This window comes from Spirillospora sp. NPDC047279 (assembly GCF_040643285.1).
In the GTDB taxonomy this organism is placed as follows: domain Bacteria; phylum Actinomycetota; class Actinomycetes; order Streptosporangiales; family Streptosporangiaceae; genus Spirillospora.
In genome coordinates, this window is record NZ_JBEYUA010000007.1 from 226026 (window position 1) to 338988 (window position 112963).

At 72.5% G+C, this 112963-nt stretch carries 109 protein-coding genes and 1 riboswitch (2 of these 110 only partly in view); of the genes, 59 read left to right on the forward strand and 50 right to left on the reverse strand.

What is annotated here, in order from left to right; all coding sequences use genetic code 11:
- Positions 1-1420 carry the end of an amino acid adenylation domain-containing protein gene (locus ABZ810_RS19785; protein WP_358404850.1) on the forward strand. It extends 2999 nt beyond the left edge of the window, so the window shows 1420 of its 4419 coding nt (coding positions 3000-4419); its start codon lies beyond the left edge, outside the window; it ends in the stop codon at positions 1418-1420.
- Between the two features lie 136 nt (positions 1421-1556).
- Positions 1557-3521, forward strand: coding sequence for a heavy metal translocating P-type ATPase (locus ABZ810_RS19790; RefSeq protein WP_358405514.1), 1965 nt, complete (start codon positions 1557-1559; stop codon positions 3519-3521).
- A gap of 112 nt (positions 3522-3633) precedes the next feature.
- Here the strand turns inward: ABZ810_RS19790 and ABZ810_RS19795 are convergent, their stop codons facing one another.
- Together ABZ810_RS19795 and ABZ810_RS19800 are read right to left on the reverse strand one after the other, a co-directional pair.
- Positions 3634-4209: an SRPBCC family protein gene (locus ABZ810_RS19795; protein WP_358404853.1), complete on the reverse strand. Its 576-nt coding sequence runs from the start codon at positions 4207-4209 to the stop codon at positions 3634-3636.
- 98 nt (positions 4210-4307) lie between these two features.
- Positions 4308-4919, reverse strand: coding sequence for a DUF4126 domain-containing protein (locus ABZ810_RS19800; protein WP_358404855.1), 612 nt, complete (start codon positions 4917-4919; stop codon positions 4308-4310).
- A 142-nt stretch (positions 4920-5061) separates the two neighbouring features.
- Here ABZ810_RS19800 and ABZ810_RS19805 point away from each other — a divergent pair, with 142 nt between their 5' ends.
- Positions 5062-6114 (forward strand): SGNH/GDSL hydrolase family protein, encoded by a 1053-nt coding sequence (locus tag ABZ810_RS19805; RefSeq protein WP_358404856.1) that lies wholly within the window; start codon positions 5062-5064, stop codon positions 6112-6114.
- Here the strand turns inward: ABZ810_RS19805 and ABZ810_RS19810 are convergent.
- From ABZ810_RS19810 to ABZ810_RS19825, 4 genes are all read right to left on the reverse strand, one after another.
- Positions 6098-7252 (reverse strand): nitronate monooxygenase family protein, encoded by a 1155-nt coding sequence (locus tag ABZ810_RS19810; RefSeq protein ID WP_358404859.1) that lies wholly within the window; start codon positions 7250-7252, stop codon positions 6098-6100. The genes ABZ810_RS19805 and ABZ810_RS19810 overlap by 17 nt on opposite strands.
- Before the next feature lie 106 nt (positions 7253-7358).
- Positions 7359-7757, reverse strand: a complete 399-nt coding sequence (locus ABZ810_RS19815; protein ID WP_358404861.1) for an OB-fold domain-containing protein — start codon at positions 7755-7757, stop codon at positions 7359-7361.
- Positions 7758-7760: 3 nt separating this feature from the next.
- On the reverse strand, positions 7761-8927 hold the full coding sequence (locus ABZ810_RS19820) for a thiolase family protein (RefSeq protein WP_358404863.1): 1167 nt from the start codon (positions 8925-8927) through the stop codon (positions 7761-7763).
- Positions 8928-8965: 38 nt separating this feature from the next.
- Positions 8966-9955 (reverse strand): helix-turn-helix domain-containing protein, encoded by a 990-nt coding sequence (locus ABZ810_RS19825; RefSeq protein ID WP_358404866.1) that lies wholly within the window; start codon positions 9953-9955, stop codon positions 8966-8968.
- Between the two features lie 70 nt (positions 9956-10025).
- On the opposite strand from ABZ810_RS19825, the gene ABZ810_RS19830 reads away from it, so the two are divergent.
- Entirely contained in the window at positions 10026-10679 is a 654-nt protein-coding gene (locus ABZ810_RS19830) for an HD domain-containing protein (protein WP_358404868.1), read from the forward strand.
- A 74-nt stretch (positions 10680-10753) separates the two neighbouring features.
- On the opposite strand, the gene ehuA is transcribed toward ABZ810_RS19830, so the two are convergent.
- From ehuA to pip, 9 genes are all read right to left on the reverse strand, one after another.
- Positions 10754-11584, reverse strand: a complete 831-nt coding sequence (ehuA, locus tag ABZ810_RS19835; RefSeq protein WP_358404870.1) for an ectoine/hydroxyectoine ABC transporter ATP-binding protein EhuA — start codon at positions 11582-11584, stop codon at positions 10754-10756.
- Complete coding sequence (ehuD, locus tag ABZ810_RS19840) at positions 11571-12221, reverse strand: ectoine/hydroxyectoine ABC transporter permease subunit EhuD (RefSeq protein ID WP_358404872.1); 651 nt, start codon at positions 12219-12221, stop codon at positions 11571-11573. The genes ehuA and ehuD overlap by 14 nt, the downstream gene beginning before the upstream one ends.
- On the reverse strand, positions 12218-12955 hold the full coding sequence (gene ehuC / locus ABZ810_RS19845; protein ID WP_358404875.1) for an ectoine/hydroxyectoine ABC transporter permease subunit EhuC: 738 nt from the start codon (positions 12953-12955) through the stop codon (positions 12218-12220). The genes ehuD and ehuC overlap by 4 nt, the downstream gene beginning before the upstream one ends.
- 3 nt (positions 12956-12958) lie before the next feature.
- Complete coding sequence (gene ehuB, locus ABZ810_RS19850; protein ID WP_358404876.1) at positions 12959-13852, reverse strand: ectoine/hydroxyectoine ABC transporter substrate-binding protein EhuB; 894 nt, start codon at positions 13850-13852, stop codon at positions 12959-12961.
- A gap of 140 nt (positions 13853-13992) precedes the next feature.
- The gene (gene thpD / locus ABZ810_RS19855; protein ID WP_358404877.1) at positions 13993-14898 is read right to left on the reverse strand and encodes an ectoine hydroxylase; all 906 of its coding nucleotides are present in this window, start codon (positions 14896-14898) and stop codon (positions 13993-13995) included.
- Positions 14895-15290 (reverse strand): ectoine synthase, encoded by a 396-nt coding sequence (locus ABZ810_RS19860; RefSeq protein ID WP_358404879.1) that lies wholly within the window; start codon positions 15288-15290, stop codon positions 14895-14897. Before ABZ810_RS19860 ends, thpD begins: the two co-directional genes overlap by 4 nt.
- A gap of 48 nt (positions 15291-15338) precedes the next feature.
- Entirely contained in the window at positions 15339-16601 is a 1263-nt protein-coding gene (gene ectB / locus ABZ810_RS19865; RefSeq protein ID WP_358404881.1) for a diaminobutyrate--2-oxoglutarate transaminase, read from the reverse strand.
- 111 nt (positions 16602-16712) lie between these two features.
- On the reverse strand, positions 16713-17210 hold the full coding sequence (ectA, locus tag ABZ810_RS19870) for a diaminobutyrate acetyltransferase (protein WP_358404883.1): 498 nt from the start codon (positions 17208-17210) through the stop codon (positions 16713-16715).
- A 509-nt stretch (positions 17211-17719) separates the two neighbouring features.
- On the reverse strand, positions 17720-18688 hold the full coding sequence (pip, locus tag ABZ810_RS19875) for a prolyl aminopeptidase (protein WP_358404885.1): 969 nt from the start codon (positions 18686-18688) through the stop codon (positions 17720-17722).
- 161 nt (positions 18689-18849) lie between these two features.
- Here pip and ABZ810_RS19880 point away from each other — a divergent pair, with 161 nt between their 5' ends.
- The 19 genes from ABZ810_RS19880 (at position 18850) to ABZ810_RS19970 (ending at position 38778) form a co-directional block, all read left to right on the forward strand.
- Positions 18850-20424 (forward strand): hypothetical protein, encoded by a 1575-nt coding sequence (locus ABZ810_RS19880; protein WP_358404887.1) that lies wholly within the window; start codon positions 18850-18852, stop codon positions 20422-20424.
- Positions 20425-20637: 213 nt separating this feature from the next.
- Positions 20638-22305, forward strand: coding sequence for a CTP synthase (locus ABZ810_RS19885; protein ID WP_358404890.1), 1668 nt, complete (start codon positions 20638-20640; stop codon positions 22303-22305).
- Entirely contained in the window at positions 22302-22946 is a 645-nt protein-coding gene (locus ABZ810_RS19890) for an NUDIX hydrolase (protein ID WP_358404893.1), read from the forward strand. The genes ABZ810_RS19885 and ABZ810_RS19890 overlap by 4 nt, the downstream gene beginning before the upstream one ends.
- A 239-nt stretch (positions 22947-23185) precedes the next feature.
- Positions 23186-24118: a site-specific tyrosine recombinase XerD gene (gene xerD, locus ABZ810_RS19895; protein ID WP_358405516.1), complete on the forward strand. Its 933-nt coding sequence runs from the start codon at positions 23186-23188 to the stop codon at positions 24116-24118.
- Between the two features lie 163 nt (positions 24119-24281).
- Positions 24282-25148, forward strand: a complete 867-nt coding sequence (locus tag ABZ810_RS19900) for a ParA family protein (RefSeq protein ID WP_358405517.1) — start codon at positions 24282-24284, stop codon at positions 25146-25148.
- Entirely contained in the window at positions 25130-25438 is a 309-nt protein-coding gene (locus tag ABZ810_RS19905) for a hypothetical protein (protein ID WP_358404895.1), read from the forward strand. Before ABZ810_RS19900 ends, ABZ810_RS19905 begins: the two co-directional genes overlap by 19 nt.
- An 84-nt stretch (positions 25439-25522) precedes the next feature.
- A complete protein-coding gene (locus ABZ810_RS19910) occupies positions 25523-26371 on the forward strand; it encodes a segregation/condensation protein A (protein ID WP_358404897.1) in 849 nt (282 codons plus the stop codon).
- A gap of 142 nt (positions 26372-26513) precedes the next feature.
- A complete protein-coding gene (scpB, locus tag ABZ810_RS19915) occupies positions 26514-27086 on the forward strand; it encodes an SMC-Scp complex subunit ScpB (RefSeq protein ID WP_358405519.1) in 573 nt (190 codons plus the stop codon).
- Entirely contained in the window at positions 27083-27817 is a 735-nt protein-coding gene (locus tag ABZ810_RS19920; RefSeq protein WP_358404898.1) for a pseudouridine synthase, read from the forward strand. Before scpB ends, ABZ810_RS19920 begins: the two co-directional genes overlap by 4 nt.
- Positions 27818-27829: 12 nt before the next feature.
- Complete coding sequence (gene aroH, locus ABZ810_RS19925) at positions 27830-28192, forward strand: chorismate mutase (RefSeq protein WP_358404900.1); 363 nt, start codon at positions 27830-27832, stop codon at positions 28190-28192.
- Positions 28193-28357: 165 nt separating this feature from the next.
- Positions 28358-28464, forward strand: a riboswitch (guanidine-I (ykkC/yxkD leader).
- Positions 28465-28583: 119 nt separating this feature from the next.
- The gene (locus ABZ810_RS19930; protein ID WP_358404902.1) at positions 28584-30122 is read left to right on the forward strand and encodes an amino acid permease; all 1539 of its coding nucleotides are present in this window, start codon (positions 28584-28586) and stop codon (positions 30120-30122) included.
- Positions 30119-30814: an urea amidolyase associated protein UAAP1 gene (locus tag ABZ810_RS19935; RefSeq protein ID WP_358404905.1), complete on the forward strand. Its 696-nt coding sequence runs from the start codon at positions 30119-30121 to the stop codon at positions 30812-30814. Before ABZ810_RS19930 ends, ABZ810_RS19935 begins: the two co-directional genes overlap by 4 nt.
- Positions 30811-31461 carry an urea amidolyase associated protein UAAP2 gene (locus ABZ810_RS19940; RefSeq protein ID WP_358404907.1) on the forward strand — a complete coding sequence of 217 codons (651 nt, stop codon included), beginning with the start codon at positions 30811-30813 and terminating at the stop codon, positions 31459-31461. The genes ABZ810_RS19935 and ABZ810_RS19940 overlap by 4 nt, the downstream gene beginning before the upstream one ends.
- Entirely contained in the window at positions 31458-33527 is a 2070-nt protein-coding gene (locus ABZ810_RS19945) for a 5-oxoprolinase/urea amidolyase family protein (RefSeq protein ID WP_358404910.1), read from the forward strand. Before ABZ810_RS19940 ends, ABZ810_RS19945 begins: the two co-directional genes overlap by 4 nt.
- A complete protein-coding gene (gene atzF / locus ABZ810_RS19950; RefSeq protein ID WP_358404912.1) occupies positions 33524-35185 on the forward strand; it encodes an allophanate hydrolase in 1662 nt (553 codons plus the stop codon). Before ABZ810_RS19945 ends, atzF begins: the two co-directional genes overlap by 4 nt.
- Before the next feature lie 9 nt (positions 35186-35194).
- Entirely contained in the window at positions 35195-36286 is a 1092-nt protein-coding gene (locus ABZ810_RS19955; RefSeq protein WP_358404913.1) for a prephenate dehydrogenase, read from the forward strand.
- Positions 36287-36373: 87 nt separating this feature from the next.
- Entirely contained in the window at positions 36374-37033 is a 660-nt protein-coding gene (cmk, locus tag ABZ810_RS19960; protein ID WP_358404915.1) for a (d)CMP kinase, read from the forward strand.
- A gap of 42 nt (positions 37034-37075) precedes the next feature.
- Positions 37076-38461, forward strand: a complete 1386-nt coding sequence (der, locus tag ABZ810_RS19965; RefSeq protein WP_358404917.1) for a ribosome biogenesis GTPase Der — start codon at positions 37076-37078, stop codon at positions 38459-38461.
- A 116-nt stretch (positions 38462-38577) separates the two neighbouring features.
- A complete protein-coding gene (locus tag ABZ810_RS19970) occupies positions 38578-38778 on the forward strand; it encodes a hypothetical protein (RefSeq protein WP_358404919.1) in 201 nt (66 codons plus the stop codon).
- 4 nt (positions 38779-38782) lie between these two features.
- Here ABZ810_RS19970 and ABZ810_RS19975 read toward each other — a convergent pair whose 3' ends face one another.
- Positions 38783-39454 carry a hypothetical protein gene (locus ABZ810_RS19975; RefSeq protein WP_358404920.1) on the reverse strand — a complete coding sequence of 224 codons (672 nt, stop codon included), beginning with the start codon at positions 39452-39454 and terminating at the stop codon, positions 38783-38785.
- A gap of 91 nt (positions 39455-39545) precedes the next feature.
- On the opposite strand from ABZ810_RS19975, the gene ABZ810_RS19980 reads away from it, so the two are divergent.
- The 3 genes from ABZ810_RS19980 (at position 39546) to ABZ810_RS19990 (ending at position 42459) form a co-directional block, all read left to right on the forward strand.
- Positions 39546-40703, forward strand: coding sequence for a nucleoside 2-deoxyribosyltransferase domain-containing protein (locus ABZ810_RS19980; protein WP_358404922.1), 1158 nt, complete (start codon positions 39546-39548; stop codon positions 40701-40703).
- A gap of 9 nt (positions 40704-40712) precedes the next feature.
- A complete protein-coding gene (locus ABZ810_RS19985; RefSeq protein WP_358404924.1) occupies positions 40713-41081 on the forward strand; it encodes an MmcQ/YjbR family DNA-binding protein in 369 nt (122 codons plus the stop codon).
- 112 nt (positions 41082-41193) lie between these two features.
- Positions 41194-42459 (forward strand): nitric oxide synthase oxygenase, encoded by a 1266-nt coding sequence (locus ABZ810_RS19990; RefSeq protein ID WP_358404926.1) that lies wholly within the window; start codon positions 41194-41196, stop codon positions 42457-42459.
- Between the two features lie 117 nt (positions 42460-42576).
- Here ABZ810_RS19990 and dmpG read toward each other — a convergent pair whose 3' ends face one another.
- From dmpG to ABZ810_RS20025, 7 genes are all read right to left on the reverse strand, one after another.
- Positions 42577-43593 carry a 4-hydroxy-2-oxovalerate aldolase gene (dmpG, locus tag ABZ810_RS19995; RefSeq protein WP_358404928.1) on the reverse strand — a complete coding sequence of 339 codons (1017 nt, stop codon included), beginning with the start codon at positions 43591-43593 and terminating at the stop codon, positions 42577-42579.
- Between the two features lie 10 nt (positions 43594-43603).
- Positions 43604-44557: an acetaldehyde dehydrogenase (acetylating) gene (locus tag ABZ810_RS20000; protein ID WP_358404930.1), complete on the reverse strand. Its 954-nt coding sequence runs from the start codon at positions 44555-44557 to the stop codon at positions 43604-43606.
- Positions 44554-45351, reverse strand: coding sequence for a fumarylacetoacetate hydrolase family protein (locus ABZ810_RS20005; protein WP_358404933.1), 798 nt, complete (start codon positions 45349-45351; stop codon positions 44554-44556). The genes ABZ810_RS20000 and ABZ810_RS20005 overlap by 4 nt, the downstream gene beginning before the upstream one ends.
- A 60-nt stretch (positions 45352-45411) precedes the next feature.
- A complete protein-coding gene (locus ABZ810_RS20010) occupies positions 45412-46218 on the reverse strand; it encodes an IclR family transcriptional regulator (RefSeq protein ID WP_358404936.1) in 807 nt (268 codons plus the stop codon).
- 30 nt (positions 46219-46248) lie between these two features.
- Entirely contained in the window at positions 46249-47418 is a 1170-nt protein-coding gene (locus tag ABZ810_RS20015; RefSeq protein WP_358404938.1) for a flavin reductase, read from the reverse strand.
- Between the two features lie 109 nt (positions 47419-47527).
- Positions 47528-48160, reverse strand: coding sequence for a TetR/AcrR family transcriptional regulator (locus ABZ810_RS20020; protein ID WP_358404941.1), 633 nt, complete (start codon positions 48158-48160; stop codon positions 47528-47530).
- On the reverse strand, positions 48157-48792 hold the full coding sequence (locus ABZ810_RS20025; protein ID WP_358404943.1) for a helix-turn-helix domain-containing protein: 636 nt from the start codon (positions 48790-48792) through the stop codon (positions 48157-48159). Before ABZ810_RS20025 ends, ABZ810_RS20020 begins: the two co-directional genes overlap by 4 nt.
- A 205-nt stretch (positions 48793-48997) precedes the next feature.
- Here ABZ810_RS20025 and ABZ810_RS20030 point away from each other — a divergent pair, with 205 nt between their 5' ends.
- The 4 genes from ABZ810_RS20030 (at position 48998) to ABZ810_RS20045 (ending at position 53781) form a co-directional block, all read left to right on the forward strand.
- Positions 48998-50317: an ABC transporter substrate-binding protein gene (locus tag ABZ810_RS20030; protein WP_358404945.1), complete on the forward strand. Its 1320-nt coding sequence runs from the start codon at positions 48998-49000 to the stop codon at positions 50315-50317.
- 67 nt (positions 50318-50384) lie between these two features.
- Positions 50385-51308, forward strand: coding sequence for a branched-chain amino acid ABC transporter permease (locus ABZ810_RS20035; RefSeq protein ID WP_358404947.1), 924 nt, complete (start codon positions 50385-50387; stop codon positions 51306-51308).
- A gap of 5 nt (positions 51309-51313) precedes the next feature.
- Positions 51314-53029 carry a branched-chain amino acid ABC transporter ATP-binding protein/permease gene (locus tag ABZ810_RS20040; protein ID WP_358404950.1) on the forward strand — a complete coding sequence of 572 codons (1716 nt, stop codon included), beginning with the start codon at positions 51314-51316 and terminating at the stop codon, positions 53027-53029.
- Positions 53030-53043: 14 nt separating this feature from the next.
- On the forward strand, positions 53044-53781 hold the full coding sequence (locus ABZ810_RS20045) for an ABC transporter ATP-binding protein (protein ID WP_358404953.1): 738 nt from the start codon (positions 53044-53046) through the stop codon (positions 53779-53781).
- A 72-nt stretch (positions 53782-53853) separates the two neighbouring features.
- Here ABZ810_RS20045 and ABZ810_RS20050 read toward each other — a convergent pair whose 3' ends face one another.
- From ABZ810_RS20050 to ABZ810_RS20070, 5 genes are read right to left on the reverse strand one after another with little or no spacing between them, the layout of a single operon-like run.
- On the reverse strand, positions 53854-54744 hold the full coding sequence (locus tag ABZ810_RS20050; protein ID WP_358404956.1) for an alpha/beta hydrolase: 891 nt from the start codon (positions 54742-54744) through the stop codon (positions 53854-53856).
- Positions 54741-55916, reverse strand: a complete 1176-nt coding sequence (locus ABZ810_RS20055) for a flavin-dependent monooxygenase (protein WP_358404959.1) — start codon at positions 55914-55916, stop codon at positions 54741-54743. The genes ABZ810_RS20050 and ABZ810_RS20055 overlap by 4 nt, the downstream gene beginning before the upstream one ends.
- Positions 55917-55929: 13 nt before the next feature.
- On the reverse strand, positions 55930-56775 hold the full coding sequence (locus ABZ810_RS20060; protein ID WP_358404962.1) for an alpha/beta hydrolase: 846 nt from the start codon (positions 56773-56775) through the stop codon (positions 55930-55932).
- Complete coding sequence (locus ABZ810_RS20065) at positions 56772-57704, reverse strand: VOC family protein (RefSeq protein WP_358404964.1); 933 nt, start codon at positions 57702-57704, stop codon at positions 56772-56774. Before ABZ810_RS20065 ends, ABZ810_RS20060 begins: the two co-directional genes overlap by 4 nt.
- Positions 57701-58876 carry a hypothetical protein gene (locus ABZ810_RS20070; protein WP_358404966.1) on the reverse strand — a complete coding sequence of 392 codons (1176 nt, stop codon included), beginning with the start codon at positions 58874-58876 and terminating at the stop codon, positions 57701-57703. The genes ABZ810_RS20065 and ABZ810_RS20070 overlap by 4 nt, the downstream gene beginning before the upstream one ends.
- Positions 58877-59059: 183 nt before the next feature.
- On the opposite strand from ABZ810_RS20070, the gene ABZ810_RS20075 reads away from it, so the two are divergent.
- The 7 genes from ABZ810_RS20075 (at position 59060) to ABZ810_RS20105 (ending at position 66566) form a co-directional block, all read left to right on the forward strand.
- On the forward strand, positions 59060-60055 hold the full coding sequence (locus ABZ810_RS20075; protein ID WP_358404968.1) for an isocitrate lyase/PEP mutase family protein: 996 nt from the start codon (positions 59060-59062) through the stop codon (positions 60053-60055).
- The gene (locus tag ABZ810_RS20080; protein ID WP_358404971.1) at positions 60052-61458 is read left to right on the forward strand and encodes an FAD-dependent oxidoreductase; all 1407 of its coding nucleotides are present in this window, start codon (positions 60052-60054) and stop codon (positions 61456-61458) included. The genes ABZ810_RS20075 and ABZ810_RS20080 overlap by 4 nt, the downstream gene beginning before the upstream one ends.
- Positions 61452-62222 carry an SDR family oxidoreductase gene (locus tag ABZ810_RS20085; RefSeq protein ID WP_358404973.1) on the forward strand — a complete coding sequence of 257 codons (771 nt, stop codon included), beginning with the start codon at positions 61452-61454 and terminating at the stop codon, positions 62220-62222. The genes ABZ810_RS20080 and ABZ810_RS20085 overlap by 7 nt, the downstream gene beginning before the upstream one ends.
- Positions 62223-62288: 66 nt before the next feature.
- Positions 62289-62876: a cysteine hydrolase gene (locus ABZ810_RS20090; protein ID WP_358404975.1), complete on the forward strand. Its 588-nt coding sequence runs from the start codon at positions 62289-62291 to the stop codon at positions 62874-62876.
- Between the two features lie 12 nt (positions 62877-62888).
- The gene (locus ABZ810_RS20095; RefSeq protein ID WP_358404977.1) at positions 62889-64352 is read left to right on the forward strand and encodes an FAD-dependent oxidoreductase; all 1464 of its coding nucleotides are present in this window, start codon (positions 62889-62891) and stop codon (positions 64350-64352) included.
- The gene (locus tag ABZ810_RS20100) at positions 64349-65158 is read left to right on the forward strand and encodes an aspartate/glutamate racemase family protein (RefSeq protein ID WP_358404979.1); all 810 of its coding nucleotides are present in this window, start codon (positions 64349-64351) and stop codon (positions 65156-65158) included. Before ABZ810_RS20095 ends, ABZ810_RS20100 begins: the two co-directional genes overlap by 4 nt.
- A gap of 16 nt (positions 65159-65174) precedes the next feature.
- Complete coding sequence (locus ABZ810_RS20105; protein WP_358404981.1) at positions 65175-66566, forward strand: FAD-binding protein; 1392 nt, start codon at positions 65175-65177, stop codon at positions 66564-66566.
- Here the strand turns inward: ABZ810_RS20105 and ABZ810_RS20110 are convergent.
- On the reverse strand, positions 66540-67529 hold the full coding sequence (locus tag ABZ810_RS20110) for an alpha/beta hydrolase (RefSeq protein ID WP_358404983.1): 990 nt from the start codon (positions 67527-67529) through the stop codon (positions 66540-66542). The genes ABZ810_RS20105 and ABZ810_RS20110 overlap by 27 nt on opposite strands.
- A 203-nt stretch (positions 67530-67732) precedes the next feature.
- Here ABZ810_RS20110 and ABZ810_RS20115 point away from each other — a divergent pair, with 203 nt between their 5' ends.
- The 5 genes from ABZ810_RS20115 (at position 67733) to ABZ810_RS20135 (ending at position 73027) form a co-directional block, all read left to right on the forward strand.
- A complete protein-coding gene (locus ABZ810_RS20115; RefSeq protein ID WP_358404985.1) occupies positions 67733-68128 on the forward strand; it encodes a TOBE domain-containing protein in 396 nt (131 codons plus the stop codon).
- A 12-nt stretch (positions 68129-68140) separates the two neighbouring features.
- Positions 68141-68899: a molybdate ABC transporter substrate-binding protein gene (modA, locus tag ABZ810_RS20120; protein WP_358405521.1), complete on the forward strand. Its 759-nt coding sequence runs from the start codon at positions 68141-68143 to the stop codon at positions 68897-68899.
- Between the two features lie 4 nt (positions 68900-68903).
- Positions 68904-69731 carry an ABC transporter permease gene (locus ABZ810_RS20125; protein WP_358404988.1) on the forward strand — a complete coding sequence of 276 codons (828 nt, stop codon included), beginning with the start codon at positions 68904-68906 and terminating at the stop codon, positions 69729-69731.
- Complete coding sequence (locus ABZ810_RS20130) at positions 69728-70792, forward strand: ABC transporter ATP-binding protein (RefSeq protein ID WP_358404991.1); 1065 nt, start codon at positions 69728-69730, stop codon at positions 70790-70792. The genes ABZ810_RS20125 and ABZ810_RS20130 overlap by 4 nt, the downstream gene beginning before the upstream one ends.
- Positions 70793-71209: 417 nt before the next feature.
- A complete protein-coding gene (locus ABZ810_RS20135; RefSeq protein ID WP_358404994.1) occupies positions 71210-73027 on the forward strand; it encodes a phosphoenolpyruvate carboxykinase (GTP) in 1818 nt (605 codons plus the stop codon).
- Between the two features lie 78 nt (positions 73028-73105).
- Here the strand turns inward: ABZ810_RS20135 and ABZ810_RS20140 are convergent, their stop codons facing one another.
- The 3 genes from ABZ810_RS20140 to ABZ810_RS20150 are packed head-to-tail and all read right to left on the reverse strand — an operon-like array spanning position 73106 to position 76366.
- On the reverse strand, positions 73106-74449 hold the full coding sequence (locus ABZ810_RS20140; protein WP_358404996.1) for a dipeptidase: 1344 nt from the start codon (positions 74447-74449) through the stop codon (positions 73106-73108).
- Complete coding sequence (locus ABZ810_RS20145; RefSeq protein WP_358404998.1) at positions 74446-74901, reverse strand: hypothetical protein; 456 nt, start codon at positions 74899-74901, stop codon at positions 74446-74448. Before ABZ810_RS20145 ends, ABZ810_RS20140 begins: the two co-directional genes overlap by 4 nt.
- 13 nt (positions 74902-74914) lie before the next feature.
- Entirely contained in the window at positions 74915-76366 is a 1452-nt protein-coding gene (locus ABZ810_RS20150; protein ID WP_358405000.1) for an APC family permease, read from the reverse strand.
- A 234-nt stretch (positions 76367-76600) separates the two neighbouring features.
- Between ABZ810_RS20150 and ABZ810_RS20155 the strand changes: the two genes are divergently transcribed.
- Both ABZ810_RS20155 and ABZ810_RS20160 read left to right on the forward strand, forming a co-directional pair.
- The gene (locus tag ABZ810_RS20155; RefSeq protein WP_358405003.1) at positions 76601-77200 is read left to right on the forward strand and encodes an HdeD family acid-resistance protein; all 600 of its coding nucleotides are present in this window, start codon (positions 76601-76603) and stop codon (positions 77198-77200) included.
- Between the two features lie 45 nt (positions 77201-77245).
- The gene (locus ABZ810_RS20160) at positions 77246-79837 is read left to right on the forward strand and encodes an ATP-dependent Clp protease ATP-binding subunit (protein ID WP_358405005.1); all 2592 of its coding nucleotides are present in this window, start codon (positions 77246-77248) and stop codon (positions 79835-79837) included.
- A 31-nt stretch (positions 79838-79868) separates the two neighbouring features.
- Here the strand turns inward: ABZ810_RS20160 and ABZ810_RS20165 are convergent, their stop codons facing one another.
- The 6 genes from ABZ810_RS20165 to ABZ810_RS20190 form a co-directional block, all read right to left on the reverse strand.
- Positions 79869-81689: a helix-turn-helix domain-containing protein gene (locus ABZ810_RS20165; RefSeq protein WP_358405006.1), complete on the reverse strand. Its 1821-nt coding sequence runs from the start codon at positions 81687-81689 to the stop codon at positions 79869-79871.
- Entirely contained in the window at positions 81679-82395 is a 717-nt protein-coding gene (locus tag ABZ810_RS20170) for an ABC transporter ATP-binding protein (protein ID WP_358405523.1), read from the reverse strand. Before ABZ810_RS20170 ends, ABZ810_RS20165 begins: the two co-directional genes overlap by 11 nt.
- Positions 82392-83267, reverse strand: coding sequence for an ABC transporter ATP-binding protein (locus ABZ810_RS20175; RefSeq protein ID WP_358405009.1), 876 nt, complete (start codon positions 83265-83267; stop codon positions 82392-82394). Before ABZ810_RS20175 ends, ABZ810_RS20170 begins: the two co-directional genes overlap by 4 nt.
- Positions 83264-85006 carry a hypothetical protein gene (locus ABZ810_RS20180; protein ID WP_358405011.1) on the reverse strand — a complete coding sequence of 581 codons (1743 nt, stop codon included), beginning with the start codon at positions 85004-85006 and terminating at the stop codon, positions 83264-83266. Before ABZ810_RS20180 ends, ABZ810_RS20175 begins: the two co-directional genes overlap by 4 nt.
- Positions 85007-85011: 5 nt before the next feature.
- Complete coding sequence (locus ABZ810_RS20185; protein ID WP_358405014.1) at positions 85012-85980, reverse strand: branched-chain amino acid ABC transporter permease; 969 nt, start codon at positions 85978-85980, stop codon at positions 85012-85014.
- An 86-nt stretch (positions 85981-86066) separates the two neighbouring features.
- Positions 86067-87305, reverse strand: coding sequence for a branched-chain amino acid ABC transporter substrate-binding protein (locus ABZ810_RS20190; RefSeq protein WP_358405015.1), 1239 nt, complete (start codon positions 87303-87305; stop codon positions 86067-86069).
- Between the two features lie 325 nt (positions 87306-87630).
- Between ABZ810_RS20190 and pruA the strand changes: the two genes are divergently transcribed.
- The 3 genes from pruA (at position 87631) to soxR (ending at position 91114) form a co-directional block, all read left to right on the forward strand.
- On the forward strand, positions 87631-89232 hold the full coding sequence (pruA, locus tag ABZ810_RS20195; RefSeq protein ID WP_358405016.1) for an L-glutamate gamma-semialdehyde dehydrogenase: 1602 nt from the start codon (positions 87631-87633) through the stop codon (positions 89230-89232).
- Between the two features lie 62 nt (positions 89233-89294).
- Positions 89295-90551, forward strand: a complete 1257-nt coding sequence (locus ABZ810_RS20200) for a helix-turn-helix domain-containing protein (RefSeq protein WP_358405017.1) — start codon at positions 89295-89297, stop codon at positions 90549-90551.
- Between the two features lie 5 nt (positions 90552-90556).
- Complete coding sequence (gene soxR, locus ABZ810_RS20205) at positions 90557-91114, forward strand: redox-sensitive transcriptional activator SoxR (RefSeq protein ID WP_358405019.1); 558 nt, start codon at positions 90557-90559, stop codon at positions 91112-91114.
- 16 nt (positions 91115-91130) lie between these two features.
- Here the strand turns inward: soxR and ABZ810_RS20210 are convergent, their stop codons facing one another.
- Both ABZ810_RS20210 and ABZ810_RS20215 read right to left on the reverse strand, forming a co-directional pair.
- Entirely contained in the window at positions 91131-93545 is a 2415-nt protein-coding gene (locus ABZ810_RS20210) for a glycosyl hydrolase family 65 protein (RefSeq protein ID WP_358405022.1), read from the reverse strand.
- A complete protein-coding gene (locus ABZ810_RS20215) occupies positions 93542-94330 on the reverse strand; it encodes a beta-phosphoglucomutase family hydrolase (protein ID WP_358405024.1) in 789 nt (262 codons plus the stop codon). The genes ABZ810_RS20210 and ABZ810_RS20215 overlap by 4 nt, the downstream gene beginning before the upstream one ends.
- Before the next feature lie 164 nt (positions 94331-94494).
- On the opposite strand from ABZ810_RS20215, the gene gndA reads away from it, so the two are divergent.
- Entirely contained in the window at positions 94495-95922 is a 1428-nt protein-coding gene (gene gndA, locus ABZ810_RS20220) for an NADP-dependent phosphogluconate dehydrogenase (protein WP_358405027.1), read from the forward strand.
- Positions 95923-95939: 17 nt separating this feature from the next.
- On the opposite strand, the gene ABZ810_RS20225 is transcribed toward gndA, so the two are convergent.
- Positions 95940-96548 (reverse strand): hypothetical protein, encoded by a 609-nt coding sequence (locus ABZ810_RS20225; RefSeq protein WP_358405030.1) that lies wholly within the window; start codon positions 96546-96548, stop codon positions 95940-95942.
- A 230-nt stretch (positions 96549-96778) separates the two neighbouring features.
- Positions 96779-97447, reverse strand: coding sequence for an aquaporin (locus tag ABZ810_RS20230; RefSeq protein ID WP_358405031.1), 669 nt, complete (start codon positions 97445-97447; stop codon positions 96779-96781).
- Positions 97448-97619: 172 nt separating this feature from the next.
- On the opposite strand from ABZ810_RS20230, the gene ABZ810_RS20235 reads away from it, so the two are divergent.
- From ABZ810_RS20235 to ABZ810_RS20255, 5 genes are all read left to right on the forward strand, one after another.
- Positions 97620-100124, forward strand: a complete 2505-nt coding sequence (locus ABZ810_RS20235) for a DUF3516 domain-containing protein (protein ID WP_358405033.1) — start codon at positions 97620-97622, stop codon at positions 100122-100124.
- Positions 100125-100256: 132 nt separating this feature from the next.
- Positions 100257-100433 carry a hypothetical protein gene (locus ABZ810_RS20240; protein ID WP_358405035.1) on the forward strand — a complete coding sequence of 59 codons (177 nt, stop codon included), beginning with the start codon at positions 100257-100259 and terminating at the stop codon, positions 100431-100433.
- A 502-nt stretch (positions 100434-100935) separates the two neighbouring features.
- Positions 100936-101295: a histone-like nucleoid-structuring protein Lsr2 gene (locus ABZ810_RS20245; RefSeq protein ID WP_358405036.1), complete on the forward strand. Its 360-nt coding sequence runs from the start codon at positions 100936-100938 to the stop codon at positions 101293-101295.
- Positions 101296-101324: 29 nt separating this feature from the next.
- Positions 101325-101654 carry an Lsr2 family protein gene (locus ABZ810_RS20250; protein ID WP_358405039.1) on the forward strand — a complete coding sequence of 110 codons (330 nt, stop codon included), beginning with the start codon at positions 101325-101327 and terminating at the stop codon, positions 101652-101654.
- Between the two features lie 151 nt (positions 101655-101805).
- A complete protein-coding gene (locus tag ABZ810_RS20255; RefSeq protein ID WP_358405041.1) occupies positions 101806-102456 on the forward strand; it encodes a nitroreductase family protein in 651 nt (216 codons plus the stop codon).
- On the opposite strand, the gene ABZ810_RS20260 is transcribed toward ABZ810_RS20255, so the two are convergent.
- Positions 102448-103614: an MFS transporter gene (locus ABZ810_RS20260; protein ID WP_358405043.1), complete on the reverse strand. Its 1167-nt coding sequence runs from the start codon at positions 103612-103614 to the stop codon at positions 102448-102450. The genes ABZ810_RS20255 and ABZ810_RS20260 overlap by 9 nt on opposite strands.
- Positions 103615-103714: 100 nt before the next feature.
- Here ABZ810_RS20260 and ABZ810_RS20265 point away from each other — a divergent pair, with 100 nt between their 5' ends.
- Both ABZ810_RS20265 and ABZ810_RS20270 read left to right on the forward strand, forming a co-directional pair.
- Positions 103715-104734, forward strand: coding sequence for an ROK family transcriptional regulator (locus tag ABZ810_RS20265; RefSeq protein WP_358405044.1), 1020 nt, complete (start codon positions 103715-103717; stop codon positions 104732-104734).
- 224 nt (positions 104735-104958) lie between these two features.
- Positions 104959-105315, forward strand: coding sequence for a DUF4352 domain-containing protein (locus tag ABZ810_RS20270; RefSeq protein ID WP_358405046.1), 357 nt, complete (start codon positions 104959-104961; stop codon positions 105313-105315).
- Positions 105316-105320: 5 nt separating this feature from the next.
- On the opposite strand, the gene ABZ810_RS20275 is transcribed toward ABZ810_RS20270, so the two are convergent.
- Both ABZ810_RS20275 and ABZ810_RS20280 read right to left on the reverse strand, forming a co-directional pair.
- A complete protein-coding gene (locus ABZ810_RS20275) occupies positions 105321-105545 on the reverse strand; it encodes a DUF397 domain-containing protein (RefSeq protein WP_358405048.1) in 225 nt (74 codons plus the stop codon).
- Positions 105542-105943: a Scr1 family TA system antitoxin-like transcriptional regulator gene (locus ABZ810_RS20280; protein WP_358405050.1), complete on the reverse strand. Its 402-nt coding sequence runs from the start codon at positions 105941-105943 to the stop codon at positions 105542-105544. Before ABZ810_RS20280 ends, ABZ810_RS20275 begins: the two co-directional genes overlap by 4 nt.
- Positions 105944-105981: 38 nt before the next feature.
- Here ABZ810_RS20280 and ABZ810_RS20285 point away from each other — a divergent pair, with 38 nt between their 5' ends.
- On the forward strand, positions 105982-106581 hold the full coding sequence (locus ABZ810_RS20285) for a DUF4097 family beta strand repeat-containing protein (protein WP_358405052.1): 600 nt from the start codon (positions 105982-105984) through the stop codon (positions 106579-106581).
- Between the two features lie 36 nt (positions 106582-106617).
- Positions 106618-106920, forward strand: coding sequence for a hypothetical protein (locus tag ABZ810_RS20290; RefSeq protein ID WP_358405053.1), 303 nt, complete (start codon positions 106618-106620; stop codon positions 106918-106920).
- 76 nt (positions 106921-106996) lie between these two features.
- Here the strand turns inward: ABZ810_RS20290 and ABZ810_RS20295 are convergent, their stop codons facing one another.
- On the reverse strand, positions 106997-109123 hold the full coding sequence (locus ABZ810_RS20295) for an MMPL family transporter (RefSeq protein WP_358405054.1): 2127 nt from the start codon (positions 109121-109123) through the stop codon (positions 106997-106999).
- 99 nt (positions 109124-109222) lie between these two features.
- On the opposite strand from ABZ810_RS20295, the gene ABZ810_RS20300 reads away from it, so the two are divergent.
- Together ABZ810_RS20300 and ABZ810_RS20305 are read left to right on the forward strand one after the other, a co-directional pair.
- The gene (locus ABZ810_RS20300) at positions 109223-109837 is read left to right on the forward strand and encodes a TetR/AcrR family transcriptional regulator (RefSeq protein ID WP_358405056.1); all 615 of its coding nucleotides are present in this window, start codon (positions 109223-109225) and stop codon (positions 109835-109837) included.
- Positions 109838-109869: 32 nt separating this feature from the next.
- Positions 109870-110379, forward strand: a complete 510-nt coding sequence (locus tag ABZ810_RS20305; protein WP_358405059.1) for a hypothetical protein — start codon at positions 109870-109872, stop codon at positions 110377-110379.
- On the opposite strand, the gene ABZ810_RS20310 is transcribed toward ABZ810_RS20305, so the two are convergent.
- The 4 genes from ABZ810_RS20310 to ABZ810_RS20325 all read right to left on the reverse strand — a co-directional run.
- Positions 110342-111727 (reverse strand): FAD-linked oxidase C-terminal domain-containing protein, encoded by a 1386-nt coding sequence (locus ABZ810_RS20310; protein ID WP_358405062.1) that lies wholly within the window; start codon positions 111725-111727, stop codon positions 110342-110344. The genes ABZ810_RS20305 and ABZ810_RS20310 overlap by 38 nt on opposite strands.
- 69 nt (positions 111728-111796) lie before the next feature.
- A complete protein-coding gene (locus ABZ810_RS20315; protein WP_358405064.1) occupies positions 111797-112348 on the reverse strand; it encodes a Clp protease N-terminal domain-containing protein in 552 nt (183 codons plus the stop codon).
- Between the two features lie 3 nt (positions 112349-112351).
- Positions 112352-112585, reverse strand: a complete 234-nt coding sequence (locus ABZ810_RS20320; RefSeq protein WP_358405066.1) for a helix-turn-helix domain-containing protein — start codon at positions 112583-112585, stop codon at positions 112352-112354.
- A gap of 47 nt (positions 112586-112632) precedes the next feature.
- Positions 112633-112963: the final stretch of a CNNM domain-containing protein gene (locus tag ABZ810_RS20325; RefSeq protein ID WP_358405068.1), read on the reverse strand. Its footprint extends 818 nt past the window's final position; 331 of the gene's 1149 nt are visible here — the last part of the coding sequence; the start codon falls outside the window, past its right edge — the gene reads right to left on this strand; the stop codon is at positions 112633-112635.

A 112963-nucleotide genomic window follows, 5' to 3' on the forward strand; every position in this document is an offset into this window, starting at 1 on the left:
CGAGGCCGAGGCGATCGCCGCCGTCCGGGACCACACCGCCGCCGTCATCGGGCGTCCCGTCGCCGACCCGGGCGCGCGGTTCCCCGACCTCGGCATCGACTCGCTCACCGCGATGGGCCTGCTCGGCCGCCTGCACGCCGCCACCGGCGTCCGGCTGACGGTGACGGCCGTCTTCCAGCACCCGACCCCGGCCGATCTCGCCCGCCACCTGTACGGGCTGCTCGCCGGAACGCCCGGTCCGGCGGCGCGGGGCGCCGGCCTGAGCGCCGGCCTGAGCGCCGGCCTGAGCGCCGAGGTGCGGCTGGCGCCCGGCATCCGGCCCGCCGACGGCGCGCCGGTGGAGATCAGTGGACCGCGCCGCTGCCTGGTGACCGGGGCGACGGGCTTCGTCGGGGCGTTCCTGGTCAGGGAACTGCTCGACCGGGGTCACACCGTGCACTGCCTCGTGCGCGGCGCCGACGACGACACCGCCGCCAAACGCCTGCGTTCGGTGCTGGAGGGCTACGCCCTCTGGGACGGCGCCGCGCCGCACCGGCTCCTCGTGCACGCCGGCGATCTGAGCCTGCCGCTGCTCGGGCTCGGCGACGCCACGTTCGACCGCCTCGCCGCCACCGTCGACGCGGTGTTCCACAGTGGCGCCCACGTGAACGCCGTCCAGCCCTACGAGAACCTCAAGGCGGCCAACGTCGGCGGCACCCACGAGGCGCTGCGGCTCGCCGCCCGGCACCGCCCGTCCGGTTTCCACCACGTCTCCACGATCGAGGTCTTCGCGGAGCCGCCCGCCCACGGCGGCGCCATCACGCCCGCCGACCCGGCGGGCCCGCCACATGCTCTGCGCGGCGGTTACGCGCGCTCCAAGTGGGTCGCCGAGCAGCTCGTGCGGACCGCGGGCGAGCGCGGCCTGCCCACCGCCGTCTACCGGCTGCCCCGCGTCCTCGGCCACCGCGCGACCGGCGCCTGCCAGACGCAGGACCTGCTCTGGCAGATCCTCAAGGGCTGTGTCCAGGCCCAGGCCGTCCCCGCCGGGCCGGACGCCGCGTACGACCTCGCCCCGGTCGACCACATCGCCGGCGTCCTCGCCGACCAGGCCGGGCGTACGCCCGCCGGGGAGATCCATCACCTCACCAACGCGCGGCGCACGAGCCTGGCCGACCTCGTCGCGCATCTGCGCGGCTACGGCCACCGGCTCGACGACCGGCCGCTGGACGCCTGGGCGGGTCTTCTTCGCGACCAGCCGGGCAACGCCGCCGCGCCCGTGCTCGACGTCTTCCTCGAGGAGATGACCGGGGACGGCTGGAGCGACCTGGTCTTCGAACCGACGGCGAGCTGCCCGCCCCTGGACGAACGGACGTTCGCCCGGTACATCGCGTACTTCACCTCGACCGGATATCTACCCGGACCGGCCGAACGGAGGGAATGACCCGGGGTGGTGCGGCGTTCTGGCTGATATACCCGCAAGGGGTATATCGCGGAACGTTGCAGAGATCTTGGGGGGCGAAGTGGATCACCCACAAGCGCACGAGGAGCACGGCGGGCACGCGGGGCACGGCGGTCACATGGGGCATGGCGGGCATGGAGATCATGCGGCGGTGTTCCGGCGGAAGTTCTGGCTGAGCCTGCTGCTGTCGGTGCCGGTCGTGGCGCTCAGCCCGATGTTCGCCGACCTGCTCGGGTACGAGGTGCCGCACGGCGGCGGGTGGACCTGGATCCCGCCGGTGCTCGGCACGGTCGTCTTCGCGTACGGCGGATGGCCGTTCGTCACCGGGGCGGTGGGGGAGCTCAAGGGCCGCAGGCCCGGGATGATGACGCTGATCGCGATGGCGATCACGGTCGCGTTCCTGGCCTCCTGGGCCGCCACGCTGGACATCGCGTCCCACCGCCTGGACTTCTGGTGGGAGCTGGTGCTCCTCATCGACATCATGCTGCTCGGCCACTGGCTGGAGATGCGCGCCCTCGGCTCGGCCTCCGGCGCGCTGGACGCGCTCGCCGCGCTCCTGCCGGACGAGGCCGAACGCGTGACCGGCGACGAGATCGAGAAGGTCCCGGTGGCCCGGCTGGACGTCGGCGACGTCGTCCTGGTGCGGCCCGGCGGGCGGGTGCCCGCCGACGGGACGGTGGTGGACGGCTCGGCGGCGTTCGACGAATCGATGATCACCGGTGAGTCGCGGGCGGTCGGCCGTTCCGCCGGCGACCGCGTGGTGGCGGGCACCGTCGCGACCGACGACGCCGTGCGCGTCGAGGTCACCGCCGTCGGTGAGGAGACCGCGCTGGCCGGCATCCGCCGGCTCGTGGCCGACGCGCAGGCGTCCCGGTCGCGCGCCCAGGTGCTCGCAGACAAGGCCGCCGCGCTGCTCTTCTACTACGCGGCCGGCGCCGCGCTGATCACGCTGCTGGTGTGGTCGATCCTCGGCAACGGCGCGTCGGCGATCGAGAAGACGGTGACCGTCCTGGTCATCGCGTGCCCCCACGCGCTCGGCCTGGCCATCCCGCTCGTCATCGCGATCTCCACCGAGCTGGCGGCCCGCCAGGGCATCCTCGTCAAGGACCGGGTGGCGCTGGAACGTATGCGGGACACCGGCGTCGTGCTCTTCGACAAGACCGGCACGCTGACCGAGGGCAGGCCGTCGGTGACCGACATCGCCGTCGCGCCGGGCTGGGACGGCGACCGGATGCTGGCCCTCGCCGCCGCGGCCGAGACCGACAGCGAGCACCCGCTGGCCCGCGCGATCGTCGCGGCGGCGCCGGGCGCCGTGCCGCGGGCGAGCGGCTTCCGCTCGATGACGGCCATGGGCGTCGAGGCGACGGTCGAGGGGCATCGTGTGCGGGTGGGCGGTCCGCGGCTGCTCGGCGACGCCGATCCGGACGTCCGGATCGCCGACGCCACGTCCGCCTGGTCGGACCGCGGCGCCTCGGTCATCTACGTCCTGGCCGACGGCGAGGTGATCGGCGCGCTCGCGCTGGAGGACGGCATCCGTCCCGAGTCGCGGCAGGCCGTCGCTGACCTGCACGCCGCCGGGATCCAGGTCGCGATGATCACCGGGGACGCCCGCAACGTGGCCGAGGCGGTCGGCAAGGAGCTCGGCGTGGACGAGGTCTTCGCCGAGGTGCTGCCCGCCGACAAGGACGCCAAGGTCGCCGAGCTCCAGGCGCGCGGCCTGCGCGTGGCGATGGTCGGCGACGGCGTCAACGACGCGCCCGCGCTGGCCCGCGCCGACGTCGGCATCGCCATCGGCGCCGGCACCGACGTGGCCGTGCAGTCGGCGGGCGTGGTGCTGGCGAGCGACGACCCGCGGGCCGTCGTGGGCGTGCGGAGGCTCTCGATCGCGGTGCACCGCAAGATGATCCAGAACCTGGTCTGGGCGGCCGGCTACAACGTGGTGACCGTCCCGCTGGCCGCCGGGGCGCTGGTCTGGGCGGGGATCGACCTCCCGATGGAGGTGGGCGCGATCCTGATGAGCCTCTCCACGGTCGTGGTGGCCCTCAACGCCCAGCTGCTGCGCCGCCTGGACCTCCGCCCCTGACCGTCCGGCACATCGTCACGGGCCGGGCCCGGCCTCGCGCCGCGCCCGGCCCGTGTCATGTCCGGCCCGTGTCATGTCCGGCCCGTGCAATGTCCGGCGTGGCCGGGGGCGGTCAGGTCACGTCGGGGGCGTAGAAGCGGTTCACCCGCCGGACGGCGCGGGCGGCCTCGGCGGGCGGTGTGCCCGCGGCCTCCAGCGTGGCGCCCCAGGCCCGGCTGCTGTGCGCGGCGAACAGCTGCGACTCGTGGTCGACGGGGTCGGCGCCGCGCAGGTAGACGTCCAGGGCGAGCAGGACGAGGTCCCAGCCGACGCCCGCTCCGGCGAGGTCGTCGGCGTCGCCGCGCACGACGTGCCGCAACTCCAGCGTCGTCGCGCCCGAAAGGCGGATCTCGACCCGGCTGGCCGGATGGAAGCCGAACTCCCAGGTCACCGTCAGCAGGCGGGGCGGCTCCCAGCGCAGGATCTCACCGCGGGCGTTGTCCTTCAGCCGGTACCACCCGCCGGGCCGCAGATCGCCGCCGACCTCGAGGAACCAGCGTTCGAGCCGGTGCGGTTCGGTGATGGCCGACCACACCTCCTCGATGGGCGCGGCGTACCGGCGTCTCAGCAGGAGCGACCTCCCGCTGAGCGACCGGCGGGCGTCGTCGGTCGCGAAAATGCTGGTCGTGGACTCGATAGCGTCGATCATCCTGTGCCTCCGGGCTCGGGGTGCTGCGAGCATTCCCGCATCCCGCCCAGGGATGCGGCCCCATCCGGCCAGGGGTACGCGACGCGCCGTCTATAAGTTCACCTTTCGCCGAAATTTACCGGCGATTGGGATTTCCTATCATTGTGACGGCGGCGGACCATCCGGACCATGCGGAACGACACGAACGCCAGCATGATGACGCCGATCAGGGCGACGACCGGGGCGAGGATCGCCAGGATGCTCATCCCGAGCGAGACGGTGTCCTCGACCGTGCTGACGACCGGGGCGCCGGTGCCGAGCGTGCCGGCGTTCACGACCGGCCGGATCGAGGTCTTGGTCAGGTGCACCACGAGGGCGACCACGATGCCCAGGATCCAGCCGATCCACGGGTTGTCGGCCATGAACGTGGACGAGTCGAACCGCTCGGCCGCGTCGGTGGCGGCGAACACGGCGCCGCCCGCGGCGGGGCGCACGAACGTTTGGACGGCGTCGTTGAGGCTGTCGACCACGGCGACCTTGTCGAGGACGACCTCGGCCAGCAGCAGGACGCCGAGGATCGACAACACCCACCCGTTGGTGAGCCATCCGAACTCCGCGGGCAACCGCACCAGGTCGCTGTAACGATCGAGCAGCCCGACGACCAGCATCGGGATGTAGGCGTTGAGGCCCGCCGCGGCGGACAGCCCGAGACCGGTCAGGACCGCCAGCATCGTCCCCCCGAAGTATCGTGTTGATCCTTGGACGTGAGATTCCCTCCGGTGTTCCCCTCGCACATTGATCTACAACGTAAAGGCAGGAACCTGGGGCGGCGGTCGCACGTCTGCATAGGCGAAACCGACGGAAGGGCGGGCGATGCGGCGGCCGGGGGAATGGCCGGGACTGGTGCGCGACCGGCTGGGCGAGAGGGGGCTCGCGGTCACCGTCCTGGTGGGCCTGCTCCTGGCGATGGTGGTCCCGCTCGTGGCGCTGCCGGCCGTGCGGTGCCAGGTGTTCGGGGACGGCTGCGCGCCGCGTTACCAGGATCCGCGGGCCGAGCCGGTCCGGGCCGGGCAGCCCGAGATCGTCCCCGCCGAGGCGGCGGCGCAGGGCGCGTACGTCGCGCTGGGCGACTCCTATTCGGCGGGCGTGGGAGCCGATGTCAGCGCGACCGACTTCAACCCGCTCAACCGCTGCCACCGCACCGACCAGGCCTACTACCACACGGTGTCCAAGGCGTTCCCGTTCAAGAGCAGCGCGTTCTGGGCCTGCTCGGGCGCCACGACGTCCGACGTCATGAACGGCAAGTCCGGCGAGCCGCCGCAGATCGGCCGGGTCGACCAGAACACCAGCCTGGTGACGATCAGCATCGGCGGCAACGACGTCGGCTTCTCGCGCGTGCTGGCGGCCTGCGTGATCAAGCTGCCCTGGAGCCGGAGCTGCTCGGACCAGGGCCGCGGCATCGCCGACCGCATGGCCTCGCTCCGGCAGGAGCTGCCGGACGTGATCCGGGAGATCAGGACCCGGGCGCCGCGGGCACGGGTGATCGTGCTCGGCTACCCGCGCGCGTTCAAGGAGTCGTCCGGCACCGGCGGCGACAACATCAGCGTCTCCGACCAGCGCTGGCTCAACGGCCGGGCGCGCGACCTCAACGAGCTCATCCGGCAGGCGGTGACCGAGGCCGACAAGCGCGTCGCGGCGACCCGGGCGCCCGGCAGCGTGGAGTTCGTGGACGCCTACAGCGCCTTCGCGGGACACGAGGCGGGCACCGCCGACCCGTACATGAACGGGCTGGCGGTGAACCTCTCCGCGCTGGCCGCCGAGTCGCGCAGCTTCCACCCCACGACGGGCGGCTACAAGGCGCTGGCCCGGCTGTTCGTCGAGCAGGTCAACAAGGGTCCCGGCCGGCCGCTCAATCCGCCTCGGTGACGGCGTTGAGCCGCTCCACCGCGCCCGCGAACTCCTCCATCATGTCGTAGACGACCTGGCGGGCGGGCTTGACGGCGTTCATCTGCCCGACGACCTGGCCGACGAAGTAGTTGGCCAGGGCCCGGGCGCCCTCGTTGCCGGTCTCCGCCACCTTGTTGATCTGCCGCATCGCGCCCTCGGCGACGATCATCTGGAGCGGCATGCCGAGCGCGCCGGGGCTGCCGGGGCCCTCCCACTCGTCGGTCCAGGCCGACTTGAGCTGCCGGGCGGGCTTGCCGGTGCGGGAGCGGGAGCGCACGGTGTCGCGCGAGGTGGCGGCCAGCATCTTGGCCTTGACGTGCGGCGGGGTCTCGGCCTCCTCGGTGGTCAGCCACACCGACCCGCACCAGACGCCGGAGGCGCCGAGGGCGAGCGAGGCGGCCATCTGGCGGCCGGTGGCGATCCCGCCGGCGGCCAGCACGGGGATGGGCGCGACGGTGTCGACGACCTCGGGCACCAGGACCATCGTGGAGATCTCGCCGGTGTGGCCGCCGGCCTCGCCGCCCTGGGCGACGATGAGGTCCACGCCCGCGGCGACCTGGCGGCGGGCGTGCTCGGCGGTGCCGACGAGCGCGGCCACCGGGACGCCGGCCGCCTTGGCCTTCTCCACCATGATCGGCGGCGGGGTGCCGAGCGCGCTGGCGATGAGGCCGATCGGATGGGCGAGCGAGACGTCGATGAGCGCGGTCGCGCCCTCCTTGGTGACCTGCGTCCCCGCGCCCTTGGCGTCCCGGGTCCGCTTGGCCTTCTCGAAGTCGGGCAGCGGCACCTGGTACTTCTCGAACAGCTCGAAGAGGAACTTCCAGTGCACCTCGGGGACGGCGGCGAGCATGGTGTCGAGCCCGCCCTCGCCGCGGCCGGCCTTCTCCGCCGTCTCGTCGATCTTGCCGGGCACCAGGACGTCCACGCCGTACGGGCGGCCGCCCACGTGGTCGTCGATCCAGCGCAGCTCCTCTTCGAGCCGGTCGGGCGTGTAGGCGACGGCGCCGAGCACGCCGAGGCCGCCCGCGTTGGTGACCGCGGCGACCACGTCGCGGCAGTGGCTGAAGGCGAACAGCGGGAACTCGATCCCGAACGTCTCACACACCTCGGTACGCATGGCCCGACGCTAATGGACCGAACGACATTCGGTCCATACCCCGGCAGGGTGCGGAGACGCCCGCGGGCGGCGCCGCACGTCCAAGATCACACGCCGCCGGCCGCGATCACACGGGGCGGAAGAGGACGTAGGCCTCGCCCTCGGCCGGGTGCTCGAACGAGACGCGCAGCGGCAGCCCCTCGCGGAGCGCGCCGGGGTCGACGCCGTCCAGCCGCGCGTGCAGCCACGGCCCCTCGGCGAGCTCGACCAGCGCCAGGTAGGCCGGGGGAGGGGCGGTGCCGTCCTCGGCGGGGCGCCCGTGGGTGACCGTCCACGTCACCAGGGTCGCGTCGCCGGCGGCCTCGGCCCAGGTCAGCTCCTCCTCGCCGCAGCCGGGGCAGCCGCCCGCGTCGGGCGCGAACCAGCGGTCGCACGCCTCGCAGCGCTTGATCATCAGCTGGTCGGCGGCGGTGCCGTCGAAGAACGCGTCGGTGCGTCCGTCCCGGCGGAGAATCCCGATCTCCATGGCTCAGGCCCCCTTCGCGTGCGGGCTGACGATCAGCGTGGAGTGGTGGTCGAGGATGCCGCCGTTGCCACTGACCAGGATCACGTCGTTCCTGTCCGCCTGGCGCTCGCCGCCCTGGCCGCGCGCCTGGATGACGGCCTCCGACAGCGGCGTCATGCCCCACATGTAGTAGGCCGACAGCTGCCCGCCGCCGGTGTTGGTGGGCAGCGCGCCGCCGGGGCCGAGCGCGCCGGACGCGGCGAACGCGCCGCCCTCGCCCTTGGCGCAGAAGCCGTAGTCCTCCAGCGAGACCAGGACGGTGTAGGTGTAGCAGTCGTAGAGCTGGCAGGAGTCGATGTCGTCGACGGTCACGCCGGCCATCTTCATCGCGATGGGCCCGGAGGTCACCGCGCCGGTCGTCAGCCCGAACCCGCTGCCGCGCTCCTTGCGGTGCCCGGGGTGCCCCTGGCCCCAGCCCCACACGTGCACCGGCGGCTGCGCGAGGTCGCGGGCCCGGTCGGCGGACGTGACCACGATCGCGATGGCGCCGTTGGAGACCAGGCAGCAGTCGAGCAGGTGCAGCGGCTCGGCCACCCACCGGGACGCCTGGTGGTCGGCCAGGGTGATCGGCTCGCGCATCTGCGCCCGCGGGTTGCGCGCCGCCCACTCCCGCGTGCTGACCGCGATCGCGCCCAGCTGCTCGCTGGTGGTGCCGTAGTGCGCCATGTGGCGCTGGGCGGCGAGCGCGTAGAAGGCGTTGACGCTGCGGAAGCCCAGCGCCGCCGTCATGCCGCCGAACCCGTACCACTCGGGCGCGTTGCGGTGGTAGGCCGAGCCCGCCGACTGCTTGGGCTTGAGCGGTGCGTCGGCGAACACGCAGGCCACGGTGGACGCGGCGCCGCTGAGCACCTGGGACGCCGCGTACGAGACCATGGCCCCGGCGGTCGCGCCGAACGCGTCGATCTTGGCGAGCAGCCGCAGGTCGCGCAGGCCGAGCGTGTCGGCCAGCTCGATGCCGGGGGACCCGCCCATGCCGTGGCTGACCAGCAGGCCGTCGACGTCGCCGAGGCCGAGCCCCGCGTCGGCCACGGCGAGCCGGACCGCGTCGGCCGCCAGCCGCCGCGGGCTGCGCCCGTACACCTTGCCGAGCTCGGTCATGCCGAGCCCCACGATGCTCGCGCCGTCAACCATGGATCACCGCCGCCGCCTTCCTTCGGGTAAGTCGCCCTTTACGCTACCGAATGCGATTCGGGGCTTTCATCCCCGGGTCGGGCCCGGAAGGTGGTGCGGTAGGCGAGCGGCGAGGCGCCCACCGAACGCGCGAAGTGCGCCCGCAACGTCACCGGCGAGCCGAAGCCGGACTCCGCCGCGACCCGTTCGACCGGAAGGTCGGTGGTCTCCAGCAGCTGCTGGGCACGGTCGATCCGCGCCCGCAGCAGCCATTGGAGCGGCGTCGTGCCGACCTGGGCCCGGAACCGGCGGGTCAGCGTCCGTACGCTCACCGCCGCCTCCCGGGCGATGTCCTCCAGCGTCAGCGGCCGGTGCAGGTTGGCCTCCATCCACGCCAGCGTCGGCTGGAGCGCCGTGCCGGCGTCGCCCGGGTCCTCGTGCCGGATGAACTGAGCCTGGCCGCCGTCGCGCTGCAACGGCATGACGATGCTGCGCGCCGTCCGCGCCGCCGCCGCCGACCCGAGGTCCCGCCGGACCATGTGCAGGCACAGGTCGATGCCCGCCGCGACGCCGGCCGAGGTGAGCAGCGGGCCGTTGTCGACGAACAGCACCGACGGGTCGACCTCGATCCGGGGATGGCGCCGGGCCAGGTCGGCGGCGAACCCCCAGTGCGTGGTCGCGCGCCGCCCGTCCAGCAGGCCGGTCGCGGCCAGGACGAACGCCCCCACGCAGATCGAGGCGATCCTCGCCCCGCGCGCCGCCGCGTCCCGGAGCAGCGCGATGACCTCCGCGGGCTGCTCGTCGAGGAAGTCGTCGTGCCCCGGGATGACGATGGTGTCGGCCGCGGCCAGATCGTCGAGCCGCCACGGGGTCTCCAGCCGCATGCCGCCGAACACCGGCGACGCGGCCGTCCCGCCCGCCGGGCCGCAGACCCGCACCTCGTAGAGCGGCGCGAACCCCTCGCCGACGGTCGAGCCGAACACCTGGCACGGCGTTGCCAGATCGAAGGGCACGACCCCGTCCAGCGCCAGAACTCCGACGACATGCATGGCCGGAATCTAGCGCATATCGGCATTCTGGACTCTGTCGTCCCCGGCCGGACGCCCGCAGGATCGGGGCATGAGCGATCACTTCACCGGTTTCGCGATGCCCGACTCCGACCTCACGCGGAAGGCGTACACGTTCGCCGCGGAGATCGAGGCCCCCGCCCTCGTCCACCACAGCCTGCGCACCTACCTGTTCGGCCGGGCGGCGGGGGAGGCCCTGGGCCTGTGCCCGGGCACCGACTACGACGACGAGCTGTTCTTCCTGGCGGCCGTCCTGCACGACGTGGGCCTGACCGAGCCCGGCGACGGAGACCAGCGTTTCGAGGTCGACGGCGCCGACCTGGCGGCGGAGTTCCTGCGCGGGCACGCCGTCCCGGCCGACCGGGTGGACGTCGTCTGGCAGGCGATCGCCCTGCACACCAGCATCGGCATCGCGCACCGGCTGCGCCCGGAGATCGCGCTCACCCATCTCGGCGCGGGCGCGGACGTCGCGGGCTTCGGCGCCGAGGCGTTCCCGGAGGGCTTCGCCGACCGCGTCCACGCCGCGCTGCCGCGGCTGACGCCCGACTGCGGCCTGCCCGACGCGATCCGGGACCAGGCCTTGCGCGATCCGGGCAAGGCGCCGCTGTCGAGCCTGGCCTTCGACCTCCTGCGCCGGGCGAGGCCCGATCTGGACGTCTTCGACTTCCACGACACCGCCAAGGAGGCCTGGCCCGGCGTCCCGTAGGCCGGGCGGACACCGGAGAGAAGCGCCCCCTCGTCCCGGCACCATCGGACGAGGGGGCTCTGAGCGCGCGGGCCTCAGGTGGCCAGGACCGCCTGGAGGAAGTCCCTGGTGCGCTGCTCGGTCGGGGACTCGAACATCTGGTCCGGCGGCCCCTCCTCGACGATCTGGCCCTGGTCGAACATCAGGACCCGGTCGGAGATGTCCTTGGCGAAGTGCATCTCGTGGGTCACGCAGAGCAGGGTCAGGTCGCTCTCGCGGGCGATGTCGCGCAGCAGGTCCTGCACGCCCACCACCAGCTCGGGGTCGAGCGCCGAGGTGACCTCGTCCAGCAGCAGCACCTTCGGCTGCATCGCCAGCGCGCGGGCGATGGCGACGCGCTGCTGCTGGCCGCCCGACAGCTGCGACGGATGCGCGTCGATCTTGTCCGACAGCCCGACCATGTCGAGGAGCCCGCGGGCCCGCTCCACCGCCTCGTCCTTGGGCAGCCCGAGCACCCGTACCGGCCCCTCGATGAGGTTGCGCAGCACGTTCATGTTCGGGAACAGGTTGAACTGCTGGAAGACCATGCCGACCTGCTTGCGCATCTCGTGCAGGTGCTTCTCGTTCGCCGGCACGAGCTTGCCGCCGCGGTCCATGTGCGACAGCGGGGCGTCGCCGACGTGGATGGTGCCGCCGTCGACCTTCTCCAGCGTCATCAGCAGCCGCAGGATCGTGGTCTTGCCGGACCCGCTCGGGCCGATCAGCGTCACCCGCTCGCCCGGCGCGACGGTGAAGTCGAGCTCGCGCAGGACGACGTTGGACCCGAACCGCTTGACCACCTTGTCGAACCGGATGCCCGGCGTGTCGCCGTGCGGCAGCGCGGCCTCGGGAGTGGGGGCCTCTGGCGTGGCTTCAGACGGTGGCATAGCGCGCCTCCAAACGTCGGGTCAGTACGGAGGACAGGACGCTGACGATGACGAAGATGATCGCCGCGATGGTGAACGGTTCGAGGAACCCGGACTTGCCGCCCTCGGTGTACGCCACGTACATCATCTCCGGGACCGTGATCACCAGCAGCAGCGGCGAGTCCTTGAACAGCGCGATGAGGTAGTTGCCCAGCGTCGGGATCACCTGGCGGATCGCCTGGGGCAGCACCACGCCGAACCACACCCGGCTGCGCGGCAGGTTGAGCGCGGTGCACGCCTCCCACTGGCCGCGCGGCACGTTCTCGATGCCGGCTCGGTAGACCTCCGAGATGTAGGTCGAGTAGTGCACGCCCAGCCCGATCACGCCGGTCCAGAAGGCGCTGAACTGGATCCCCGTCTGCGGCAGCGCGTAGAAGAAGAAGACCAGCTGCACCAGCAGCGGGGTGCTGCGGATGAACTCGACGATCCAGCGGACCGTCTGGCGCACCACGATGTTGGACGAGCGGCGCAGGATGGCCCAGACGAGGCCGAGCGCCAGCGCGAGCACGTACCCCAGGACCGTGGCGGCCATGGTGTAGCGCAGTCCCTGCAAGAGCGGGGAGATCAGGTCTCCGGCGAAGGTCCAGTTCCAGCTCATGTGTCCGCACCCCCTCCGGCGCCGGCGCCGACCGGGCCCGCGCCCGGGGTCCCGGCGATCGCCGTCGCGGCGCGCCCCCGGGCGGGACGGCGGCCGAGGATGCGCTCGCTGCGGCGTTCGAGCAGGCGCACGAACAGCTGGAGCACCTGCGCCATCACGAAGTACATGACCAGAACGATCAGGAAGACCGTGATGCCCTTGCCGGTGGAGGCGCGCAGCTTCTGGGCGCCGAACATCAGGTCGCTGATGCTGATCAGCGAGACGATGGCGGTGGCCTTGAGCAGCTCGATCAGCAGGTTGCCGAACGGCGGCAACATCAGCGGGACGGCCTGGGGCATCAGGACCCGCCACATCCGCTGCCGGGGCCGCATGTTGAGCGCGATGGTCGCCTCGTACTGGGCCTTGGGCACGGCGTTGATCGAGCCGCGCACCACCTCGGCGCCGTAGGCGCCGTAGTTGAGGCTCAGGGCCAGCACGCCGGCGAACATGGTCTCGAACCGGATGCCCACCAGCGGCAGCGAGTAGAAGAACCAGAACATCAGGACCAGGGCCGGCAGGCCGCGGAAGAACTCCACGTAGAGCCTGCCGAGCACGCGGGCCCAGCGATGCCGGGAGGTGCCCAGGATCCCGAAGAGGAAGGCCAGGACCAGCGCGAGCGCCGCCGAGTACAGCGTGAGCTGCAACGTGGTCCGGGCCCCCTCCCACAGGAGCGGGCTATCGAGGATCTCCGACATGGATCAGGCCTGGCAGAACTCGGCGGCCTTGCGGTCGCCGGGCATCTCGGCCTGGCTGAACCCGAACGGCTGGAGGATCTGCAGCAGCCGGCCGCTCTGCTTGAGCTCGGCGAGCTTGCCGTTGAACGCCTGGACCAGGTCGGTGTCGGCCTTGCGGAAGCCGAAGCCGCCCGCGCCGGACTGCTCCTTGCCCTCGATGATCACGTCGAACGCGGGGGTGACCTCGTACGGGTCGTTCTTGTGCTTGGACATGAGGTCCATCAGCGAGATGCGGGTCAGCGCGATGCAGTCGCAGCGGCCCGCCTTGAGGCCGTCGAAGGCGCCGGGGGCGTCCGGGAACGGCTTGATGTCGCCCTTGGCCACGCCGAGCTTGGCGGCGTAGTCGGCCTCGGCGGCACCGGTCATCACGCCGACCTTGACCTTCTTCTTCACGGCCGTGTCGAAGTTGGTGATGCCCTTCGGGTTGCCCTTGGGCACCATGAAGGCGGTCTTGGCGATGTACTCGGGGTCGGCGAACGCGATCTGCCCGCACCGCTCGGGGTTGATGAACATTCCCGCCGCGATGGCGTCGAAGCGGCGCGCCTGCACGCCGGCGATCAGGCCGCCGAACTCGACCTGGACGCCGCGGACCTCGTTGATGCCGAGCTCCTTGAAGACCACCCGGGCGAGCTCGGGGGCCTCGCCGGTGAGCTTGCCGTCGCTGGTCGTGTAGCCGTACGGCGACTCGTTGGCGTAGCCGACCTGGATGTAGCCCTGCTTCTTGGCGCGCTCCAGCGTGCCGCCGCCGGCCTTCTCCTTCTCGGGGTCGGTGGTCGAGCAGCCGGCGGCGCCGAGGATGGGCACGGCACCGGCGAGCAGCACGCCGTTGCGCAGGAAGTCGCGTCGTGAGGAAGTCATCGTTGAACTCCTGTTAGGTGCGCCGCCGCCCGCCGGCGGCTCGGGAGCCTCCGGCGGGCGCGGGTCGGGGTCGGGGAGCGGATAGGGGACAGGGACTCGGGGCCGGGAGCGGGGGGTGATCCGGCCCCCAATCGATCAGGTCATCGCACGGGCGTGAAGTCGCGCGCGCCGATGAAGGACGGTCGGGGGGACGGGGCCGAGAACGGCTCCTCGCACACGTTCTCGACGCTGTTGAACACCACGAAGACGTTCGAGCGCGGGAACGGGGTGATGTTGCCGTTCGAGCCGTGCATGCAGTTGCAGTCGAACATGGTCGCCGAGCCCGCCGGGCCGGTGAACAGCTCGATGCCGTGCTTGTCGGCGAGGATCGACAGGCTGCCCGGGTCGGGCGTGCCGACCTCCTGACTCTTGAGCGAGGCCTTGTAGTGGTCGGCGGGGGTCTCACCCACGCACGCCACGAAGGTCTTGTGCGAGCCCGGCATGATCATGAGACCGCCATTGTGGACGAAGTTCTCGGTCAGCGCGATGGAAATGCTCACAGCGCGCATCCGAGGCATGCCGTCCTCCGCGTGCCAGGTCTCGAAATCCGAGTGCCAGTAGAAGTCCTTGCCGGTGAAGCCTGGCTTGTAGTTCACCCGGCTCTGGTGCACGTAAACATCTGACCCGAGGATCTGACGGGCCCTCCCCACGACGCGCTCGTCCCGTACCAGGTCGGCGAAGACCTGACTGAGCTTGTGCACTTCGAAGATGGAACGGACCTCGTCGCTGTCGCGCTCGGTGACGGTGCGGTCGTCGGCGAGGACCTGCGGGTCGCTCGCCAGCCGGCGCAGCTCGGCGCGGTAGGTCTCGACCTCTTCGGGGCCGACCAGCTGCTCGACGCTCAGGTAGCCGTTGGCCTCGAAGGAGTCGAGCGTCGCGGCGTCGATGGGACCGTCGCCGGGCCCGCCGTACACCACCGGGTCCTGCCGGTAGAGCAGGGTCGGCTCGGTGGACACCCGGGTCGGATACGCGTCGTTGATCGTGGGGTGGGATTCGATGATGCTCATGACTCCTCCTCCGTCAGCAGCGGGTAGACGCCGTTCTCGTCATGGACCTCCCTGCCGGTGCAGGGCGGGTTGAACACGCAGACCGTGCGCACGTCGGTGTGAGCGCGCAGCGTGTGGTGCTCGTGCCCGTTGAGCAGGTACATCACGCCGGGCTCGATCCGGTGCTTCTCACCGGTCTCGTCGTTGATCAGCTCGCCTTCACCCTCGATGCAGTAGACCGCCTCGATGTGGTTGGCGTACCACATGTGCGTCTCCGTCCCGGCGTACAGGACGGTGTCGTGCAGGGAGAAGCCGACCTTCTCCTTGGCCAGCACCAGGCGGCGGCTGCACCAGGTCTCGGCCTGGACGTCGCGCTCGGTGCCGACGATCTCCTTCAGCGATCGAACGATCATTGAATGAATCACTCCAAACGGGTCGTGCAGAAGCTGGGTGCCGCGTGCTCAGGCAGTCACGGCGGTGCGGACGGCGCGCATCGACTCGGCGATGATCTCCAGGCCCTGGGCCAGCTCGGTCTCGGTGACCAGGAGGGGCGGCAGCAGCTTGACGACCTCGCCCTCGGGGCCCGAGGTCTCCATCAGCAGGCCGCGCTCGAACGCCTCCGCGCACACCTTCGGCGCCAGCTCCGGGTCCTTCAGGACGATGCCCCAGACCAGCCCGCGGCCGCGGACGGTGTCGATGGCCCCGGCGTGCTCGAGCGCGATCTCGTTGAGCGCGCGCTCGATCTGCTCGCCCTTGGCCAGGGTCTGCTTCTCCAGGCCCTCGCCGGTCCAGAACTCCTCGAGCGCGGCGGTGGCGGTGACGAACGCGGGGTTGAAGCCGCGGAACGTGCCGTTGTGCTCGCCGGGCTCCCACACGTCGAGCTCGGGCCGCATCAGCGTCACCGCGAACGGCAGGCCGTAGCCGCTCAGCGACTTGGACAGGCAGACGATGTCGGGCGTGATGCCGGCCTCTTCGAAGCTGAAGAACGGCCCGGTGCGGCCGCAGCCCATCTGCACGTCGTCGACGATGAGCAGGATCTCGTGCCGCTTGCACAGGTCGGCCAGGCCGCGCAGCCACTCGGCGGTGGCCACGTTGATGCCGCCCTCGCCCTGCACGGTCTCGACGATGACCGCGGCGGGCTTGTCCAGGCCGCTGCCGCTGTCGTCCAGCATCGTCTCGAACAGCAGGAAGTCGGGCGTGCGGCCGTCGAGGTAGTTGTCGTAGGGCATCGCCACGCCGTGGCCGAGCGGCACCCCGGCGCCGGTGCGCTTCATCGAGTTGCCGGTCACGGCGAGGGCGCCGAGCGTCATCCCGTGAAAGGCGTTGGTGAAGCTGACGACGGTCTCGCGGCCGGTGTACTTGCGGGCCAGCTTGAGCGCCGCCTCAACCGAGTGGTTGCCGGCCGGGCCGGGGAACTGGATCTTGTAGTCGAGCCCGCGGGGCTCGAGCACGACCTCGTTGAAACGCTCCAGGAACGTGCGCTTGGCCTCGGTGTACATGTCGAGGCTGTGCACGATGGAGTCGCCGGCGAGGTAGTCCATCAGCGGGCGTTTAAGGTCCGGGTTGTTGTGCCCGTAGTTCAGCGTTCCGGCACCGGCGAAGAAGTCGAGATAGGTCCGGCCGTTCTCATCGGTGATGTGGCTGCCGCGCGCGGTCGTGAACACCGCGGGCCAGCCCCTGCAGTAGCCGCGTACTTCCGATTCGAGACGTGCGAAAACGTCCATCATTGCCTCCGGCTCGGGTGGGAGCGAAATGGGTCGGGAGCGGTCGCCCGCGTGCGCCGCCCGCCGCGATGAGCGCGGGCGGCCGGGCGCCTCGGCTGTCGGTCGGACGGATCAGGGGGTGGGGGAGCCCGTGGAGTACGGGCCGATCCGGAACAGCACTTCGGGCTCGTGACCGTGGCCCGGGGGGAAGTGCTCGGAGCCGAACAGCGGGGTGCGGTCCAGGTCACAGCCGCGGTCACGGGCGAACGACTCGAACATCGCGGTGGAGGCCGTGTTGGCGGGGGTGACGGTGGCCTCCATGTACCGGCAGCCGGCGGCGGCCGTCCGGTCGGCGAGATGGTCGAGCATCAGCCGCGCCATGCCGCGTCCGCGGTGGTCGCGGTCGACCGCGACCTGCCAGACGAAGAGGGTGTCCGGCCGCTCTGGGCGCACATATCCGGTGATGAATCCGCAGGCCTCGTCCCCGGCCCTGGCGACCACCGAAGAGGCCGCGAAGTCCCGGCACCAGAGGGTGTAACTGTAGGGGGAGTTGACGTCGAGAACCTGCGAGTCCCGTGCCATCCGCCACAACTCCCGGCCGTCGTCCAAGCCCGGCTCCAGGAGTCTCACCGCTCTGCCTTCCTCGGTCTGTCGTGGTCGTGATTGCAGGGATTGTGGTGCCATGCCTAAGTAACTTAGCGAACTTTGTCGGGGTGCGTTATTGATTGTTACGTTGGAGATGTTTAGCCATTGTTTGATCGGGTATGAGTCACGGATTTCCCGTTTGGGGGTGGGCCGTTCACGACCCGGAAGTCCGCGGGAGGCGGTGGATTCACGCCTCTACCAGCGGGTTTCGCATGGTCACCCGAGGGTGACCGGTCGTCGCCCAGGGTGAACACAGAGCGTTAAAGGTGACAACAGGCCTGGTGGCGTCACATTACATTTGTGTGTCCTGAATCACACAGAATTGATGACAACGGGACACGCAAGGCGGGCGTCGTGTGATCCGCCGCCTACGCTTCGCGGTGAAAACCCCGATTGACTGTGATCGTGCTTACGCCCCGGCGGCCGCTCTGACCTCGGCGGGCAGGGGGTGGCCCTGCCCGCCGCACCGTGTCAGGAACGGCCGCCCGAACGTGTCAGGACCGCCCGGCGAAGCGGTCGGTCGCCTCGATGAGCCGGTGCGTGATCCCCGGCTCGCTGAAGGCGTGGCCGGCGTCGTCGACGATGTGGAACTCGGCCTCCGGCCATGCCTTGTGGAGGTCCCAGGCGGTGGCCGCCGGCGTGCAGACGTCGTACCGGCCCTGGACGATCACGGCCGGGATGTGGCGGATCTTGTCGACGCCCTCGATCAGCTGCTCGTCGTCGAAGAAGCCCTCGTTGACGAAGTAGTGGTTCTCGATGCGGGCGAAAGCGACCGCGCTCCGCTCCTCGCCGGCCTCGTCCACCGAGGCGGCGTCCGGCACCAGCCTGATCGTCGCCGCCTCCCACTGCGCCCAGGCCCTGGCCGCGGGCACGCGCACGGCCGGGTCGGGGTCGTTGAGGCGCTCGGCGTAGGCGCTCATCAGGTCCTCGCGCTCGTCCTCCGGGATCGGCGCCAGGTAGTCCTCCCAGCGGTCGGGGAAGATCAGCGAGGCACCCTCCTGGTAGAACCAGTAGAGCTCGAACGGCCGCAGCGTGAAGATGCCGCGCAGCACCAGCTCGGTGACCCGGCCCGGATGGGTCTGGGCGTAGGAGAGCGCCAGGGCGCTGCCCCACGAGCCGCCGTACACCAGCCAGCGGTCGATGCCCAGGTGCTCGCGCAGCAGCTCCATGTCGGCGACCAGGTGCCAGGTGGTGTTGGCCTCCAGCGAGACCTCCGGATCGCTCGCGTGCGGGGTGCTCCGGCCGCAGTTGCGCTGGTCGAAGAGCACGATCCGGTAGGCCTCGGGATCGAACTGGCGCCGGTGGTCGGCGTTGCAGCCCGCCCCGGGGCCGCCGTGCAACATCACCAGGGGCTTGCCGCCGGGGTTTCCGCAGGCCTCCCAATAAATGTGATTGCCGTCGCCCACCTCGAGCAGCCCCGAGTCGTAGGGCTCGATCGGCGGGTACAGGGTCCGAAGCTCCATGAGCTGTGATTCTTCCACCCCCGATACGCCGAGGGCGGAAGGCGGGGCTCGGCGGCACGGTGTCAACCCGCGGCCGGACGTGGCCGAATAGACCGTGAGGATCAAGAAACTAAACCCCAAACTGGGCAAACGCTGTGCGGGTCCCCACTAGAGTGCTTTCCGTGAGCGATCTCAACGGATCGGGTGGATCGCGGCCAGTGCCCGACCCCGGATCGCCCTGGCCGATCCCGGGACGTCAGCCAGGGCCCAAGCCCGACGTGCCCATCAAGGCGACCCCCCACAAGGCGGCGCAGCCCGCCGGCGAGCCCGCGCGGGCCCAGGAGCCCGAGCCGCGGGTCGAGGCCCAGCCGTGGGACATCGTCGAACGCCTGCGCCAGATGGCCGACCTCATCGGCGACGCCCTGGCGGCCGGCGAGCGCAAGGTGTCCGAGGCGCAGACCGACAGCGCCTCCGTCCAGGCGGAGAAGGAGGCCGCGCAGCGCGACGCCGCGGCCGCCTGGGGCGAGGTGCAGCGTGCCCGCGGCCAGGCCGAGCAGTCCGACCGGCGGGCCATGGAGGCCGAGCGCCGCGTCAAGGAGGCGCAGAACGAGACCGCCGCCCAGCTCGCCGCGCTCCAGGCCGAGAAGGAGTCGGCCCAGCGCGACGCGGCGGCCGCCTGGGGCGAGGTGCAGCGCGCCCGCGGCCAGGCCGAGCAGTCCGAGCGGCGCGCGATCGACGCCGAGCGCCGGGTCGCCGAGGCCGAGCACCGCGCCGCCGAGACGCAGAAGGAGATCGCCGGCCAGGTCACCGCGCTCCAGGCCGAGAAGGAGTCGGCCCAGCGCGACGCCGCGGCCGCCTGGAACCAGGCACAGCAGAGCCGGGCCCAGGCCGACCAGCTGCGCGGCCAGGCCGAGCAGTCCCGCGCGCAGGCCGACCAGGCGCAGACCCAGCTCGCCCACGCGCGCGCCCAGCTCGAGCAGGCCCAGGCCCAGGCCCAGGCCCAGATCGAGCAGGGCGAGCGCCGCGTCGCCGAGGCCGAGGCCACCGTCCGCCAGGCCGTCACCCAGCGCGACGCGATGAGCGAGGCCCGCGACGACGCCAACCGCGCCCTCGAGGACGCCGTCAACGCCCGCCGTTCCGCCGAGTCCGAGCGCGACCGGGTCGCCGAGCAGGGCGGCGAGCTGTCCCGCGCGCTGGAAAAGGCGCACGCCGAGCTGTCGCAGCTGCGCGCCAAGGTCACCGACGCCGAGATGTCCGCGCAGAACCTCCAGCACGCCGCGGCCACCGCGGCCAAGGACGCCGAGGACGCCCGCCGTTCGGCCCAGAGCGCCGAGAACGAGCGCCAGCAGGCCCTCGACACCGCCGCGCAGTCCCTGGAGGCCGCCAAGAAGGCCGAGCAGGCCAAGGACGTGGCCGAGCGCGCCCGCGAGGCCGCCGTCCAGGCCCAGGCCAGGGTGGAGTCCGAGCGCACCCTCGACCGGGGCCGCGCCGACAAGGCCGCCCGCGAGCTGGAGAAGGCCTCCGCGGCGCTGCGCCAGCTGGCCGCCGAGCGCGACGCGATCGCCGAGAAGCTGGCCGAACGCGACCAGTGGGTCGACCAGCTGGCCCAGGCCGTCACCGAGCAGCGCGCGGCCATCGCCGAGCTGTCGCAGGAGCGCGACCAGGCCCGCAACGCCGCCGACCAGGCCCGCTCGCTCATCGACGAGCTGACCCGGCAGCTGCGCACCATCATGCCGACGGCGGCTCCGCGGATCTGATCCCGGCGCACTGTCCGAGCCCGGCGCTATGGTCGTGCACGTCCCTCGCCTACGGCGTTTTCGTCGCGGGCGGGGGCCGTGCGGGCCCTGACCAGGGGCGCGACACACCCGGGTGGGCACGTCCCGGACGCCGCAGGTCCGCCCGGCTGTTATCCTGGTGGCCCGTGGACAGTGCGGAAACGTCCGCATCGCAACGACCACGGGAGCGCCTTCTTGCCTTCGGCAGCCACTGGTAGATCACGTCCTACCAAGCACCTCTTCGTCACCGGCGGTGTCGCCTCCAGCCTCGGCAAAGGTCTGACGGCGTCCAGCCTGGGGCGGCTTCTCGCCCTCCGCGGCCTGCGCGTCACGATGCAGAAGCTGGACCCCTACCTCAACGTCGACCCCGGCACCATGAACCCGTTCCAGCACGGCGAGGTCTTCGTGACCGACGACGGTGCCGAGACGGACCTCGACATCGGCCACTACGAGCGGTTCCTCGACACCGAGCTGCACGGCTCGGCCAACGTCACCACCGGCCAGGTCTACTCCAACGTGATCGCCAAGGAGCGGCGGGGCGAATACCTCGGCGACACGGTCCAGGTGATCCCGCACATCACCAACGAGATCAAGGACCGTATCCGCGGCATGGCCGAGGGCGACGTCGACCTTGTGATCACCGAGGTGGGCGGCACGGTCGGCGACATCGAGTCGCTGCCGTTCCTGGAGTCGGTCCGCCAGATCCGGCACGAGATCGGCCGCGACAACTGCTTCTTCCTGCACGTCTCGCTGCTGCCCTACATCGGGCCGTCCGGCGAGCTCAAGACCAAGCCGACGCAGCACTCGGTCGCCGCGCTGCGCTCGATCGGCATCCAGCCCGACGCGATCGTGTGCCGGTCCGACCGGCCGATCACCGACGGGCTCAAGCACAAGATCAGCCTGATGTGCGACGTCGACCGCGAGGCCGTCGTCTCGGCCGTCGACGCCGCCTCCATCTACGACATCCCCAAGGTCCTGCACTCCGAGGGCCTGGACGCCTACGTGGTGCGCCGGCTGGGCCTGCCGTTCCGCGACGTCGACTGGGGCGCCTGGGACGAGCTGCTGCGCCGCGTCCACAAGCCCGCCCGCGAGGTCACGATCGCGCTGGTCGGCAAGTACATCGACCTGCCCGACGCCTACCTGTCGGTGACCGAGGCGCTGCGCCACGGCGGCTTCGGCAACGACGCCAAGGTGCACATCCGCTGGGTCAAGTCCGACGACTGCGAGACGCCCGAGGGCGCCAAGCGCGAGCTCGACGGCGTCGACGGCCTGCTCATCCCGGGCGGCTTCGGCGTGCGCGGCATCGAGGGCAAGCTGGGCGCGATCCGGCACGCCCGGGAAAACCGCGTCCCGCTGCTGGGCATCTGCCTCGGCCTGCAGTGCATGGTCATCGAGGCGGCCCGGTCGCTGGGCGGCCTGGCCGACGCGGGCAGCGTCGAGTTCGACCCGGCCACCTCGCACCCGGTCGTGGCGACCATGGCCGACCAGGTCGACGTGGTCGCCGGCGAGCGCGACATGGGCGGCACGATGCGCCTCGGCCTCTACCCGGCCGACCTGGCCGACGGGTCGATCGTCCGCGAGCTCTACGGCGAGGCCAAGGCGTCCGAGCGGCACCGGCACCGCTACGAGGTCAACAACGCCTACCGCGACCAGCTGGAGAAGGCCGGGCTGCGGTTCAGCGGCCTGTCGCCCGACGGCCGGCTGGTGGAGTACGTGGAGCTGCCGCGCGAGACGCACCCGTTCTTCGTCGGCACCCAGGCCCACCCGGAGTTCCGGTCCCGCCCGACGCGGCCGCACCCGCTGTTCACCGGCCTGATCCAGGCCGCGCTGGACTACGCCGACGACCGTGCGGCCACCCCGTGAGCGGCCACGGGCTCGGGCCGGACGACGTGCGCGACCGGCCCGAGCGGTGGGAGGTCACCGGCGGCTCGGTGGCGTACGCCGGGCCCATCTTCACCGTCCGCCAGGACAGGGTGCGGATGCCCGGCGGCGCCGGCACCGAGATCGTCCAGCGCGACGTCATCGAGCATCTCGGCTCGGTCGGCATCCTGGCGCTGGACGACCGCGACCGCGTCCTGCTCGTCCGGCAGTACCGGCACCCCGTCGGCTACCAGCTGTGGGAGGCGCCCGCCGGGCTGCGCGACAAGGACGGCGAGCCGCTGCGCGCGCTGGCCGAACGCGAGCTCCTGGAGGAGGCGGGCTACCGCGCCGGCCGCTGGGAGACGCTGCTCGACCTCTTCCCCTCCTCGGGGATGGCGGACGAGCGCACCCGGATCTTCCTGGCCCGCGACCTGACCGAGGTGCCCGCCGACCAGATCGACTTCGAACGGGTGCACGAGGAGGCCGACATGCCGGTCGTCTGGGTGCCCCTGGACGAGGCGGTGCGCAAGGTGCTGGCCGGGGAGATCCACAACATGATCGCCGCGGCCGGCGTGCTCGCCGTGCACGCCGCCCGCGCCGGCGGCTACCGCGACCTCCGTCCCGCGGACGCCCCCGAGGGGTGACGGCCGGGCGGCCCCGGCAGGCGCGCGGGCGTGCCCTCAGACTTCGCGGTTCGTTGGCCGTGCCTCCAGGGCGCGGTCAACGAGACCGCGAAGCCCTGGATACAGCATGATGGGGCTACGTCCCCTGTCCGCCACCCCGCCCAGAAGAGGTGCCGCAACTGTCCCCGAGCACGACCGGCCGGCACGCCGCGCGGACCCCCGGAACCGACGGTTCGCACCCCGCCGGGCCGGAGTCCAGGCTGGAATCCGCCGTGCGCACCTACCTGGGGCACCTGGCGGTCGAACGCGGCCTGGCCGCCAACACGCTCAGCTCCTACCGGCGTGACCTGCGCCGCTACGTGACCGCGCTGGCCGGGCGGGGCCACGACGCCATCGACCAGATCACCGAGGACGACGTCCGCGCCTTCCTGGTGGACCTGCGGGAGGGCGACGAGGACCACCCGCCGCTGGCGGCGGGGTCGGCGGCGCGCGCGGTCGTCGCCGTCCGCGGCCTGCACCGCTTCGCGCAGCGCGAGGGCCTGGCGCCGGGCGACCCCGCCCGCGACGTCAAGCCGCCGACGCCGCCGCGCCGGCTGCCCAAGGCCATCTCGCTGGACGACGTCGAGCGGCTGCTGGCCGCCGTCACCGCGGCGGGGGAGCCGGGCGGCGCGGCCGAGGCGGCCCGCGCGCTGCGCGACCGGGCCCTGCTGGAGCTGCTGTACGGGTCGGGCGCCCGCATCTCCGAGGCCGTCGGCCTGGACGTCGACGACCTCGACCTGGACGAGGGCTTCGCCCGGATCTCCGGCAAGGGCGGCAAGACCCGGGTGGTGCCGATCGGCGACTACGCGCGCAAGGCCGTGGAGGCCTACCTGGTGCGGGCCAGGCCCGAGCTCGGCAAGGCCGGCCGCGGCGGCCCCGCGCTCTTCCTCAACGCCCGGGGCGGCCGGCTGTCGCGGCAGGGCGCCTGGATGGTGCTGCGCGCCGCGGCCGAGAGGGCGGGCCTGTCGGACGTCTCGCCGCACACGCTCCGCCATTCCTTCGCGACGCATCTGCTCGACGGGGGCGCGGACGTGCGCGTGGTGCAGGAGCTGCTCGGTCACGCGTCGGTGACGACCACTCAGGTCTACACTCTTGTGACGGTTCAGCTGCTGCGAGAGGTCTACGCGACCTCCCATCCGCGCGCCCGGGGCTAGGCCGTGCCCGGCCACGTACAAATACCGGCCATCGTCGCGCGTCGGCTTGAGACGCACGGGGTCAAGCCCTAGAGTCCCCGTTCTGGATGGCATTTTCGGGCCGCCCGGGAGGGATCTGGTGACAAGCACACACGCTGCGGAGGGAGTTCTGTCCTCCGCCACCATAGAGACCGATCCGAGTCGAGCCCTCGGGCCGACTCAACGCCCAGTGCCGACATTCCCCGAACCCGCGCCGCTGGCCGAGCACGGCCCCGCGCGCATCGTGTCGGTCTGCAACCAGAAGGGCGGGGTCGGCAAGACCACCACCACCATCAACCTGGGCGCCGCGCTCGCCGAATACGGCCGCCGCATCCTGCTGGTGGACTTCGACCCGCAGGGCGCGCTCTCGGTCGGACTGGGCAAGGGCGACCCGCGCCAGCTGGACGTCACCGTCCACAACCTGCTGCTCGAGCGCGACACCGAGTGGGAGGACGTCGTCATCGAGACCGGTGTCGACGGCATGGACCTGCTGCCCAGCAACATCGACCTGTCCGGCGCCGAAGTGCAGCTCGTGCACGAGGTCGGCCGCGAGTACATCCTCTCCGGCGTGCTCAAGTCGGCGGCGCCGCACTACGACTACATCCTCATCGACTGCCAGCCGTCGCTCGGCCTGCTCACGGTCAACGCGCTGGCGGCCAGCGCGGGCGTGCTCATCCCGCTGGAGTGCGAATACTTCGCCATGCGCGGTGTCGCGCTGCTCATGGAGACCATCGAGAAGGTCCAGGGCCGGATCAACCCCGACCTGGAGATCGACGGCGTGCTCGGCACCATGTACGACTCGCGCACCCTGCACACCCGCGAGGTCCTCGGCAGAATTGTCGAGGCCTTTGGAGACCAGGTCTTCCACACGGTCATCAACCGCACGGTACGGTTTCCTGACGCGACCGTCGCCGGGGAGCCGATCACGTACTTCGACCCCAACTCGATGGGGGCGAACGCATATCGTGGTCTGGCGCGGGAGGTGCTCGAAAGGTGGCGTCACGTCGGGTAAGGCTGCCCGGTGCGGATGAGATCTTCCGCCCGACCGTCCCCGAGCCCAGACCGGCGTCACCCGCCCGGCGGCCCACCGGCCGCCAGCGTCACGACTCCAAGATCACTGTGTACGTCTCGTCCGGTGAGCTGCTCGATCTGGAGCGGCTCCGCCTCACGCTGCGCGCCGAGCACGATCTGACCGTCGACCGCGGCCGCATCGTCCGCGAGGCGATCGCCGTCGTCCTGGCCGACTTCGAGTCCAGGGGCGAGCGCAGTACCCTGGTCCGTCGCCTGCGCGACGACGCCTGAGCCGCGCGTGACCTGGGCGTTCACCAACAGATCACACGGCCGGAACGAGGTAGGGCGAGGGTGGCCTCCGCTAGCGTGAGCGACGTGGATGAGACGTCGGCGGAGCCGGGCTCCGAGCAGTCCGGCGGTTTCCAGGTCCACCTGGACAACTTCGAGGGCCCGTTCGACCTGCTGCTCGGGCTGATCTCCAAGCACAAGCTCGACATCACCGAGGTGTCGCTGCACAAGGTCACCGACGACTTCATCGCGCACATCCGCTCGTACGGCAAGGAATGGGACCTCGACCAGGCCAGCCACTTCCTGCTGGTCGCCGCGACCCTGCTGGACCTCAAGGCGGCCCGGCTGCTGCCCTCGGGCGAGGTCGACGACGAGGACGACCTGGCCCTGCTGGAGGCCCGCGACCTGCTGTTCGCGCGGCTGCTGCAGTACCGGGCCTACAAGGAGGTCGCCAAGACCCTCTCCGGCCACATGGCCGAGCAGGCCAGGCGGTTCCCGCGCATCGTGCCGATGGAGCCGCGGTTCGCCAACCTGCTCCCCGAGGTGCTGCTCGGCCTCGGCCCGGACCAGTTCGCCAAGCTGGCGGGCAAGGTGTTCGCGCCCAAGGAGCCGCCCGGAGTCTCCGTCCAGCACATCTACCAGCCCAAGGCCAGCATCAGGGAGCAGGCCGTGATCGTGGTGGAGCTGCTGCGGCGGCTCCGCACCACCACGTTCACCGTGCTCGTCGAGGACACCGGCGGCACCTACGAGGTCGTGGCCCGGTTCCTGGCGCTGCTGGAGCTCTACCGCGAGCAGTCGGTGTCGTTCGAGCAGGACGAGCCGCTGGGTGTCCTGACCATCACCTGGACCGGCACGGAGGCCGGCGAGGTCGAGGTCGACGAGTACGAGGGCTCGCCCGAGCCCGCCAAGGACGGAAAGAACGACGACGATGAGTGAGCAGCCCCGCGACGACGCGGCACCCGCCGGCGACCCCCCGGCCGAGCCTGCTGGGGAGGCCCCGGCGGAGCCCTCTGGGGAGAGCCCGGCGGAGTCTGCCGGGGAGAGCCCGGCCGAGCCGGTGCAGGACGCGCCGGCGGGCATGCCCGAGGAGGAGCCCGCGGCAGACGATCTTCCGGAGCTGCGGGCCTCGGTCGAGGCGATCCTGCTGGTGGTGGACGAGCCGGTCGCCGAGATCACGCTGGCGCAGATCCTGGAACGGCCCCGCGACGACGTGGCGGCGACCCTGCGCGAGCTGGCCGCGGAATACACCGAGCAGGGCCGGGGGTTCGACCTGAGGGAGGTCGCCGGCGGCTGGCGCTACTACACCCGGGACGTGTGCGCCCCGGTGGTGGAGCGCTTCGTCACCGACGGGCAGCAGGCCCGGCTGACCCAGGCGGCCCTCGAGACGCTCGCCGTGGTGGCCTACCGCCAGCCGGTGAGCCGGGCCCGGGTGTCCGCGATCCGCGGCGTCAACAGCGACGGCGTCATCCGCACGCTGACGTTGCGGGGCCTGATCGAGGAGGCGGGGCAGGACCCCGAGACCCAGGCGCACCTCTACCGCACGACCGGGTACTTCCTGGAGAGGCTGGGACTGCGCGACCTGGACGAGCTCCCCGACCTCGCCCCCTACCTGCCCGACGAACTGCCTGAAGAGATCATCGAGGGACATTGAACGACAACGACGAGGGTGTACGGCTCCAGAAGGTCCTGGCCGAGGCCGGGATCGGCAGCCGCCGCCACTGCGAGGAACTGATCGGCGAGGGCCGGGTCACCGTCGACGGCAAGACCGTCTTCCGCTTCGGCGAGAAGGTGGACCCCCGGACGGCGGTCATCCACGTCGACGGACGCCGGGTCGAGACCCGCTCCGAGATGCGGTACTACATGATCAACAAGCCGCGCGGCGTGGTCAGCACCATGAAGGACGAGCGCGGCCGCAAGTCGCTGGCCGACTACGTCGAGGTGCCCGAGCGGCTCTTCCACGTCGGCCGGCTCGACACCGACACCGAGGGCCTGATCCTGCTCACCAACGACGGTGAGCTGGCGCACCGGCTGACCCACCCCAGCTGGGGCGTGGAGAAGAAGTACCTGGCGGAGATCCACGGGCCGATCCCGCGTGACCTCGGCAAGCGCCTCAGGGCGGGCGTCCAGCTGGAGGACGGGCCGGCCAAGGCCGACAAGTTCCGGATCTTCGACCAGGTCGGCCGCCGGATCCTGGTGGAGATCACCCTGCACGAGGGCCGCAAGCACATCGTGCGGCGGCTGCTCAAGGAGGTCGGATTCCCGGTTCAGCAGCTGGCCAGAATAGAGTTCGGACCGATCAAGCTCGGCCTGCTCAAGCCGGGCAACATGCGGGCGCTGACCGTGAAAGAGGTCGGTGAGCTCTACAAGGCCGTGGACCTGTAGGAGGGGAAGCCGATGGCGGTACGCGCGATCCGAGGGGCGACGCAGGTCGACGCCGACGACCGGGAGCAGATCCTGGAGGCGACGACCGAGCTCGTCACGGAGGTCATGTCCCGCAACGAGCTGACCACCGACGACGTCATCAGCGTGATCTTCACGGCGACCCCCGACCTCACCGCAGAGTTCCCGGCGCTGGCCGCGCGCAAGCTCGGCTTCCACGAGGTGCCGCTGCTGTGCGCCAGCGAGATCGCGGTGCCGCACGCGCTGCCGCACGTGATCCGGCTGATGGCGCACGCCGAGGTCGACCGGCCCCGGTCGGAGATCCAGCACGTCTACCTGCGCGGCGCCACCGCGCTGCGGCTCGACATCGCCCAGTAGCGGCCGAGCCCGGCGGCTCGTCGAGGCGCCGGCGCCCGGCCGTACGGGCGCCGGCCGCACGGCCCTCACCGCGTCGCGGTGAGGGCTTTCTTACGCGGGCTTAACGATCGGGACATTGCGCGGTGACCGCTCCGGCGTGAAGTGGTGCCCGACCCGCAGGCCAAGGCGGGGCGCATCTAGGGTTCCGCCGCCACCGCTGAGCGGGTCTGGTCCGAGAGATGCAGGCGGGGCGGCGACGCCCCGTTCCACGGCGGGACAAAAGCCCGGGAGGACTTGCCTGTCCGCCCCCTTCCCACGGGGGTGGACGACCTCCGGAGGGCCGTCCCATGCCTGATTCGGCGTATCGCCGTACCCGGCCCTCCCACATCACCGCAGGGAGGAACCACTCGTCATGACAGCGACCGTGGACCAGGGCCGGGCCGACCACGACAGCATCGACCTGGCCGAGTTCGGATACCCGCAGCAGCTGCGCCGCAGGCTCGGCGCCTTCGCCTCCTTCGCCGCCGGGTTCTCGTTCGTCTCCATCCTCACCACCGTCTTCCAGCTCTTCGCGTTCGGCTTCGCCTTCGGCGGCCCGGCGTTCTTCTGGACCTGGCCGCTGGTGTTCGCCGGGCAGCTCATGGTGGCGCTGGTCTTCGCCGACCTGGCGGCGCGCTACCCGCTGTCGGGCGCGATCTACCAGTGGGCGCGGCGCCTCGCGGGCGCGGTGACCGGCTGGTCGGCGGGCTGGCTGATGCTCGTCGGCGAGATCATCGCCACCGCGGCCGCGGCGATCGCGCTGCAGGTCGTGCTGCCCACCATCTGGTCGGGCTTCCAGATCGTCCCGGGCGAGTCCGCGCTGACCAGCACGTCCGGCGCCACCAACGCGGTGCTGCTCGGCGCGCTGCTCATCGCCGTCACCACGATCATCAACGCGGTCGGCGTCCGCGCCATGGCCGTGGTCAACAGCGTGGGCGTCGCCTGCGAACTGGCCGGCGTGGCGCTGCTGGTCGCGCTGCTGCTGGCCAACTCCGAGCGCGGACCGGGCGTCGTCACCGACACCGGCGCCGCGGGCGGCGACGGCTACGTGTGGGCGTTCCTGGCCTCGGCGCTCATGGCCGCGTACGTCATGTACGGGTTCGACAGCGCCGCCGAGTTGTCGGAGGAGACCAGGGATCCGCGGCGCACCGCGCCACGCGCGATCATCCGCGCGCTGGTCGCGTCCGGCGTCGGCGGCGCGCTGCTCCTGGTCGCGGCCCTGATGGCGGCGCCGAGCCTCACCGACGGCCGGCTCTCGGCCGAGGGGCTGCCGTACGTGCTGACCGGGGCGCTCGGCACCGGGCTCGGCAAGGCGCTGCTGGTGGACGTGGCGATCGCGGTCGTGGTGTGCACGCTCGCCATCCAGACGGCGGCGTCGCGGCTGATGTTCTCGATGGCCCGCGACGGCGTGCTGCCGTTCTCGTCCCGGCTGGCCAAGGTGAACGCCAGGACCGGCGCCCCGGTGCTGCCCACCGTGGTGATCGGCGTGCTGGCGGTCGCGCTGCTGGCCGTCAACATCGGCAACGCGCAGATCTTCACCGCGATCACCGGCGCGTCCGTCTGCGTCGTCTATGTCGCCTACCTGCTGGTGACCGTGCCGGGGCTGGTCGCGCGGCTGCGCGGCGGGCTGGCGGAGGCGCCGGCGGGCACGTTCTCGCTCGGCCGCTTCGGGCTCGCCGTCAACCTGCTCGCCGTCGGCTACGGGCTGGCCATGGCGGTCAACATCGCCTGGCCGCGCGCCGCGGTGTACGACCCGGACGGCGGCGACCCGCTGCTGCGCTGGTTCCCGGTGCTGGTCCTGGGCGGTGCCGCGCTGGCCGGAGCGGCGATCCTGGCCGCCCGCCGGGCCCGGCCCCTGACCGTCGCCGCGGCCCCGGCCCCGGCTCCGGCCGCCGAGGGGAGCGCGTCATGATCTTCTCGCACGACGTGCCCGGCGGCGCCGCCTGGTCGATGATCCTGCGGCGGCACCGCGCCGTACGGCTGGAGTGCCTCGGACCGGGCGCCAACGTCAGCACCCTGATCTACGCGGCGGACCGCCCGCTGGAGCGGCTCAACGTCCCCGACACGCTCAAGGCGCAGATGGCGGCCAGGATCGCCGCGCCCATGGTCCTGATGTCGGACCTGGGAAAGGCGTTGTGCTCGGTCACCGGCTCCTCGCTCACCTGGCACGACGCGATCAGCGGCCATTCGCTGGACGCGCACGTGCCGGGTGGTCCGACCTCGTACGCCGAGCACCGCAACGACCGGCGGCGCAGCGCCCGCGACGGCCTGCTCGAGGAGTTGTGGAAGCACGGCCTGGGCGAACGGGACCTGCACGCCACCGTCAACTTCTTCTCCAAGGTGGCGCCGACCGGCGACGAGCGCGGCGGGCTGGCGTTCGTGCACGGCCACGCCCGCACCGGCGACTGGGTGGAGCTGCGCGCCGAGCAGGACGTCCTGATCATGCTGTCCACCGCGCCGCACCCGCTCGCCACCGCCTGGTCGCCGGCCGCGGTGCGCGCCACGGTTCGCGCGGTGCCCGCCCCCGGCCCCGACGACCCCTCCCGGGTGTTCCGCGACGAGTCCGGCCGCGCCCTCGCCGAAGCAGAGAGGACCTACCAGTGAGCACCCAGACCCTGCGCGCGCAGGAGGACCGCGAGGCGCGCACGCTGCTGGACGTGGAGGTCGCCCCCGGGGACGGCTGGATCGGCGAGATCCCGGCGGGCGGCCGGTTCCGCATCGTCGACCTGAAGGGCAACCAGGCCGTCGACACCCTCTTCTTCGACGCCCGCGACCACGCCAACCGTTACAGCGCCGTCGACACCGTCCGCGAGCAGGGCGCCGTCTACCTGACGACGGGCTCGCGCCTGCTGAGCGCCCGGCTGGATCCGCTGGCCACCATCGTCGACGACACCTGCGGCCGGCACGACACGCTCGGCGGGGCGTGCGCGCAGGAGAGCAACGTCGTGCGGTACGGCGAGCACACCCGGCACGAGCACGCCTGCCGCGCCACGTTCCTCGCCCAGGCCATCGGGTGGGGGAAGGGGCTGGACAAGCGCGACCTGACCCACAACGTCAACTTCTTCATGAACGTGCCGCTCACCACCGACGGCGGGCTCACGTTCGAGGACGGCCTGTCGGCCCCCGGCAAGCACGTCGAGCTGCGCGCCGAGCGCGACCTGCTCATCCTCATCAGCAACTGCCCGCAGCTCAACAACCCCTGCAACGGCTACGACCCCACGCCCGTCCGGCTGCTCGGGTGGGACGAGTGAAGGTCATCGCGCCCGGGGTGCAGACGACCGTCCAGGACCTGCCGGGCCGTACCGGCCACTGGGGCGTCGGCGTGCCGCCCTCGGGCGCGTGGGACGACCGTTCGTTCGCGCTGGCCAACATCGCGGTCGGCAACGACCCGGGCGCGGCCGGGCTGGAGGCGGTGCTGAACGGCCCGGTGCTGCGGTTCACCGGCCGCGCGCTCGTCTGCCTCACCGGCGCGGTCGGCCGGGCCGTCCTGGACGGGCGGCGGGTGCGGCCGGGCGTCCCGGTCGCCGTGTCTCCCGGCATGGTCCTGGACCTCGGCCTCGCCGACGGCGGCCTCCGCCAGTACCTGGCCGTGCGGGGCGGGCTCGACGTGCCGCACGTGCTCGGCAGCCGTGCCACGTTCCTGCTCGGCGGGTTCGGCGGCCACGAGGGACGGGCCCTGCGGGAGGGCGACGAGCTCGCCGTCCGGGCGGTGCAGAACCCCGTCGAGCCCGCCGAGGTCACGCCGCTCCTGCGGCCGCCGACCGGGACGTGGGACCTGCGGGTCGTGCCGGGCCCGCACGGGGCGCCCGACTACCTCACCGAGGACGGGCTCGCGACGTTCTTCGGCGCGGAATGGCGCGTCGACCACCGCTCCGACCGCACCGGCGTGCGGCTGGCCGGTCCGGTCCCGGCGTTCGCCAGGACCGACGGCGGCGAGGCGGGCCTGCACCCCAGCAACATCCACGACAGCGCCTACCCGGTCGGCGGGATCATGCTCTCCGGCGGCACCCCCGTGATCGTCGGGCCGGACGGCCCGAGCCTCGGCGGCTTCGTCGTCCCGGCCGCCGTCGTCCGCGCCGACCGCTGGAAGCTCGCGCAGGCGCGGCCCGGCGACACGGTACGGCTGCGGCCCGTCACGCCGGAGGAGGCGGCCGGGCTCAACGCCGCCCGCGCGGCCGAGCTGGCGGACGTCCGGTCAGCGCTGGCCACCTTCCACCTCCCCGAACCGCGGGACGCGCGACCGGCGCCGGAGCCGGGAACGCCGGCGCGGGGAACGGCAGCGCGGGGGCCGGTGGTGCGGCGGCCGGCCCCTCTGCTCGACCTGCCCGCGACCGGCGGCCGCCCGGCGCTGACCGCGCGCCGCTCCGGCGACCACCACCTGCTCATCGAGTGCGGGCCGCCCGTGCTCGACCTGGTCGTGCGGATGCGGATGCACCTGCTCGCCCGGGCCATCGCCGGCCTCGCCCTCGCCGGGCTGAAGGAGACCGTCGAAGGCGTGCGGTCGCTGCTGCTCGCCGTGGACGAACGGCGGCTGCCGCTGGACAGGCTCGCCGAGGCCGCCGGGGAGGCGTGGCTGACGCTCGCCGACCCGGCCACGGTCGAGCTCCCGGTGCGGGAGGTGACGCTGCCGATCGCGCTGGACGACCCGTCGGTGCACGAGGCGATGCGCCGCTACCAGACCTCGGTGCGGCCTGACGCGCCCTGGTGCCCCGACAACGTCGAGTTCATCCGGCGGATCAACGGGCTGGCGAGCCGGGAGGAGGTCTTCGGCGTCGTCGCCGCCGCCGAGTACCTGGTGGTGGGCCTCGGTGACGTCTACCTGGGCGCGCCGGTGGCGGTGCCGCTCGATCCGGCGCACCGGCTGGTCACGACCAAGTACGACCCGGCCCGGACGTGGACCCCGGCGAACGCGGTCGGCATCGGCGGCACCTACCTGTGCGTGTACGGGATGGAGGGGCCCGGCGGTTACCAGATGTTCGGCCGGACCGTCCCGGTGTGGCGGCTCCCCAACCGCGGCGACCCGCCGTGGTTGCTGCGGCACTTCGACCGGCTGCGGTTCGAGCCGGTGAGCGCCGCCGAGCTGGCCCGGGCGCGGGCCGACATCGCCGCCGGGCACCGCGATCTGGAGACCAAGCCCGCGACCCTCACCCTGGCCGACCTGACCCCGGCGGAGACCCCGGAGGCGGCGGCGTTCACCGCGCGCCGCCGTGCGGCCTTCGCCGCCGAACGTGCCCGCTGGGCGGAACAGCCGGGCGGCGGCGCCGCCGCGGGGGGCGTGGGGGGTCGTCCCCCCTCGAAGAGAAAGGCGACGTCATGACCGGCCGGCCGGTGTGGATCCGGGAGCTCACCGCCGCCGAACGGGACGCCTGGCGCTCCCGCGTCGCCGCGGACGGCCCGCTCGCCGGGACCGAGTTCGCGATCAAGGACAACCTCGACCTCGAAGGGGTGCCGACCACCGCCGCCTGCCCGGGGCTGTCCGGCGAGCCCGCCCGGTCCAGCGCCGTCGCGGTGCGGCGGCTGCTGGACGCCGGCGCGGTCCCGGCGGGCAAGACCAACATGGACCAGTTCGCGACCGGCCTCGTCGGCACCCGCAGCCCCTACGGCGCCTGCCACAGCGTCGCCGGCCCGGGGCACGTGTCCGGCGGGAGCAGCTCGGGCAGCGCCGTCGCGGTCGCCGCCGGGCTGGTGCCGCTCGCCCTCGGCACCGACACCGCGGGCTCGGGCCGGGTGCCCGCCGCGTTCAACGGGATCGTCGGGATCAAGCCGACCCGCGGCCTGGTGTCCACGCGCGGCCTGCTGCCCGCCTGCCGGTCGCTCGACTGCGTCACCACGTTCACCCGCACGGTCGCCGAGGGCCGCCGCGCCTTCGAGGTGCTCGCCGCGCCCGACGCCGACGACCCCTACTCTCGGGCGGCGCCGCCGCGGCCGCCGGTCGGGGTGGCGGCCCGGATGCGGGTGATCGGCGTCCCGGCCGGGCCTCTGGACCTGGACGCCGAGCACCGCGCCGCCTGGGAGCGGGCGGTCAAGCACGCCGGGCGGATCGCCGCCCATGTCGTCCCGGTCGACGTCACGGCGTTCCTGGAGGCGGCGGCCCTGCTGTACCAGGGGCCGTGGGTGGCCGAACGGTACGGCGCGTTCGGCCATCTCCTCGACCGCACGGGCGTCGACCCGACCGTCCGCTCCATCGTCGAGCCCGGGGCGGCGGTGACCGGGGCGGAGGTCTTCGCGGGCCGCGACCGGCTGGCGGCCCTGGCCCGGGCCGCGGCCCCGGCCTGGGACGACATCGACGCTCTGCTGCTGCCGGTCACTCCCGGGCACCCGACCCTGGCCGCCGTCGCGGCCGATCCGGTCGGGGTGAACGCCCGGCTCGGCACCTACACCAACTTCGTCAACCTCCTCGACCTGTGCGCGGTGGCGGTCCCGGCCGGCGAACGGGCCGACGGCCTGCCGTTCGGCGTCCAGCTGATCGCGCCCGCCTTCGCCGACCGGCCGCTGCTGGACCTGGCGGCCCGCTGGTGCGCCGAAGCCGCCGATCCGACCGCCGGCCCGACCGGCCCGGACACCGTTTCGGCGGGGGAGGCGCTCCTGGCGGTCGCCGGGGCGCACCTGTCCGGGCTGCCGCTCAACCCGCAGTTGCTGGCCCTGGGCGGGAGGCTGGAGTTCCGGGCCAGGACCGCGGGCGGCTACCGGCTCTACCGGCTGCCGGGGGAGGGAGTGCCGCGCCCCGGCCTGGTGCGGACGGGCGACGGCCCGGCCGAGGGCATCGCCCTGGAGGTCTGGCGGCTGAGCCGGCAGGCCGTCGGCGCGCTGCTGGGGACGATCCCCGCCCCGCTCGGGCTCGGCACGGTGATCTTGGACGACGGGCGCGGGGTGACCGGGTTCCTGGCCGAGGCGCAGGGGGTGACCGGGGCCACGGACGTCACGGCGTTCCGCGGATGGCGCGCATACGTCACCGGGGCTCCCCGGCGCCGATAGGCTTGTGCGGTGGCTGAAGAGGGCATTCCGGGGCGCATCGTCGTCGTCGGCACCGGGCTGATCGGCACGTCGATCGCGCTGGCGATGCGCGGGCGCGGTGCGGAGGTGCTGCTGACCGACCGCGACGAGGCGTCGCTGCGGATGGCCGTCGAGCTCGGCGCCGGCGAGGCGCTCGCCGACGGCCCGGCCGCCGAGCCCGCCGACCTGGCGGTGCTGGCGGTGCCGCCCGCCGCGGTCGCCGTCACCCTGCTGGACGCGCAGAAGCGCGGCCTGGCCCAGGTCTACACCGACGTGGCCAGCGTCAAGACCCTCCCGCTGGGCCAGGCCCGCGAGCTGGGCTGTGATCTCAGCGTGTTCGTGGCCGGGCACCCGCTGGCCGGGCGGGAGCGGTCCGGGCCGGCCGCCGCCCGCGACGATCTCTTCCTCGGGCGGCCGTGGGCGTTGTGCCCGGTGCCCGAGACCGGGGCCGGGGCGCTCGCGGCCGTCACCGCGCTGGCCACGGCGTGCGGCGCGGTGCCGGTGACCGTCGACGCCGAGGAGCACGACCGGGCCGTGGCGCTGGTCTCGCACGGCCCGCACGTGGTCTCGGCCGCCGTCGCCGCCCGCCTCACCGGCGCCGACGACGTGGCGCTCGGCCTGGCCGGGCAGGGCGTGCGCGACGTCACCCGGATCGCCGCCAGCGACCCGCGGCTGTGGATCGGCATCCTGTCGGCCAACGCCGAGCCCGTCGCCGACGTGCTGGAGGGCGTCGCCACCGACCTGGCGGTGGCCGCCTCGCTGCTGCGCGACGGCAGCGAGGGAGCCGCCGCGCACGTCGCCGACCTGCTGCTGCGCGGCAACGCCGGGCGCGCCCGCATCCCGGGCAAGCACGGCGGCGACCAGAAGACCTACGCCGTGGTGACCGTGGTCATCCCGGACCGCCCCGGCGAGCTGGCGATGGTCTTCCAGGCCGCCGGCATCGCCGGGGTCAACATCGAGGACGTGACGATCGAGCACTCGCCCGGCCGCCCGCTCGGCGCGCTGGAGATCTCGGTCAAGCCCGAGGACGCCGAACGGCTCGCCGACGAGCTGCGGGCCCGCGGCTGGTCGGTGCCCGGCTGAGCTGCCGGTAGCCTGAAACGCCGGGCCGCGGGGGTCTGGACCGCCGGGCTGCCGATCTTTGGACCTTTGAGACGAAAGGGAGCGATCGTGTCGCTCGTCATCGCCATGGACGGCCCCTCCGGGTCCGGCAAGTCCAGCGCCTCCAAGGGCGTGGCCCGCGCCCTCGGGCTGCGCTACCTCGACACCGGCGCGATGTACCGCGCCATGACCTGGTGGATGCTCGAGAACGGCGTCCCGGTCGAGGACTCCGCAGCGGTGGCCGCCAGGGTCGGCGAGCCGGTCCTGGCGAGCGGCACCGACCCGGACGCCCCGTCGATCATGGTCGACGGCGCCGACGTGTCCGGCCCGATCCGGACCCGCGAGGTCACCAACGCCGTCAGCGCCGTCAGCGCGGTCCCGGAGGTCCGGGCGCGGCTGGTCGCCCTGCAGCGTGAGATCATCGGTACCGGGGGGATCGTGGTGGAGGGCCGCGACATCGGCACGGTCGTCATGCCGGACGCACCGGTCAAGGTCTACCTCACCGCCAGCGAGGAGGCCCGGGCGGCCCGGCGGGCCAAGGACCTGGCCGCCGACCCCGGCGCCACCGTGACGGTGACCCGGGCCGAGCAGGCCCGCCGCGACCGGCTCGACTCCACCCGCACGGCGTCCCCGCTGGCCAGGGCGGCCGGCGCACACGAGATCGACTCGACCGAGCTGGGGCTTGACGAGGTCATCGAGGCGGTCGTCCGCCTCGCCAAAGAGCAGTAGACGAGCGCGCCCGCGGGCACGCGGAGAAGCGCGGAGAGCACAGTGAGCGAATACGACATCGAGACCGTGACCGTCGACGAGGACGGTCTGGCGCCGGACGCCCCGCCCGCCCCGGTGGTGGCGGTGGTCGGCCGGCCGAACGTCGGCAAGTCCACCCTGGTCAACCGGATCCTGGGCCGCCGCGAGGCGGTCGTGGAGGACGTGCCGGGCGTGACCCGTGACCGGGTCGCCTACGACGCGACGTGGAGCGGACGCCGCTTCACCGTGGTCGACACCGGCGGCTGGCTGCCGGACGCCCAGGGCCTGGCCGCGGCGATCGCCGAGCAGGCCCGGCTGGCGGTCGACCTGGCCGACGTGGTGATGTTCGTGGTCGACGCCACCGTCGGCGCCACCGACGTCGACGAGGCCGTGGTGGAGATCCTGCGCCGTTCCGGCAAGCCCGTCGTGCTCGTCGCCAACAAGGTCGACGACGTCGGCGCCGAGGCCGACGCGGCCGCGTTGTGGTCGCTGGGCATCGGCGAGCCGCACCCGGTCAGCGCCCTGCACGGGCGCGGCAGCGGCGACCTCCTGGACGCCGTCCTGGAGGCGCTGCCCGAGGAGGCCCCGGCCGAGACGTTCGTCGAGATCAGCGGCCCGCGCCGGATCGCGCTGCTCGGCCGGCCCAACGTCGGCAAGTCCAGCCTGCTCAACAAGGTGGCGGGGGAGCAGCGCGCGGTCGTCGACTCGGTCGCCGGCACCACCCGCGACCCGGTCGACGAGCTGATCGACCTGGGCGGCAAGACCTGGCGGTTCATCGACACCGCCGGCATCCGCCGCCGCCACCGGGAGAACCAGGGCGCCGACTTCTACGCCACGCTGCGCACCCAGTCGGCGCTGGAGCGGGCCGAGGTCGCGGTCGTGCTGGTCGACGCCAGCGAGACCCTCACCGAGCAGGACCTGCGGATCATCTCGATGGTGGTCGACTCCGGCCGCGCGCTGGTGATCGCCTACAACAAGTGGGACCTGCTGGACGAGGAGCGCCGCCACTACCTCGACCGCGAGATCGACCGGCAGCTGCACCACGCGCGCTGGGCGCCGCGCGTCAACGTGTCGGCCAAGACCGGGCGGCACATGGAGAAGCTCGTCCCGGCGATCGAGACGGCGCTGGACGGCTGGAGCACCCGGGTGCCCACGTCCAAGCTCAACCAGTTCTTCGCCGACCTGGTCAGCTCGCACCCGCACCCGATCCGCGGCGGCAAGCAGCCCAAGATCCTCTTCGCCACCCAGGCGGGCGTGCGACCGCCCCGGTTCGTGCTGTTCACCTCGGGGTTCCTGGAGGAGGGCTACCGCCGCTACATCGAGCGGCGCCTGCGCGAGGAGTTCGGCTTCGAGGGCACGCCGCTGGACGTCACCATGAAGATCCGGGAAAAGCGCGGCAAGAAGAAGTGACCTTCCCGCCGCGCCGTCCCGGCATGTAAGCTCCCTCTTACTCGTTGTTCACACAACGAGCGCTTGGTCTGGTGTCGGTACTGATCGTCCGGTGGCGCGGGTCGGGGAGTGCGAACGTGAAGCTTCTGCTGCTCATGTCCATTGCGGTCGCCTGTGTGGCCCTCAGCTTCGTGTGGAAGGAGCCGTGGATCGGCGGCGTCGGCCTGCTGGTCGCCTTCGTGGCCATGTTCACCGATCGTGACGACGTGCGGGTGGACGAGAAGCGGAGCTACGAGACCGAGAAGTCCGTCCGCAACATGAGGAACCACCGCCGCTAGGCCCTCAGGTCACCCGCCTCTCACCCGCGACCCGCTGGTCCTCTGGCGACGTCGCCGCCGGCACGCGCCGGGGCAGCTCGGGCGGGGGTGCGGGCACGGGTGTCGCGTCGCGGCCGAAGCGGCCGTGCGCCGACGGCGCGATGGGCTGCGTCGTCCCGGAGTCTCCGGAGTGGTCGGGCCGCTCCTCGACGCGGGTCTCGTCGAACTCGTTCAGCCGCGCCTCCTTGACGCCGACCACCGCGAACCGGCCCAGCGCCAGCGCCCCGAAGAACACCGCGAGCACGCCGAGCCCGGTGAACGCCGACAGCTGCTCGGCCAGCACCCTGCCCTCGTCGGTGCCGAGCGGGGCGCCGATGCCGTTGACGTTCCAGAGGGTCGCCACCAGCCCGCCCACGGTGAACCAGGCGCCGCCGAGGATCGCGATCCAGGCGCCGAACATCGCGAACGCGCGGTTGGCGCTGAGCAGCACGATCAGGCCGCCCAGCCCGACGGCGATCGCCGGCGCGACGCTCAGCTGGAGCCGGTCGGTGTCGTAGACCCACGGTTCGTCGGGCGCGAAGCCGAAGCCGGCGTACGGGCCCACGAACGGCACCAGGCCGCCCCAGAGACCGATCAGCACCAGCATGAAGCCGCTCAGGACCCCGCGGGTACGCGGTACGTGCATTGTCCCAGCCATGATCATTCCTTTCGTGACCGGGCTTATGTGATTGTTTGGGGAGGCGTCTACCCCTGAGAGACGGGTCCAAGCACGCCGGCGGGAGGGTGGAGTGGGACACGAGGTCAGCGTCGTCTGCACGCACGAGGAGCCGCCCGGCGAATGGCACGCCGCGGTCTTCCTGGCCGGCCCGACGCCCCGGACGCCCGGCGGGCCCTCGTGGCGGCCGGAGGCGCTCCGCGAGCTGCGCGAGCAGTGGACGGGCGGCGGCCGGCTGGTCGTCTTCGTCCCCGAGGACCGCGACGGCGTCTACAAGGGCGACTACGTCGGCCAGGTCGACTGGGAGGAACGCTGCCTCAACCTCGCCGACGAAGTGATCTTCTACGTGCCGCGCGAGCTGGAGACGATGCCCGCGTTCACCACGAACGTCGAGTGGGGCGTGTGGCACGACAGCGGCCGCGCGGTGTTCGGAGCGCCGCCGGACGCCCCCAAGAACGAGTACCTGCGGCACTACGCCGCCAAGCTCGGCGTGCCGATGGCGACCGACCTGGCCGGCACGGTCGCCGCGGCGCTCGCCCGCATCGGCTCGGGAGGCCTCCGGGAAGGCGGCGAGCGCGAGGTGCCGCTGCTCATCTGGCGCACCGAGACGTTCCAGCGCTGGTACGCGGCGCAGCGCGGGGCGGGCAACACGTTGCTCGGCGCCCGCGTGCACTGGCGGATCGGCCGGCAGTGGGGCCTGCACGTCCAGGTGCACGTCGCGGCGGAGGACCGGGTGAAGGGCAACGAGGTGGTGATCGCCCGGCCCGACATCAGCACCGTCGTGCTCTACCGCCCCGCCCCGGCGCTCGACGACACGCTCGTGGTGCTGGTCCGGGAGTTCCGCAGCCCGGCGACCACGTCAGACGGCTTCGTGCACGAGCTTCCGGGCGGCGCGGGGGAGGCCGGCCCGCTGGCGCGCGCGGTCACCGAGGTCGCCGAGGAGACCGGCCTGCGCCTCGCCCCGGCCCGCCTGCGCGCGCACGGTGACCGCCAGGTCAACGCCACGATGTCCGCGCACCGCGCGCACGTCTACTCGGCCGAGATCACCGACGCCGAGGTCGCCAGGCTCCGCGAGACCGGCCGAAGGGGAGTGGCCGCCGACGGCGAACGCACCTACGTCGAGATCGCGACGTTCGGTGAGATCCGGCGGCGCGACCTGGTCGACTGGGGCACCCTCGGAATGATCGCCCAGGTCCTGGCCGCGACCGGCGATGTCGGTGGCGCCGTTTAGGGTGGCCGCATGGTCGACGACGATCCGCTGGAGTCGCTGCGCGCGCTGTGCCTGGCCCTGCCCGAGACGACCGAACGGCCCAGCCATGGCGAGCCGACCTGGTTCGTCCGGGGCAAGAAGACGTTCGTGATGTACGCCGATCACCATCACGTCGACCGCCTCGGCTTCTGGTGCGCGGCGCCGCCGGGCGCCCAGGAGGCGCTGGTGGCGGCCGAGCCGGAGCGCTACTTCCGGCCGCCGTACGTGGGGCACCGCGGCTGGCTCGGCGTCTACCTCGACGTGCCGGTCGACTGGGCGGAGATCGCCGAGATCGTCACCGACGCCTATCGCCTGGTGGCGCCCAAGACCCTGGTCGCCCGGCTGGACGCCCCGTCCTGACGGACCGTGGTGATCGCTGCCTAATCGCGAGTAAAGCCGGTGACGGCCGGTCTGTCGTGGCATGCTGTGACGTCTAGTGATCAATTACTCACGATCGGTCACAGGCGGATCTATGTTTCTTTTCGGGCATTTCTCGTCATCTCGTCCAACGGAGCTGGAAAGCGCCGCCGAGGACTTCCTCCGGATGTTCCACGCGGAGAACCCCTCGGCGGACGGGCTGACCGCACGGCTGCGGCAGGTCCGCGAGGAGATCCGCGCCGACGGCACCTACCGGCACACCGAGGAGGAGCTCGCGTTCGGCGCCCGGGTGGCCTGGCGCAACAGCGGCCGGTGTATCGGCCGGCTCTACTGGCGCAGCCTGCGCGTCCGCGACCGGCGGGAGGTGCGCACCGCCGAGGGCGTCGCGGCCGAGTGCGTCGACCACCTCGCCCAGGCCACCGCCGGCGGGCGCATCCGCCCGGTCGTGACCGTCTTCGCCCCCGACCGCCCCGGCCGGCCCGCCCCGCGCATCTGGAACGACCAGCTCATCCGGTACGCCGGGCGGCGGAAGGCCGACGGCGCCGTCCAGGGCGACCCGCAGAACCTCGCGCTGACCCGCGCCGCCCGCGCTCTCGGCTGGCATGGCGGAGCCGGCACGCCGTTCGACGTGCTGCCCCTGGTGATCGAGGCTCCCGGCGAGCCGGTCCGGTGGTTCGAGCTGCCCCGGGAGGTCGTGCTGGAGGTGCCGCTCACCCATCCGGACTTCCCCTGGTTCGCCGACCTCGGCCTGCGCTGGCACGCCGTCCCCGCCGTCTCGGACATGGACCTGGAGATCGGCGGCATCACCTACCCGGCCGCCCCGTTCAACGGCTGGTACATGGGCACCGAGATCGGCGCCCGCGACCTCGGCGACCGGGACCGCTACGACATGGTGCCCGAGGTGGCCGCGCGCCTCGGCCTGGACACCTCCACCGAGTCAACGTTGTGGCGGGACCGCGCGCTGGTCGAGCTCAACGTCGCGGTCCTGCACTCGTTCGGCGAGGCCGGGGTCTCGATCACCGACCACCACACCGAGTCGCGGCGGTTCCTCACCCACCTGGCCAGGGAGGAGGGCGCCGGGCGCCGGTGCCCGGCCGAGTGGTCCTGGATCGTCCCGCCCATCTCGGGCTCGGCGACCCCCGTCTTCCATCGCCTCTACGACGAGCCCGACCTGCGGCCCGGCTTCGTCCGGCGCCCGGTCCCGTCCGCACTGCGGAACTTTGACCGACGATCTACAGTGAATCACCACAAATCGGGACACACTCCCGGTCAGAGGCGTGCCGCCGGAGCCGCCTCGCCGGGAGGGGATCATGGCCGACAGGAGCAGCGACGGCAAGGGGCCCGTGCTCAGGCAGGGTGAGCGCGGCAAGAAGCGCGAGGCCTCGGCCCGCGCCGCCGAACCGCAACACTCGGGCCGTCGGCGCATAGCCCGCCAGAACCTCCCCCTCCGCCGAGGCCAGGGCCGAGCCTCCCGCGGCTAGGACTTCTGGGAGGTGATGTCGAGGGCGATGTCGGTGAGCATGTCCTCCTGGCCGCCGACCAGGCGACGGCGGCCTGCTTCTACCAGGAGGGTGCGGACGTCCACGCCGTAGCGGGCCGAGGCGGTCTCGGCGTGGCGGAGGAAGCTGGAGTAGACGCCGGCGTAGCCGAGGGTGAGGGTCTCGCGGTCGACGCGGACGGGCCGGTCCTGGAGGGGGCGGACGATGTCGTCGGCGGCGTCCTGGAGGGCGAACACGTCGCAGCCGTGCTTCCATCCCTGGAGGTCGGCGACGGCGATGAAGGGCTCGATGGGGCAGTTGCCGGCGCCCGCTCCCTGGCCCGCCAGGGAGGCGTCGACCCGGGTGACGCCCTCCTCGACGGCGACCACCGAGTTGGCCACCGAGAGGGAGAGGTTCTCGTGGGCGTGGATGCCGATCTGGGTGGCCGGGTCGAGGACGTCGCGGTAGGCGCGGATGCGGTCGCGGACGCCGTTCATGGTGAGGCGGCCCCCGGAGTCGGTGACGTACACGCAGTGCGCGCCGTAGGTCTCCATCAGCTTGGCCTGGGCGGCGAGCTCCCGCGGCTCGGCCAGGTGGCTCATCATCAGGAAGCCCGAGACGTCCATGCCGAGGTCGCGGGCCGTGGCGATGTGCTGGGCGGCGACGTCGGCCTCGGTGCAGTGGGTCGCGATGCGGATGGAGCGGACGCCCAGCGAGCAGGCGTGCTTCAGCTCCTCGATGGTGCCGATGCCCGGGAGCAGCAGGGTGGTGAGGACGGCGTTCTTCAGCTGCGGGGCGGCAGCCTCGATCCACTCCCAGTCGGTGTGGCTGCCGGGACCGTAGTTGACCGAGCCGCCGGCCAGCCCGTCGCCGTGCGCGACCTCGACGGCGTCGACGCCGGCGGCGTCCAGGGCCGCGCAGATGCGGGCGACGTCGGCGGGGTCCATGCGGTGCCGGACGGCGTGCATGCCGTCCCTGAGGGTGACGTCCTGGATGTACAGGTTCGGGATGCTCATGGGGATGCGCTCACAGGCTCGTTCGGGCGGCGACGCGCTCGGCGACGCGGAGGGCGGCGGAGGTCATGATGTCGAGGTTGCCGGCGTAGGCGGGCAGGTAGTGGGCGGCGCCCTCGACCTCGAGGAACACCGACACCCGGGTCGTCACGGGCGGCGCGCCCGCCGGCAGCAGCGTGTGCACCGGCTCCCCGTCGGGGATCTCGGTGAACTGAACGTCCTGCTTGAGCCGGTAGCCGGGCACGTACTCGGCGACCTCGGCGGTCATCTTCTCGATCGAGGCGCGGATCTCGTCGTGGTCGGCGCCGCCGATGAGGCAGAACACCGTGTCCCGCATGATCATCGGTGGGTCGGCGGGGTTGAGGATGATGATCGCCTTGCCGCGGGCGGCGCCGCCGACGGTCTCGATCGCCTTGGACGTGGTCTCGGTGAACTCGTCGATGTTCGCCCGGGTGCCGGGGCCCGCCGACTTGGAGGCGATGGACGCCACGATCTCCGCGTACGCCACCGGGGTGACCCGGGAGACGGCGTGCACGATCGGGATGGTGGCCTGGCCGCCGCAGGTGACCATGTTCAGGTTGGCCGCGGCGTCGGCGAGGTGCTGGTCGAGGTTGACCGGCGGCACGACGTAGGGGCCGATGGCGGCGGGCGTCAGGTCGATCAGCGTCTTGCCGTGGGGGGCGAGCCGGGCGGCGTTGGCCTCGTGGGCCTTGGCCGAGGTGGCGTCGAAGACGATCCCGATCTCCTCGAAGCCGGGCATCGCGATCAGCCCGTCCACGCCCTCGTGGGTGGTGGGGACCTTCATCCGCGCCGCGCGGGCCAGCCCGTCGGAGGCCGGGTCGATGCCGACCATCGCCCCCATCTCCAGGGACGCGGAGGTGCGGATCACCTTGATCATCAGGTCGGTTCCGATGTTGCCGGAGCCGATCACCGCGACCTTGGTCTTCGGGGTTCGAGTGGGGTTCATCGGGCTTCCTTCGTGAACGACGCGGTCACGACGCCGAGGCCGGTGATCTCCGCCTCGTAGCGCGTGCCGGGGGTGACGGGGACCATCGGGCCGAGCGCGCCGGACAGGACGACCTCGCCGGCGCGCAGCGGGCGGCCGTACCGGCGCGCGCCGGCCGCCAGCCAGGCCAGCGCGTTGAGCGGGTCGCCGAGGCAGGCGGCCCCGTCGCCCTTGGAGACCGGCACGCCGTCGGCGCGCAGTTCCATGACCACGTCGGCGGGTGTGAACTCCGCCAGTGTCAGCGGCCGGTCGCCCAGCACGAACAGGCCACTGGAGCCGTTGTCGGCCACCGTGTCGGTGATCTTGATGTCCCAGCCGGCGATCCGGCTGTCGACGATCTCCAGCGCGGCGACGGCGTGGACGACCGCGTCGCGCACGTCGTCCGGGCCGGCGATCTCCCGGTCGAGGTCGGTGCCGAGCACGAACGCGATCTCCGCCTCGATCTTCGGCTGGAGCAGCCCCGCGACGGGGATCTCGGCCGCCGCCGAGACGTCCATGTCGTCGAACAGGACCCCGAAGTCGGGCTGGTCGACGCCGAGCTGGCGCTGCACCGCGGGCGAGGTGAGGCCGATCTTCCGGCCGGCGAGCCGGGCCCCCGCGGCGATCCGCCGCTCGGCGAACAGGTCCTGGACGGCGTAGGCGGAATCGATGTCGTCGACCCCGAGCAGGTCGCGGACCGGCGGGCACGGCACCAGGTCGTCCTGCGCGGTGCGCAGCCGGTCGGCCGCGGCGCGGATCGGGTCGTGGGGTGTCATGGGACCACGATGGCGCAGGCCGCCGGGCCGGGCGCAGCGCTGAGTTCCGCTGAGCGGAACTCAGCTGGGGGAGCGGAGCAGGGACGCCCGCCGGGCCAGGGTGCTCGCGATCCCCGCGGCGGCGGCCTTGACCTGGACGGCGTGGGCGTCCGGCCGGAAACGCGTCACCGGGCCGGTGACGCTGACGGCGGCGATCGGCCGGTCGGCCGGGTCGAGGATCGGCGCTGCCACGCAGACGAGCCCGGGCGCGGACTCCTCGTGCTCGAACGCGACCCCGGTCTCGGCGATGCGCTCCAGCTGGCGGCGCAGCAGCCCAGGCGCGGTGATCGTGCGCGGGGTGCGGCGGGCGAGCCCCGCCTCGGCGACCCGGCCGAACAGCTCCGGGGGCGAGAACGCCAGCAGCGCCTTGCCGATCGCCGTGCAGTACAGCGGCATCCGGCCGCCGAGCCGGGACGGCGTGGTGGCCTGCCGATGCCCGACGATCTTCGCGACGTAGACGACCTCGGTCCCGTCGAGCACGCCGAGGTGGACGGTCTCGTGCGTCCGTTCGTAGAGGTCCTCCAGGAACGGGGTGGCGAGCTCCAGCAGGCTCCGCTCGACCGAGGCCCGCATGCCCAGCTCGAAGACCTTGCCGCTCAGCCGGTAGCCGGCGCCCGCGCGTTCGAGCAGCCCGGCCGCGGTGAGGTCGCCGACGACCCGGTGCAGGGTGCCCTTGGCCAGGCCCGTGCGGCGCCCCAGCTCGGCGAAGCCGACGCTGTGGTCCTCGGAGGTGAACGCGAAGAGGATCGCGGTGATCTTGCCCAGCACCGTGTCGGTGCCGGGCTCCTCGCTGCCCCGGCGCTCGCCCGGGGTCGTGCGGCTCTCCACCTGCCCGAGTCTATGTACCGGCGTCGCCGGTCAGGCGATCGCGCGGCCGGCGTCGGCGGCGGCCGCGAGCAGGGCGTCCGCGTAGCGGCCGACCTCGGCCGGGGTCAGCGACTCCGACGGTCCCCAGAGGGTGAGGGTGAAGGCGACCGCGCCGTCCGCGGTGAGGACCGGTGCGCTGAGCGAGCGCAGCTCCACGTCCGGGGCGAGGGGGTCGGCGGGGTTGTAGCCGTCGGCCACCCGCGCCATCGCCTCGCGCAGGGTCCCCGGGGAGACCTCGGGGGCGCGCTCGTGCAGGAGGGTGCTGACGCGTTCGAGGTTGCTCAGCTCGGAGTGCCCGAGCGCGATCGCGTACCCCCGGCTGCGGACCAGGTCCGGCACGCCGCGCAGGCGTTCGAGCTGCTCGGCGGTCAGCTGCTCGGCGATCGTGGCCAGCCAGCGTTCCCGGAGGGCGTCGTCGCCGTGGGCGGCGTAGCAGCTGCCCAGCGGGGCGGCGAAGGGCAGCCGCTGCCCGACCCGGGTCGGGCTCCCGGCCAGTTCGGTGCGGCCCGCGGCGGCGGCCAGCACCAGCTCGTCGCGGACCAGCGCGATGGCCGTGACCTCGGTGCCGAACCGTTCGGCGAGCCTCTCCATGTGCGGGCGCGCCAGGTCGATCAGGCGGAGCTGGTCGAGCAGGTCGGCGTCCCCGGCGGCGAGCGAGTGCGGCATGAACGAGCCGTAGCCGCCCCGGTAGAACAGCAGCGGCTCGCCGTCGCCGAGCTGGAGGTCCAGGACGCGCCCGACGACGATGTCGTGGTCGCCGGCGTCGTGGACCCGCTCGGTGACGCAGTCGACCCAGGCGACCGCGCCGTCGATGATCGGGTTGCCGGCGGGGGAGGGCCGCCAGCCGATGTCGTGGAACTTGTCGGTCTTCCTGGTCGCGACGGCGCGGCAGACGTCCTCCTGGGCGGCGGCGAGCACGTTCACGCAGAACCGGTCGCCGGACTCGCGCAGCGCGCGCCAGGAGCTGGAGCCCTTGTCGGGCAGGAACGCCACCAGCGGCGGGTCGAGCGAGACCGAGGTGAACGAGCCGACCACCATGCCGATGGCCGTGCCGGCCGCGTCGAGCGCGGTCACCACGACGACGCCGGTCGGGTACTGGCCCATGACCCGGCGGAAGTGGGTCGGGTCGATGACCCCGGACCCCTGGACGGTCAGTGGCATGACGGGGCTCCTCCCTGTAGTGATCGCTACAGAGCTTGCCACGTGCCACCCCGTTGTGACAACCGTCTCTTCGCGACGCGCCCGGAGAGGTGCCGGGCCGGCGCCCGGCTCAGCCGGACGCGATGGCCTGCTCGACGATGGCCACGACGACGTCGACGAAATCGTCGGGGTCGGAGGCGTCGTCGATCTGGTGGGCGAAGAAGAGCCCGTCGGTGGACACCAGCACGATCCGGGCGAGGTCCATCGCCAGCTCGGGCCGGCGGGCCCGCAGCCCGGTGTCGAAGTAGGAGGTGAACCAGGCGGCGATGCTGCCGGTGACCTCGTCGCGGGTGGCGAGGAAGTACTGCCGCGCCTCCGGCTCGACCTCCCGGCTCTCCAGCAGCAACATCTGCCCTATCCGCAGGAAGTCGGGCGCGCCGGGCAGGGAGCGCACCGAGCGCGAGAGGATCGCGCGCAGCCCCTCGGCCAGCGGGCGTTCGTCGCGGGGGTCGCGCTCCCAGCGCGGCTGGCTGGAGATCCACTGCTCGAAACTGTGCCGGACGACCTCGGCGATCAGGTGGTCCTTGTCGCGGAAGAACCAGTAGACCGAGCTGGCCGGCAGGCCGGACCGCTTGGTGACCTTGGAGATGGTGGTGCCCTCGTAGCCGTTCTCCGAGGCGATCTCGGCCGCGGCCCGGAGGATCCGGACGCGCGACACCTCGCGGTCGGCGGGGCGGGGGGCGGCGGGCTTCACGGCGCTCACGCGGCCTCCTCCAGCCAGGTCAGGGCCTGGGCGTGGACGCCGGCGGCGATCAGCTCGACCAGCCGGTCGAGGTTCCAGCCGCGGCCGGAGCGGGCGCCGAGGTAGAGCCCGTCCATGACGGTGAGGTGGAACCGCGCCAGGCGCTCGGCGACGAGCCGCCGCCGCTCGTCGTCGCCGCCCGGGAGCACCTGCTCCCACCAGGCCTGGATCGCGGCCCGGGTCTCGCCGCGGACCTCCAGGTAGCGGCGGCGCGCGGCCGGCTCCTGCTGCCGGTTGAGCAGCCCGAGCATGAGGCCGAGGCGCCAGAACTCGGGGTTGTCGACGATGGCGCGCGACGCGCGCTCCATCCGGTCGCGGATCTCGGCGGCGGGGTCGGCGATGCCGACCCGCTCCTGCCAGGTCGGGGCGGTCTCGCGCCAGCGCCGGTAGCTGTATTCGAGGGTCTCGGCGAGCAGCTCGTCCTTGTTGCGGAAATGCCAGTAGACCGAGCTGGGCGGCAGCCCGGTGGACTCCGTCACCAGAGCGATCGACGTGCCGTCGTATCCCCGCTCGGCCGCGATGGCCAGCGTCGCCTCCAGGATCCGCAGCCTCGACTCCTCGCCCTGCTGGTGGCGTCGCGCCGTCTTCCTCATCCGCCCATACTCCCCTGACCTTGGAACGTCCTGCCAGAAACTCTGTCGCATCAAGGCTTGTGTCAGCCATCACATTGTGGGTACCGTCACACATCCTCCCTGTAGCAATCATTCCAGTCACCGTAGTGATCAATACATGAATTGTTCGGGGTGTGATGACCCCTGTCAACGCTTCGGCGCTGGCCGGCGAAACGGAGAACCGACCATGCCCACCTCACGCAGCAACCCCCGCCGGCGACGGTTGATCGCCCCCCTCGCCGCCACCGTGGCGGCGGCCCTCGCGCTCTCGGCCTGCGGGTCGGGCGACGCCGGCGTCAGCGCGGCGGACGCCAAGACCCAGGCCGCCGACCTGGTCAAGATCCTCGGCATCGAGGACGGGACCGACCTCGGCGCCCAGGTCCGGTTCAAGCTCGGGGCGGCGCTCACCCTCTCCGGCCCGTCCGCCGCCAACGGCGCGTCGATGCAGAAGGCCGTCCGGCTCGGCATCGAGCACATCAAGGCGGCCGGCGGGCCCGCCATCGAGCTCAGCGTGAAGGACATCAAGGGCCCCGACCCGACCGCCGCCAAGCAGGCCGCGTCCGAGCTCGCCGCCGAGGGCGTCCCCGCGAAGATCACCTCGATGGGCGACGGTCTCGGCGCGATGCTCGCCGACACCGACAAGAACAAGATCCTCAGCTTGGACGGCGTGGGCGGCGCGCAGGTCTTCACCCGGGGCACCAAGTACTTCTACGGCACCCGCGAGGTCGCGCCGTCGGACGCCGCGCCCGGCGCCCTGGAGTGGTTCAAGCGCGCCCACCCCGAGGGGAGGACGGTCGGTCTCGTCGGCGTCGACCTCGGCCCGCTCAACCAGGCGATCCAGGCCGACATGAAGACGAAGATCGAGGCCGCCGGCCTCACGTTCAACGGCCTGTGGGAGACGGTCGCGCCGACCTCCCAGGACTACGCGAGCATGATCGCCAAAGTCAGGAAGAACCAGCCCGACCTGCTCTGGGTCGCGTTCGGCGGCGCCGCCCCCGGCGCGTTCGCCGCCCAGGCCAAAGCCGCCGGCATCGACAGCAGGCTCGTCGGCATCGAGTTCACCGACGAGGCGGTCAAGGCCTCCAAGGGAGTGCTCGACGCGGACGGCTTCACGTTCGCCATGGACTACTTCGACGCCACCAAGCCGGCCAACCCGCTCGCCAGGCTCTTCACCGACGCCTACACCAAGGCCTACGGCGTCAAGCCCGACTTCTACGCCGCCAACGCCTACGAGGAGACCCTCATGGTGTGGGACCTGATCCGGCGCGTCACCGCCGCCGGCGGCGACCCGAAGGACAGCGCCCAGCTCAAGGCGGCGCTGGAGAAGGACCCGAAGTTCGCCTCCGTCTACGGCGGTGACGGCGCGACCGTCGGCAGCCTGGAGATCGACCTGAAGACGCACGGCGTCGCGCGCCGTCCGATGGGCGTCTTCGAGTACAAGGCCGGCAAGGTCACCCCGCTGGCCACCTACGACGTCGGCGGCCAGGACTTCCGCCTCGCGAACTGACCCGCTTCGAAGAGCCGGGGGGACGGCCCGTACGAGCCGTCCCCCCGCGCTCGATCCCGGAGGATCCATGCACGACCTGCTAGACGCCGACCTCTGGCAGCTGACCGCCAACGGCCTGATCCGGGGCGCCTTCTACGCCGCCCTCGGAGCGGGCCTCGCGCTCGTCATCGGGGTCACCACACGTTTCCACTTCGCCTACGCCCTCACCTACACCGTCGCGCCCTACGCCGCCTACTGGGTCATGGACGGCCTCGGCGTGCCGTTCTGGCCGTCGGCGCTGATCGGCCTGGCCACGGCGGTCGCCGTCAGCGTCCTGCTCGAGCTCGGCGTGTACGAGCCCGTCGCGCGCCGCGCCGCCGACCGCGCCATGCTCGCCGTGCTGGTGACCTCGATCGGGGTCAGCACGGCGGGCATCGCGCTGCTCCAGCTGAGGTTCGGGACCAGCGGCCTGCCGTTCTACGGCCCCGAGGTCGTCCAGCACGACCTGGGCCCGGTGCGGATCTCCAACTTCGAGATCGCGCTGGTGGCCACCTGCCTGCTGCTCGTCGTCGCGACGGCGGCGTTCCTGGCGTTCACGCCGATCGGCCGCTCGGTCAAGGCGGTCCGCAGCAATCCCGGCCTGGCCGGGGTGCTGGGGATCAGCGTGCGCCGGGTCGGCCTCGTGTGCTTCGCGATCGCCGGCCTGATCTCCGGCGCGTGCGCGCTCTGGTACGGCCTGCTCTACACCGTCCAGCCGACGATGGGCGACGCGACGGTCATCTACGGCTTCGTGGTCGCCTTCCTCGCCGGCACCCGCTCCTCGCCGCTGCGCGCCCTGCCCGTCGGGATCGGGCTCGGGCTGCTGGAGCAGGGCGCGTCGATCTGGCTGTCGGTGCAGTGGGCGCAGACCGCCGTCTTCACCGTCCTCGCCGTCTACCTCGCCGTCCTCGCCGGGAAGGGCCGCATGCCCCGGTTCCAGCTCGTCCGACCCGCCTCGCCGCGGAAGGCCTGACACCCATGTGGATCAACTATCTGGACCAGGCGCTGCTCCTCGCGGCGCTCGCCGTCACCGTCAACCTGCTCGTCGGCTACGCCGGGCAGGTCTCGGTCGCCCACGCCGCCTTCGCCGGCATCGGCGGTTACACCATCTGCTTCCTGTCCGGCGAGCACGGCTGGCCCTACCTCGCCTCGCTCGGCGTCGCCATCCTGATCGCGACGGCGTTCGGGATCGTCGTCGGGCTGATCGCGCTCGGCCTGCCCGAGGAGTTCCTCATCCTGATGACGCTGGCGTTCTCGCTGGCGATCATCGGCATCTTCGCGACCTTCGACGCCCTCGGCGGCGTCATGGGCCTCACCGGCGTCGGCGGGCTGAGCCTGTTCGGGCTGGAACTCGACTCCCCGCGTGACTGGCTCGTCCCGTCGGCGGCGGTCCTGGTACTGGTCTTCGCCGTCTCCCGGCGGCTCGGCGAGTCGCCGTACGGGCGCGTCCTCAAGGGCGTGCGCGAGGACACGGTCGCGACCCGGTCGCTGGGCAAGAACACCTTCGGCTACAAGGTCGGCATCTTCGCGATCACCAGCGGCATGGCCGGGCTGATCGGCGGCCTGTACTCGGGCTGGCTCGGCCAGGCGACCCCGGCGGCGTTCGGCTTCCCGCTGGCGATGGCGGTCTTCGCGATGGTGATCGTCGGTGGCAGCGCCAACCTGACCGGGTCGGTGGTCGCCGGAGTCGCGCTCACGATGATCGAGCCGGTGCTGCGCGAGGGCCTCGGGGTGCAGAGCAGCCAGGCTGCCCTGCTCCAGCTGGTCCTGTACGGCGTGCTGCTGGTGCTCATCATGATCGTCCGGCCGCAGGGGCTGTTCGCCGAGCGCCGCCACGAGCCCGCGGCGCCCGAAACGGGTGACGCCCCGCCCGCGGAGGGCGGCACTGCGCGCGCGGTGCTGGCGCCGCGCGAGGAGGCGGCCGTCGCGTACGCCGACGCCGAGGTGGTGCTGCGCGCCGAGGGCCTGTCCAAGCGGTTCGGCGGCATCACCGCCGCCAAGGACATCACCCTGGAGTTGCGGCGCGGCACCGTCACCGCGCTGGTCGGGCCGAACGGCGCCGGCAAGACCACCGCGTTCAACCTGCTCACCGGCACCGTCGTCCCCGACACCGGGTCGGTCGTCCTCAACGGCGTCGAGCTGGTCGGCATGCGGCCCGACCTGGTCGTCCGGGCCGGGCTGGTCCGCACCTTCCAGGACGTGCGGCTGCTCAACCGGCTGACCTGCCTGGAGAACGTCATGCTGGCCGTGCCGGGACAGGCGGGGGAGCGGCTCGGGCGCCTGTTCGCCCCCGGCGTCTCGCGGGCGGACCGGGCGGTCGCGGCCCAGGCGATGGAGTGGCTCGACTTCGTCGGCCTCGCCGACCAGGCCGCGACGCCCGCCGACGCGCTCTCCTACGGCCAGTCGAAGCTGGTCTCGCTGGCCCGCGCGCTGGCCACCCGCGGCGAGGTGCTCCTGCTCGACGAGCCCGCCTCGGGCGTCGACGCCGCCTGGGTCGGCACCATGCTGGAGATGGTCGCCGCCGTCCGCGCCGAGGGCCGCACCGTCTGCCTGGTGGAGCACAACCTGGACGTGGTGCGCGAGCTCGCCGACCACACCTGCTTCATGGAGCTCGGCGAGATCACCGCCGCGGGCACCATCGCCGAGCTGACCGGTTCCGCGCGGCTCGCCGAGGCCTACTTCGGCGCCCAATGAGGAGGAGACCACCGATGAGCGCACCCAACGAGGCCCCGCCGGCCGGTGAGCCGCTGCTCGACGTGCGGGACCTGGTCGCCGGCTACGGGCGCAAGCAGGTGCTGCACGGCGTCGGCCTGCGGGTCGGCGCCGGCGAGATCGTGACCCTGATGGGCCACAACGGCGCCGGCAAGACCACGGCGATCAGGAGCGTGCTCGGGGCGCTCCGGCCCCGATCGGGCACCGTCCGGATCGCCGGCCGCGACACCACCCGCGACCCGGTCCGCAAGGTCGTCGCCGCGGGCGTCGCCATGATCCCGTCCGAGCGGTTCGTGTTCCCCGACCTCTCCGTCCACGACAACCTCCTGCTGGGCGCGGCCAACGCCCCGTCCGGCTCCGGCACCGCCGAACGCCTGGCCACCGTCAAGGACCTCTTCCCCATCCTCGCCGAGCGGGCCAGGCAGCCCGCCGGCTCCATGTCCGGCGGGCAGCAGCGCATGGTCAGCCTCGGCATGGCCCTGATGGCCCGCCCCCGCCTGCTGCTGCTGGACGAGCCGTCCCTGGGGCTGGCGCCCTCGGTCGTGGAGACGATCTTCGGGCGCCTCCGCGACCTGGCCGACGGCGAGCACCTGGGCATCCTGCTGCTGGAACAGAACGTCAAGCAGGCCCTGACCATCGCCGACCGCGCCTACGTGATGCGCTCCGGCCAGATCATCCTTGAGGAGACCGCCGAGCGGATGCGGCTGCGTCCCGACTTCTGGGATCTCTTCTGAGGCGGTCCGACGCGAGAGGCCCCGGGGGACCAACCCCCGGGGCCTCGTGCCGTGTCCGGCCGCACGTTCCCTCTAGTCCCCGCCGTCGATCAGGCCCAGCAGCAGCCTCTCGAACTTCTCGGGGTGCTCGATCTGGGTCCAGTGCCCGCACCGGCCGAGCACGTACAGGTCGGCGCCGGGCAGGGCCGCGGCGAAGTACCTGCTGGCGTCGACCGGGATGATCCGGTCCTCGCGGCCGTGGACGCAGAGCACCTTGTGGGTGATGGTCGCCAGCTCCTCCGGGGTGAAGAAGCGCCGGGGCCCGGCCGGGTCGAACGACGCCTCGTGCGACCGGCGGACGTCCTCGCGGTTCACGTACGCCATCCGCTCCTCGACGACCCGGGCGACGGTGCCGCGCAGGGGTTCGAGGTCGTGGACGAACTCGGTCAGCAGCCCCTCCAGCGACGCGGCGCTGGGGTCGGCGTAGAACTCGCGCAGGTGGGTGAGCCCGGGGCTGACCGGCATGTCCGGGGCGCCGCCGCTACCCATGAGCAGGATCCTGCCGACCAGCCGGGGGCGGGCCAGCGTCATGATGAGGGCCAGCTGGCCGCCCATCGAGTTGCCGACCAGATGCACCCTGGTCAGCCCCAGCTCGTCGACGAGGGCCAGCAGCGCCTCGGCGCGCAGCTCGTTGAACGGGCCCATCCCGCGCGGCGCGCCGGCCGGGTGGGAGGAGTCGCCGAACCCGATCTGGTCGGGCGCCAGGCACCAGAACCGGTGCCCGAGGTCGGCGATGATCCGTTCCCAGTTCGACAGCCCGGTCGCGCCCGGCCCCGAGCCGTGCAGGAACAGCACGGCCTCGTTTCCGCGTTCCCCGGTCTCGTGCAGCCGGAAGGTCAGCCTCCCGCCGCGCACCGGGACCGTGACGTCGGAGGAGGTGATGGCGGACGTGGTGGACGTGGTGGACGTCGGCACGGCGCTCACAGGTGCACCGCCTCCAGCTTCTCGGCGCCGAGATGGCGGCCGGCCCAGGACTTGGCCAGGGGGTCGTCGAACAGGAAGGCGTGGCTGCTCGCGGCGACCGCGTCCTGGAACCTGGCCTGGAGCGGATGGTCGACGAAGGCCGAGCGGCCGGAGGAGACGCGCATGAGCGACTGGACGGCGTCGGTGGCGGCGTTGGCCGCGCGGGCGATGTCCCAGCGCCAGAAGGCGCGCTGCTCGAGGGTGGGGATCTCGTGCCGTTCGGCGTGCTCCATCAGCTCGTCGCCGGCGCGCCTGATCTTCAGGACGGCGGCGTCGAGCTGCCAGGCGGCCTCGGCGAGGTGGTTCTGGACCAGGTGCTCCTCGCGGAGCAGCTGGCCGTAGTTGGTGCGGCGGGTGCGGGTCTCGGCGACCCACTGGTCGTAGAAGCCCAGACTCGCGCCGACCGCCCCGGCGGCGATGATCAGGTTGAACGTGACCGCCCAGGGCGTCCGGTAGAGCGGGCCGTCGTTGAGCTTCTGGCCGGGCAGCGGCGTGCCGAGGCCGTGGGTGTAGAGGACGTGCGACTGGCCGCGGTGCTCGGGCACGAAGACGCCGTCGACGACGATGTCGTTCGAGCCGGTGCCGCGCAGGCCGGCGACGTTCCAGGCGTCCTCGATCCGGTAGTCGGCGGCGTCGAGGATCACCGAGGTGAAGTCGGGGTGCTCGACGCCGCCGAGCTCGCGACGGCCGGCGATGCCGCCGAGGATGACGCCGTCGCAGAGGCCCGAGCCCGAGGAGAAGCTCCAGCGGCCCGAGACCCGGTAGCCGCCGGGCACCTTCTCGATCTTTCCGGTCGGGGTGTAGGACGAGGCGAGCCTGCGCGCCGGGTCCTCGCCCCAGACCTCGGTCTGGGTCTCCTCGGGGAAGAGGGCGATCTGCCAGGGGTGGACGCCGACGACGGAGGCGACCCAGCCGGCGGACGCCGACGCGCGGCCGATCTCGATCACGGTCTCGGCGTACTCGGCGAGATGCGCCTCGCCGCCACCCCAGCGGGCGGGCTGGAGTGCCCGCAGCACCCCGATCGAGTCGAGCGCCGCGACGGCCTCGCCGGTGAGCCGGCCCTGGGCCGCGCTCTCGGCGTCGGCGGCGGCGAGGGCCGGCGCGGCGGCCCTCGCCCTGTCGATCATGTTCATGTCGGTTCCGCTCTCAGTTCTCGGCCATGACGAAGTCCCGGAGGATCGCCTGGAAGCGCGCGGCCTGCTCGATCTGGGTCCAGTGGCCGCACTCGTTCATCACGTACAGGTCCGCCCGCGGCAGGTGCTCGGCCAGGTAGTGGCTGCACTCCAGCGGGACGATGACGTCCTGGCGACCGTGGACGACCAGCGTCGGCATGCCGATCTCGGCGAGCTCGTCCGGCGAGAAGCCGAGCATCTCCGGGGCGAACATGGCCCGGTGCCCGGCCTCGATCCAGGGGCGCCGGACGATCGGCATACGTTCGGCCGCGACCTCCTCGACCCGGGCGCCGAACGCGGACTTGTCGTGGACGAACTCCAGGAGCAGGTCGGCCATCGCCTCGACGGTCGGGTCGTCGAAGTAGGTGATGAGCTTGATCAGCCCCGGCGACGGCGCGAGGCCGGGCATGCCGCCCGAGCCCATCAGCACGATCCGGTCGACGATCTCCGGCCGGAGCTGGGCGATGCGCAGCGAGTACATCCCGCCCATCGAGTTGCCGACGAGGACGACCTTCTCCAGGCCGAGCGCGTCCACCAGGTCCAGCAGCGCCTCGATCCGCACCTCGGCCTGGGCGGTGAAGCCCTGCGGCTGCGGGTCGGGGTGGCTGGAGTCGCCGAAGCCGAGGATGTCGGGGGCGATGCAGTGGAAGGTGTCGCCGAGGCCCTCCAGCACCTCGCGCCAGTTGGACGCGGCGGTCACGCCGGGGCCCGAGCCGTGCAGGAACAGCAGGGCGGGCCGGCCGGGCGTGCCGGTCTGGTTCACCCGCAGGTGGCGGCCGCCGCCGATCGCGATGTCGTCGATCCGGATCGTCGCGGTCATCGCGCCGCCCCGTTCTCCCCGTTCCCGCCCGTCTCGCGGAAGATCCCGGGAGGCCCGTCGATGTAGGCCTGTGAACGGTGGTGCCCCCAGATCGACGGCAGGTCGTGGGTGCCGGCGACCCAGGTGAGGTCGTCGACGACGATGCCGCCGTGACCGTACTCGATCTGCATCGACGACGGCGTCTGCACGTAGATGGAGGTCATCAGGTCGTTGGTGTGGCGGCCCAGCGACAGCAGGATCTCGCGGTCGGGGTCGGCGGTGAACAGGTCGATCGCCGAGCCCAGGTCGTCGAACGACTCGACCTCCAGCATCAGGTGGTTGATGCCGGTCATGCCGGGGATCTCGGCGACGGCCAGCGAGTGGTGGCGGCCGTTGCAGTGGTAGAAGCGCAGGTTGAAGATGTCGCTCTTCACCCGGTCGGAGAGGCGGAAGCCGAGGGTCCCGGCGTAGAAGTCGTCGGCCGCCTGGAGGTCGGGGACGATCAGAACGACGTGGCCGAGGCCCAGGTCGCCGGTGACGAAGCGGCCGCGCATCGGGCGCCCGGGGAAGAACGAGCCGGGGTGGGAGAACTGGCCCCAGACCAGCTCGTGCCGGATGCCGAACGGGTCGGCGAACCAGTACAGCTCGGCGACCTGGCGTTCCTTGAGCTCGTCCTCGTCGCCGGCGTGCAGCTCGACGCCCCTGTCCCGCAGCTCCGCCACGTAGGACCGCAGCTCGGTCTCGTTGTGGCAGGCCCAGCCGACGTAGCGGAGCTCGTCCTCCTCGGCCGGATGGACGGCGACGCGGTAGCCGGCGTCGTCGACCTTGACGCGGACGGCGCCGTCGGAACCGTCCTCGGCGATGACGGCGCCGAGCAGCCGGGTGGCGTAGTCGCGCCACTCCTCGGACTTGGGCGACGCGATGCCGAGGTAAGCGAGTTGCGAAATCACAGCATGACCTCCGGGGCGGAAGAACCGAGCAGTGCGGCGCCGTAGTACTGGCCGCAGGCGTCGGAGACGAGGAAGGCGTGGCCGAGTTCGGCGATCACGTCCTGGTAGAGGCGGTGCAGCGGGTGGTCGACGAAGACCGTCCGGCCCGACGCGACCCGCATCAGCTTGTTGATCGAGAAGCCGACCTCCTGGCAGCCCTTGGTGATGTTCCAGCGCATCCGGGCGCGCTCCCCGCGCTCCAGGAACACGCCCTCCTCGGCCGCCTGGGTGATCGTGTCGATCGCGCCGTACATCTTGGCGACGGCCGCGTCGTGGATCCACTCGGCCTCGGCCAGGTGCATCTGCATGAGCGGGTCGTCGGCGTAGGAGCCGCCCCAGTTGGCCTTGCGGGTGGTGGTGCCGGCCGTCCAGTCGTCCAGGAAGCGGCGGCCGAGGCCGAGCATCGGGGCGACGAGGACGAGGTTGAACATGACGGCCCAGGGCAGCTTGTAGAGGCTGCCGGGGTTGGTCTCCATGCCCGGGGCGGGACGTTCGGGGTTGTACTCGTACAGCGGGCTGGACAGGAAGCGCCGCTCGGGGACGAAGGCGTCCGCGACGACGATGTCCTTGCTGCCCGTGCCGCGTGAGCCGCGCACGTGCCAGGTGTCCTCGATGACGTACTGGTCGCGGAAGAGCAGCGCGGACCCGTAGTTGGGCACCTCGACGCCCGGCGCGACCTCGATCCTGCTGGCGAACCCGCCGAGGATCACGCCCTGGGCGTGGTCGGAGCCCGAGGAGAACGACCAGCGGCCGGAGACCCGGTACCCGCCGGGGACGGGTTCGATCCTGCCGGTCGGGGCGTAGGACGAGGAGGCGTTCCAGTCCGGGTCGGCCTCCCACATCTCGGCCTGGGTCTCCTCGGGGAAGAGCGCGAGCTGCCACGGGTGCGAGCCCATGACGCCGGCCACCCAGCCCGCCGACGGGGCGATGCGGCCCAGCTCGTAGACGCCGGTGAGGTGCTCGCGGAGCGAGAGCTCGGCGCCGCCCCAGCGTTTGGGCTGGAGCCCCCTCATCAGGCCGGTCTCCTTCATGTGGGTGAAGGTCCGGGTGGTCAGCGAGCGCTGCTCGGCCGCCAGCTCCTCCTCGGCCCGAAACTCGGGTTCGAGCCGGCGGATCTCGTCCAGGACGGTCATCGGCGTCAGTTCCTTCGGGGTGAGACGTCAAGCATCAGAACGTGACCTGAATCTCTGTAATAGTCACTACGTGGAACCGTAGAGCGATCGCTACGGGGAATGCAAGGAAAGTCACGGTAAAGGTGATCTGAGTTGCCAAAAGCCGGTGACTGGTGTCACAGTTGCGTGTGTAGTGATCGCTACATGGAGGAGTTGTTCTTGTCGCGCACCCGCCCCTGGGATCCGAGCCTGATCTCGTCACTGACGGGAGTTGGCCCCGGCCCGAGCGCCCATGACAAGCGGCTCGCGCTGCGCGCGGCGCTGGCCGGCACCGTCGCCCGCCGGGACCGGCCGATCACACCGCTGGTGCTGCCCGGCGCGACCGACGCCCTGGGGGCCCGGCTCGTCGAGGACGCGGGATTCGCCGCCGTCTACGCCACCGGCGCCGGGCTCGCCAACGCCGGTTTCGGCCTGCCCGACCTCGGGCTGATCTCCCAGTCCGAGGTCGCCGACCACGCCGGCCGGCTCGCGGAGGCGACCCGGATCCCGCTGGTCTGCGACGCCGACACCGGCTACGGCGGGCCCCTGGCGGTGATGCGCACCGTCCGGCTGCTGGAGCGCGCCGGGGTGGCCGGACTCCAGCTGGAGGACCAGGAGATGCCCAAACGCTGTGGCCACTTCGACTCCCACACGCTGATCCCGGCCGGCCACATGCAGACCAAGATCGCCGCGGCGTGCGAGGCGCGCACCGACGACGCGCTCGTGATCATCGCGCGCACCGACGCGCGCTCCGCGTACGGGATCGACGAGGCGATCGAACGCGGCCGGGCCTACGCCGAGGCCGGGGCCGACGTGCTGTTCGTCGAGGCGCCGCGCACGGTCGCCGAGCTGGCCCTGGCCGGCCGCGAGCTGGCCGGCACCCCGCTGATCGTCAACGTGGTGGAGGGCGGCCGCACGCCCCAGCTGGAGCCGGCGGAGTACGCCGAGCTCGGCTTCGGCGTCGTCCTGTTCGCCAACTACCTGATGCGGTCGATGCACCTGGCCGGCCGCGAGGCGCTGGCACACCTGGCGGAACGGGGCGAGACCGCCTCGCGCGCCGATCGCATGGCGAGCTGGGAGGAACGGCAGAGCCTGTTCAACCTGCCCGCGTTCAGCGCCGCCGAGACGGCGCTCGACCGCGAGCTGGGGAGGATCGAGTGAGCGGCGTGCCCGGCCTGCCGGTCGAGACCGAACTTCCCGAGCGGGTCGGCGTGCTCGTGCTCGGCGCGGGCCTCGCGGGCTGCGCGGCGCTGCTGGCCGCCGCAGAGGCGGGGCAGTACGCCCTGCTGCTGGAGAAGACCGGCGAGATCGGCGGCTCCACGGTGAAGTCGGCGGGCCTGTCCGCCTTCGCCGGCACCGACGAGCAGGCCGAGCAGGGCATCTCCGACTCCGTCGAGCTGCTCCGCGCCGACCTGCTGGAGGTCGGCCGGCACCGGAACGATCCCGCGCTCGTCGACCTCTACTGCGAGCACCAGCTGGCGGCCTACCGCTGGCTGAAGGGCCACGGCGTGGGCTACGGCGAGATCCACGCCGCGTCGGGCCAGTCGGCCCCGCGCAGCCACCCGACCGACACCACCCGCATGCTCGTCCAGCTGCTGAAGGCGGCCGGCGAACGCGGCGCCCGGATCATGTTCGACGCGCCGGCCGACCGGCTGCTGCACGACGGCACCCGGGTGACCGGCGTCCGGCTCGCCGGCGGGCGCGCGGTGCTCGCCGACGCGGTGGTGCTCGGCACCGGCGGCTTCTCGATGAACCCCGACCTGCTCGCGACGTTCGCGCCGCAGATGGAGCACGCGCTGCGCCAGGGCGGCGAGGGCAACCAGGGCGACGGCCTGAAGATGGCCATGGCGCTCGGCGCCGGGCTCCGCGACACCCCCTACGTCAAGGGGACCTACGGGCACTTCCACACCGAGCACCCCGACGAGGACGGCACCGGCATCCTCGCCGTGTACAAGGGCGCCGTCGCCGTCAACCGGGACGGCAGGCGCTTCGTCGACGAGTCGCGCAACTACAAGGAGATCGGCGACGCGGCGCTCGCCCAGCCCGGCGTGACCACCTGGCAGGTCTTCGACTCCCGGACGATGGCCCTGTCCAACGACGAGGTGCCGATCTACGAGTTCGCGGGCCGGGACCGTGCCGGGATGTTGCTCCGGGCCGACTCCGTCGCCGACCTGGAGACCGCGATCGGGCTGCCGGAGGGCTCGCTGCGCAAGACCGTCGCCGAGTACAACGCGGCGATCGCCACGGGCACGCCCGACCCGCTCGGCCGGGCCCACCTGTCCGGCGGCGTGGGGGAGCGGGCGCCGATCGACCGGCCGCCGTTCTACGCCCAACCGTCGGGGACCGTCGTGCTCGCCACCTACTGCGGGCTCACCGTCGACACCCGGATGCGGGTCCTGGACTGGTGGGGCGAGCCGATCGCGCGGCTCTACGCCGCCGGCGAGATCGTCGGCGGCTTCCACGGGGCCGGCTACATGACCGGAACCTCCATCGGAAAGTCCGGCGTCTTCGGACGGATCGCCGGCACCCACGCGGCAGCGGAGGAGAGTGACCTGGAATGGTGACCGGACCGTTCGACCTGACCGGCCGGGTGGCCCTGGTGGTCGGCGCCGCCGCCGGCGGCCTGGGCGAACGCGCGGCGCGGACCCTGGCCGGGGCGGGGGCCACCGTCGCGGTCGCCGACCTGGACGGCCGCGCGGACGCCCTCGCGGCCACCGCGAAGGACTGCGGGGCGAGCGCCCACGCGGTCGACGTGACCGGGGAGGCGTCGGTCGCCGCCCTGTTCGACGACGTCCTCGCCGCGCACGGACGGCTCGACGTGGTGGTCAACGCCGCCGGGGTCATGCTGCGCAAGCCCTATGACGAGACCTCGCTGGAGGAGTTCGAGCGGGTCGTCCGGGTCAACCTCACCGGCACCTGGCTGGTCGGCCGCGAGGCCGGGAAGGCCCTCACCCGGCAGGGTGAGGGCGGCCGGATCGTCAACCTCACCACCGTCTACGCCGAACGTGTGGGGCCCATCCCGGAGTCGGCGTACTACTCCTCCAAGGCCGGGGTCGTGAACGTGACCCGGGCGCTGGCCGGCGAGCTGGGCCCGCACGGGATCACCGTCAACTGCCTGGCCCCCGGCGTCTTCTACCCGACCCAGATGACGGCCGCGCTCGGCGAACAGCCCGACCGGCTGCGCTGGTTCGGCGAACGCACGATGCTCGGCCGGCTCGGCGACCCCGAGGCCGACCTCGCGGGCCCCCTCCTGCTGCTGGCGAGCCCGGCGTCGTCGTACATGACCGGCCAGGTCGTGTACGTCGACGGCGGCTGGTCCGCCTGGTAGCGGGCGTCCGGCCCACCCGCACCATCCACCTCTCTCCGGCTCCACCTCTTTCTAAGGACGTTCGCGATGACCGCCACCAAGAAGGCCCTGCTCATGCTCGACTACCAGGTCGCGCTGTGCGAGGAGGGCCCGCACCTGCGGATGCCCCCGCTCGCCGCGCAGATCGCCGAGCGCGGGGTGCTCGACACGGCCGGGAAGGTGCTGGCCGCGGCCCGCGAGGCCGGCATCTTCGTCGCCCACGTGCGGCTCGCCTTCGACCCGTCCTACCGGCTGCGCACCAACCGGCTGCCGCGCTTCGACCCCTACGAGCGCGACCGCGCGATGCTCGCCGATTCCCCCGAGGCCCAGATCGTCAAGGCGCTCGCGCCGGCCGACGGCGAGCCGGTGATCGACAAGGGCTGCGTCGACCCGTTCGTCGGCACCGCGCTGCGCGAGGTCCTCGCGGCCGAGGGCATCACAGAGGTGGTGCTCGGCGGCGTGGCCACCAACCTGGTCGTGGAATCCGCCGCCCGGCACGCCTCCGACTCGGGACTCCAGGTCACGGTGGTGGAGGACATGTGCGCCTCGTTCCGTCCCGACTTCCACGCCTTCTCCGTCGACAACATGCTGCCGCTGTTCGGCTCGGTGACCGGCTCCGCCGAGCTCACGTTCTGAAGGGGGACCAGCATGACCGAGCAGACCCATCGCTATGACGTGGTCGTGGTCGGCGGCGGCGTCGCGGGCCTGTCGGCGGCGGTCGCCGCGGCCGAGGACGGCGCGCGCGTCGCCGTCCTCGAACGGTCGACCGAGGCCGAGACCGGCGGCAACACCCGCCACACCGAGGCGTTCCTGCGGATGAAGTCGATCGGGGAGGTGGCCGACGGCTTCGAGGACGTCCTCGTCGACGACTTCATGGGCCATCCCGACCCGTCGATCGTCAACGACGCGGCGCTGCCGCCGCGCCGGCGCGGCGCCCTCTACCGGGCCACCCACACCATCGACCCGGACTACGTGTCCACGCTGGCCGAGCAGGCGCCCCGGGCCCTCGCCTGGATGACCGGCCACGGCGTCCGCTTCGACTTCGTGCCGACCCCGTTCCTCACGCAGTCGACGACCCGGATGGCCCCGGTCGGCGGCGGCCTCGCCATCATCGAGACGATGGGCAAGGCCGCCCGCGGGCTCGGCGTGGAGTTCCACTTCGAGACCTCCGCCCGCCGGCTCACCTTCTCCGACCACGGCGTCACCGGGGTGTTCGCCCACACCCTGGACGGCCCGGCCGTCTTCGAGGGGGCCGTCGTGCTCGCCAGCGGCGGCTACCAGGGCAACTTCGAGCTGATGGCCCGCTACCACGGCGAGCGGGCGCTGACCTGCCGCCCGGTCGCCAAGGGCGGCAACCACAACAAGGGTGAGGGGCTGGAGATGGCGCTGGCGCTCGGCGCCGCCACCGCCGGCAACTTCGCGCTCTTCCACGCCGAGCCGGTCGACCCGCGCAGCGGCGAGGCCGAGGCTGCGATCTTCTGCTTCCCCTACGGCGTGCTGGTCAACGCTGAGGGGCGGCGGTTCGTCGACGAGGCCCGCGGCACCGTCGACGCCTGGTACGAGCGGACCACCCGCGCCATCCAGGACCAGACCGGCGGGATCGCCTGGGCGATCCTCGACCAGCGGGGGCTGGCGGTGCCGAACCTGACCGCGGGCATCCGCACCGACATCGCGCCCGTCACCGGCGCCACGGTCGGGGAGCTCGCCGAACGCCTCGGGCTCCCGGTCGCGGCGGTCGAGGAGACCGTCGCCGCCTACAACGCGGCCTGCCCCGACCCGTCCAGGTTCGACCACGCCCGGCCCGACGGGCTGGCGACGGCCGGGCTCGTCCCGCCGAAGTCGAACTGGAGCCTGCCCGTCCGGGAGGGGCCGTTCGCGGCGTACCCGATCATGGCGGCGAACGTCTTCACCTTCGGCGGCCTCAAGACCACCCCGGACGCCGAGGTCGTCGACCGCGACGGCCGTCCGATGACCGGCCTGTACGCCGCCGGGGAACTGACCGGCCTGTACTACTCCAACTACACCGGCTCGACCTCGGTCCTGCGCGGCGCGACGTTCGGCCGGATCGCCGGCGCGAACGCCGCGGCGCTCGCCGGCGCGAGGGTGGCGTGACCGTGCGGATCTGGCACCAGTCGTTCACCGTCCTCGACGACGTCCCGCACTACCGCGACGCGCTGGCCCGGCACCTGCGGGCGCAGGCGGCGCCCGGCACCGAGATCGCCTTCCACGGGATGAGGCCGGGCACCTACCCCTCGGACTACCCGGGCACCCACATCGGCTACGCCTACCTCGCCGGGCTGCACCGGGAGCAGTTCGTGCACGCGGCGCTGCGCGCGCAGGACGAGGGCTACGACGCGTTCCTGATCGCCACCATCCCCGACACCGCCTACGAGGAGGTCCGGACGGTCGTCGACATCCCGGTCGTCGCGTTCGGGCAGACCTCGGTGCTGATGGCCGGGGCGCTGGGCGACCGCGTCGGGATCGTCAACTTCATCGCCGCGCTCGAACCGCAGCTCCGCCGCAACCTGAGCCACTACCGGCTCGACGCGCTGGTCGGGCCGATCGTCCAGGTCGAGGCGGAGTTCACCGACGTCATGGCGGCCTACGCCGACCCGGAGCCGCTGCTTGAGGCGTTCACCAGGGCCGCGCGGCGGGCGATCGCGGGCGGCGCGAACGTCATCGTCCCCGGCGAGGGGCCGCTGAACGTGTTCCTCGCCGACCAGGGCGTCTCCCGGATCGACGACGTGCCGGTGCTCGACTCGCTCGGCACCTGCGTCCGGGTCGCCGAGCTCCGCGCGGCGCAGTACCGGGCGACCGGGCTGAAGCCGGCGCGGACCGGCTTCTACGGCGCGAGCCCGCCGCGGCCGCTGATCGACGCCGCCCGCGCCTTCTACGGAACGGACACGACCCTGTCATGAGCTCCCGGGACATGTCATGAGCTCCCTCGTCACCGGCCCTCCCGGCGCGGGGGCGTGGGACTCGGAGGTGGACGTCGCGGTCGTCGGCGGCGGCGCCTGCGGGGTGATGACCGCCCTGCGCGCGGGGCGCGACCCCGGCCTGGTCGTGGCGGTGTTCGAGAAGTCCGCCCGCGACGGGTGCAACGCCGCCATCTCCTCGGGCTCGCTGGCGGCGGGCGGGACCCGCTTCCAGGCCGCCGCCGGGATCGAGGACTCGCCCCGGCGGCACGCCGAGGACATCCTGCGGGCCAGCGGCGACGAGGAGTGGCGTCCGGTGGTCGAGGCGCTGTGCGCGGCGGCCCCGGCGTTCGTCGAATGGATCGCCGCCACCGGCTACCCGATCGAGATCGGCGCGGACATGCCCCGCGCCGGCATGTCGGCGCCCCGCCTGCACGCCGACTCCGGCCGGCTGGGCGGCGGCCGGCTGATGCGGTGGCTGCGCGCGCTGCTGGACGGCTACGACAACGTGGCGTTCGTCGGCCAGGCCCCCGTCACCGGCCTGGTGGTCGAGGACGGCGCGGTGGCCGGCGTGGTCGTGGAGCAGAACGGCGCGCGGCAGCGGGTGCGCGCGGACGCGGTGGTGCTGGCCTCCGACGGCTTCGCCGCCGACCCGGCGCTGGTCGGCGAGCATCTGCCGCACCTGGGGACGCCGTTCTACGGCGGGGTGTCCGGTGCGACCGGCGACGCGCTCGCCTGGGTGCTGCCGCTGGGTGCGCGGCTCCGCAACATGGGCGCCGGGTTGCGCTCCGGACTGGTCGTCGTCGGCCACGGCACCCGGGTCTCGCCCGCGCTGCCGTTCAACGGCGCGGTACTGGTGAACCTCGACGGGGAACGTTTCGTCGACGAGGAGTCCAAGGGCTACTCGTCGATGGCCGGGATCATCCAGGGACAGCCCGGTGAACGCGCGGCGATGATCTGGGACGCCACCGCGATGGCGGCCACCAGAGAGTCGGAGATGATGCGCGAGTGCCTGGCCGCGGGCGCCATCCGCGACCGTCCCACGGTCGAGGACCTGGCGGCGGACCTGGGCCGCACGGCCGAGGAGACCGAACGCCTCCTGGCCCCGATGCCCGGCCGGCGCGCGCTCACCGCCCCTTTCCACCTGGCCTGGGTCACGCACGGCCTGCTCGCCACCCAGGGCGGCGTGGTCGTCGACCCGGGAGGCCGCGTCCTGGACGCCGCGGGCGCGCCGATCCCCCGCCTGTACGCCGGGGGCGGCACCGCCTGCGGCCTGGCCGGGCCGGACTCCGGCGGCTACCTGTCCGGCAACGGCCTCCTGTCCGCGTTCGGCATGGGCTGGATCATCGGCAACGCCCTCGCCGCCCAGGCCGGGAACGGCGGCTCAGGCGGCGAGCTCGGCGGTGCCTGAGAGCGCCTGGCGGACGAAGGTGCCCAGCTCGACGATGGCGTCCCGCGACTCGGGCAGCAGCGGGCCGAAGAGCTGGAACACGTGCAGCTGCCGGTCGTACACCCGCAGGACCGTGGGCACGCCGGCCTCGGCCAGCCGGTGGGCCATGGCCTCGGAGTCGCAGTAGAGCACCTCGGTCGAGCCCGCGAACAGCAGGGTCGGGGGCAGCCCGCTCAGATCGGCCCGCAGGGGCGACACCGCCGGGTCGCTGCGGTCCAGGTCGCGGCAGATCGCGTCGGCCAGCCGTTCCAGCAGGGGGCCCGGCGCCGCCGGGTCGAGCTTGATGTTGGCGTGCGCGAGCTTGTCGGTGAGGTCCAGGTCGAGCGCGGGGGAGAGGGCGACCAGGGCCGCGGGCGGCGGCAGGCCCTCGTCGCGGGCGCGCAGGGCGGTGGCGAACGTGAGGTGGCCGCCCGCCGAGTCACCCATGATCACGATGTTCTCCGGGGCGACCCCCCGGTCCTCCAGCAACCACCGGTAGGCGGTGAGGCAGTCCTCGACCTCCTCCTCGAACGGCACGGCCGGGATCATCCGGTAGTCGACCGACAGGGCCGGCACTCCGGCGGCGGTGGTGAACCAGGAGATCATCCTGCGGTGCGTGTTGAGCCCGCAGGACACCCAGCCGCCGCCGTGCAGGTAGAGGATGACCTTGTCGCGGGCGCCGCCGACGCGCGGCCCGTGCACCCACTCGGCCCGGAAGCCGTCGAACCTCACGCGCTCGGTGCGGGTGCCCCGGGGCGGCCGCATGCGCCGGGCCAGCCGATCGAACTCGGCGGCCCGCCGCAGCGCGCGCTCGTCGAACGGGAGCTCGGCCCACTTCGCCAGACGCGGCCGCAGGAGCGTCCGGACGCCGGCCGCGACGGCGCGGGAGCGCAGGCTCGCGGACCCGTGCCGCTCGATCACCAGGGTGGCCGGTCGTGTGCTCAACGGTTCCTCCTCCGGTGTAAGTGAGTGGTGACATCGTCCTCCTGCCCGTTCGGCGGCGAAATACCGCAGATGGGAGACGCACGTCACAGTGCGTCGCCGGAGCCGTCCTGGAGCATCTGCCAGGGCCGAACGAGATGAACCCTCGTATTATCTGGGTGTTCTACCGGTTATGCCTGGCATGTGCGAGGGGATAGGTTGGCCCCGTGACGACCTTCCGGATCAGTGAGGCCGCGGCCCTGCTCGGCGTCAGCGCGGACACCGTCCGCCGCTGGGTCGACGGCGGGCGGCTGACCGCCTCCCGCGACGAGCACGGCCACCGGCTGGTGCCCGGCGCCGAGCTGGCCGGCTTCGTCCGGTCCCAGTCCTGGCAGGGCGAGCCGGACGGGCACCGGCCGGCCTCCTCCGCCCGCAACCGCATGCGCGGCATCGTCACCGACGTCATCCGCGACGGCGTGATGGCCCAGGTGGAGATCCAGGCCGGGCCGTTCCGGGTGGTGTCGCTGATGAGCCGGGAGGCCGCCGACGAGCTCGGGCTCGAGGTCGGCGTCGTCGCCGAGGCCGTCGTCAAGTCCACCAGCGTCGTGGTCGAACGCCCCTAGGAGCCTTCCATGATCAAGCGAGTCGCGGCGCTGGCCGCGGGGTTGTCCCTGCTGGTCGCGGGGTGCGGCGACACCGGCGACGGCGACACCGCCGGGAAGGGGTCCGGCTCGACGCTCACGGTCTTCGCCGCGGCGTCGCTCACCGAATCCTTCACCGCCCTCGGCAAGACCTTCGAGACCTCCCACCAGGGCGTGAAGGTCCGCTTCAACTTCGGCGGCAGCTCGACCCTGGCCCAGCAGATCCGCCAGGGGGCCCCGGCCGACGTCTTCGCCGCCGCCAGCCCGGCCACCATGAAGCAGGTCAGCGCGACCTCCCAGGTCTTCACCAGGAACCGCCTGGTGATCGCGGTGCCCCCGGGCAACCCGGGCAAGGTGGCCAGGCTGTCCGACCTGTCCGACAGGAAGCTCAAGGTCGTGCTCTGCGCCGAGCAGGTGCCGTGCGGGGCCGCCGCGACCAGGGCCCTCGGCGCCGCGGGGGTGAAGGTCGAGCCCGCGTCCCAGGAACAGGACGTCAAGGCCGTGCTGACCAAGGTCCAGCTGGGCGAGGCCGACGCCGGCCTGGTCTACCGCACCGACGCCAAGGCCGCGGCGGGCAGGGTCACGGGCATCGAGTTCCCCGAGTCGGCGCAGGCGATCAACGAGTACCCGATCGTCGCGCTGCCCACGGCGCCGCGGCCCGCGCCGGCCAAGGAGTTCGTCCAGCTCGTGCTGTCGGCGCAGGGCCAGGCGGCGCTGAGCCGGGCCGGGTTCGAGTCCGCGGGCGCGAACTGATCGCATGCTGAGCACCGGACCCGCCCGGGTGAAGCCCGCGCCCGACCGCGTCCCCGGCCGCCCGCCGTGGATCCTGGTCGTGCCGGCCCTGCTCGGGCTGGCGTTCCTGGTGCTGCCGCTGGCCGGGCTGCTGGTCCGCGCGCCCTGGTCGACCCTCCTGACCCGGCTCGGCGAGCCGCAGGTGATGGAGGCGCTGCGGCTCTCCCTGATCACCGCGACGCTCGCCACCGGGCTGTGCCTGGTGCTGGGGGTGCCGCTCGCCTGGCTGCTGGCCCGGGTGCCCTTCCCGGGGGCGCGCCTGGTCCGGGCGCTGGTGACGGTGCCGCTGGTGCTGCCGCCGGTGGTGGGCGGCGTGGCCCTCCTGCTCGTGCTGGGCCGCCGCGGCCTGGTGGGCTCCTGGTTGTACGGGACGTTCGGGATCTCGCTGCCGTTCACCACCGCCGGGGTCGTGCTGGCCGAGACGTTCGTGGCCATGCCGTTCCTGGTGATCAGCGTGGAGGGCGCGCTGCGCGCGGCGGACCTGCGGTACGAGGAGGCCGCGGCGACGCTCGGCGCCACCCGCTGGACGACCTTCCGCCGGGTCACCCTGCCGCTCGTCGCGCCGGGCATCGCGGCCGGCGCGATCCTGTGCTGGGCGCGGGCGCTGGGCGAGTTCGGCGCGACGATCACGTTCGCGGGCAACTTCCCCGGCCGCACCCAGACCATGCCGCTGGCGGTCTACCTGGCGCTGGAGACCGACCCCGAGGCGGCGATCGTGCTCAGCCTCGTCCTGCTCGTGGTCTCGGTGCTCGTGCTGGCCGCCCTGCGCGACCGCTGGGTCGGCTCCTCATGAGCGGGCTGGACGCGCGGCTGGTGGTCAGGCGCGGGACGTTCGACCTCGACCTCGAGCTCACCGCCGAGCCCGGCGAGGTGGTGGCGCTGCTCGGGCCCAACGGCGCGGGCAAGTCCACGGCGTTGCGGGCCCTGGCCGGGCTGGTGCCGCCGAGCGGCGGGCACATGCGCCTGGACGGGCGCGACCTGGGCGCGCTGCCGCCCGAGCGGCGCGGGATCGGCATGGTGTTCCAGGACTACCTGCTGTTCCCGCATCTCAGCGCGCTGGAGAACGTCGCGTTCGGGCCGCGCAGCCAGGGCACGCGCAAGCGCGAGGCGCGGGCGCGGGCCGCCGAGTGGCTGGACCGCGTCGGCCTGGCCGATCGCGCCTCGGCCCGTCCCCGTGCGCTCTCCGGCGGCCAGGCGCAGCGGGTCGCGCTGGCCCGCGCCCTGGCGGTCCGACCCGGGCTGCTGCTCCTCGACGAGCCGCTGTCCGCGCTGGACGCCCACACGCGGCTGGAGATCAGGGCCGCGCTGCGCCGCCATCTGGCGGGGTTCGAGGGCGCGGCGGTGCTGGTGACCCATGACCCGCTGGACGCGATGGTCCTGGCCGACCGGCTCGTGGTGGTGGAGCACGGGCGGCTCGTGCAGCAGGGGGCGCCCGCCGAGGTGGCCCGCCGCCCGCGGACCGACTACGTCGCCCGGCTCGTCGGGCTGAACCTCTACCGGGGCGAGGCCGTCACCGGGGCCGGGGCCGGCGCTGCGGCCGGGCACGTCGCCGTGGCGGAGGGCGAGCTGGAGCTGGACGTGGCCGAACGCATCGGCGGCGCGGTGTTCCTGGCGTTCGCGCCCTCCTCGGTGGCGCTCTACCGGAGCCGCCCGGACGGCAGCCCGCGCAACCTCTGGCAGGCCACGGTCGAGTCGGTCGAACGCCACGGTGACCGGGTGCGCGTCCGGCTGGACGGCCCGCTGCCCGCGTCCGCCGACGTCACGCCGGGGGCCGTGGCCGAGCTCGGTCTGGGCGAGGGGAGCACGGTCTGGGCGGCGGTCAAGGCCACCCAGATCCACGTCTACCCGGCCTGACCTGCGCCGGTACGGAGATCGTCCGGCGGTCACGGGTATACGAGTCAGAGAGAGTTGCCTTACCTCCAGGCAAGGTCGTCCTGGCGGTCGCGTACGGCGCGGTCGGACACCGGCGGAACGGGCGGGGCGCACGGCGCCAGGAGCCCTGGGCTGGGACGGGGAGCGGGGGGCCGCGCGCGATGGCAGCGTCGGCCGGGCGGTTGTCAAGACCGCAATGGAACGTATCTACCCAGCCCGGCGCGCTGTATGTCGAGGTCGGGCGCCCGGAAGCCTAAGCGGCCCGGAGAGCGGGTGATTTGTCTCACAAAAGAACGCCAGAAGGCCCAATAGCGGCGCTCAGTGGTCCAGACCAAATGGCAAAAACGCGGGTCCTTGTTCATGATGCAAAGATCCTGCGAACAGCTGAAGGAGTTGCCCGTGTCCAACCAGGTCGTACCCGGCCTCGACCAGGCCCCGACCAGTCACACCGAACTGATTGACTGGGTGCGGGAGATCGCCGAGCTGACCCAGCCTGACCGCGTCGAGTGGTGCGACGGCTCGGAAGAGGAGTGGAAGCGCCTTACCGACCTTCTCGTGGATCAGGGCACTTTCCAACGCCTCAATCCCGAAAAGCGTCCCAACAGCTTCTACGCCGCCTCGGACCCCAAGGATGTCGCGCGGGTCGAAAGCCGCACGTTCATCTGCTCCGAAAGGGAAGCGGACGCCGGTCCCACCAACAACTGGATCGCCCCGGCCGAGATGCGCGCCACCTTCGGCGGCCTCTTCAAGGGCGCCATGAAGGGCCGCACCATGTACGTGGTGCCGTTCTGCATGGGCCCGCTGGGCGGTGAGATCTCCCAGCTCGGCGTCGAGATCACCGACTCGCCGTACGTCGCGGTGTCGATGAAGATCATGACCCGCATGGGCGACGGCGCCCTGCGCCTCATCGAGGAGCGCGGGCAGTTCGTGAAGGCCGTGCACACGGTCGGCGCCCCGCTCGAGCCCGGCCAGGCCGACGTGCCGTGGCCCTGCAACTCCGAGAAGTACATCTCGCACTTCCCCGAGACCCGGGAGATCTGGTCCTACGGGTCCGGCTACGGCGGCAACGCGCTGCTGGGCAAGAAGTGCTACGCGCTGCGGATCGCCTCGACGATGGCGCGCGACGAGGGCTGGATGGCCGAGCACATGCTCGTCCTCAAGCTCACGCCGCCGGCCGGCGAGGCCCGCTACGTCGCGGCCGCCTTCCCGTCGGCCTGCGGCAAGACCAACCTCGCCATGCTGGAGCCGACCATTCCGGGGTGGAAGGTCGAGACCATCGGCGACGACATCGCCTGGATGCGCTTCGGCGCGGACGGCCGCCTCTACGCGATCAACCCCGAGGCCGGCTTCTTCGGCGTCGCGCCCGGCACCGGCGACGCCACCAACGCCAACGCCGTGAAGACCCTCTGGGGCAACAGCATCTTCACCAACGTCGCCCTCACCGACGACGGCGACGTGTGGTGGGAGGGCCTCACCGAAGAGGCGCCGGCGCACCTGACCGACTGGAAGGGTAATGACTGGACGCCGGAGTCCGAGACCCCGGCCGCCCACCCGAACGCCCGGTTCACCACCCCGGCCGGGCAGTGCCCGATCATCGCGCCGGAGTGGGAGGACCCCCGGGGCGTGCCGATCTCGGCGATCCTGTTCGGCGGCCGCCGCGCCACCGCGGTGCCGCTGGTCACCGAGTCGTTCGACTGGCAGCAGGGCGTCTTCCTCGGCGCCAACGTGGCGTCGGAGAAGACCGCCGCGGCCGAGGGCAAGGTCGGCGACCTGCGCCGCGACCCGTTCGCCATGCTGCCGTTCTGCGGCTACAACATGGGCGACTACTTCGGCCACTGGGTCAAGATCGGCCAGTCGGCGGACGCGGAGAAGCTGCCCCGCATCTACTACGTCAACTGGTTCCGCAAGGACGCGGACGGCCGGTTCATCTGGCCGGGCTTCGGTGAGAACAGCCGTGTCCTCAAGTGGATCGTCGAGCGCCTCAACGGCCAGGCCGACGCGGTCAAGACCGCGATCGGGCACCTCCCGACCAGGGAGGCCCTCGACACCGAAGGACTGGAGATCGGCGACGCCGACCTCGACGCGCTGCTGTCGGTCGACACCGAGGTCTGGAAGGAGGAGGCCGCCCTGGTCCCCGACTTCTTCAAGACCTTCGGCGACCACCTGCCCAAGGAGCTGTGGGACGAGTACAACTCCCTGGTGAACCGCCTCGGCTAGTTCGCAGGAGTCCGAGGAGCCGAAGGGCCGCGCCGTCCGGCGCGGCCCTTCGGGTATGGGGCGAGGTGACAGGCTCGGCTAACCGGCGGCGTAGGACCGCAGGAAGAGGGCCTCGGCGAGCGCCATGTGCTCGATCTCGGCCGGGTCCACGCTCTCGTTGGGCGCGTGGATGAGGCACCGCGGCTCCTCCACCCCCATGAGCATGATCTCCGCGTCCGGGAAGGTCTCCTGGAAGACGTTGCACAGCGGGATCGACCCGCCCTGGCCCTCGGTGGTGGACCCGCGGCCGTACGCCTCCTTCATGGCGGTCTGCATGGCGGCGACCCCCGGCCCGTCCATGCGGGCCTTGAACGGGGCGCCGGCCTGCTCGGTCTCCACCTTCACCCGCGCGTGCAGCGGCGCGGCGCCCTCGATGTGGGCGGTCAGCGCCTCCAGCGCCGAGCCGGGCGTGATCCCCGGCGGGATGCGCAGGTTGAGCCGGGCCCGCACGCTCGGCTGGATGGCGGCGGCCGAACCGACGACCGGCGGGCAGTCGATGCCCAGGACCGTCAGCGCGGGCCGGGCCCACACCATGTCGGCCACGCTCCCGTCACCGGCCAGGTCGACTCCGTCCAGGACGTGGACGTCGGCGCGGAACTGCTCCTCCGGATAGTCCGCCCCGTCCCAGGTCTGGCCGGCGGGCAGGCCGCGGATCGTGGTGTTGCCGCGCTCGTCCCGCAGCGTGCCCAGGATCCGCACCAGGCAGGCCAGCGCGTCCGGCGCGGCGCCGCCGAACATGCCCGAGTGCATCTCGCCCTCCAGCGTGGCGACCGTGACGACCACGTTCACGTTGCCGCGCAGCGAGGTCGTGAGCGTCGGCACGCCGGCGGCGACGTTGCCGGTGTCGCACACCAGGATCGTGTCGGCGCGCAGCAGGTCGGCGTTCCCGGGCACGAACGCCTCGAGCCCGCCGGTGCCCTGCTCCTCCGAGCCCTCCGAGACCAGCTTGAGCCCGACCGGGACGTCGTCGCCCAGGGCGCGCAGCGCGAGCAGGTGCATCATGATGTTGCCCTTGCAGTCGGCCGCGCCGCGCCCGTACCAGCGGCCGTCCTTCTCGGTGAGCTTCCACGGGGGCGTCCGCCAGGCGTTCTCGTCCAGCGGCGGCTGCACGTCGTAGTGGCAGTACAGCAGCACCGTCGGCGCGCCCTCGGGGCCGGGCCGCGACCCGACGACCGCCTTGCTGCCGTCGGGCGTCTCGTGCAGGCCGACGTCGGAGAACCCCACGTCGGAGAAGGCCGAGGCGACCCATTCGGCGGTCCTGTGGCACTCCTCCGGCGGGAACTGCCGGGCGTCGGCCACCGAACGCATCGCGACGAGCTCGGCCAGCTCGTCGTGGGCCTTCGGCATCATCGCGTGGATGGAGTCCTTCAGGTCGTGGCTCATTTGGCGGTGTCCTCGAACTTCAGCTGCTTCAGATGGCCGGTGAACTCGGCCAGCTCCGACGGGCAGTACGTGGCGATGACGAGCGTCTCGGCCTGGGCCACGTCCTTGTCGGCGAGCACGGGCCGGGAGCCGACGTGGGCCGCTCCGTTGGACAGGCCCATGTTGTAGCGGGCCTGGCTGAGCGCGGCGTCCGGCTCGGCGCAGACCATGCCGCCGTCGTCGCCGAACGTGTCGACGATCGCGTCGGTGGACGGCACGGGCAGGCCGGCGGCCTTGAGCTGCGCGCTGAGCTGCCCGGCCTTGCGCAGGGCGCGCTCGTTGTCCGCGGTCGCGGTGAAGGCGAAGATCGCCCACAGCGCGATCAGGACGAGGATCAGGGCCGAGCCGATGTAGATGGCGCGGCGCAGGAACAGCGGCGCTCCCGGGTGCGGGTCTTGCGCGTGTTCGGACATCGGGGCCTCCCTCCTAGGCGACCGGGGTCTCGGGATCGGCGGTCCGCCAGCCGGGCTTGCGCATCCTCAGGAAGAGGTACGGGACGAACAGGCCGACCAGGCCCATGCCGAGGCCGACGATCAGGACGTAGACGACCGGGCTGCCGTTGCCGAACTGCGACGGCGGGACGAATCCGATGGCGAACGCGGCGATCGAGGCCAGCAGGCCGACCGTGGCCACCCCGATCAGCAGGGGCGCCCGGTAGCCGCGCGGGTGGTCGGGCTGCCGGCGGCGGAGCCGGATGGCGGCCACGAACATCAGCACGTACATGATCAGGTAGACCTGCGTGGTGATGACCGACAGGATCCAGTAGGCGCTGGACACGTTCGGGATGAACGCGTACAGCAGCGCGATCAGCGTGGTCAGCACGCCCTGCGCGACCAGGATGTTCTGCTGGACGCCGTCCTTGTTGAGCTTCTGCAGCACCGGCGGCAGGTAGCCCTCCTGCCGCGAGATCATCAGCAGGCCCTTGGACGGCCCGGCCAGCCAGGTGAGCATGCCGCCGAGCGAGGCCGCGATCAGCATGATGCCGAAGACCGGGGTCAGCCAGCTCACCCCGAAGTGGTTGAAGAAGCCGTCGAAGGCCTGCATCACGCCGGCGGTCAGGCTCAGGTCCTTGCTGGGCACCACCCAGCTGATCGCCAGCGCGGGCAGGATGAAGATCAGCAGGACCAGGCCCACCGCGAAGAACATCGCGCGCGGGAACTCCTTGCCGGGCTTGCGCAGCGACGACACGTGGACGGCGTTCATCTCCATGCCGGCGTAGCTCAGGAAGTTGTTGACGATGAGGACCAGGCTGGCGATGCCGGTCCAGGCGGGCAGCATGCTGCCGGCGTCCATCGGCGCGGCCGAGGCGTTGCCCTGGCCGAGGAAGACCATGCCCAGGATCACCAGCACCGCGCCCGGCACGAGGGTGCCGATGACCAGGGTGGCGCTGGAGAGCCCGGCGACGGTCTTGGTGCCGCGCGAGGAGACCCACACCCCGGCCCAGTAGATCGTGATGATCACCAGTGCGGTGTAGACGCCGTTGCTGGCCAGCCGCGGATCGATCACGTACGCGAAGGTGCCGGCCACGTAGGCGAGCAGGCTCGGGTAGTAGGTGATGGTCATCGCGAACTGGCACCAGACGGCGAGGAACCCCAGCTTGGGGGACATCGCCTCGCTGACCCAGCGGTAGACGCCGCCCTCCCAGCCGGACGCCAGCTCCGCCGAGACAAGTGCCGTCGGCAGCAGGAACAGCAGCGCGGGCACGATGTACAGGAAGACCGCCGCCAGCCCGTAGACGGCCATGGTCGGCGCCGGCCGCAGGCTCGCCACCGAGCTGGTCGTCATCAGCGCGAGCGTCACCCACGAGATGAACGCCACCGCCGCCGGCGTCTTGACGGCCGGCTTCGCCCGCTTCGCGGGCACCCCGACAGAACTCATCCGTTCCCCCGAAAGTCCAGGTGTCTCTGGACCCGGATCCCCGCTCGCGTCCCCCTTCCGATCTGCCCCTCCGGATCCGTACCTGAACGTCGGGAACGCGAGGATCGCCGACTTTGCCCAATCCGGGGATGACCTTGGTGTTCGCGGCGGCGCCGAGGGGCTACCAGTGGGATACGGCCCCGAGTAGGCGGGGCGGTCAAGGGACGGGGACCGTCGATCCCGCGGGAGGCAGCGATGTTCGACCTCATGGCTCGCAACTGGTGGGTGCTCGCCCTGCGCGGCGCGTTCGCCATCCTGTTCGGAGTGGTCGCCTGGATCTGGCCGGGCATCACGGTCTGGGCGCTGGTCATCCTGTTCGGCGCCTACGCGCTGGTGGACGGGGTCTTCGCGCTGATCGGCGCGTTCGGCAAGAACGCCGCCGAGGCCACCGGCCGGTCGCGCGGCTGGCTGGCGGTGACCGGGGTGGCCGGCATCGTCCTCGGCATCGTCGCGCTGGCCTGGCCGGGCATCACCGGCTTCGCGCTGCTGATGCTGATCGCCGCCTGGGCCGTCGTCACCGGCGTCTTCGAGATCTTCACCGCGTTCAGCCTGCGCAAGAAGATCGACAACGAGTGGCTGTACATCGTGACCGGCGCGATCTCGGTGCTCTTCGGCGTGCTGCTGTTCGTCTGGCCGGTCTCGGGCGCGCTCGCGGTGGTGTGGATGATCGGGTTCTTCTCGATCCTGTTCGGCGCGTTCATGGTCGGCGCCGCCTTCCGCCTCCGCAAGCTCGGGCACGAGGCGGAGAAGCGCGGCGGGATGACCGCCGGCGGCGCCTCGGCCGCGCACTCGTAACCACGTACCCGCAAACCCAAGCCGTCCATCTCAGGGGGACAGACCGTGGCCAGCACGCCTTTCGGCTCCATGTTCAACGACCCGTTCCGGGGCTTCGAGCACCTGACCGGGAGGATGTTCGGGGCACCGGAGTCGTGGCCGCCGCGTTCGGGCGGGGTACAGCGGGTCGACATCGGGCGGCTGCTGAGCGAACCGGGCCGCGAGCTGGTCGCCCAGGCGCTGGAACGGGCCGCGCAGCGCGGCGCCGCCGACCTCGACGTCATCGACCTGCTCGGCTCTGCGGCGCAGACCGACCCGGCGCGCGGGCTGCTGAAGTCGGCGGGCGCCGACCCCGACGGGCTGCTGGCCCGGATCTCCGACCTGACGGGCGACGGGGTGCCCGGCGAGCCGCCGTCGACGCTGACCCCGGCGGCCAAGCGCGCGCTGCTGGACGCCCAGCGGGTCTCGCGGGCGCTGGAGAGCAGCTACATCGGGCCCGAGCACCTGCTCCTGGCCGTGGCCGCCAACCCCGACTCGGGGGCGTCCCGGCTGCTGGCGGCGCAGGGCGTGACGGCCAACGAGATCCAGGACGCGGTGCTGGACGTGCCCGACCAGTCCGGCGCGGTGCGCGCGCCCGGCCAGGGGCGGACGCCGACGCTGGACGAGTACGGGCGCGACCTCACCGAGGAGGCGCGGCAGGGCGGGCTGGACCCGGTCGTCGGCCGCGAGGACGAGATCGAGCAGGCCATCGAGGTGTTGTCGCGCCGTACCAAGAACAACCCGTGCCTGATCGGCGATCCGGGCGTCGGCAAGACCGCCATCGTCGAGGGCATCGCCCAGCGCATCGTCAACGGCGGCGTGCCCGAGAGCCTCAAGGGCAAGCGGGTCGTCGCGCTCGACCTGACCGGCATGGTCGCCGGGTCCAAGTACCGGGGCGAGTTCGAGGAGCGCATCAAGAAGGTCATCGACGAGATCCGCGAGCACTCCGACGAGCTGGTGATCTTCATCGACGAGGTGCACACGCTCGTCGGCGCGGGCTCCTCGGAGGGCGGCATGGACGCCGCCAACATCCTCAAGCCCGCGCTGGCCCGCGGCGAGCTGCACGTCGTCTCGGCCACGACGATCGACGAGTACCGCAAGTACATCGAGAAGGACGCCGCGCTGGAGCGGCGTTTCCAGCCGGTGCTGGTGCCCGAGCCGAGCGTCGAGGACACCGTCGCGATCCTGTCCGGGCTGCGCGACAAGTACGAGGCGCACCACCAGGTGCGGATCACCGACGACGCGCTGGACGCCGCCGCGTGGATGTCCGACCGCTACATCTCCGACCGGTTCCTGCCCGACAAGGCCATCGACCTGATGGACCACGCCGCCGCGCGGGTCCGGCTGCGGTCGTTGTCGCCGACGGAGGACTCCCGCGAGATGGAGCAGCGCCTGGAGGCCCTGCGCCGCGACAAGGACCAGGCGGTGGCCAGCGAGGACTTCGACCGGGCCAAGGAACTGCGGGCGGAGATCGAACGCCTCCGCCCCGAGCTGGAGGACGCCCGGCACGGCCGCGACGACGTGCCCGAGGTCACCGCCGCGGACATCGCCGAGGTGGTGTCCCGGCGGACCGGCATCCCGGTCGCCCAGCTCACCGAGGAGGAGCGCGACCGGCTGATGCGCCTGGAGGAGCACCTGCACGAGCGGGTGATCGGCCAGGACGAGGCGGTGGTGGCGGTCGCCGAGGCCGTCCGGCGGGGCCGCGCCGGGTTGTCGGATCCCGATCGGCCGGAGGGCAGCTTCCTGTTCCTCGGGCCCACCGGCGTCGGCAAGACCGAACTGGCCCGCGCGCTCGCCGACGTGCTGTTCGGCGGCACCGACCACATGGTCCGCATCGACATGAGCGAGTTCCAGGAGAAGCACACCGTCAGCCGCCTGATCGGCGCGCCGCCCGGCTACGTCGGCTACGAGGAGGCGGGGCAGCTGACCGAGGCGGTCCGCCGCCGCCCGCACGGCGTGGTGCTGCTCGACGAGATCGAGAAGGCGCACCCGGACGTCATGAACATCCTGCTCCAGATGCTGGACGACGGGCGGCTCACCGACGGGCAGGGACGTACGGTCGACTTCAGCAACACCATCGTGATCATGACCAGCAACGTCGGCGCCCAGATGATCCTGGACTCCGGCGGCGACTCGCCCGAGCTGCGCGATCAGGTCATGGACCTGCTGCTGCACACGCTGCGGCCCGAGCTGCTCAACCGCATCGACGAGACGATCATCTTCACCCGGCTGGAGAGGCCGCAGCTCCGGCAGATCGTGGACCTGCTGCTGGAACGTACCCGGCGGCGCCTGCACGCCCAGGACGTCACGCTGGAGGTCACCGACGCCGCCAAGGACCGGCTCGCCGAACAGGGGTACAGGCCCGAGTTCGGTGCCCGGCCGCTGCGCCGCACCATCCAGCGCGAACTGGACAACCGGCTGTCACGCATGTTGCTGGGCGGTGAGATCGACGAGGGCGACACCGTCACCGTCGACCTGCCCGGCGGCGAGTCCGAGCTCCGCATCGAGGTCCGCCGGGGCGACGGGGCGGAGACCTCACCGGACGGCACACAGAACGGCGCGCAGAGCCGCACGCAGAACGGCTCGCGGAACGGCAGGGCTGACACCGGGGCGGGCTGACCGTCCGCGGCCTCCGGACCCGTCCGGCGTCTCAGCCGTCCCCGCCCTCGGCCAGCCGGAGCTGGAGCATCGCCACCAGGAGCTGGTCGGGGTCGTCCAGGTCGATCCCGGTCAGGGCGACGGCCCGGCGGATCCGGTGCCGCAGCGTGTTGGGGTGCACGTGCAGTTCCTCGGCGACCTTGCCGACGTCGCCGAACGCGTCCAGGTAGCCGCGCAGCGACCGGGCGAGCTCGGTGTCGTGCCGGCGGTCGTGCTCGACGAGCAGGTCGAGCGCCGGGTCGCGGACGTGCGGGCTGGCGGCCAGCAGGGCCAGCACCTCGTCCAGCACCACCGAGGACCGCAGCTCGTCGAAGGCGGCGGCCGCCCGGTCGGGGAGCCTGGCGAGCGTCCGCAGGACCCGGTCGGCGTCGCGGCGCGCGGCCGGGACGTCCTCCAGGCGCGGCACCGGTCCCGCCACGCCCGCCTGGACGGGGGTGCCGAGGCTCGTGCGCAACGCCGTCACCAGGCCCTGCGCCCAGCGGACCACCGACGAGCCCGACGAGCCCGAGGAGCCCGGCGAGCCGCCCGCGTCGCCCTCGGGCAGCAGCAGGTAGATCCGCCCGGCCAGCTGGGTGACCAGCGCCTGCTGCCGGTAGGCGGCCGCGTAGACCGAGACGATCTCGACGGTGCGGGCGTCGCGCAGCGCGCGGTCGGAACGTTCGGCGTCGGCGGCGCCGGCCGTCCGGGGATCGAGCGAGACGACCGTGACCGCCGTGCCGGGCGCGATGCCGACGTGCGCGGCGACCGCGCCCGCCGGGATGCGCCCGTCCAGCAGGGCCGCCGCCAGGTCCTCGCGCAGTCCCGCCGCCAGCGCCGCCTCGCCTCGGTAGCGGACGAGATGGAGCGCGGCGAGGCGGGTGGCGCCGCGCAGCACCTCGCCGGACCGCGGGTCGAGGGGCCGCGCGCCCTCCTGCACCCAGATGGTGCCGAGCAGGCGGCGGCCGGCGCTGACGCCCGCGACCAGGCGGCGCCGGATGCCCAGCGCGGGGTGCTCGGCCACGTCGACGACCTCCTCGCCGCCGCGCAGCCGCTGGTAGATGCCCCATTCGCGGAGCACCGACAGGTACTGCTCGGGGCAGTCGCGGGTGAGGATCGTCAGGCGGCGCAGCTCGTCGGCCTCGTCGTCGGAACGCGAGTAGGCCACGACGTGGTTGCCCGCGTCCTCGATGCTCACGATGCCGCCGGTGAGCGTGGCGATCGTCTCGGCGAGCGAGAACAGGTCGCCGTGCGAGTCGCCCAGGTCCGCCCCGGCCGTCGCCAGGGCGTGGCCCAGAACGGCCTGGACCACCGTCTCCACCTGCTCCCAGCGCGCGTCGGTGGCGACCTTCAGCAGGGCGATCCCGGCCTCGGCCGCGACCTGCCGGAGCCGCTCGTCGGCGCCCGCACCCGCGTTGACGCCGGTACCGGTACCGGTGCCTGTGTCGCCGCCGCCGGTGCTGGACGCCTTGACGGCGATGGCGCCCGCGCCGTCCCGCCCGGCGGCCCGCACCAGGCCCGCGGCGGCGTCCCCGCGCGCCCCGATGACCAGCACCAGGGCGCCGTGCCGCGCGTGCGGCGGGTCGCCGGGCTCGGAGATGACGATGTCGTGCACCGGGACGTCCAGCCCGGCGGGGGCCTCGGCGAGGTCGGCCAGCGGGCCGAGCGCGCTCAGCACGTCGCGGAGCGGGGCGGACGCCGCCTCCGCCGTGCCGTCCGCCGCGCCCGCGCGGGAGGCGCGGATCAGGGACGCCATCCGGCCGACCTCGCCCGCCTCCTCGCCGCCGAGGGAGTCGCCGGGTTCGCCGCCGGGGGCCCCGGGCCCGTCAGTCCTCACCGAGGTACGCCTTCCTGACCTCCTCGTCGTGGAGCAGCTCCGACGCCGGCCCGGACAACACGAGCCGCCCGGTCTCCATGACGTGCCCGTGGTCGGCGAGCGCCAGCGCGGCGAGCGCGTTCTGCTCCACGATCAGGATGGTCATGCCCTCGCGGCGCAGCTCGGCCACGGTGGTCATGACCTGCCTGGTCATGATCGGGGAGAGCCCCATGGAGGGTTCGTCCAGCAGCAGCAGGCGCGGGCGGCTCATCAGGGCGCGGCCCATCGCGAGCATCTGCTGCTCGCCGCCGGACAACGTCCCGGCCGCCTGGCCCCGGCGCTCGCCGAGCACCGGGAACATGTCGTACGCCCGCGCCACGTCCTTGTCGATGCCGTCGCCGTCGCGGCGCAGGTACGCGCCGAGGAGCAGGTTCTCCTCGATCGTCATCCGCGGGAAGATGCGGCGGCCCTCGGGGGAGTGGGCCAGCCCCAGCGCGACGATCTCGTGCGCGGGGCGGCCGTCGATCCGCTCGCCGTCGAACAGCACCTGCCCGGCGGCCGGCTTGAGCAGCCCCGACAACGTCCGCATGGTCGAGGTCTTGCCCGCGCCGTTCGTCCCGATCAGCGTCACGACCTGCCCGGCCTCGACGCTGAACGAGACGCCCTTGACGGCCTCGACCTTCCCGTACGCCACGTGCAGGTCGTCGATCTCCAGCAGGGCCATCAGGACTCCTCTCCGCTGCCATCGGCGGGTGCCCCTGGCTCGCCGGGGTCGCGCGGGTCGCCGAGTCCCTCCAGGTCCCCGGGCTCGCCGAGGTAGGCGGCGACGACGCGTTCGTCGGACTGGACCTGGGCGGGTGGGCCCTCCACGAGCTTCTCGCCCTGCGTCAGGACCGCCACGCGGTCGCAGAGGCCGAAGATGAAGCGCATGTCATGCTCGATGACGACCACCGCGAGCCCGCGGTCGCGGATGGCGAAGACCAGCTCCTGGGTCTGCCGGGTCTCCTGCGGGTTCATGCCGGCGGTGGGCTCGTCGAGCAGGATCAGGCCGGGGTCGGAGGCCAGCGCGCGGGCGATCTCGAGCCGCCGCTGGTCGCCGTACGGGAGATGGCGCGCCAGCGTGCCGCCGTGCCGCGCGATCCCGGCGAACTCCAGCAGCTCGCGCGCCTTGTCCCTGGCCTCGGCCTCGGCCCGCCGGTAGCGCGGGCCCCGGCCGATCGCCGAGAACAGCCCCTCGCGCAGCCGGCAGTGGCGGCCGACCATGACGTTCTCCATCGCGGTCATGTTCGGGAAGAGCCGGATGTTCTGGAACGTGCGCGCGACGCCGGCCCTGGTCACCTCGTGCGGCCGGGACGGCAGCCGCGTTCCCCGGTAGCGGACCTCGCCCGCGGTCGGCTCGTACAGGCCGGTCAGGCAGTTGAAGAACGTCGTCTTCCCGGCGCCGTTGGGCCCGATCAGCCCGACGATCTCGTGCGCCCGGACGGTCAGGTCGACGCCCTTGACGGCGGTGAGGCCGCCGAAGCGCATCGTGACGCCGCGCGCGTCCAGCACCGTCTCTGCCGGCGCGTTCTCGGGCGGCACTGTCTCGGGTGCGGTCATGCCTTCACTCCTGCCGGTGCCGTACGGGTGGCGACGTCGTGGCCCTCGGCCTCGGCGATCTCCTCCTCGTGGAACTCCAGCCGCCGGCGCCGGTTCGGCACCAGGCCCTCCGGCCGCAGCCGCATCATGAGGATGAGGGTGAGGCCGAACAGCAGCAGCTGCTTGTCGTCGAAGAACTCGAACTTCTCCGGGATCACGTAGAGCAGGGCGCCGCCGAGCAGCGGGCCGCTGATCGTGCCCATCCCGCCCAGCACCACGGCCGCCAGCAGGAACGCCGAGTTCGGCGGCGCGGTGGCCAGGAACTGGTACTGGTCGGGGGTGACGGTGGTGGTGACGTGCGCCTGCACCGTCCCGGCCAGCCCCGCCAGCGCGGCCCCGAGCGCGAACGCCAGCAGCTTGAGCCGGAACCCGTTGACGCCCATCGCGGCGGCGGCCGTCTCGTCCTCGCGGATGGCCACCCACGCCCGGCCGATGCGGGAGTCGTTCACCCGGGAGAAGACGAACACCACGACCGCGATGACGCCGACCAGCAGCAGGTAGTAGTTGGCGAACCGGCCGAGCGTGAAGCCGAGCACCTGGTGGGTCTCGCCGAAGTCGTAGCCGAAGAGGGACAGGTCGGGGACGCCCGGCACGCCGTTGGGCCCGTTGGTGACCCGCGGGCCGGACGTGCCGTCCAGGTTGTTGACCAGGATCCGGAAGATCTCGCCGAACCCGAGGGTGACGATGGCCAGGTAGTCGCCGCGCACCCGCAGCGTCGGCGCGCCGATCAGGACCCCGGCCAGGACGGCGACGGCGATGCCGATGAGCACCGCGGCCCAGAACGGCAGCGGCGTTCCGGCGTACCGGGAGAACACCGATCCCGAGACCAGCGCCGCGACGTAGGCGCCGACGCCGAGGAACGCCACGTACCCGAGGTCGAGCAGGCCGGACAGGCCCACCACGATGTTGAGGCCGAGCGCGACCGCGCCGAAGATCAGGATGTTGGCGGCCAGCGACAGGTACGCGTCGCCGTCCTGGACGAAGGCGAACGCGACCGCCGCGACCAGCGCGGCCAGCGAGGTGGCGACCCGGTTGCGGGCGGACACCCCGGAGATCTCCTCCAGCAGGCCGCTGCGGTTGACGCCCCAGGCGGCGAACCCGAGCGCGAGCACGTAGCCGACGAACTGCTGGGTGTGCTCGGTCGCGAGCCCCCAGTCGACCACGAGCATCGCGCCGAGCATCAGCACGAACAGGATCGCGATCTCCGCCGGCCGGGGGAGTCCCCCGCCGGGCGGCGCCTCGCGGCGGTCGTCGGGCAGCGCGAGCGCGCCGGCCAGCGGGAGCAGCGTGGCGACGGCCGCGACCCAGGAGCCGGCGACCCAGTTGGCCAGGCCGCCCAGCTCGACCGCGATCGCGGCCAGCACGTACCAGGTGGACGCCGCCTGGGCGAACGCGAGGCCGCGCAGCGCCTGCGCCGATCCGCGCGGGACCAGCCGGGCCAGCGGGCGCACGCCGCACGCCGCCGCGCCGAAGACCAGGGTGACCAGGCCGAGCGTGAGGGTGATCACCTGGTTGCCGCCGGGGTACCCGGCGACGGTGAGGTCGCCGGGGAACTTCGCCGTCCAGGTCCAGGGCAGGAACGTCGAGGCGACCGAGGCCGCCGAGCCCGCCAGGACCAGTGCCAGCGCGGCGCGCGGCGGCAGGACCCGGCCGAGGGCGCGGGGGAGCGCATGCGGGAACGCGTGGAGAGCTGAGGTCATCGCCGTCACGCCCTGTCGCCGGTACGTTCGCCGAGGAGCCCCTGGGGCCGGACCAGCAGCACGAGGATGAGGATGACGAAGGCCCAGACGTCCTTCCACGCGCCGCCGCCGAACTGCTGCACCGCGTCGATGTAGCCCAGGCCGCCGGCGGCCAGCGACTCCACGACGCCGAGCACGATGCCGCCGAGCATGGCGCCGTAGACGTTGCCGATCCCGCCGAGCACCGCGGCGGTGAACGCCTTGAGCCCGGCGATGAAGCCCATCTCGAACGTGAGCTGGCCGTACCGCAGCCCGTGGGCGAGCCCGGCGACCGCCGCCAGGGCGCCGCCGATCGCGAACGCGACGACGATGATCCGGTTGGTGTCGATGCCCATCAGCCCGGCGGTGTCGGGGTCCTGGGCGGTCGCCTGCATGGCCCGGCCGGTCCGGGTGCGCCGCACGAAGTAGGCCAGCGCCAGCATCGCGGTGAGTGCGAGGGCCAGCGTCAGCAGGTCGGCCCACTGCAGCGTGACCGAGCCGATGGTGATCGCGTCGCCCGGGAGCTGCGGGAAGACCTGCGGCTGCTTGGCGCCGATCGAGGTCTGCCCGTCCGAGCGCAGCGGCCAGTACAGGAAGACCAGCTGCTGCAGGACGATCGCCAGGCCGATCGCGGTGATGAGCGGCGCCAGCCGCGGCGCGTTCCGCAGCGGCCGGTAGGCGAAGCGCTCGGCCGCCACGGCCGCGGCGACCGACACCGCGACCCCGCCGGCCAGCATGATCGGCAGTGCCAGCCACAGGGACATGTCCTGCAGCGGCGGGATCCACGCGTACATGAACAGCGCGCCGAACCCGCCGAGCATGAAGATCTCGCCATGCGCGAAGTTGATCAGCTGCACGATGCCGTACACCATCGTGTAGCCGACGGCGATCAGCCCGTACATGGCGCCGAGCACCACGCCGCCTGTCATGAGCTGCATGAGCTCGCTGAGACTCACCCGGTCCTCCGGTCAGGGGAAGGAAGGGGAGGGACGCGTGGGGACTCGCATCCCTCCCCGGCTTTCGGTCGTCGGTCAGGGGCGGGTCACATGACGGTCCACTCGCCGTCCTTGACGATGTTGAGCGTGACCGAGTGGTTCTTGTTGTCGCCGAACTCGTCGAACGCGATCGTGCCGGTCAGCCCCTCGAAGGTGAGCTTCTGCGCGGCCTCGGTGACCTTGGCCCGCAGCTCCTTGGCGTCCGGGACCGTGCCGCCGTTGCCGTCGGCGGTGGCCTTGACCGAGTTGATGATCGTCATCGTGGCGTCGTAGGTGTAGGGGCCGAAGATGCCGTAGGGCTCGGCGTGCCCCGCCGCCTTGTACGCGGCGATGAACTGCTGCTGGGCGGGGGTGTCGCCGATCGGCTTGGCGGCGGTCGTGGTGACGTCGCCCTCCGCCGCGGCGCCCGCCAGCTTGATGAACTGCTCGTCGTACACCGCGTCGCAGCCCAGCAGCGGGATCTTCGCACCCGCGGCCTTGAGCTGCTTGGACAGCGGGCCGGCCTGGGGGTACTCGCCGCCGTACACGACCGCCTTGGCGCCGGAGTTCTTGATGTTGCTGACGACCGCGGAGAAGTCGGTGTCCTTCTCGCCGATCTGCTGCTTGACGACGACCTTGCCGCCCGCCTTGGTGAAGGCGGCGGCGAACTTGGTCACCACGCCCTGGCCGTAGACCTTGCCGTCGTTGACCGTGGCGACCTCCTTGACCTTGAGCTTCTCGACCAGGTACTTCGACAGCTCGGGGGCCTCGTTGGCGTCGGTGGTGACGGTCCGGAAGTACGTCTTGTACTGCCGGGCGGGCGCCTCCTCGTCCTTGGGGCCCCGGGTCAGGGTCGGGTTGGTGTTGGCGCCGGAGACCTGGAGGATGTTCGCGGCGGCCAGCGTGGGCTGCATCGACTGCGAGACGCTGGAGTTGTACGCGCCGACGACGCCGACCAGGTCCTTGTCGGCGACGAACGCGCCGGCGTTCTGCTGCCCGATGCTGGGCGTGCCCTGGTCGTCCTTGGACACCAGCTCGAACGTCACGCCCGGGACGATCTTCTTGGCGTTGGCGTCCTTGACGGCCTGCTCGGCCGAGTGGCGCATGCCCAGGCCCACCGCCGACAGCGGGCCGGTCAGCGGGGCGTCGAAGCCGATCTTGAGGGTGGTGGCGTCGCCGGACCCGCCCTCCTCGCCGCGCGACCCGCAGCCGGCCAGGGCCAGGGGCAGGGCCAGGGCCAGGCCGCCGGCCAGCAGGGACGCGCCGAGCCTGGACGCCGGCGCCTTTCGCGATGGGTGCTTACGCATGGCTGCTCCTTGAGGAACACAAGAGGACGAGACCGCCGTCGTCCGGATTGGTCAGGAACACTAAGCCGCAGGCCAGGACACTTCTTTGGCCGTCAGGACGATGTGTGCGGGCGTTCGTTGTCCGACCGGACAACGGCGCCGCCCGGCCCTGCCGGGGGCCTCGCGCGGGGGTTGTCGGCGCCCACAACCGGCCGCGTTGTCCGGACCGACAGAGTTCGGCCGGGCACGTTGACCGACCGGCCACTGCGGGCCCTCGTGCGCCGGTCCTAGGTTCTGCGGAGCCGGCCGCTCCCAGGTTCGGCGCAGCCGAACGAGGAGGCCGATGATGCAGGCGGTGACGGAGGTCCCGGTTCCGGTCAACGAACCGGTGGTGGAGTACGCGGCGGGCGGTGCGGCGCGCGCCCGCCTGGACCGCGCCCTGGACGAGCTGGCCGGGGGCGGGCTGGAGCTCACCCAGACCATCGGCGGACGCCAGGAGCCCGGCGGCGGTGAGCCGTACGACGTCGTCCAGCCGCACCGCCACGGCGCGGTGCTCGGCACGCTGCGCTCGGCCACCCGCGACGACGCCGAGCGCGCGATCGCGGCGGCCGGTCAGGCGGCGCCGGAGTGGCGGGAGATGGACTTCGACGACCGCGCGGCGGTCTTCCTCCGGGCCGCCGAGCTGCTCACCGGGCCCTGGCGGGAGACGCTGGTGGCGGCGACCATGCTGGGCCAGTCGAAGACGGCCTACCAGGCGGAGATCGACGCCGCCTGCGAGCTGGCCGACTTCTGGCGCTTCAACGTGCACTTCGCGCGCGGCCTGCTCGCCGAGCAGCCGATCTCCTCGCCCGGGGTCTGGAACCGCACCGACCACCGCCCGCTGGAAGGGTTCGTGTACGCGATCACCCCGTTCAACTTCACCGCCATCGGGGGCAACCTGCCGACCTCGGCGGCGCTCATGGGCAACGTGGTGCTCTGGAAGCCCGCGCCGGCCCAGCAGCTGGCCGCCCACTTCACCCTGCGGCTGCTGGAGGAGGCCGGGCTCCCGCCCGGCGTCGTCAACATGCTGACGGGCGACGGGCGGGCCGTGTCGGAGGTGGCGCTGGCCCACCCGGACCTGGCCGGGATCCACTTCACCGGCTCCACCGCGACGTTCCGGCGGCTCTGGCGGGACGTGGGCGAGGCGATCGGCGACTACCGCGCCTACCCGCGGCTGGTCGGCGAGACCGGCGGCAAGGACTTCGTGCTGGCCCACCCGTCCGCCGATCCCGCCGTGCTGACGGCGGCGCTGGTCCGCGGCGCGTTCGAGTACCAGGGGCAGAAGTGCTCGGCGGCCTCCCGCGCCTTCGTGCCGAGGTCGCTCTGGAAGGTGATCAAGGACGAGCTGCTCGCCGAGGTGGCGGCGCTCACGGTCGGCGACGTCCGCGACCCCGGCACGTTCATGGGCGCCGTCATCGACCGCCGCGCCTTCGACCGGCTCGACGCCGCCGTCCGGCGCCTGAAGGCCGATCCGGAGGTCGACGTCCTGGCCGGGGGCCGGACCGACGACCGGGAGGGCTACTTCGTCCATCCGACCGTCCTGGTCGGCGACGACCCCGGGCACGAGGCGTTCACCACCGAGTACTTTGGGCCGCTGCTGGCCGTGCACGTGTACGAGGACGGGGCGTTCGGCGAGGTCCTCAGCATGATCGACCGGACCTCCGCGTACGCGCTGACCGGCTCGGTCATCGCCCGCGACCGGGCGGCCGTCGCCCGCGCCTGCCGGGAGCTGCGGTTCGCGGCCGGCAACTTCTACATCAACGACAAGCCGACGGGGGCGGTCGTCGGCCAGCAGCCGTTCGGCGGCGGGAGGGCCTCGGGGACCAACGACAAGGCGGGTTCGGCGGCCAACCTGCTGCGCTGGACGTCGGCACGTTCGATCAAAGAGACCCTCATAAAGATTCGCTGAGAAAGTCCTCTTATGTCGCTGAATGTCTGGCAGCGGTGTTGACCAGGTAATACGCTGCTCACGTGATCGGCGACGACCCCCGCGGCGGCCTGCTCGCGCTCGCCCGGACGGTGTCCGCCCTCACCGGCGGCACGGCCGTCATCGAGGACGCCTCCGGCCGGGTGGTGGCCGCCTTCCCCGGCGACGTGCCCCGGGACGCGGACGGCGCCGGCGGCGCCGAAGGCGCGGACGAGGCGGGTGGCTGGCGGGCGCGCGGCGTCCGGCGCCGCCTGCGGGCCGGAGAGGACGTGCTGCCCGTCGGACCGGGCGGCGAGTCCGGCCTGCCCCGGGGCCTGGCCATCGGGGTCGGGCCGGCCGGCCGCCCGCTGGGCGCCATCTGGGTCGCCGAGGACGGCGCGCCGCTCGCCGCCGGCTGCGAGGAGGCCCTGCGCGGCGCTGCCCGGCTGGCGGTCCCGCGGTTCATCGACCACTACCACGGCGACGACCCGGCGGTCCGGGCCGCCTCCCGCGAGGACCTCGCCCACGGGCTGCTGACCGGCCGGTTCAACGCCATGGCGGTCGCCGCCCACCTCGACGTCGACCCGGACTCGGCGGTCGCCGTCGTGGCCGTCGACCTGCGCGAGCGGCCCGGCGAGCCCGGCGGCGAGGTGCGCCGGGCCGAGGCCGCGGAGATCGTCTCACTGCACGCCGCCGCCTACCGCCGCAACGCCCTGGTCACCCAGGCCTGCGGGCAGATCTACGCGATGCTCCCCGACACCGCCGGGCGGTTCGCCGACCCCGCCGCCGAGCCCGCGCTCGTCCGCTGGGCGGGGGACCTGGCCGGGGCATTGCGCCGGCACACCGGCACCGCCGTCCAGGCCGCGCTCGGCGGGGTGGCCCCGCACCTGGACGAGATCCCGGCCGCGAAGATGCGCGCGCACCGCACGCTCAAGATCATCGAGGTGGAGCCGGACCGGCCCGTCGCGACCCACTCGGGGGTGCGCTCGGCCCTCGTCCTGCGCGACCTGCTGGACCTGCTCGCCGCCCGCCCGGAGATCCGGCACCCGGCGCTGGAGGAGCTGGTCGCCCACGACGCCGAGCAGGGCACCGAGCTCGCCCGCTCGCTGCTGCTCTACCTGGACACGTTCGGTGACGTGGGCCGGGCGGCGCAGCGGCTGCACGTCCACCCGAACACGCTGCGTTACCGCGTCCGCCGGGCGGCCGAGCTGGCCGGCATCGACCTCGACGACGCCGACGAACGGCTGGTCACGATGCTCCAGCTCCGCCTGCTGCTGGCCGCCGACGCCTCGGGGCCCGCGTTCCCGCTGTCCCCGGCCTGACTATCATGCGCTCCATGACGCGGCTGGAGCACAGGGTGCACGAACTGACCGTCGGCCAGCTGGCCGACCGGAGCGGCGTCGCGGTGTCAGCGCTGCACTTCTACGAGAGCAAGGGCCTGATCAGCAGCCGCCGGACCGCGGGCAACCAGCGCCGCTTCACCCGTGACACGCTGCGCCGGGTCTCGTTCATCCGGGTCTCCCAGCGGGTCGGGATCCCGCTGAGCCAGATCAAGGAGGCGCTGGAGACGCTCCCCGAGGAGCGCACCCCCACCGTCGACGACTGGGCGCGGCTGTCGGAGACCTGGCGCCAGGAGCTGGACGACCGCATCGCCCAGCTGCAGGGCCTGCGCGACAGCCTCACCGACTGCATCGGCTGCGGCTGCCTGTCGATCAGCAAGTGCGCGCTGGCCAACCCCTACGACCGGCTCGGCGACGAGGGGCCCGGCCCGCGCCGCCTGCTCGTCCGCCACCCCTCCGCCTCCGACAGGCCCCGCGCCGCCGCAGGTGCCGAAGCCGACGGGCCGCAACACCAGGACACCGCCTGCGACCACCCCTGCCCCTGAGGCCGAGCGGCGGCGTTCAGGTTCTGTTGCCGCCTCGGGAACGTCCGGGGGCCTGGAGGTGCGGGTCGGTCCTGCGGGGGCGCGGTTCGCGGCGGACCGGCTGCATCGCCCGGGGCGGGGCGGGGTCGGCCGGCACCTCCCGTTCGACCGGCTTGTCGGCGACCAGCAGGCGCTCACCGTGGTGGAACAGCTCCAGCTCCTCGCCCGCCAGCAGCTCGTAGGTCGCCTGCTCGTGGGTCACCGCGACGTGCACGCACCGGCCCCGGTAGCGGAGCCGGAACGCCAGCCTGCTGATGCCGCCGGGCAGCCGGGGCGCGAAGCACAACGTGCCGCCGTCGACGCGCATCCCTCCGAACCCGGCGACCAGGCCGCTCCAGGCGCCCGCCATCGACGCGATGTGCAGCCCGTCGCGGGTGTTGCGGGCCAGGTCGTGCAGGTCCATGAGCGCGGTCTCGCCCAGGTAGTCGTGCGCCAGCTCCAGCTGCCCCACCTCGGCCGCCATCACCGCCTGGGTCTGCGCCGACAACGAGGAGTCCCGGACCGTCAGCGCCTCGTAGTAGTGGAAGTTGCGGGCCTTCTGCTCTTCGGTGAACGCGTGCCCGTTCAGGTGCATCGCCAGCACCAGGTCGGCCTGCTTGATCACCTGTTTGCGGTAGAGGTCGAAGTAGGGGAAGTTCAGCAGCAGCGGGTAGTGCTCGGGACGGGTGGCGGCGAAGTCCCAGCGGGCGTGGTTGGTGAACCCCTCGTTCTGCGGGTGCACGCCGAGCCGCTCGTCGTAGGGGATCAGCATCGCCGCCGCCGCGTCCCGCCACGACGCCGCCTCCTCGGTGGTGACGTTCAGCCTCTCGGCGAGGTCGGGGTGGCGCATGGCCGTCGCCGCGGCCTCCCGCAGGTTCCGCTGCGCCATCAGGTTGGTGTAGACGTTGTTGTCGACCACCGCGCTGTACTCGTCCGGCCCGGTGACGCCGTCGATGCGGAACACGCCCTCCACGTCGTGGTGGCCCAGGCGCCGCCACAACCGCGCGGTCTCGACCAGCAGCTCCAGCCCGATCTCGCGTTCGAACGGCACGTCCTGCGTCGCGTCGACGTAGCGGACCACCGCGTCGGCGATGTCGGCGTTGATGTGGAACGCCGCGGTGCCGGCCGGCCAGTAGCCCGAGCATTCCTGGCCGCGGATCGTCCGCCAGGGGAACGCCGCGCCCGCCAGCCCCATCTTCGTGGCGTGCTCGCGCGCCAGCGGCAGCGTCATGTGCCGCCAGGCCAGCGCGTCCGCCGCCGCGCCCGGATGGGTGTAGGTCAGCACCGGCAGCACGAACGTCTCGGTGTCCCAGAAGGCGTGCCCGTCGTAGCCCGGCCCGGTCAGCCCCTTGGCCGGGATCATGCGGCGTTCCGCGCGGGCGCCGGCCTGCAGGATGTGGAACAGCCCGAACCGCACCGCCTGCTGGATCTCCGCGTCGCCGTCCACCTCGACGTCGGCGCCGGCCCAGAAGTCGTCCAGGTAGGCGCGCTGCTCGTCGAGCAGGCCCGTCCAGCCCGCGTGCTTGGCACCCGCCAGCGCCGCCACGACCTGGTCGTGCAGCGCCGGCCGCGAACGCTGGCTGGACCAGCCGTAGGCCACGAACTTCACGATCCGCAGCCGCTCGCCCGGCTCGAGCCGGGTCGAGATCGTGATCCGGCCGACGTCGGGGAAGCTCTCGGAGTCGATCGCCATCCGGTCGGGGCCCTCGATGTGGTGCGCCATCCCGGCCGCCATGCGCAGCCCGCTGCGCTTGGTGCGGTGCACGAGGATCGCCTTGGAGCCGTTGGTCTGGTGCTCCTCGCTCTCCAGCGGCGACTCCAGCGCCGCCGCGGTGCGCGGGTCGCGGCCCATGTCGGGCAGCGACTCGTTGGCGACCAGCTCGGACTGGGCGACGACGCGCACCGCCTGGCCGACCGGCTCGACCTCATAGCAGATGGCGGCGACGGCGCGCTGGGTGAGCGAGACGAGCCGGACCGAAGTGATCTTGACGCGCCGGTCGGCGGGCGAGGTCCACTCGACGTTGCGGGTGAGCGTCCCGGCGCGCATGTCGAGGTTGCGCTCGTGCGCGTGCAGCCGCCCGTAGCGGACGTCGAACGGCTCGTCGTCGACCAGCAGCCGGATCAGCTTGCCGTTGGTGACGTTGATGACCGTCTGGCCCTCGTCCGGGTAGCCGTAGCCGGCCTCCGCGTGCGGCAGCGGGCGCTGCTCGTAGAACGAGTTGAGGTAGCTGCCGGGCAGCCCGTGCGGCTCGCCCTCGTCGAGGTTGCCGCGCAGCCCCACGTGCCCGTTCGACAGCGCGAACACCGACTCGCTCTGCGCCAGCCGGTCCAGCCGCAGCTCCGGCTCGCGCACGCACCACGGCTCGACGGTGAAGACCGGCCGGTCCGCCGGCTCGTCGTTCCGTTCGCTCACTGGCCCCCCTCGGCCTGGTGCTCGTCAGCTTGGTCCCCGACGTCGTCCAGCAGTTCGGACAGGTCGGAGACGACGACGTCCGCGCCGTGCTCCGACAGGGCGGCGGCGTGCGCCGGCCCCACCCGGTCGACGCCCACGACGCGCGCGAACCGGCCCGCCCGGCCCGCCTCCACGCCGGCCAGCGCGTCCTCGAAGACGGCCGCCCGGTCCGGGCCCACCCCGACCGCCTCGGCGCCCGCCAGGAACATGTCCGGCGCGGGCTTGCCCGGCAGGCCGCGCTCCTGGGCGACGACGCCGTCGACCCGGGCGTCGAACAGGTCGGTGATGCCCACGACCTTCAGCACCTGGACGGTGTTGGCGCTGGAGGAGACGACGGCGGTCTTCAGCCCGGCGGCGCGCACCGCCCGCACGTAGTCGACCGACCCCTCGAACACCGTGACGCCGCGTTCCTCGATCAGCTTGAGCACCAGGGCGTTCTTGCGGGCGCCCAGGCCGTGAACGGTCTCGGCCTCGGGCGGGTCGTCCGGGGTCCCCTCGGGCAGCTCGATCCCGCGCGCGGCCAGGAACGAGCGGGTGCCGTCCTCGCGCCGCTTGCCGTCGACGTACGCGGTGTAGTCGCCGCCCGGGTCGAATTCGACGAACGCCTCCCCGGTCCGCCCGGCGCGCTCGCGCAGGAAGGCGTCGAACATCTCCTTCCAGGCGGCCGCGTGCACCGAGGCCGTGTCGGTCAGTACCCCGTCCAGATCGAACAGGCAGGCCTCGACCCGTTCCGGCAGTCCCAGCACCAGCGCCCCTCCGTTTCGCCTCAGTCCACCGTTGCGTGTCGTGCCCAGGGAACACAAGGGCATGCCACGGTTGATCAATTTCCCGGGGCGCCGAACGCCGCGCCGCCCGCCGCGCGTACGTTGGGGAGTAGGCGGGAGAGACTCGACGGAGAGGGACCAACGCCATGGCAGAGCAGGCGCGCATCGGGGTGACCGGACTCGCGGTGATGGGCCGCAACCTGGCCCGCAACCTGGCCCGGCACGGGCATCCGGTGGCCGTGCACAACCGGACGGCCGCCAAGACCAAGGCCCTGGTCGAGGAGTTCGGCGACGAGGGCACCTTCCTGCCCGCCGAGAGCGCCGAGGACTTCGTCGCCTCGCTCGAACGCCCCCGCCGCCTGGTGATCATGGTCAAGGCGGGCGGCCCGACCGACGCGGTGATCGACGAGTTCGCGCCGCTGCTGGAGCCCGGCGACATGATCGTGGACGGCGGGAACGCGCACTTCGCCGACACCCGGCGGCGCGAGGCGGCCCTGCGCGAGCGCGGTCTGCACTTCGTCGGCACCGGCATCTCGGGCGGCGAGGAGGGCGCGCTGCACGGCCCGAGCATCATGCCCGGCGGCTCGGCCGAGTCGTACGAGGCGCTCGGGCCGCTGCTGGAGGACATCTCCGCCAAGGTCGACGGCGTCCCGTGCGCCACCCACGTGGGGCCCGACGGGGCCGGTCATTTCGTAAAAATGGTGCACAACGGTATCGAGTACGCCGACATGCAGCTCATCGCCGAGGCCTACGACCTGCTGCGGCACGCCGCCGGGCTCTCCCCGGCCGAGATCGCCGGCGTCTTCCGCACCTGGAACACCGGCCGGCTCGAGTCGTACCTCATCGAGATCACCGCCGAGGTGCTCGCGCACACCGACGCCGCCACGGGCACGCCGTTCGTCGACGTCGTCCTCGACCAGGCCGAGCAGAAGGGCACCGGCCGCTGGACCGTGCAGACCGCCCTCGACCTGGGTGTCCCGGTGGGCGGCATCGCCGAGGCCGTCTTCGCCCGGTCCGTCTCGGGCCACGCCGGCCTGCGCGAGGCCTCCCAGGGCCTGCCGGGCCCGTCCCGGTCCAAGGTCGAGGAGTCCGGCTTCGCAGACGCGGTCGAGCAGGCCCTCTACGCGTCCAAGATCGTCGCGTACGCGCAGGGCTTCCACGAGATCCAGGCGGGCAGCGCCGAGTACGACTGGGGCATCGACCCGGGCGCGATGGCCACCATCTGGCGCGGCGGCTGCATCATCAGGGCCCGCTTCCTCGACAAGATCCGCGAGGCCTACGACGCCGACCCCGCCCTGCCCACCCTGCTCAAGGCCGAGCACTTCGCCGACGCCGTCGGCGCCGCCCAGGACGCCTGGCGCCAGGTGATCACCACCGGCGTCCGCCTCGGCATCCCGACCCCCGGCTTCGCGGCCGCCCTGGCCTACTACGACTCGCTGCGCGCCGAGCGCCTTCCCGCCGCCCTCACCCAGGGCCAGCGCGACTTCTTCGGCGCCCACACCTACCGCCGGGTCGACCGCGAAGGCTCCTTCCACACCCTCTGGGGCGCCGACCGCACCGAGGTGACGCCCTGATCAGAGGTGACGCCTGATCAGCGCTCCGCCTCGGCACGCAACCCCACGGTGGCGGCGGCCAGCTCCTCGACCGCGATCTGCGGGCTCATGAGCAGGCCCGCCGTCGAGGGGTCCGTCCACGCGCAGACCTGGACGGCGGCACCGTCGCTCGAGGCCTTGCCACAGCGGACCTGACCGCCGAGCGGGCCCGGCGGGTGGGTCGTCTGGCCGGTGAGGCCCATGCCCGCGAACATGCCCTCGACGAGGGTCGTCGTGGCGTTCGCCGACGCCGGCACGCCGGTCTTGGCGAGGTCGGTGCCGGTGAAGCCGAGGAAGATGAACTCTTCGCCGCCCTTCGCGTACAGGCCCGCCTTGGGGGTGGCCGCCTGCGCCAGCGGCCCCATGCCTTCGAGCATGTCGTCGACGACGGCCTGCGCCGCGCTCCCCGTCTGCCGCGTGTAGCCCGCGGCCGAGGACGGAAGGACCAGCGAACGCGCGGGCGCCGCCGGTGCCGCCGTCGTGGCCGCGGGCCGGCGCGGGCTCTCCCGGTTGTTGGACTCGATGACCTCTTGCAGGACCTCGACGAGGCCGAACGATCCCAGGGCACAGGCGCCCAGCACGATCAGGACGATCGTCCGCGTGCTCACCGCCCGCTGTGGCGGACCCGCAGCGGGCGGGGCGTGGACGCCGGGCGGTGCCCAATGCGGCCCGGGTGGCTGCCACTGCGGCCCCGGTTGCCGCCATTCCTGCTGATCCGGCCGTGCCGTCTGCGGAGCCGGTGGCTGGTCGTCGCTCATTCATCACCCGTTCGTCCGATGTTGATCATTGGACGCGCGGGTCACGGGTTCGGATGGCAAGCCCCGGGCCGGTGTCGGGCTCAGTTGCGGGCCGGGGCGTGGCCGGCCGGGGCGGGGGCCGCCCGGTCGTCGGTGTTGAGGGCGAGGAAGGCGGCTCCGGCGGCGGCACCGCCCGCGAGGTCGGCGACCAGCCAGAGCCAGATCTTCGACCAGGCGAACAGCTCCATGATCGACGCGCCCAGCGCCACCGCCGGGTTGAACGCGGCGCCGGAGATCGTGCCGACGGCGAACGCCCCGGCGGCCACGGTGAAGCCGATGGCCAGGCCGTAGAACGAGTTGTCCGGGTGGTCCTTGCTGGTGGCGACGTTCAGGACCACGTAGACCAGGGCGAAGGTGAACAGCACCTCGACGATCAGCGCCGCGACCAGGTTGCGGCCGGACGGCGCCAGCTGGACCACCACGCGCGGATTGACGACGTAGTCGGCCACGAACGCGGCCACCACCGCCGCCGCGAGCTGCGCGACCCAGTAGCCGGCGGCCTCGACGGTCTCGATCCGGCCCCGGATCCACACGCCCAGCGTGACGGCCGGGTTGTAGTGCCCGCCGGAGATGTGGCCGCCCGCGTACACCATCACCATGAGCACCGCGCCGATGGCCAGCGGCGCGAGGGGCGACCTGCCGAGAACGGCGCATCCCACCGTGAAGACCAGGAAGAACGTCCCGATGAACTCGACCGCATAGCGCCTCATGACTGCCCTCCAGCTCTCGACAAACAGGAACAGTCAGGACAAATCGTCCGCCTGGTTCGAGGAGGCGGCCAGTCATGCGGCCGGGTGCGGTCGCGATTGAACCGGAACGTTCCCGGATACATGTGGCCCCGGGATGGCGTGACCAGGGGGCGATCAAGGGCAGGATGGGAGGGTGAGCCTCATCGACCGCCTCCCCGCCGCGCCCGCCGACCCTGACGCCCTCTTCGAGGCCTTCGAGGGGTGGGTGTCCGAACGCGGGATCACGCTGTATCCGGCGCAGGAGGAGGCGCTGATCGAGGCGGTGTCGGGCTCCAACGTGATCCTCGCGACGCCGACCGGGTCGGGCAAGAGCCTGGTGGCGGCGGGCGCCCAGTTCGCCTCCCTGGGGCGGGACGAGATCAGCTTCTACACCGCGCCGATCAAGGCGCTGGTGTCGGAGAAGTTCTTCGATCTGATCGAGATGTTCGGCAGCGACAACGTCGGCATGATGACCGGCGACGCCAGCGTCAACGCCGACGCGCCGATCATCTGCTGCACGGCCGAGGTGCTGGCCAACATCGCGCTGCGGGACGGCGCCGACGCCGACATCGGCCTCGTGGTGATGGACGAGTTCCACTTCTACTCCGAGCCCGAGCGCGGCTGGGCGTGGCAGATCCCGCTGCTGGAGCTCCCGCAGGCGCAGTTCGTGCTGATGTCGGCGACGCTCGGCGACGTGGCGCGGTTCGAGAAGGACCTGACGCGGCGGACCGGCCGTCCCACGGCGGTGGTGACGTCGGCCGAACGCCCGGTGCCGCTGAAGTACGAATACCGGATCACCCCGCTGCACGAGACCATCGAGGACCTCCTGTCGGACCAGAAGGCCCCGATCTACCTGGTGCACTTCACGCAGGCCGCCGCGATCGAGCGGGCGCTGTCGCTGATGAGCATCAACGTGTGCACCAAGGAGGAGAAGGCGCGGATCGCCGACCTGATCGGCAACTTCCGCTTCACGACGCGGTTCGGCCGCAACCTGTCGCGCTTCGTCCGGCACGGGATCGGCGTGCACCACGCGGGCATGCTGCCCAAATACCGGCGCCTGGTGGAGCGGCTGGCGCAGGCCGGGCTGCTGAAGGTCATCTGCGGCACCGACACGCTCGGCGTCGGGGTGAACGTGCCGATCCGGACCGTGGTGTTCACCGCGCTGTCCAAGTACGACGGGCACCGGGTGCGGCGGCTGCGGGCCCGGGAGTTCCACCAGATCGCCGGCCGGGCGGGCCGCGCGGGCTTCGACACGATCGGCTACGTCGTCGCGCAGGCGCCCGAGCACGTGGTGGAGAACGAGAAGGCCCTCGCCAAGGCGGGCGACGACCCCAAGAAGCGCCGCAAGGTCCAGCGCAAGAAGCCGCCGGAGGGCTTCGTCGGCTGGGACGAGGAGACGTTCACCAAGCTGCAGACCGCCGAGCCCGAGCCGCTCAAGTCGCGCTTCCAGGTCAGCCACGCCATGCTCCTGTCGGTGATCGCCCGGCCGGGCAACGCGTTCCAGGGCATGAAGAAGCTGCTCACCGACAACCACGAGGAACGCTCGCAGCAGCGGCGGCACATCTCCCAGGCCATCGCGATCTACCGGTCACTGCTGGCCGGGGGAGTGGTCGAGCGGCTGGAGCTGCCCGACGAGCAGGGCCGGTGGGCGCGCGTCACCGTCGACCTCCAGGAGGACTTCGCCCTCAACCAGCCGCTGTCGACGTTCGCGCTCGCCACGTTCGAGATCCTCGACCCGGCCTCGCCGACCTACGCGCTCGACGTGCTCTCGATCATCGAGTCGACGCTGGACGACCCGCGCCAGATCCTCGCCGCCCAGCTCAACAAGGCGCGCGGCGAGGCGGTCGCGGAGATGAAGGCCGAGGGCATGGAGTACGAGGAGCGCATGGAGGCGCTCCAGGACGTCGACTACCCCAAGCCCCTCGAAGAGGAGCTGGAGGCCGCGTACGAGATCTACCGGCGCGGGCACCCGTGGGTCGGCGACCACCCGCTGCGGCCCAAGTCGGTCGTCCGCGACATGTACGAACGCGCCATGACGTTCACCGAGTACATCGCGTACTACGAGCTGGCCCGCGGCGAGGGCCTGGTGCTGCGCTACCTGTCGGGCGCCTACAAGGCGCTCCAGCAGACCGTGCCGGAGTCCATCAAGAACGACGACCTCATCGACCTCATCGAGTGGCTCGGCGAGCTGGTCCGCCAGGTCGACTCCTCGCTGCTCAACGAGTGGGAGCAGCTCGCCAACCCCAACGACGAGACGCTCGCCGAGGACCTGGAGGAGCGCGTCACCAAGGTCACCGCCAACGCCCGCGCGTTCCGCGTCCTGGTGCGCAACGCGTTGTTCCGGCGGGTGGAGCTGGCCGCGCTCGAACGGTACGCCGACCTCGCCGAGCTCGACCCCGACTTCGGCGCCGACGCGTGGGCCGACGCCATGGACGCCTACTTCGAGGAGCACGACGAGCTGCTGACCGGACCCGACGCCCGCGGGCCCAAGCTCCTGCAGATCGAGGAGGTGCCCGCGGACGCGCTGTGGCGGGTCCGGCAGGTCTTCGACGACCCCGCGGGCCACCGCGACTGGGGCATCACCGCCGAGGTCGACCTGGCGGGCTCCGACGACGCCGGCGAGGCCGTCGTCAAGGTCACCGCGGTCGATCGCCTCTGACCCGAGCCACCCCCCCGCCCACCCCCGTCCACACGCGAGGCGCCGTCACACGCGGCGCCCTCGTGTACGGCGCCCTGGTGTACGGCCGCGTAGACGCGGTCGCGCAGGGCGTTCGCCTCCTCTGCGGTCAGGGTGCGGGCGGGATGGCGCAGGACGATCCGCAGCAGCACGTTCTTCTGCCCCGGAAGGACGCCGAGCCGGGCGGCCGCGGCGGGCGGGATCATGGCGCTGGTGTGGCTGCGCAGCATGCACGTCTCGCTGGCGTACCGGGTGTACCTGGCGTCCCGGGTGACGGCGTCGGCGGGATAGCCGAGGCGTTCGTAGTTGTCCTCGACGGGCACCAGCGGATGGGCGCGGACGAGCCGCACCTCGGTGTTCCAGGCGTTCCGCAGGGCGCCGGTGATGGCGGTGACGGCGAGCTGGGCGGCGTGCGGGCCCCGCGCCGGGTCGGTCAGATCCCGGACGTCGAGGGCACGGGCCAGCTCATCGGTGGAAAGCAGAAGGGACGACATGGAAGGCTCCGATCGGGTCGCGGTGGGCGGTTCGGGGAGAAAACCCCCGGCCGGGCCGCGCCGACGCCGATTCGGCGGCCGTCGTCAGATCAGAGCACGCCGATGAGCCCCGGCGACCGGTCGTGCCGGCCGGGGGCCCGTAAATCGCAGCGTGTTCCACATCATGATCAATTATATCACCGGGCCGCCCGGGTGGCCCGCCGCGAGCCGGGCCGGGCTGTGTCACGACCGGAACCGGCCGGGTAATCCGCTAAGGTCATGGGCGCCGCGTAGGCGAGGGGAAGGAAGACGGGACACATATGGCCGAGAAGGTCATTCGCGTAGACGACATCGACGGTTCCGAAGGTGGCGATGTCGCTAAGCGCGACTTCGAAATCCTGGGCCGGATGTTCACCATCGACTTGAGCGATGACAACCACAAGCGCCTCACCGAGGCCCTGGAGGCCGTGGAGTCGTACATCGACAAGTCGGTCGAGGTGAAGCGCCCCGGGAAGGGGCGGAAGGCGCCGAGCACGGCAAAGGTGAAGGGGTACACCAATGCCGATGTTCGAGAATGGGCCGGTCGCAAGGGCGTAGAAGTGCCAGAACGCGGTAAGATTTCCGACGAGGTCTATGCGGCGTTCATTGAAGACCACCCGGATGCCAGGCCGGACGCATAGCCGAAACAGCAGCCAATTGGGGGGCTCGAATGGCACAGAAGATCGAGGTAACGCTGGTCGATGACCTGGACGGTGGGAAGGCCGAGGAGACCGTGCGGTTCTCGCTCGACGGCACCGCCTATGAGATCGACCTGAGCAAGAAGAACGCCGCGAAGCTCCGCAAGGGCATGGAGCCGTTCCTGACCGGCGCGCGCAAGGCCGCCAAGGCGGGACGCAAGCGCGGCGGGGCGTCTTCGACGGCCGGCAACCGGGAGCGTTCCGCGGCCATCCGCGAATGGGCCCGCACGAGCGGTATCGAGGTCAACGCCCGCGGCCGAATTCCGGCCAATGTGATCGAGAAGTACGAAGCGTCCCACTGAGGGACCTCCCGGCTCCTCATCGCCGCACGGCTTCCGGCCGCGGTGGCATCCGACTCGGCCAAGCGGTCCGCCGCTTGGCCGAGTCCATTTCCGGGGGAAATGATTCACCCCGGAAATTCCGCCGGTGGCGGCGCGTGAAACCATGCGGGTCATGACCACCGCGCCTCTGACACCGGACGAGTTGCTGACCACGACGCGCACCGTTCGCAAGCGACTGGATCTCACCCGGCCCGTTCCGATGGAGCTGATCAGGGAGTGCCTGGAGATCGCCCTTCAGGCGCCGAGCGGCAGCAACCGCCAGGATTGGCAGTGGATCGTCGTCACCGATCCGGATCGGCGCAAGGCCGTGGGCGACTTCTACCGGCGCGCGGTCGACCGTTATCTCGCGTCCGACGGTTCGGCCGCCAAGCTCTTCGCCGACGATCCCGGGCGGGCCGAGGTGCAGCGCCGCGTCGGTGACAGCGTCGGCTACCTGGGCGAGCACATGGGCGAGGTGCCGGTGCTGCTGATCCCGTGCCTGCGCGTGCCGAGGCTGGCGTCCGGCAACCAGGCGGGCGCCTGGGGGTCCCTGCTCCCCGCCGTGTGGAGCTACATGCTGGCGGCCCGCGCCCGCGGGCTGGGCACCGCCTGGACGACGCTGCACCTGCTGTACGAGGACGAGATGGCCGAGCTCCTCGGGCTGCCGTCCGACGTCCGCCAGGCCGCCCTGGTGCCGACGGCGTACTACACGGGGGAGACGTTCAAGCCGGCCCCGCGCGTGCCCCTCGACGAGGTCCTCCACCTCGACCGCTGGTCAGGCTGATGCGGGCGCCCGCTCCTCGCTCACCACCACGGCGTCGGGGAGCGGGCGCTGCCGCATCACACCCGCCAGCAGCGTCATCACGACCACCACCCCAGTGATCATGGCGAACGCCGCCGGGTAGGACACCGCGCCCGCCGCCCACCCGGTCACGGCGGGCGCGGTGAGTCCGGACAGGTACGTGATCGTGGCGACCCCGGCGACGCCCTCCGCCGGCGTCCGGCCGGCGTTGCCCGCCGCGAGGAAGACCAGCGGCACGACCACCGCGAGGCCCAGGCCGAGCACGGCGAACCCGGCGATCCCGAGCACAGGGGTCCGGGCCGTGACGACGAGCACCCCGCCCGCCACCGCCAGGGCCCCGCCCCAGCGGATCACCCTGGCGGGCCCCAGCCGCTGGACGAACCGGTCGCCCACCAGCCGCGCGAACGCCATAGAGAACATGAACAGGGTGTAGCTCGCCGCGGCCACGCCCGGCCCGGCGTCGGTCACCTCGGTCAGGTAGACGGCCGCCCAGTTGGCGCTGGCCCCTTCGGCGAACGTGGCGCAGAAGCCCACCACCCCGATCGCCGCGATCGCCCGGGACGGCAGGGCGAACCTCTTGGGCGCCACGGAGTCCGCGCGCACTTCGAGGAGCCCGCGCGCCATCCGGTCGCCCAGCACGAGCAGCGCGAGCGCCATCAGCCCGAGATGCACCCGCGCGTCCAGCCCGGCCTGGGCGGCCAGCATGCCGATGCCGCCGCCCGCCAGGCTGCCCACGCACCACATCCCGTGCAGGCTGGACATGATCGAACGCTTGAGCCGCCGTTCGAGGGCCACCGCGTGGGCGTTCATGACGACGTCGCACATGCCCGCGGAGGCCCCGTACAGCACCATCGCGCCGAACAGCCAGACCGGGGCCGGTGCCAGCGCGGGCAGCGCCAGCACGATGCACCACATGGCCAGCAGCAGCCGGATCGCGCGGCGCTGGCCCAGCCGGTGCGCCAGCCGGCTCGCCATCGGCATCCCGGTGAACGCGCCGATCGACGGGCACAGCAGGGCGAGCCCGAGCACGCCGGGGCTGAGGTCCAGGTGGTCCTGAACCCAGGGGATCCGGGTGGCGAGACTGCCCGCGACGGCGCCGTGGACGGCGAAGGCGAACGTGATGGCACTCCGATGGCTCATGGGACAGAAATTAACAGGCAGGCTTCCTGATGAAAAGACCTATCAGGCAGGCTTCCTGATGAAAAGACCTATCAGGCAGGCTTCCTGATTAAATGGTCCCGTGAAGACCGCCACGCCCGCCCTGGCCCGCGCGATCAACGACCGCCTGGCCCTGGACCTCCTGCTCGAGCAGGGGCCGCTGACCGCGCCCCAGCTGCGCGACCTCACCGGCCTGTCCCGTCCCACGGTGTCCGACCTGCTGGAGCGGCTCCAAAGCGACGGCCTGATCGAGGTCGCCGGCGAGTCCGGCGAGGCCCGCCGCGGCCCCAACGCGCGCCTCTACGGCCTGGTCACCGGGCGCGCCCACGTCGCCGGAGTGGACGTGCGCCGCGGGCGGCTCCACGTCACCGTCGCCGACATCACCGGCGCCGAGATCGCGGCCACCACGCGCGAGATGCCCGGCGATCCCGACCTCCCGTCGTTCATCGCCGAGACCGTCACCGCCGCCGCCGGAGACCACGACCTGCACACCGTGGCGCTCGGCGTCCCCGGCCTCGTCAACCCCCGGACGGGCCTCACCACCGACAGCGGCCTGCCCGGCTGGCGCCCCGACCTCGCCGCCGCCCTCCGTGCCGTGCTGCCCGCCGACGTGATCCTGGAGAACGAGGTCAACCTCGCCACCGTCGCCGAGCACCGCCTGGGCTCCGCCGCCGGCCACGACGACTGCGTCCTCCTCTGGCTCGACGACGGCGTCGGCGCGGGCGTCGTTCTGGGCGGCCGCCTCCGCCGCGGCGCCTCCGGCGGCGCCGGAGAGGTGGGCTTCCTCCAGGCCGACGGCATCGACTACTGCAACTTCCTCGAAGAGGGCCGGATGCGCGCCCTCACGCCCGAGGCCGTCGCCGACCGCATCACCACCGCCGTCTTCACGCTGGTCGCCGTCCTGGACCCCGGCCTGGTCGTCCTCGGCGGCGCCGCCGGCCGGGCCGGCGGCCCGCACATGGCCGCCCTCGTCCAGGACCGGCTGGACGCCCGCTCACCCGCCCGCACCCAGGTCCGCGCCACCACCGTCGAAGGCAACCCCATCCTCCAGGGCGCCGTCCTCACCGCCCTCGACCGCACCCGAGACACCATCTACGGCTAGCCGATGTCGTAGGCAGGTGCCACGATTCGCCCGTGATCGCCCTCCGCGCAGCCGCCGCGTTCCTCCTCATCGCGGTCGCCGGCTGCTCAAGCGCGCAAGAGGCCGCCCCCGAGGCGACGTTCCCCGCGCAGAGCCCGCCCCCGGCGAGCGCTCCAGCGACTGCGACACCGTCAGCGTCACAGGCGCCGTCACCGTCACCGAGCCTGGTCGAGAACAACGGGACCATGGAGTCGCCGCTCACCGACTTCAAGGCCACCGTGCGCGGCCACTCCTGGGCCACGAGCCTGACCGACCCCTCGAAGGGCACGACCAAGCCGCAGGGCCGCTACCTCCTGGTGCGGATCACGATGCGCAACATCACCAAGCACCCGGTGCACCCTCCGGCGCACCTCTCCCTGCACACCGCCGACGGCTCCGAGTACGCGCCCGAATGGGACCAGACGTTCGGGCAGACCGTCCTCGTCGGACGCGGCAAGCTCAACGACCTCAACCCCGGCGCCACCACGACCGTCGTCCTCGTCTACGACGTCCCCCAGGGCACCAAGCCCGCGGCCGTCGCCACCCTGAAGCTCCCCGGCTGAGGCGCCTACGCCACCGGCCGGCGAGGGTCGTACGCACCCGCCTTGATGGATTCGCAGAACGCGAGCCACGCGCCCTGACCAAAGCACAGCGCAGGACCGTCGGGGTCCTTGGAGTCCCGCGCCGCCACCAGCCGAGTCACCGTAGCCGCCACCTCGACACAACTGCCTTCGCTGGCGCCGCTGCGGCTGCTCTTTCGCCAAGCGGCGTTGGGCAGCTCGGGTGTCCTCATGGAGCCGACATTATTCGCTCAACGAGTTCAAGGGATTTGGATTCGTCAAGGGTGGCGTCCACGAGGCGCGCATAGACCTCTTCATGCTCGGTGACCTCAACCTCATCCTCCACGAACTTGCTCCTGTTGAAGTACTCGACCCCTGCGACCGTGAGTTGGCCGGGGGTCTCATGTAAGAGCAGGTGAAAGGGATTGCCCACCCACAGGCGCGCACCCTGGGTGTAGGGCAGGACTCGGATCGAAACATGCTCCAGATGGGCGACGTCGGTCAAACGCGCCAGCTGGGAGTGAGCGACATCTGGACTTCCGACCACCTGATGGAGCGCCGCCTCTCCGGTGATTGCTTGATATGAGGGCGGCTTGGGCTGGCTCTGGCTCAGGACTGCCTGTCTGGCCATGCGGAAGGCCAGGAGTCCCCGCCGGGAAGGTCCGGTTCGTGGCCGCAGACCGCGCCGACACCGTGGTCGAGGTGCTGCCCGCCGACCCCTCCAAGGGGCGGGACGTCAAGGTCGCCGAGCAGGCCACGGTCGACTACGCCGGCGGCGTGCTGCGGATCCAGGCCAAGGCCGGGAACCAGGTCCTCGGCGCCTCCGGCTCCGTCGTGGTCACCGTTCAGCCGCCCGCCGGCTCCAGCGTCCAGGCCAGGGCGGCCAGCGCCGAGGTCCGCGCGGCCGGCCGGTTCGGCGACGTCGCCTTCGAGGGGGCGTACGGCGCGGTCGAGATCGACGAGGTCGCAGGGCTCCACCTGGCCACCGCCGCCGGTGACGTCACCGTCGGCCGCCTCAACGGCCCGGCGGAGGTCAGCACCGCGAAGGGCGACATCCAGATCACCGAGGCCGTCCGCGGCGAGGTCGTGCTGACCACCCAGGCCGGTCAGATCACCGTCGGCGCCGCCGCCGGAGTGTCCGCCTCCCTGGACGCCGGCACCTCCTACGGCCGGATCCACAACTCGCTCACCAACACCCAGGGCGCCGACACGCAGCTCGCGATCACCGCCACCACCGCGTACGGCGACGTCACCGCCCGCAGTCTCTGACCCACCACCGCACACGAAACGGAGGAGCACAGCGGGTTGGACGGGACGGTCGCCGCGGGGATCCCCTGGCAGGGCCGGGAGTTCGTGGACAACCAGTTCCACACCCACGAGCCCGAGGAGCCGGTACGGCTCGCGCTGTCCAGCCGGCGCGGTCTACACCCACAACGGCGGCTTCTTCGGCTGGGCGGCGGTGAGGTGCAGCTCGCCCCCGGCGGCACGACCATGACCGCGTCGCTGACCATGGGGGACGCCGCCCTCGACTTCGCCGCCACCGCCGAGATCTTCGGCAGGGCGAAGCAGGCCCTGGTCGACGAGGTGTTCTGCCGCCCCGCGGGCTGAGCCCCCTTGGACCCGTACGCCCTGAGGGCGGACCCTCCCGGGCCACGCCGAGCTCCCCGAGCTCGGCGTGGCCCGTTCACATGTCAGGACGGCCCGTCTCGATCCCCGCGTCCCGCAGGCGGGCGGCGGGGAGGTCGATCTCGGGGTCGGGGGAGGATTCTGAGAGGCCGATGCGCTCGTGGAGGCGGCGCAGGGGGCGCGGGGCCCACCAGTTGGCGGGACCGGCCAGGCGCATGAAGGCGGGCAGGAGGACGCCCCGGATGAGGGTCGCGTCGACCAGGACGGTGAGGGCCATGCCGATGCCGAGCTGCTGGAGGAAGACGACGCGGCCGGTGGCGTAGGTGGCGAAGGAGACGGCGAGGATGACCGCCGCGGCCGTCACCAGGGGTGCGCTGCGGGCGATGCCCAGGGGGACCGAACGCAGGGCGTCGCCGGTGCGGTCGTACTCCTCCTTGATGCGCGACAGGAGGAACACCTCGTAGTCCATCGAGAGGCCGTAGGCGATGCAGAACATCAGGATCGGGATGCTGGGCTCGATCGACCCGGTCGGGGTGAAGCCGAGGAGGGAGGAGAGGTTGCCCTCCTGGAAGACGAAGACCAGGGCGCCGAACATGACGGCGAGGCTGAGCATGTTGAGCACGGCGGCCTTGAGCGGGGCGACCACGCTGCCGGTCATGAGGAACAGGACGACGAACGTGACGGCGACGATGAGGCCGGCGATGAGCGGGAGCCGGGCGGTGACGCGGTCGCGGTAGTCGGCCAGTTCGGCGGGGTAGCCGCCGACCAGGGCCTCCGGGCCGACCGCGGCGCGGACGTCGCGGACGAGGCCCGGGGTGTCGGCCTCGCGGCGTTCGGACGCGGGGACGACCGAGAGCCAGGTGCCGTGGGCGTCGACGCGGACGACGCCGTCGACGCGGGCGAGGGTGTCCCGGTAGCGGGTGACGTCCTGGCCCGGGGCGACGACCTGGAGGGCGTCGGCCTCCTCGACCGGGAACCCGGCGCGGATCTGGTCGTACATCTGGCGGGCCGGGGCCGAGCTCGGCAGGACGCGGTCGTCGGGCAGGCCGAAGCGGATGCCCAGGAACGGGGCGCCGAGCAGCAGCACCAGGCCGAGGGCGGCGCCGCCCAGGAGGAGCGGCCGGCGCATGACGCGGGTCGCGGCGGCGTACCAGAGACCGTCGCGCGGCTCGCCGCGGCGGGCGACGCGGTGGCCGAGCAGGGCGAGCGCGGCGGGCAGCAGGACGGTCGCGCCGAGCACGGCCGCGACCACCACCGCGACGCCGGCGTAGGCGAACGAGCTGAGGAACGGGAACGGGAAGACCAGCAGCACCGACAGGGCGGCGGCGACGGTGACGCCGCTGAACAGGACGGTGCGCCCGGCGCCGCGGACGGTGCGGCGGACCGCGGTGGGCACGTCCAGTCCCCGGCCCAGCTCCTCGCGGAAGCGGAAGATGACGAAGAGGCCGTAGTCGACGCCGAGCCCGATGCCCATCACCAGGGCGATGTTGGACGCGAACGTCGAGATCTCGGTGAACGCGACGACGCCGCGCAGCAGGGCGAGCGAGCCGAGCACGGCGAAGAGCCCGACGCCGAGCGTGACGAGCGCGGCGGAGAGCCGCCGGTAGACGAGCCAGAGGAGCAGCAGGACGACCGGCAGGATGATCAGCTCGGCGCGCAGGAAGTCCTGCCTCGCCTGTTCCATGACCTGCCGGAACACCTCGTCGCCGCCGCCGACGGTCACCGTCACGGCGGCGTCGGTACGGGTGAAGTGCGGTGCCAGGGAGGGGAGGACGTCGCGCCGGACGTGGTCGGCGTCACCGGGCACCCAGGCGAGGACGACGGCCTGGCGGGCGTCGGTGCTGCGGAGCGTCTCGGGTGCGCCGCGCGTCCAGTACGACCACGCGTCGCCGACCCCGGGGTGGGCGGCGAGCTCGGCGGTGAGGCGGCGGCCGGCGTCCGCCGCTGCCGGGTCGTTCACGGTGCCCTGGCGCGCGGTGACCAGCAGCGCGACGTTCGGCGTGCCGGTGCGGTGCTCCTGCGCCAGGACCGCGCGGGCGCGCACCGACTCCGAGCCGGGCGCCTCGAAGCGGTTGAGGGACAGGGCGTTGATCGTGCCGGCGCCGACGGCTCCGGCGAGGAGCAGCAGGAGCACGCCGGCGGCGACGATCCGGCGCGGGCCCCTGATGATGAGCCTTCCGAGCATGGGGTCCCCCTGGATAGGCTGAGTTTTACGAGCGACCACTCGTATTAGGCTCGGAGAATACGAGCGAATACTCGTATTCGCAACCGGTGGGACGGTGACGTGACGGACGAGGAACGGCCGCGGCGCAGGCAGGCGCGCGGTGAACGGCGGATCGAGGAGATCCTCACCGCCGCCGCCGGGGTGTTCGCGGCGACGGGGTACGAGGCGGCCACCACGAACGCGATCGCCGCGGCGGCGGGCATCTCGCCGGGCTCGCTCTACCAGTTCTTCAAGAACAAGGAGGCGATCGCGCAGGCCCTGGCCGACCGGTTCGTGGTCCAGATGCGGGCCGCGCACCAGGAGGCGTTCGGCGCCGTCGGCTTCGCCGCGCTCGACCTCGACGAGATGCTCGACCGCATGATCGACCCGATCGTGGCGTTCAACGTCGCCAACCCGGGGTTCAAGGCGCTCTTCGCCCGGCCCGACATGCCGCCCGGCCTGGCCGAGGCCGCCCGGCCGATCCAGGCCGCCCTGCTCGGCCGCGTCGAGCAGGTGCTGGTCGCCCGCGCCCCCGGGCTGGGCGAGGACGAGCGCCGCCGCATGGCGCGCGTCCTCATCCAGATCTTCCAGGCGATGGTGCCCCTGGTGACCGCCGCCGAGGGGGACGAACGCACGGCCGCCGTCGTCGAGCTCAAGAAGGTCCTGCGCGGCTACCTGGCCCCCGTCGCGGGTTAGGGTCGGGGCCATCGCGATCAAGGGAGCACGGCATGGCGTCGAAGCTTCGGACGGTGGTGGTGTGCCTGGCCCTGCTCGGGGGCCTGGGCACGGTGACGGCGATGGTGGCGGCACGCGCCCACGCGCGCGAGGCCGGCCCGGCGCGGCTGGTCGCGGACCTGCGTGAGGGCAAGGTGAAGCGGCTCGAACGTGAGCGCGGCGAGTCGGTGTACGAGGACGGCGGCCCGGTGCGCTGGTCGACCGGCCCGTTCACCTGGTACGAGACCCAGGTGCCGCGTCCCGAGCGGATCGCCGGGACGGGCTGGCCGTCGGGCCGGGAGGTGGACGCGAGCCCGCCGTTCGTGCTGCAGGCCCTTGTCGACGAGTCACCGCACCGGCCGCATGTGACCCCGCCCGCGCTGCACACGGAGAGGTTCTTCGCCGACCGGCAGCCGGTGTTCCTGAAGTGGGTGATGGTCGTGGGCTGGTGGACCGTGCTGATCGTCGCGGTCCTCGTCGCGGCCGTCAGGATCCGGGGTCGCCGATCACCTTGCCCGGGTTGAAGATCCCGGCCGGGTCGAGCGCGTCCTTGACCGCGTGGTGCATCGCGACGACGGCCGGGTCGAGCTCGGCGCGCAGGCCGCGCCGCTTGAGCAGCCCGACGCCGTGCTCGCCGGTGACCGTGCCGCCGAGCGCGATGGCGTCGGCGATGATCTGGTCGAACGCGCGCTCGGCGCGGACGCGGGCGTCCTCGTCCGCCGCCGGAGCGATGATCAGCGGGTGCAGGTTGCCGTCGCCCGCGTGCGCGATGTTGGCGATGTGGGTGCCGTGGTCGCGGGCGGCGCGTTCGATCCGGGTGAGCATCTCGGGGACGAGGGCGCGCGGCACGCACACGTCCTCGGTCAGCACGGGCCCGAGGCGTTCGAGCGCGGGGTAGGCCAGGCGGCGCGCCGAGAACAGCGCCTCGGCCTCCTCCTCCCCGGTCGAGCGGGTGCTCCAGGTGGCCCCGGCCCGCTTGAAGCAGCCGACCATCGTGTCGGCCTCGGCCTCGCCCGCCTCGCCGGGGGAGTCGGTACGGCCGAGGAGCAGGACGTTCGCGTCCGCCGACAGGCCCATGTTCTTCCACTCGTCGACCGCCTTGAGGCAGTGCCGGTCGATCAGCTCCAGCGCGCTCGGCACGACCCCGGCGGCGGTGACGGCGCTGACCGCCTCGCCCGCCGCCTCCAGGGTGTCGAAGTAGCCGACCACCGTGCGCTCGGCGGCGCGGGCGCCGCGGAGCCGCACGGTGATCTCGGTGATGACGCCGAGGGTGCCCTCGGAGCCGACCATCAGCCCGCACAGGTCGTACCCGACGACGCCCTTGGCGGTGCGGCGGCCGAGCCGGACCACCTCGCCGCGGCCCACGACCGCCTCGACGGCGAGGACGTAGTCGCGCGTCACGCCGTACTTCACGCAGCACAGCCCGCCCGCGTTGGTGGCCACGTTGCCGCCGATCGTCGACCAGGGCGCGCTCGCCGGGTCCGGCGGGTACCAGAGGCCCTGCCCGGCGCAGGCGGCGCGCAGGTCGTCGTTGACCACGCCGGGCTGGACGACCGCGAGCCGCTCGTGCGGGTCGATCTCGACGATCTCGTTCATCGCCTCCAGGGAGAGCAGGACGCAGCCGTCGACCGCGTTCGCGCCGCCCGACAGGCCCGTGCCCGCGCCGCGCGGGACCACCGGGACGCCGCGCTCGGCGCACGCGGTGACCACGGCCCGCACGTCCGCGGTGCTCCCGGCGCGGACGAGCGCGGCCGGCGCGCCGTAGGGCGCCCACTCCGCCTCGTCGCGGACGTAGGACGAGACCACGTCGGTGTCGGTGACGACGCGGGAGGCGGGGAGGGCGGCGCGGAGGGCTTCGATCAGCGGGACCATGCGTCCCACGTAATCACACCGGAACGACCCGGAGGGGCGCAGGTCAGAACGGTCCCGGAGGGACGCGGTTCAGGCGGCCTCGGACACGATGCGGCGGGTGAGGTCGTCGCGCAGCGCGTCGACGTCGGCCCCCGCCTCGGTCAGGACCCGCGTGACCCGCGGGTCGCCGGCCTGGAGGATGCCGAGCAGCACGTGACCGGCGTTGATGTGCTTGTGCTTGAGCCGCAGCGCCTGGCGCAGGCTGAGCTCCAGCGACTTCTTGGCAGCGGGACCGAACGGGAGGTGGCCCGTGGCCGACCGGCGGAAACGCCCGGCAGGAGCGTCGAGCGCCCCCTCACCGAACGTCTGCTCGGTGGCCTCGCGGACCGCGTCCAGGTCGATCCCGAGCGTGCGCAGCGCCTCCGGGTCGAGGTCGCCGGCCGCCTCCAGCCGGGCCACCGAGGCGCGCAGCGGCGCGGCCGAGACGCCCTGGGCGCGCAGCGCCTCGGCGGCCGGGCCCTCGCCCGCGGCGAGCGAGAGCAGCAGGTGCTCGGGACCGATCCGGCCGTGGCCGAGCGCGCGGGCCTCCTGCTGGGCCCCGGTGACGGCGTCCCGCGCCTGCTTGGTGAACCGTTCGAACATCGGTCAACGCTCCTTCTTCAGAATCCGCCGGCCACCGCCGTGTTTCTTGTGGACGGCCTGGCGGCTCACGCCGAGACAGACCGCGATCTCCTGCCAGGACCAGCCCTGGTCGCGGGCGTTGGCCACCTGGAGCGCCTCCAGGCGCTCGGCCAGCTCGCGCAGCGCGCTCACCGCCCGCAGTCCGACCGCCGGATCCTGGCTGCCCGCCTCCTGGGCGAGCTTCACTCCGTCGCTCATGGTGTCAATCTAGGTTGACAGTGAGCGAGTGTCAACCAGAGTTGACGTCAGCCTTCGGGGCGCGGCGGGGACAGCAGGGTGGTGAGGAGATCGTCCAGGCTGATCAGGCCCGCCGGGCCGCCGTCGGCGCCCAGCACCAGGCCGAGGTGGCTGTGGTGGGTCTGGAGCGTGGTGACGGCCTCGGTCACCGGGGTGTCGACCGTGAGCGTCGGCACCGGATGGGCGAGCTGCGCGGCCGGGGTCCGGCGCCCGCGCGCCCGCGCCAGGTAGGCGTCACGGACGTGCACCATGCGCGGCGGGCCGGGCCGCCCGCCCTGGCCCGCGGCAGGCGCGGCGGCCTGGCTCGCACCCGGCGCGGCGCCCTGGCCCCCGGCCGGT

Coding starts and splice junctions, on each gene's coding strand:
- ABZ810_RS19805 (WP_358404856.1), top strand. CDS start 5,062: ATGCGGCGGCCGGGGGAATGGCCGGGACTGGTGCGCGACCGGCTGGGC.
- ABZ810_RS20315 (WP_358405064.1), bottom strand. CDS start 112,348: ATGTTCGAACGGTTCACCAAGCAGGCGCGGGACGCCGTCACCGGGGCC.
- ABZ810_RS20295 (WP_358405054.1), bottom strand. CDS start 109,123: ATGCTCGGAAGGCTCATCATCAGGGGCCCGCGCCGGATCGTCGCCGCC.
- ABZ810_RS20035 (WP_358404947.1), top strand. CDS start 50,385: ATGCACGACCTGCTAGACGCCGACCTCTGGCAGCTGACCGCCAACGGC.
- ABZ810_RS20275 (WP_358405048.1), bottom strand. CDS start 105,545: ATGAGGACACCCGAGCTGCCCAACGCCGCTTGGCGAAAGAGCAGCCGC.
- scpB (WP_358405519.1), top strand. CDS start 26,514: ATGCCCGAGGAGGAGCCCGCGGCAGACGATCTTCCGGAGCTGCGGGCC.
- ehuB (WP_358404876.1), bottom strand. CDS start 13,852: ATGACTTCCTCACGACGCGACTTCCTGCGCAACGGCGTGCTGCTCGCC.
- ABZ810_RS20255 (WP_358405041.1), top strand. CDS start 101,806: ATGACCACCGCGCCTCTGACACCGGACGAGTTGCTGACCACGACGCGC.
- ABZ810_RS20055 (WP_358404959.1), bottom strand. CDS start 55,916: ATGAACATGATCGACAGGGCGAGGGCCGCCGCGCCGGCCCTCGCCGCC.
- ABZ810_RS19860 (WP_358404879.1), bottom strand. CDS start 15,290: ATGATCGTTCGATCGCTGAAGGAGATCGTCGGCACCGAGCGCGACGTC.
- ABZ810_RS19985 (WP_358404924.1), top strand. CDS start 40,713: ATGGTCGACGACGATCCGCTGGAGTCGCTGCGCGCGCTGTGCCTGGCC.
- ABZ810_RS20310 (WP_358405062.1), bottom strand. CDS start 111,727: ATGGTCCCGCTGATCGAAGCCCTCCGCGCCGCCCTCCCCGCCTCCCGC.
- ABZ810_RS19810 (WP_358404859.1), bottom strand. CDS start 7,252: ATGCGTACCGAGGTGTGTGAGACGTTCGGGATCGAGTTCCCGCTGTTC.
- ehuA (WP_358404870.1), bottom strand. CDS start 11,584: ATGCCACCGTCTGAAGCCACGCCAGAGGCCCCCACTCCCGAGGCCGCG.
- ABZ810_RS19930 (WP_358404902.1), top strand. CDS start 28,584: ATGACAGCGACCGTGGACCAGGGCCGGGCCGACCACGACAGCATCGAC.
- ABZ810_RS20070 (WP_358404966.1), bottom strand. CDS start 58,876: ATGACCGTCCTGGACGAGATCCGCCGGCTCGAACCCGAGTTTCGGGCC.
- ABZ810_RS20105 (WP_358404981.1), top strand. CDS start 65,175: ATGAGCTCCCTCGTCACCGGCCCTCCCGGCGCGGGGGCGTGGGACTCG.
- ABZ810_RS19825 (WP_358404866.1), bottom strand. CDS start 9,955: ATGCATGTCGTCGGAGTTCTGGCGCTGGACGGGGTCGTGCCCTTCGAT.
- ABZ810_RS20090 (WP_358404975.1), top strand. CDS start 62,289: ATGACCGCCACCAAGAAGGCCCTGCTCATGCTCGACTACCAGGTCGCG.
- ABZ810_RS20125 (WP_358404988.1), top strand. CDS start 68,904: ATGCTGAGCACCGGACCCGCCCGGGTGAAGCCCGCGCCCGACCGCGTC.
- ABZ810_RS20305 (WP_358405059.1), top strand. CDS start 109,870: ATGGCGTCGAAGCTTCGGACGGTGGTGGTGTGCCTGGCCCTGCTCGGG.
- ABZ810_RS20130 (WP_358404991.1), top strand. CDS start 69,728: ATGAGCGGGCTGGACGCGCGGCTGGTGGTCAGGCGCGGGACGTTCGAC.
- thpD (WP_358404877.1), bottom strand. CDS start 14,898: ATGAGCATCATCGAATCCCACCCCACGATCAACGACGCGTATCCGACC.
- ABZ810_RS20040 (WP_358404950.1), top strand. CDS start 51,314: ATGTGGATCAACTATCTGGACCAGGCGCTGCTCCTCGCGGCGCTCGCC.
- ehuD (WP_358404872.1), bottom strand. CDS start 12,221: ATGAGCTGGAACTGGACCTTCGCCGGAGACCTGATCTCCCCGCTCTTG.
- soxR (WP_358405019.1), top strand. CDS start 90,557: ATGCGCTCCATGACGCGGCTGGAGCACAGGGTGCACGAACTGACCGTC.
- ABZ810_RS20000 (WP_358404930.1), bottom strand. CDS start 44,557: ATGAACCCCACTCGAACCCCGAAGACCAAGGTCGCGGTGATCGGCTCC.
- ABZ810_RS19795 (WP_358404853.1), bottom strand. CDS start 4,209: ATGATCGACGCTATCGAGTCCACGACCAGCATTTTCGCGACCGACGAC.
- ABZ810_RS19975 (WP_358404920.1), bottom strand. CDS start 39,454: ATGGCTGGGACAATGCACGTACCGCGTACCCGCGGGGTCCTGAGCGGC.
- ABZ810_RS20245 (WP_358405036.1), top strand. CDS start 100,936: ATGGCCGAGAAGGTCATTCGCGTAGACGACATCGACGGTTCCGAAGGT.
- ehuC (WP_358404875.1), bottom strand. CDS start 12,955: ATGTCGGAGATCCTCGATAGCCCGCTCCTGTGGGAGGGGGCCCGGACC.
- ABZ810_RS20190 (WP_358405015.1), bottom strand. CDS start 87,305: ATGCGTAAGCACCCATCGCGAAAGGCGCCGGCGTCCAGGCTCGGCGCG.
- ABZ810_RS19820 (WP_358404863.1), bottom strand. CDS start 8,927: ATGGTTGACGGCGCGAGCATCGTGGGGCTCGGCATGACCGAGCTCGGC.
- ABZ810_RS20095 (WP_358404977.1), top strand. CDS start 62,889: ATGACCGAGCAGACCCATCGCTATGACGTGGTCGTGGTCGGCGGCGGC.
- aroH (WP_358404900.1), top strand. CDS start 27,830: ATGGCGGTACGCGCGATCCGAGGGGCGACGCAGGTCGACGCCGACGAC.
- atzF (WP_358404912.1), top strand. CDS start 33,524: ATGACCGGCCGGCCGGTGTGGATCCGGGAGCTCACCGCCGCCGAACGG.
- ABZ810_RS20145 (WP_358404998.1), bottom strand. CDS start 74,901: ATGTCCGAACACGCGCAAGACCCGCACCCGGGAGCGCCGCTGTTCCTG.
- ABZ810_RS20280 (WP_358405050.1), bottom strand. CDS start 105,943: ATGGCCAGACAGGCAGTCCTGAGCCAGAGCCAGCCCAAGCCGCCCTCA.
- ABZ810_RS20320 (WP_358405066.1), bottom strand. CDS start 112,585: ATGAGCGACGGAGTGAAGCTCGCCCAGGAGGCGGGCAGCCAGGATCCG.
- ABZ810_RS20075 (WP_358404968.1), top strand. CDS start 59,060: ATGGAGGAGTTGTTCTTGTCGCGCACCCGCCCCTGGGATCCGAGCCTG.
- ABZ810_RS20045 (WP_358404953.1), top strand. CDS start 53,044: ATGAGCGCACCCAACGAGGCCCCGCCGGCCGGTGAGCCGCTGCTCGAC.
- ABZ810_RS20085 (WP_358404973.1), top strand. CDS start 61,452: ATGGTGACCGGACCGTTCGACCTGACCGGCCGGGTGGCCCTGGTGGTC.
- ABZ810_RS20270 (WP_358405046.1), top strand. CDS start 104,959: ATGGAGTCGCCGCTCACCGACTTCAAGGCCACCGTGCGCGGCCACTCC.
- dmpG (WP_358404928.1), bottom strand. CDS start 43,593: ATGAGCATCCCGAACCTGTACATCCAGGACGTCACCCTCAGGGACGGC.
- pip (WP_358404885.1), bottom strand. CDS start 18,688: ATGGAGCTTCGGACCCTGTACCCGCCGATCGAGCCCTACGACTCGGGG.
- ABZ810_RS20175 (WP_358405009.1), bottom strand. CDS start 83,267: ATGACCGCACCCGAGACAGTGCCGCCCGAGAACGCGCCGGCAGAGACG.
- ABZ810_RS19800 (WP_358404855.1), bottom strand. CDS start 4,919: ATGCTGGCGGTCCTGACCGGTCTCGGGCTGTCCGCCGCGGCGGGCCTC.
- ABZ810_RS19790 (WP_358405514.1), top strand. CDS start 1,557: ATGGGGCATGGCGGGCATGGAGATCATGCGGCGGTGTTCCGGCGGAAG.
- ABZ810_RS20015 (WP_358404938.1), bottom strand. CDS start 47,418: ATGCCACTGACCGTCCAGGGGTCCGGGGTCATCGACCCGACCCACTTC.
- ABZ810_RS20150 (WP_358405000.1), bottom strand. CDS start 76,366: ATGAGTTCTGTCGGGGTGCCCGCGAAGCGGGCGAAGCCGGCCGTCAAG.
- ABZ810_RS20250 (WP_358405039.1), top strand. CDS start 101,325: ATGGCACAGAAGATCGAGGTAACGCTGGTCGATGACCTGGACGGTGGG.
- ABZ810_RS20030 (WP_358404945.1), top strand. CDS start 48,998: ATGCCCACCTCACGCAGCAACCCCCGCCGGCGACGGTTGATCGCCCCC.
- ectB (WP_358404881.1), bottom strand. CDS start 16,601: ATGGACGTTTTCGCACGTCTCGAATCGGAAGTACGCGGCTACTGCAGG.
- ABZ810_RS19935 (WP_358404905.1), top strand. CDS start 30,119: ATGATCTTCTCGCACGACGTGCCCGGCGGCGCCGCCTGGTCGATGATC.
- ABZ810_RS20260 (WP_358405043.1), bottom strand. CDS start 103,614: ATGAGCCATCGGAGTGCCATCACGTTCGCCTTCGCCGTCCACGGCGCC.
- gndA (WP_358405027.1), top strand. CDS start 94,495: ATGGCAGAGCAGGCGCGCATCGGGGTGACCGGACTCGCGGTGATGGGC.
- ABZ810_RS19815 (WP_358404861.1), bottom strand. CDS start 7,757: ATGGAGATCGGGATTCTCCGCCGGGACGGACGCACCGACGCGTTCTTC.
- ABZ810_RS19990 (WP_358404926.1), top strand. CDS start 41,194: ATGTTTCTTTTCGGGCATTTCTCGTCATCTCGTCCAACGGAGCTGGAA.
- ABZ810_RS20060 (WP_358404962.1), bottom strand. CDS start 56,775: ATGACCGCGACGATCCGGATCGACGACATCGCGATCGGCGGCGGCCGC.
- ABZ810_RS20230 (WP_358405031.1), bottom strand. CDS start 97,447: ATGAGGCGCTATGCGGTCGAGTTCATCGGGACGTTCTTCCTGGTCTTC.
- ABZ810_RS20180 (WP_358405011.1), bottom strand. CDS start 85,006: ATGACCTCAGCTCTCCACGCGTTCCCGCATGCGCTCCCCCGCGCCCTC.
- ABZ810_RS20155 (WP_358405003.1), top strand. CDS start 76,601: ATGTTCGACCTCATGGCTCGCAACTGGTGGGTGCTCGCCCTGCGCGGC.
- ABZ810_RS20140 (WP_358404996.1), bottom strand. CDS start 74,449: ATGAGCCACGACCTGAAGGACTCCATCCACGCGATGATGCCGAAGGCC.
- pruA (WP_358405016.1), top strand. CDS start 87,631: ATGCAGGCGGTGACGGAGGTCCCGGTTCCGGTCAACGAACCGGTGGTG.
- ABZ810_RS20025 (WP_358404943.1), bottom strand. CDS start 48,792: ATGAGGAAGACGGCGCGACGCCACCAGCAGGGCGAGGAGTCGAGGCTG.
- ABZ810_RS19830 (WP_358404868.1), top strand. CDS start 10,026: ATGAGCGATCACTTCACCGGTTTCGCGATGCCCGACTCCGACCTCACG.
- ABZ810_RS20005 (WP_358404933.1), bottom strand. CDS start 45,351: ATGACACCCCACGACCCGATCCGCGCCGCGGCCGACCGGCTGCGCACC.